Source organism: Phaeovulum molybdatiresistens (genome assembly GCF_023544865.1).
GTDB lineage: Bacteria > Pseudomonadota > Alphaproteobacteria > Rhodobacterales > Rhodobacteraceae > Pontitalea.
In genome coordinates this window covers 1-87993 of sequence record NZ_JAMJFX010000015.1, presented here as the reverse complement: position 1 = coordinate 87993, position 87993 = coordinate 1, and the positions used below count along the sequence as shown (strand labels likewise).

Annotated in this window: 78 protein-coding genes, 2 tRNA genes, 1 pseudogene and 1 riboswitch; of the genes and pseudogenes, 29 read left to right on the top strand and 52 right to left on the bottom strand. The window is 66.7% G+C overall.

Annotation, left to right across the window (positions count from 1 at the left end):
- Positions 1 to 90 precede the first annotated feature (90 nt).
- Positions 91 to 758 (top strand): annotated as a pseudogene (locus MXB90_RS11590) (IS3 family transposase); the annotation flags it as partial.
- 53 nt (positions 759 to 811) lie between these two features.
- Positions 812 to 1471, top strand: a complete 660-nt coding sequence (locus tag MXB90_RS11585) for a response regulator transcription factor (RefSeq protein WP_250044883.1) — start codon at positions 812 to 814, stop codon at positions 1469 to 1471.
- Here MXB90_RS11585 and MXB90_RS11580 read toward each other — a convergent pair.
- From MXB90_RS11580 to MXB90_RS11545, 8 genes are all read right to left on the bottom strand, one after another.
- Positions 1450 to 1749 carry an acyl carrier protein gene (locus MXB90_RS11580; protein ID WP_250044881.1) on the bottom strand — a complete coding sequence of 100 codons (300 nt, stop codon included), beginning with the start codon at positions 1747 to 1749 and terminating at the stop codon, positions 1450 to 1452. The genes MXB90_RS11585 and MXB90_RS11580 overlap by 22 nt on opposite strands.
- The gene (locus tag MXB90_RS11575; protein WP_250044879.1) at positions 1746 to 2936 is read right to left on the bottom strand and encodes a dihydrolipoamide acetyltransferase family protein; all 1191 of its coding nucleotides are present in this window, start codon (positions 2934 to 2936) and stop codon (positions 1746 to 1748) included. The genes MXB90_RS11580 and MXB90_RS11575 overlap by 4 nt, the downstream gene beginning before the upstream one ends.
- Positions 2933 to 4939, bottom strand: a complete 2007-nt coding sequence (gene pdhA / locus MXB90_RS11570) for a pyruvate dehydrogenase (acetyl-transferring) E1 component subunit alpha (RefSeq protein WP_250044877.1) — start codon at positions 4937 to 4939, stop codon at positions 2933 to 2935. The genes MXB90_RS11575 and pdhA overlap by 4 nt, the downstream gene beginning before the upstream one ends.
- Positions 4936 to 6657: an acetate--CoA ligase gene (gene acsA, locus MXB90_RS11565; protein WP_250044875.1), complete on the bottom strand. Its 1722-nt coding sequence runs from the start codon at positions 6655 to 6657 to the stop codon at positions 4936 to 4938. The genes pdhA and acsA overlap by 4 nt, the downstream gene beginning before the upstream one ends.
- Positions 6658 to 6836: 179 nt before the next feature.
- On the bottom strand, positions 6837 to 7925 hold the full coding sequence (modC, locus tag MXB90_RS11560; protein ID WP_250044873.1) for a molybdenum ABC transporter ATP-binding protein: 1089 nt from the start codon (positions 7923 to 7925) through the stop codon (positions 6837 to 6839).
- Positions 7922 to 8620 carry a molybdate ABC transporter permease subunit gene (modB, locus tag MXB90_RS11555; protein WP_250044871.1) on the bottom strand — a complete coding sequence of 233 codons (699 nt, stop codon included), beginning with the start codon at positions 8618 to 8620 and terminating at the stop codon, positions 7922 to 7924. The genes modC and modB overlap by 4 nt, the downstream gene beginning before the upstream one ends.
- 15 nt (positions 8621 to 8635) lie before the next feature.
- The gene (gene modA, locus MXB90_RS11550) at positions 8636 to 9394 is read right to left on the bottom strand and encodes a molybdate ABC transporter substrate-binding protein (protein ID WP_250044869.1); all 759 of its coding nucleotides are present in this window, start codon (positions 9392 to 9394) and stop codon (positions 8636 to 8638) included.
- Between the two features lie 63 nt (positions 9395 to 9457).
- Positions 9458 to 9823, bottom strand: coding sequence for a winged helix-turn-helix domain-containing protein (locus tag MXB90_RS11545; protein WP_250044867.1), 366 nt, complete (start codon positions 9821 to 9823; stop codon positions 9458 to 9460).
- A gap of 181 nt (positions 9824 to 10004) precedes the next feature.
- Here MXB90_RS11545 and MXB90_RS11540 point away from each other — a divergent pair, with 181 nt between their 5' ends.
- Together MXB90_RS11540 and adh are read left to right on the top strand one after the other, a co-directional pair.
- Positions 10005 to 10946, top strand: a complete 942-nt coding sequence (locus tag MXB90_RS11540) for a helix-turn-helix domain-containing protein (RefSeq protein WP_250044865.1) — start codon at positions 10005 to 10007, stop codon at positions 10944 to 10946.
- A gap of 138 nt (positions 10947 to 11084) precedes the next feature.
- Positions 11085 to 12605, top strand: a complete 1521-nt coding sequence (gene adh / locus MXB90_RS11535; RefSeq protein ID WP_250044863.1) for an aldehyde dehydrogenase — start codon at positions 11085 to 11087, stop codon at positions 12603 to 12605.
- Positions 12606 to 12668: 63 nt separating this feature from the next.
- Here the strand turns inward: adh and MXB90_RS11530 are convergent, their stop codons facing one another.
- The 6 genes from MXB90_RS11530 to MXB90_RS11505 form a co-directional block, all read right to left on the bottom strand.
- Entirely contained in the window at positions 12669 to 14198 is a 1530-nt protein-coding gene (locus tag MXB90_RS11530; protein WP_250044853.1) for a tripartite tricarboxylate transporter permease, read from the bottom strand.
- Position 14199: 1 nt separating this feature from the next.
- The gene (locus tag MXB90_RS11525) at positions 14200 to 14646 is read right to left on the bottom strand and encodes a tripartite tricarboxylate transporter TctB family protein (protein WP_250044851.1); all 447 of its coding nucleotides are present in this window, start codon (positions 14644 to 14646) and stop codon (positions 14200 to 14202) included.
- Positions 14647 to 14667: 21 nt separating this feature from the next.
- A complete protein-coding gene (locus MXB90_RS11520; RefSeq protein ID WP_250044848.1) occupies positions 14668 to 15654 on the bottom strand; it encodes a Bug family tripartite tricarboxylate transporter substrate binding protein in 987 nt (328 codons plus the stop codon).
- A 92-nt stretch (positions 15655 to 15746) separates the two neighbouring features.
- Positions 15747 to 16892: an osmoprotectant NAGGN system M42 family peptidase gene (locus tag MXB90_RS11515; protein WP_250044845.1), complete on the bottom strand. Its 1146-nt coding sequence runs from the start codon at positions 16890 to 16892 to the stop codon at positions 15747 to 15749.
- Entirely contained in the window at positions 16840 to 18627 is a 1788-nt protein-coding gene (gene ngg, locus MXB90_RS11510; RefSeq protein ID WP_250044843.1) for an N-acetylglutaminylglutamine synthetase, read from the bottom strand. Before ngg ends, MXB90_RS11515 begins: the two co-directional genes overlap by 53 nt.
- Positions 18628 to 18630: 3 nt before the next feature.
- A complete protein-coding gene (locus MXB90_RS11505; protein ID WP_250044833.1) occupies positions 18631 to 20406 on the bottom strand; it encodes an N-acetylglutaminylglutamine amidotransferase in 1776 nt (591 codons plus the stop codon).
- Between the two features lie 85 nt (positions 20407 to 20491).
- On the opposite strand from MXB90_RS11505, the gene MXB90_RS11500 reads away from it, so the two are divergent.
- The gene (locus MXB90_RS11500; protein WP_250044830.1) at positions 20492 to 20995 is read left to right on the top strand and encodes a MarR family winged helix-turn-helix transcriptional regulator; all 504 of its coding nucleotides are present in this window, start codon (positions 20492 to 20494) and stop codon (positions 20993 to 20995) included.
- 57 nt (positions 20996 to 21052) lie between these two features.
- Here MXB90_RS11500 and MXB90_RS11495 read toward each other — a convergent pair whose 3' ends face one another.
- The 4 genes from MXB90_RS11495 to MXB90_RS11480 all read right to left on the bottom strand — a co-directional run bounded on the left by MXB90_RS11495 (position 21053) and on the right by MXB90_RS11480 (position 29520).
- Entirely contained in the window at positions 21053 to 24157 is a 3105-nt protein-coding gene (locus MXB90_RS11495) for an efflux RND transporter permease subunit (protein WP_250044828.1), read from the bottom strand.
- Positions 24154 to 25464, bottom strand: coding sequence for an efflux RND transporter periplasmic adaptor subunit (locus tag MXB90_RS11490; RefSeq protein ID WP_250044826.1), 1311 nt, complete (start codon positions 25462 to 25464; stop codon positions 24154 to 24156). The genes MXB90_RS11495 and MXB90_RS11490 overlap by 4 nt, the downstream gene beginning before the upstream one ends.
- A gap of 108 nt (positions 25465 to 25572) precedes the next feature.
- Positions 25573 to 27942: a YbcC family protein gene (locus MXB90_RS11485; protein ID WP_250044824.1), complete on the bottom strand. Its 2370-nt coding sequence runs from the start codon at positions 27940 to 27942 to the stop codon at positions 25573 to 25575.
- 15 nt (positions 27943 to 27957) lie between these two features.
- Positions 27958 to 29520 (bottom strand): proton-conducting transporter transmembrane domain-containing protein, encoded by a 1563-nt coding sequence (locus MXB90_RS11480; protein WP_250044822.1) that lies wholly within the window; start codon positions 29518 to 29520, stop codon positions 27958 to 27960.
- Between the two features lie 97 nt (positions 29521 to 29617).
- On the opposite strand from MXB90_RS11480, the gene MXB90_RS11475 reads away from it, so the two are divergent.
- Together MXB90_RS11475 and MXB90_RS11470 are read left to right on the top strand one after the other, a co-directional pair.
- Positions 29618 to 30505: a LysR family transcriptional regulator gene (locus tag MXB90_RS11475; protein ID WP_250044819.1), complete on the top strand. Its 888-nt coding sequence runs from the start codon at positions 29618 to 29620 to the stop codon at positions 30503 to 30505.
- A 165-nt stretch (positions 30506 to 30670) separates the two neighbouring features.
- Positions 30671 to 31795 (top strand): MFS transporter, encoded by a 1125-nt coding sequence (locus MXB90_RS11470; RefSeq protein ID WP_250044817.1) that lies wholly within the window; start codon positions 30671 to 30673, stop codon positions 31793 to 31795.
- A 25-nt stretch (positions 31796 to 31820) separates the two neighbouring features.
- Here MXB90_RS11470 and MXB90_RS11465 read toward each other — a convergent pair whose 3' ends face one another.
- Complete coding sequence (locus MXB90_RS11465; RefSeq protein WP_250044815.1) at positions 31821 to 32702, bottom strand: LysR family transcriptional regulator; 882 nt, start codon at positions 32700 to 32702, stop codon at positions 31821 to 31823.
- A gap of 178 nt (positions 32703 to 32880) precedes the next feature.
- On the opposite strand from MXB90_RS11465, the gene MXB90_RS11460 reads away from it, so the two are divergent.
- Positions 32881 to 33225, top strand: coding sequence for a hypothetical protein (locus MXB90_RS11460; RefSeq protein WP_250044813.1), 345 nt, complete (start codon positions 32881 to 32883; stop codon positions 33223 to 33225).
- 145 nt (positions 33226 to 33370) lie between these two features.
- On the opposite strand, the gene MXB90_RS11455 is transcribed toward MXB90_RS11460, so the two are convergent.
- Positions 33371 to 33721 carry a restriction endonuclease gene (locus tag MXB90_RS11455; protein ID WP_250044811.1) on the bottom strand — a complete coding sequence of 117 codons (351 nt, stop codon included), beginning with the start codon at positions 33719 to 33721 and terminating at the stop codon, positions 33371 to 33373.
- Positions 33722 to 34091: 370 nt separating this feature from the next.
- Between MXB90_RS11455 and MXB90_RS11450 the strand changes: the two genes are divergently transcribed.
- The 5 genes from MXB90_RS11450 to MXB90_RS11430 all read left to right on the top strand — a co-directional run bounded on the left by MXB90_RS11450 (position 34092) and on the right by MXB90_RS11430 (position 37403).
- The gene (locus MXB90_RS11450; RefSeq protein WP_250044808.1) at positions 34092 to 34520 is read left to right on the top strand and encodes a hypothetical protein; all 429 of its coding nucleotides are present in this window, start codon (positions 34092 to 34094) and stop codon (positions 34518 to 34520) included.
- Positions 34521 to 34841: 321 nt separating this feature from the next.
- A complete protein-coding gene (locus tag MXB90_RS11445) occupies positions 34842 to 35000 on the top strand; it encodes a hypothetical protein (RefSeq protein WP_250044806.1) in 159 nt (52 codons plus the stop codon).
- Positions 34997 to 35203 (top strand): hypothetical protein, encoded by a 207-nt coding sequence (locus tag MXB90_RS11440; RefSeq protein WP_250044803.1) that lies wholly within the window; start codon positions 34997 to 34999, stop codon positions 35201 to 35203. Before MXB90_RS11445 ends, MXB90_RS11440 begins: the two co-directional genes overlap by 4 nt.
- 69 nt (positions 35204 to 35272) lie before the next feature.
- Positions 35273 to 36490, top strand: coding sequence for a DUF6538 domain-containing protein (locus tag MXB90_RS11435; RefSeq protein ID WP_250044801.1), 1218 nt, complete (start codon positions 35273 to 35275; stop codon positions 36488 to 36490).
- 172 nt (positions 36491 to 36662) lie between these two features.
- Entirely contained in the window at positions 36663 to 37403 is a 741-nt protein-coding gene (locus tag MXB90_RS11430; RefSeq protein ID WP_250044795.1) for a hypothetical protein, read from the top strand.
- A gap of 183 nt (positions 37404 to 37586) precedes the next feature.
- Here the strand turns inward: MXB90_RS11430 and MXB90_RS11425 are convergent, their stop codons facing one another.
- The 4 genes from MXB90_RS11425 to MXB90_RS11410 form a co-directional block, all read right to left on the bottom strand.
- Positions 37587 to 37955 (bottom strand): HNH endonuclease, encoded by a 369-nt coding sequence (locus MXB90_RS11425; protein ID WP_250044793.1) that lies wholly within the window; start codon positions 37953 to 37955, stop codon positions 37587 to 37589.
- Positions 37955 to 38806: a primase-helicase family protein gene (locus MXB90_RS11420; RefSeq protein WP_250044784.1), complete on the bottom strand. Its 852-nt coding sequence runs from the start codon at positions 38804 to 38806 to the stop codon at positions 37955 to 37957. The genes MXB90_RS11425 and MXB90_RS11420 overlap by 1 nt, the downstream gene beginning before the upstream one ends.
- Positions 38807 to 38962: 156 nt before the next feature.
- The gene (locus MXB90_RS11415; protein ID WP_250044783.1) at positions 38963 to 39388 is read right to left on the bottom strand and encodes a hypothetical protein; all 426 of its coding nucleotides are present in this window, start codon (positions 39386 to 39388) and stop codon (positions 38963 to 38965) included.
- Between the two features lie 285 nt (positions 39389 to 39673).
- Positions 39674 to 39748 (bottom strand) — tRNA-Gln (locus MXB90_RS11410).
- 98 nt (positions 39749 to 39846) lie between these two features.
- Here MXB90_RS11410 and MXB90_RS11405 point away from each other — a divergent pair.
- Positions 39847 to 41037 carry a BaiN/RdsA family NAD(P)/FAD-dependent oxidoreductase gene (locus MXB90_RS11405; RefSeq protein ID WP_250044782.1) on the top strand — a complete coding sequence of 397 codons (1191 nt, stop codon included), beginning with the start codon at positions 39847 to 39849 and terminating at the stop codon, positions 41035 to 41037.
- A 101-nt stretch (positions 41038 to 41138) separates the two neighbouring features.
- Here MXB90_RS11405 and kdsA read toward each other — a convergent pair whose 3' ends face one another.
- Genes kdsA through MXB90_RS11390 form a run of 3 tightly spaced genes read right to left on the bottom strand, consistent with a single transcriptional unit; the run spans position 41139 to position 44343 of the window.
- On the bottom strand, positions 41139 to 41972 hold the full coding sequence (kdsA, locus tag MXB90_RS11400) for a 3-deoxy-8-phosphooctulonate synthase (protein WP_250044781.1): 834 nt from the start codon (positions 41970 to 41972) through the stop codon (positions 41139 to 41141).
- An 18-nt stretch (positions 41973 to 41990) separates the two neighbouring features.
- Positions 41991 to 43706, bottom strand: coding sequence for a capsule biosynthesis protein (locus MXB90_RS11395; protein WP_250044780.1), 1716 nt, complete (start codon positions 43704 to 43706; stop codon positions 41991 to 41993).
- Positions 43693 to 44343 carry an ABC transporter ATP-binding protein gene (locus MXB90_RS11390; protein ID WP_250044778.1) on the bottom strand — a complete coding sequence of 217 codons (651 nt, stop codon included), beginning with the start codon at positions 44341 to 44343 and terminating at the stop codon, positions 43693 to 43695. The genes MXB90_RS11395 and MXB90_RS11390 overlap by 14 nt, the downstream gene beginning before the upstream one ends.
- A gap of 165 nt (positions 44344 to 44508) precedes the next feature.
- Between MXB90_RS11390 and MXB90_RS11385 the strand changes: the two genes are divergently transcribed.
- Positions 44509 to 45099, top strand: coding sequence for a uracil-DNA glycosylase family protein (locus MXB90_RS11385; protein ID WP_250044776.1), 591 nt, complete (start codon positions 44509 to 44511; stop codon positions 45097 to 45099).
- Positions 45096 to 45893 (top strand): SseB family protein, encoded by a 798-nt coding sequence (locus MXB90_RS11380; RefSeq protein WP_250044774.1) that lies wholly within the window; start codon positions 45096 to 45098, stop codon positions 45891 to 45893. Before MXB90_RS11385 ends, MXB90_RS11380 begins: the two co-directional genes overlap by 4 nt.
- 135 nt (positions 45894 to 46028) lie before the next feature.
- Here MXB90_RS11380 and MXB90_RS11375 read toward each other — a convergent pair whose 3' ends face one another.
- From MXB90_RS11375 to MXB90_RS11345, 7 genes are all read right to left on the bottom strand, one after another.
- On the bottom strand, positions 46029 to 46964 hold the full coding sequence (locus MXB90_RS11375) for a 2-hydroxyacid dehydrogenase (RefSeq protein ID WP_250044772.1): 936 nt from the start codon (positions 46962 to 46964) through the stop codon (positions 46029 to 46031).
- A gap of 10 nt (positions 46965 to 46974) precedes the next feature.
- Positions 46975 to 48114, bottom strand: a complete 1140-nt coding sequence (gene rodA, locus MXB90_RS11370; RefSeq protein WP_250044770.1) for a rod shape-determining protein RodA — start codon at positions 48112 to 48114, stop codon at positions 46975 to 46977.
- Positions 48111 to 50054 (bottom strand): penicillin-binding protein 2, encoded by a 1944-nt coding sequence (gene mrdA / locus MXB90_RS11365; RefSeq protein WP_250044768.1) that lies wholly within the window; start codon positions 50052 to 50054, stop codon positions 48111 to 48113. The genes rodA and mrdA overlap by 4 nt, the downstream gene beginning before the upstream one ends.
- Complete coding sequence (locus MXB90_RS11360; protein WP_250044766.1) at positions 50051 to 50617, bottom strand: rod shape-determining protein MreD; 567 nt, start codon at positions 50615 to 50617, stop codon at positions 50051 to 50053. Before MXB90_RS11360 ends, mrdA begins: the two co-directional genes overlap by 4 nt.
- Complete coding sequence (mreC, locus tag MXB90_RS11355) at positions 50583 to 51506, bottom strand: rod shape-determining protein MreC (RefSeq protein ID WP_250044764.1); 924 nt, start codon at positions 51504 to 51506, stop codon at positions 50583 to 50585. The genes MXB90_RS11360 and mreC overlap by 35 nt, the downstream gene beginning before the upstream one ends.
- A 28-nt stretch (positions 51507 to 51534) precedes the next feature.
- A complete protein-coding gene (locus MXB90_RS11350; protein WP_250044762.1) occupies positions 51535 to 52572 on the bottom strand; it encodes a rod shape-determining protein in 1038 nt (345 codons plus the stop codon).
- Between the two features lie 399 nt (positions 52573 to 52971).
- Positions 52972 to 54537: a 2-isopropylmalate synthase gene (locus MXB90_RS11345; RefSeq protein WP_250044760.1), complete on the bottom strand. Its 1566-nt coding sequence runs from the start codon at positions 54535 to 54537 to the stop codon at positions 52972 to 52974.
- 230 nt (positions 54538 to 54767) lie between these two features.
- On the opposite strand from MXB90_RS11345, the gene MXB90_RS11340 reads away from it, so the two are divergent.
- Positions 54768 to 55463, top strand: coding sequence for an SDR family NAD(P)-dependent oxidoreductase (locus tag MXB90_RS11340; RefSeq protein WP_250044758.1), 696 nt, complete (start codon positions 54768 to 54770; stop codon positions 55461 to 55463).
- Positions 55464 to 55489: 26 nt separating this feature from the next.
- Here MXB90_RS11340 and MXB90_RS11335 read toward each other — a convergent pair whose 3' ends face one another.
- Positions 55490 to 56944 (bottom strand): MORN repeat-containing protein, encoded by a 1455-nt coding sequence (locus MXB90_RS11335; protein ID WP_250044756.1) that lies wholly within the window; start codon positions 56942 to 56944, stop codon positions 55490 to 55492.
- A 233-nt stretch (positions 56945 to 57177) separates the two neighbouring features.
- On the opposite strand from MXB90_RS11335, the gene MXB90_RS11330 reads away from it, so the two are divergent.
- Entirely contained in the window at positions 57178 to 58836 is a 1659-nt protein-coding gene (locus MXB90_RS11330) for an NAD+ synthase (protein WP_250044754.1), read from the top strand.
- Between the two features lie 94 nt (positions 58837 to 58930).
- Here MXB90_RS11330 and MXB90_RS11325 read toward each other — a convergent pair whose 3' ends face one another.
- The 3 genes from MXB90_RS11325 to MXB90_RS11315 all read right to left on the bottom strand — a co-directional run bounded on the left by MXB90_RS11325 (position 58931) and on the right by MXB90_RS11315 (position 61394).
- Positions 58931 to 59878, bottom strand: coding sequence for a 1-phosphofructokinase family hexose kinase (locus MXB90_RS11325; protein WP_250044752.1), 948 nt, complete (start codon positions 59876 to 59878; stop codon positions 58931 to 58933).
- 93 nt (positions 59879 to 59971) lie between these two features.
- Entirely contained in the window at positions 59972 to 60904 is a 933-nt protein-coding gene (locus tag MXB90_RS11320) for an MBL fold metallo-hydrolase (protein ID WP_250044750.1), read from the bottom strand.
- An 82-nt stretch (positions 60905 to 60986) separates the two neighbouring features.
- Complete coding sequence (locus MXB90_RS11315) at positions 60987 to 61394, bottom strand: metallopeptidase family protein (RefSeq protein WP_250044749.1); 408 nt, start codon at positions 61392 to 61394, stop codon at positions 60987 to 60989.
- Between the two features lie 78 nt (positions 61395 to 61472).
- Here MXB90_RS11315 and gltX point away from each other — a divergent pair, with 78 nt between their 5' ends.
- The 6 genes from gltX to MXB90_RS11285 all read left to right on the top strand — a co-directional run bounded on the left by gltX (position 61473) and on the right by MXB90_RS11285 (position 68306).
- Positions 61473 to 62801, top strand: coding sequence for a glutamate--tRNA ligase (gene gltX / locus MXB90_RS11310; RefSeq protein ID WP_250044748.1), 1329 nt, complete (start codon positions 61473 to 61475; stop codon positions 62799 to 62801).
- Positions 62802 to 62945: 144 nt separating this feature from the next.
- A riboswitch (glycine riboswitch) is annotated at positions 62946 to 63048 on the top strand.
- 146 nt (positions 63049 to 63194) lie between these two features.
- Positions 63195 to 64316: a glycine cleavage system aminomethyltransferase GcvT gene (gene gcvT, locus MXB90_RS11305; RefSeq protein ID WP_250044747.1), complete on the top strand. Its 1122-nt coding sequence runs from the start codon at positions 63195 to 63197 to the stop codon at positions 64314 to 64316.
- Positions 64317 to 64328: 12 nt separating this feature from the next.
- On the top strand, positions 64329 to 64682 hold the full coding sequence (gene gcvH, locus MXB90_RS11300) for a glycine cleavage system protein GcvH (protein ID WP_250044746.1): 354 nt from the start codon (positions 64329 to 64331) through the stop codon (positions 64680 to 64682).
- Between the two features lie 7 nt (positions 64683 to 64689).
- Positions 64690 to 67524: an aminomethyl-transferring glycine dehydrogenase gene (gene gcvP / locus MXB90_RS11295; protein WP_250044744.1), complete on the top strand. Its 2835-nt coding sequence runs from the start codon at positions 64690 to 64692 to the stop codon at positions 67522 to 67524.
- Between the two features lie 151 nt (positions 67525 to 67675).
- Complete coding sequence (locus MXB90_RS11290; RefSeq protein WP_250044742.1) at positions 67676 to 68122, top strand: thioredoxin family protein; 447 nt, start codon at positions 67676 to 67678, stop codon at positions 68120 to 68122.
- A 108-nt stretch (positions 68123 to 68230) separates the two neighbouring features.
- Positions 68231 to 68306: transfer RNA gene (locus tag MXB90_RS11285), tRNA-Ala, on the top strand.
- Positions 68307 to 68476: 170 nt separating this feature from the next.
- Here the strand turns inward: MXB90_RS11285 and MXB90_RS11280 are convergent.
- The 5 genes from MXB90_RS11280 to MXB90_RS11260 all read right to left on the bottom strand — a co-directional run bounded on the left by MXB90_RS11280 (position 68477) and on the right by MXB90_RS11260 (position 73805).
- Positions 68477 to 68773, bottom strand: a complete 297-nt coding sequence (locus MXB90_RS11280; RefSeq protein ID WP_250044740.1) for a hypothetical protein — start codon at positions 68771 to 68773, stop codon at positions 68477 to 68479.
- Between the two features lie 248 nt (positions 68774 to 69021).
- A complete protein-coding gene (locus MXB90_RS11275) occupies positions 69022 to 69924 on the bottom strand; it encodes a glycoside hydrolase family 26 protein (RefSeq protein WP_462982286.1) in 903 nt (300 codons plus the stop codon).
- Between the two features lie 55 nt (positions 69925 to 69979).
- Entirely contained in the window at positions 69980 to 71785 is a 1806-nt protein-coding gene (locus tag MXB90_RS11270) for a glycosyltransferase family 2 protein (RefSeq protein ID WP_250044735.1), read from the bottom strand.
- Positions 71785 to 72750: a UDP-glucose 4-epimerase GalE gene (gene galE / locus MXB90_RS11265; RefSeq protein WP_250044734.1), complete on the bottom strand. Its 966-nt coding sequence runs from the start codon at positions 72748 to 72750 to the stop codon at positions 71785 to 71787. Before galE ends, MXB90_RS11270 begins: the two co-directional genes overlap by 1 nt.
- Positions 72751 to 72767: 17 nt before the next feature.
- On the bottom strand, positions 72768 to 73805 hold the full coding sequence (locus tag MXB90_RS11260) for a UDP-glucuronic acid decarboxylase family protein (RefSeq protein ID WP_250044732.1): 1038 nt from the start codon (positions 73803 to 73805) through the stop codon (positions 72768 to 72770).
- 576 nt (positions 73806 to 74381) lie between these two features.
- Here MXB90_RS11260 and MXB90_RS11255 point away from each other — a divergent pair.
- The 4 genes from MXB90_RS11255 to MXB90_RS11240 are packed head-to-tail and all read left to right on the top strand — an operon-like array spanning position 74382 to position 76997.
- Positions 74382 to 74885, top strand: coding sequence for a type III secretion system chaperone family protein (locus tag MXB90_RS11255; protein WP_250044730.1), 504 nt, complete (start codon positions 74382 to 74384; stop codon positions 74883 to 74885).
- Between the two features lie 26 nt (positions 74886 to 74911).
- Positions 74912 to 75724, top strand: coding sequence for a pyrroline-5-carboxylate reductase (proC, locus tag MXB90_RS11250; RefSeq protein WP_250044729.1), 813 nt, complete (start codon positions 74912 to 74914; stop codon positions 75722 to 75724).
- Complete coding sequence (locus MXB90_RS11245) at positions 75721 to 76056, top strand: tRNA-binding protein (RefSeq protein WP_250044728.1); 336 nt, start codon at positions 75721 to 75723, stop codon at positions 76054 to 76056. The genes proC and MXB90_RS11245 overlap by 4 nt, the downstream gene beginning before the upstream one ends.
- Positions 76056 to 76997: a 2-hydroxyacid dehydrogenase gene (locus MXB90_RS11240; protein WP_250044727.1), complete on the top strand. Its 942-nt coding sequence runs from the start codon at positions 76056 to 76058 to the stop codon at positions 76995 to 76997. The genes MXB90_RS11245 and MXB90_RS11240 overlap by 1 nt, the downstream gene beginning before the upstream one ends.
- A 49-nt stretch (positions 76998 to 77046) precedes the next feature.
- Here the strand turns inward: MXB90_RS11240 and MXB90_RS11235 are convergent, their stop codons facing one another.
- The 9 genes from MXB90_RS11235 to MXB90_RS17800 all read right to left on the bottom strand — a co-directional run bounded on the left by MXB90_RS11235 (position 77047) and on the right by MXB90_RS17800 (position 87285).
- Complete coding sequence (locus MXB90_RS11235; protein ID WP_250044726.1) at positions 77047 to 77628, bottom strand: thymidine kinase; 582 nt, start codon at positions 77626 to 77628, stop codon at positions 77047 to 77049.
- Between the two features lie 261 nt (positions 77629 to 77889).
- A complete protein-coding gene (locus tag MXB90_RS11230; RefSeq protein ID WP_250044725.1) occupies positions 77890 to 79245 on the bottom strand; it encodes a DEAD/DEAH box helicase in 1356 nt (451 codons plus the stop codon).
- A 232-nt stretch (positions 79246 to 79477) separates the two neighbouring features.
- Complete coding sequence (dtd, locus tag MXB90_RS11225) at positions 79478 to 79927, bottom strand: D-aminoacyl-tRNA deacylase (protein ID WP_250044723.1); 450 nt, start codon at positions 79925 to 79927, stop codon at positions 79478 to 79480.
- A 149-nt stretch (positions 79928 to 80076) separates the two neighbouring features.
- Positions 80077 to 81174 carry a TFIIB-type zinc ribbon-containing protein gene (locus tag MXB90_RS11220; RefSeq protein WP_250044714.1) on the bottom strand — a complete coding sequence of 366 codons (1098 nt, stop codon included), beginning with the start codon at positions 81172 to 81174 and terminating at the stop codon, positions 80077 to 80079.
- Positions 81175 to 81186: 12 nt separating this feature from the next.
- Entirely contained in the window at positions 81187 to 82308 is a 1122-nt protein-coding gene (locus MXB90_RS11215; protein ID WP_250044711.1) for an SPFH domain-containing protein, read from the bottom strand.
- Positions 82309 to 82319: 11 nt separating this feature from the next.
- The gene (locus MXB90_RS11210) at positions 82320 to 83306 is read right to left on the bottom strand and encodes a DUF2927 domain-containing protein (RefSeq protein WP_250044709.1); all 987 of its coding nucleotides are present in this window, start codon (positions 83304 to 83306) and stop codon (positions 82320 to 82322) included.
- Positions 83307 to 83308: 2 nt separating this feature from the next.
- Complete coding sequence (locus MXB90_RS11205) at positions 83309 to 84493, bottom strand: toxic anion resistance protein (protein ID WP_250044707.1); 1185 nt, start codon at positions 84491 to 84493, stop codon at positions 83309 to 83311.
- The gene (locus MXB90_RS11200) at positions 84490 to 85431 is read right to left on the bottom strand and encodes a 5-bromo-4-chloroindolyl phosphate hydrolysis family protein (protein ID WP_250044697.1); all 942 of its coding nucleotides are present in this window, start codon (positions 85429 to 85431) and stop codon (positions 84490 to 84492) included. The genes MXB90_RS11205 and MXB90_RS11200 overlap by 4 nt, the downstream gene beginning before the upstream one ends.
- A 255-nt stretch (positions 85432 to 85686) precedes the next feature.
- Positions 85687 to 87285, bottom strand: a complete 1599-nt coding sequence (locus tag MXB90_RS17800) for a pseudouridine synthase (protein WP_349665905.1) — start codon at positions 87283 to 87285, stop codon at positions 85687 to 85689.
- Positions 87286 to 87385: 100 nt separating this feature from the next.
- Between MXB90_RS17800 and MXB90_RS11190 the strand changes: the two genes are divergently transcribed.
- The gene (locus MXB90_RS11190; RefSeq protein ID WP_250044695.1) at positions 87386 to 87838 is read left to right on the top strand and encodes a nucleoside deaminase; all 453 of its coding nucleotides are present in this window, start codon (positions 87386 to 87388) and stop codon (positions 87836 to 87838) included.
- Positions 87839 to 87993 lie beyond the last annotated feature (155 nt).

The window sequence follows — 87993 nt, the reverse complement described above, 5'->3', positions numbered from 1 at the left end:
AAGGGATTGAGTTCCGCGACGGTCTCCGTCACCTTCAAGCCGCCGCCTGATCAAGCGTCACCAACTTCTGCGCATAATTCGACAAACGGGACTAATGGCAGTCCCCGGATGCGACCTCCGATCTCGTCGACGAGGGCCATGTGATCGGGCGGCATCGCACGGTACACCTTATGTACGAGACCCAGTTGATCGCGCGGTAGAAACGGCGCTTCAAGCGCATGACGGACAGTGAACATGCCTAGCCTGCCGCGCCCAATCTGGTGGCGCAGGACTTCACGGCGGATGGCCGGGACAGAAAATGGGGAGCAGACATCTCCTACATCTGGACGGCAGAGGGCTGGCTCTACCTTGCCGTCGTGCTGGGCCTGTTCTCTCGGCGCGTCGTCGGTTGGGCCACGAGTGATCGTCTGAAGCGCGATCTGGCAGTCGAAGCGTTGCGCCGTGCTCTCGTGGCTCGCAACCCCGCGCCGGGGCTGGTTCACCATTCCGACTGCGGGTCGCAATACTGCTCTGTGGACTATCAGGCGCCGCTCCGGAAAAGGGGCCTCCTGATCTCGATGAGCGGGTGTGGGAACTGCTACAACAACGCGATGGTCGAGACGTTCTTCAAGACCATCAAGTGGGAGCTGATCCGGCCGGTCGCCTGGCAGCAGCGCGCTCAAGCCGAAAACGCCGTCGCCAAATACATCGGCGGGTTCTATAACCCCGTCAGGCGGCATTCATCGCTCGGCTTCCAGAGCTCCATCGCCTTCGCGTAAAAGGTCCGGAAAGTGAGCTAAACGCTCTCCACCAAAACCGGGCAAGTCCACCCATGCGTATCCTGCTGATCGAAGATGATGCCGTGCTGGGCGCCGCGGTGCGTGACCAGATCGCGGGCGATGTGCATTCGGTGGACTGGGTGACGCGCCTTGACGCCGCCGATGATGCGATCCGCGGCGCGGCCTATGATCTGATCCTGCTGGATCTGATGCTGCCCGATGGTCGTGGCATCCCGTTCCTGCGTCGGCTGCGCGCGCGCGGCGATGTCACCCCGGTCATCATCCTGACCGCGCTGGACCAGGTGTCCGACCGGATCGAGGGGCTGAATGCCGGGGCCGATGACTATCTGGTCAAGCCCTTCGATCTGGCCGAATTGTCGGCGCGGATCGGGTCGGTGGCGCGTCGTTATGTCGGCAATCCCAACCCGATCATCACCCACGGCACATTGGACATTGACCTTGCTGCCCGCAGCATCCGCCGCGATGGGGCGCCCGTGGCCCTGACCGCGCGCGAATGGGCCCTGTTTGAGGCGTTTCTGGCCCGGCCCGGTCAGTTGCTGTCAAAGGCACAGCTGGAAGACAAGCTTTATGCCTTCGATGCCGATATCGACAGCAACACGATCGAGGTTCACGTCAGCCGCCTGCGCAAGAAACTGGGCGCCGGGATCATTGAGACCGAACGCGGCCTTGGCTATCGGCTGGGGCCGGCATGAGGGCGCCGCGCAGCCTGCAGGGGCGGCTGGGGTTGGCCCAACATCGCGGACAGATAGGCGACGGCCTTGGCGGGGGTGGCAAGGCGGGGATAGTCGGCCTCGGGGATCGGTAGGCCAAAGCGTTTGTGCAGGGCGCTGACAAGGTTCAGGAAATCCATCGAATCAAGGCCCAGATCGACCTGCAGGTGGTCGTCATCGCCGATCGTGGCCGCATCAAGATCGGGGGCCACGGCGGTCAGGTCGGCCAGAAAGGCGCTGCGCAGATCAAGCGGGGTCATAGGTGGTCGGGCTCCTGCAAAAGGCGGTCGATCTCGGCCAGGAATGCCGCGCCGCGGCGGCCATCGCTGACCCGGTGATCGGCCGCAAGGCTGACCGTCACGGCCAGGCGCGGCTGAACGCGGCCATCGTGGATCATGGGTTTCACGCGCGGGGTGCCAAAGCCGATCAGCGCCACCTGCGGCGGATAGATCACCCCCAGCAGCGCATCCACGCCCGTCTCGCCCAGGGACGATACCGTGATCGTGCCCTGCGTCAGTTCGCTGTTGCGCAGCCGCCCGGCGCGGGTACGGGCGACCAGATCGCGCATCGCATCCATCAGCGCGTCGGTGTCCCGCGTTTCGGCGTTCAGGATCGCGGGGGCAATCAACCCGCCCCCGCGCAGCGCGATGGCCAGGCCGCAATGGACGGCGGGCGCGGGGGCGTAGGGTTCGGCCTCATACCGGCCGTTCAGTTCGGGATATCGGGCCAGCGCGCGCACCGTCGCCCGGATCAGCAGCGCGCCCATCAGCAGGCGTTGGTCCGGGGTCCGGTCCGCGTTGCGGGCGGTCAACCAGTCCTGCGCGGTCTGCAGGTCGATGTCATGGGTCAGGTAGTAATGCGGGATGTCGCGCTTGGCGCGGGCCATCGCGGCCGCGATCGCGCGGCGCATCTCGGCCATGTCCAGGCCGGGCTTGCCCTTGGGGCCGGGCGGGGTCGGTTCGGTCGGTGCCTTGGCCTGCGCCTGCCGTTCGACATCTGCCAGCAGGACCGCGCCACCGGGCCCCGAGCCCACCGCCAGGGCAATCCCCAGTTCGGCCATCCGCGCCCGTGCCGCAGGCGAGGCAAGGACAGCCCCCCGCGGTTCGGGCGCAACCGGCGCCGGGGCAGGGGCGGGGGGCGGTGTGGGCACGGGCGGGGCTGGCGGGGGGGCCTGTAGCGCGGGGGCCTGTGGCGCGGGGGCGGCGGGGGCCCCCGCTTCGGTCAGGCGGGCCAATGGGGCGCCGACCGGCAGCTGCTGGCCGGGTTCGGCCAGCAGTTCAGCCACCTCGCCCGCCGCGAAGATCTCGATCTCGATCGCGCCTTTCTGGGTTTCGACCACCGCGACCACATCGCCCTTGGCCACCCGGTCGCCGGGCTTCACCAGCCATTCGACCAGCCTGCCATCTTCCATGTCGGCGCCCAGCGAGGGCATGGTGAACAGGCTCATCCCGCCACCCCCGGCAGCGCCTTGACCGCGGCCACGATATCGGCGGCCTGCGGCAGGGCGGCGGTTTCCAGATGCTTGGCATAGGGCACCGGCACCTCGGCCGCGCAGACCCGGGCGACGGGGGCGTCAAGCTGCCAGAAGCAGGTCTCTTGCACCTGCGCGGCGATCTCGGCAGACAGCGAGCCTGTGCGCCAGCCCTCGTCCACCACCACCGCGCGTCGGGTGCGGCTGACCGAGGCGGCGATGGTCGCCTGATCCAGGGGGCGCAAGGACCGCAGGTCGATCACCTCGGCCTCGATCCCGTCGCGGGCCAGCGCCTCGGCGGCCTCCAGCGCCTTCCACAGCGAATGGGACCAGGCGATCAGCGTCACATCGCGGCCCGCGCGGCGGATCACGGCGCGGTCGATGTCCACCGCGCCGGCATTGGCGGCGATCTGGCCGGCCATGTTGTAAAGCATGACATGTTCCAGGATGATCACCGGGTCGGGGTCCTGCAACGCCGTCCACAGCATGCCGCGCGCGTCCTCCAGCGTGGCGGGCGCCACCACCCGCAGGCCGGGGACATGGGCAAAGAACGCCTCCAGCGAATGGGAATGCTGCGCGGCCAGCTGCCGCCCGGCGCCGGTCGCCATGCGGATCACCAGCGGCACGCCGAACTGCCCGTTCGACATGTGGCGGATGGTGGCGGCGGTGTTGACGATCTGGTCCAGCGCCAGAAGCGAGAAATTGACCGTCATGATTTCTACAATCGGGCGCATGCCCGCCAGCGCCGCGCCGATGCCCGCGCCGGTAAAGCCGGATTCCGACAGGGGCGTGTCGCGGATGCGATCGGGGCCGAAGTCGGCCAGAAGCCCCAGCGATACCGCATAGCAACCGCCATAGGCACCCACATCCTCGCCCATCAGAAAGACGCGGTCATCGCGCAGCATCGCCTCGGTGATGGCGGCGCGGCAGCAGTCGCGATAGGTCGTTTCAACCAGTGGCCCGGACGGGGCGGGATCGGAGGGGACGGGCGCGGGCGCGTCGGGGCGGGTTTCGGCCACGACGTGACGCAGCAGATCCTCAACCGGTTCCCACGGGGCCTGTTCGCTGGCGGCGACGGCATTTTCCACCTGGGCCGCGACCTCGGCCTCAATCGCCGCAACCTCGTCGGGATGCATCAATCCGTTGTCCAGCAACCAGGTCTGAAAGCGCGTGATGGGCGCGCGGTCGCGCCATTCTGCCACCTCGGCCTTGTCGCGGTATTTCTCGGCGTCGAACATCGAATGCGCCCGAGTGCGGTAGGTGCGACATTCCAGGAACCGCGGCCCCTGGCCCGCGCGGATCGCCTCGACCGCGCGCCGGGCGGCGGCCTCGACGGCCACCACATCATTGCCATCCACGCCTTCGGCGACCATCCCGTAGCCCGCAGCCCGGGGGACGAAATCGGTGTTCGCCTGCGCCCGCGCCACCGCCGTGCCCATGGCGTAAAGGTTGTTTTCCAGCACGAACAGCACCGGCAGGTTCCACAGCGCCGCGAGGTTCATGGATTCGTGAAATTCACCCTCGGCCAGCGCGCCATCGCCGAAAAAGCAGACCGTGACCCGGTCCTGGCCCTGCATCCTGTCGCCAAGGCCCAGGCCCACGGCCAGCGGCAGACCGCCGCCCACGATGGCATTGCCGCCATAAAGGTTGGTTTCCGCGTCGAACAGGTGCATCGACCCGCCGCGCCCGCCCGCACAGCCGGTGGCCTTGCCATACATCTCGGCCAGGGCCGATTCCATGCTTGTGCCGCGGGCCAGCGCGTGGCCATGTTCGCGGTAGGTCGACACCACCCGGTCGCGCGGGTCCAGCGCGGCGCTGATGCCGACGGCCACCGCCTCTTCGCCGTCATAAAGATGCAGGAAACCGCGGATCTTTTCCTGCGTGTAAAGCTCGAAGCATTTTTCCTCAAAGCGGCGGATGCGGATCATGCCGCGCAGCAGGTCGCGGGCGTGGGTGTGGTCCAGCTTGACCTTGGTCATCGTGCATCCCCTTCCAGCGTGGACAGATCGCCCTCAGGCAGGCCCAGTTCGCGCGCGCGCAGCAGGCGGCGCATGATCTTGCCCGATCGGGTGCGCGGCAGGCTGTCGCGGAACACGATCTCGCGCGGGGCGACGGCGGGGCCAAGGCGGGCGCGGGCATGGCCGCGCAGGTCGCGTTCCAGCGCCTCGCCCGGTTCATACCCGGCCTTGAGCGTGACGAAGGCCTTGACCACCTCTCCGGCGGTTTCGTCGGGCACGCCGATCACGGCTGCCTCGGCCACGGCGGGATGTTCGATCAGCGCGCTTTCCACCTCGAACGGGCCGATCAGATGGCCCGCGGACTTGATCAGGTCGTCCGCCCGGCCCACGAACCAGAAATAGCCATCGGCATCGCACATCGCCAGATCGCCGGTCAGATACCAGCCGCCCGCGAAGGATTTGGCATAGCGTTCCGGCTGGCCCAGATAGCCGCGCATCATCGAGGGCCAGCCCGGTCGCAGCGCCAGTTCGCCGATCTGGCCGGCGGGCTGTTCGGTCAGGACCGCGCCGTCCCGGGTCACGATCCCGGCCTCGATCCCCGGCAGGGGCTTGCCCATCGCGCCGGGCTTGATGTCCATGTCGGGGGTGTTGGCGATCATGATGCCGCCGGTTTCGGTCTGCCACCAGTTGTCATGAAACGGCAGGCCGAACACCTGCTGGCCCCAGATCACGCATTCCGCGTTCAACGGCTCGCCGACCGAGGCCAGGAACCGCAGGGCGGAAAAGTCGCGCCCCCGGGCCGCGTCCGCGCCCGCGCGCATCATCATGCGGATCGCGGTCGGCGCGGTATACCAGACCTGCACCCGTTCGCGTTCCAGAATGCCATACCAGCGGTCCAGGTCGAACTCGGCCTCATCCACCACCATCGTCACGCGGTTGCACAGGGGGGCGATCACGCCATAGCTCATCCCGGTGACCCAGCCGGGATCGGCGGTGCACCAGTAGATGTCCCCCGGATGCAGGTCCAGCGCCAGCCGCCCGGTTTCGGCATGGGCCACCACCGCGTCCTGCACATGGACCACGCCCTTGGGCAGGCCCGTCGTGCCCGAGGTGAAATGCAACAGCGCCATGTCTTCGGGTCGGGTTGCGACCGTTTCGAAGGTGGCGGGCATGGCGGCCATCGCAGGCCCCAGCGCCACACAGCCGTCAGGCGCGCCCTCGCCGATGATCAGCACCAGCTTCAGCCCCGGCATTGTGGCCCGCCAAGGTGCCACCTTGCGGCGATAATGCGCTTCGGTCGTGACCAGAACGCTGGCCCCGCCGATGTCCATCCGCGCGCGCACGGGTTCGGGCCCGAAGGCGGCAAACAGCGGGCTGACGACGACGCCCGCCTTGATCGCGCCCAAGGTTGCCGCGTAAAGCGCGGGCACCCGGCCCGCCAGCAGGAACATCCGTTCGCCGGGGCCGATGCCGTGGGCGCGCAGCACATGGGCAAAGCGCGCCGCCTCGGCCGCCAGTTCGGCATAGCTGAAGACCTGCCGCGCGCCCTCACGCCCCAGCCAGATCAGTGCGGGCTGCGCGCCGTGATCGGCCGCGACATGCCTGTCCACCGCCTCATGTGCGATGTTCAGCCCACCCCCCGGCAGGCCCGCCAGCCGCGCCCGCGCGGCCGGCCAGCCGGTGGGGCCGGGGCCTTCACCGCGCGCCCGCGCGGGTTTTGTGATACGCGCATAGACCACCGTCTCCTCCCCGAGGCGGATGAACTTTTGTCTGGCCCGGGGGCGTCCCGGACCCTGCAACTGTGGCCTGTGATGCCGGATTTGTCATTGATTCCCGTCACCCCGGCCCCCGCGCGCGCCAGATGGCTTGCCTCGGCACAAGGCGGGCGGTGGGGCGAGGGGCAAGAATCGGGCCCGTGTCACATCGCGCTGCCGACGTTTTCCTGCGCGACAGAGACCGTCTTGAGAACGGCAAAGACCGCGCGCCCCGGGGCCAGATCCAGCGCCACGGCCGAGCGTCGGGTGACCCGCGCCAAAAGCACCTCATCGCCCACCCGCAGCCGGACCAGCGCGCCGGGGCCGTCGCCCGGGGCGATCCCCTCAACCGTGGCCGACAGGATGTTCAGCGCCGAGATGTCCCGGGGGCGGCGTGTCGCCAGCATCACGTCATGGGCCAGGATGCGCAGCCGCAGCCGCGCCCCGGCCGCGGCCCGAACCTGCGGCAGCCAGATCGGCCCGCCGCCGGTTTCGAACCGGGTGAGCCCGTCATCTTCCTGCGCCACCAGCCGCGCCGAGATCATGGCCCCGGCTTCACGCGGGCCCATGGCGGGGGCCATGGCGGGGTCGGCCAGCACCGCGGCGGCGGGGCCGGTGGCGACGACGCGGCCCCCGTCCAGCAGAACGACGGTGGTGGCCAGCCGCGCCACCTCGGCCACCGAATGGCTGACGTAAAGAATGGGCAGCCGCCATTCATCGCGCAGGCGTTCCAGATAGGGCAGGATCTCGGCCTTGCGGGCCTCATCCAGGGCGGCCAGCGGTTCATCCATCAACAGCAGGCGCGGATTGGACAGGATCGCGCGCCCGATGGCCACGCGCTGCTTTTCGCCCCCCGAAAGCGCGCCGGGGCGGCGGGCCAGAAGCGGGCCGATGCCCAGCATGTCCACAACCCGGTCCAGTTCGGCCCCCGGCACCCGTGGGGCAAACCAGCGGCCATACAGCAGGTTTTGCCGCACGCTCAGATGCGGGAACAACCGCCCATCCTGAAACACATAGCCCATCCGGCGGCGATGGGGGGGCAACATCACGCCCGCCCCGGTGTCCAAAAGCACCGTTCCGTCCAGCGCGATGCGCCCCCGATCGGGGCGCAACAGCCCGGCCACGGCATTGATGACGGTCGATTTTCCCGATCCCGAATGCCCGAACAGCACCGTGACCCCGGGCGGCGCCTCAAAGGCCACTTGCAGGGCAAAGCCGGGCAGGCGGTGGTGCAGATCGACCGACAGCGTCATTGGCCCGATATCCTGCGCGCGACCGCCCGGCTGACCCATTCCGACAGCAAAAGCGCGGTCATGGCCACGCCGATGGCCACCAGAACCAGCCGGAAGGCCTGTGCCTCGCCCCCCGGCACCTGAAGAAAACCGTAGATCGCCGATGGCAGCGTCTGGGTTTGGCCGGGGATGTTCGACACAAAGGTGATGGTCGCGCCGAATTCGCCCATCGCCTTGGCAAAGGCCAGGATCGCGCCCGCCACGATGCCGGGCAGGATCAGCGGCAGCGTGATCGTGGCAAAGGCCCACAGCCGCGATGCGCCAAGGGTGCTGGCGGCATCTTCCAGCCTTGGATCCACCGCCTCGATCGCCAGCCGGATCGCGCGCACCATCAGCGGAAAGGCCATCACCCCCGCCGCAAGCGCCGCGCCGGTCCAGCGAAAGGCAAAGACGATGCCGAACCATTCGTCCAGATATTGCCCGACATAGCCCTTGCGCCCGAAGGTGATCAGCAACAGATAGCCCGTCACCACCGGCGGCAGGATCAGCGGCAGGTGGATCAGCCCGTTCAGCACCTGTTTGCCCCAGAACTGCCACCGCGCCAGCGCATAGGCGGCCAGAACCCCCAGCGGCAGGCTGACCAGCGTGGCCCAAAGCGATACGCGCAGCGACAGGGTCAGCGCGCGCCATTCCTCGGGTGTCAGCAGATCGGTCATCCGGCGCGCCCCGCGTCAGTTCAGGATGGCAAAGCCCTGCGCGGCGAATGTCGCATCGCCCAGATCGGACATCAAGGCCTCGAAGAACGCCCGGTCGGCGGCGTCCGCGGCATTGGTCAGCAGCGCGCCGGGATAGATGATCGGCGGGTGGCTGTCGGCGGGGAAAGTGGCCACGACGGTCACATTCTCGGTCGCCGCCGTATCGGTCGCAAAGACGATGCCATAGGGCGCCTCGCCGGTCGCGACCAGCGCCAGGGCCGCACGCGCGTTGTCGGCCTGCGCCACCGATGGCGCGATGGCATCCCACAGGCCCAGATGCGCCAGCGCGGCCTTGCCATACTGGCCCGCAGGCACGGAGTCGACCCTCGCCATGGCCAGCTTCTCCTCACCCAGAAGCCCCGGCAGATCAAGGTCCGGCCCGATCGTGACCGGCGCCGCATCCTGGCCATGGGCGACCAGAACCAGCGTATTGCCGAACAGATCCCGCCGCGTGCCGGCGGCGATCAGCCCGTCCTGTTCCACCGCATCCATCCAGTTCACGGCCGCCGAGACAAAGATATCCGCGGGCGCGCCCTGAATGATCTGCCGGGCCAGCTGGCCTGACCCGGCATAGCTGATCGTCACCTGATGGCCGGTGCTGTCCTGAAACCCCGCCGCTACCGCATCCAGCGCGGTTTTCATCGAAGAGGCCGCAAAGACCACCACCTCTTCGGCAAGGGCGGGGGGGGCAAGCGATGCGGCCAGAACGCAGGCAAGGGCAAGGCGGCGGGTCATGGAACGCTCCGGTCGATATTTCCTGCCGGATATATCAATCAGGCGGGCGCTGGCTGGCAAGCGTTATTGTCCGTCAAACCGTTCGCTTGCGGCCTTGGGTCGCAGCATCCGTTCCAGCGCGGCCAGCGGTTCCCCCGCCGCCGCCTCGGACCGGGCGACGACCTCTCGATACAATCGCAGCACCTCGGCGCCGGCCTCGGTCAGGCCTGCCCCGCCGCCGCCCTTGCCGCCGCGCGCGCTGGTCACAAGGGGGGCCGCAAAGGCCGCATTCATTGTCTCGACCAGCATCCAGGCGCGCTTGTAGCTCATCCCCATCTGGCGCCCGGCCGCGGCGATGGACCCGGTTTCGCGGATGCGTTCCAGCAGCTCGGCCTTGCCCGGCCCGATCATCACCCCGTCAAACAGGATGCGCAGCTTCAAGGTCGTCATGGCGATGGCTCCTTTCCCCATGCGGCGATGTTTCCCGAAGACCCCATCGCCTTCAAGGGCCTTGCCGCGCCAAAGTGTCTTTGTCGCCGGGCCGATTCGCGCTAGGCTGCCCCGCGCTTCCTGCGCAGGATCGGTGACCAGCCCCGCTGCGCCGAAGGGCAGGGGGTCGGGGGGGAACAGAATGCTGCCATCGCCCAGTCAGCATGTGACGCGCATCGAGGCCGCGATCCGGTCGGGTCAGGCGGCCCGGTCGACGGTTGCGGCATCCTGGGCGCGCTCGGCCACGCTTTACAGGCTGGATCCGGCGGCGCGGACGGTCGAAAACCGCCTGACCGCCGCGGAACTTGACCAGGCGCGCGAACGGTTGGGGGCGCTGTTGCCGACCGCGGCCCCGCATCTGGACCGATTGTTCCAGACGGTGGGCGGCCTTGGCGCCTGCATCGTGCTGGCCGATGCCGCGGGGATCGCGCTGGACCGGCGCGGCAATGCCGGCGACGACGCCGATTTTGAGGCGGCGGGCCTGTGGACCGGCACCGCCTGGTCCGAGGCGCAGGCCGGCACCAATGGCATCGGCACCTGTCTGGTCGAGGCCCGCCCCGTCACCATTCACCGCGATCAGCATTTCCTGGCCCGCAACATCGGGCTCAGCTGTTCCTCGGCGCCTGTCTTTGGCCCGGATGGCGACCTGCTGGCGGTGATCGACGTGTCCACCGCGCGCCCCGATCTGCCCGCGGCTGTCAGTGGCCTGATCGGATCGACGGTGACCGAAGCCGCCCGGCGGGTCGAGGCCGATCTGTTCAGCCAGACCTTCCCCCGCGCGCGGCTGGTGCTGGTGCCGGGGACCGACCGGGGCATCGGCGCCATGCTGGCGGTGGATGCGAATGACCTGGTGGTCGGGGCCACCCGGGGGGCGCGGCTGCATCTGAACCTGTCGGGCGATCTGCATGCCGCCCCGCGCCCGCTTGGCGATGTGCTGGGCGAGGGGGCGACCGACGGGTTTGACGATGCCGAACGCGCGGTGCTGGCGCGGGCTTTGGCGCGCACGGGCGGCAATATCTCGGCCGCGGCCCGCGCGCTGGGGCTAAGCCGGGCGACGCTGCACCGCAAGCTGGACCGACGCTGATTTGCCCCCCTGACCTGTCGCAGAGCTGCGACAGGTGCGCGCGCAAATCCCTTTCCCCCCGATGACGCAAGCCGCAAATCGGCCAAGACTTCGGACAAGGCCGCGGGGAGGCGGCCCAAGTTTCGGAGGAGGAAACCCATGAATGAGATGACCCAGAAGGCGGGCCTGACCGGCGCGCCGTTCAAGAGCCGGTATGACAATTTCATCGGCGGCAAGTTCGTGGCGCCCGTGAATGGCCGCTACATGGACAACGTGACCCCGATCACCGGCCAGAAGGTCTGCGAAGTGGCGCAGTCGGACGCGGCCGATATCGACCTGGCGCTGGATGCCGCCCATGCCGCCAAGGACGCCTGGGGCAAGACCAGCGCCGCGCAGCGGTCCAACATCCTGCTGAAGATCGCCGATGTGATGGAGGCCAACCTTGAAACGCTGGCCATGGCCGAAACCTGGGACAACGGCAAACCGATCCGGGAAACGGTAAACGCCGATATCCCCCTGTCGATCGACCATTTCCGCTACTTCGCCGGTGTCCTGCGCGGCCAGGAAGGCACGATGTCGGAAATCGACCACGACACGGTGGCCTATCACTTCCACGAACCCTTGGGTGTGGTGGGGCAGATCATCCCGTGGAACTTTTCCATCCTGATGGCGGCGTGGAAACTGGCGCCGGCGCTGGCGGCGGGCAATTGCGTGGTGATGAAGCCGGCCGAACAAACCCCGGCGGCGATCCTTGTGCTGGCGGAACTGATCGGCGATCTGCTGCCGCCGGGCGTTCTGAACATCGTCAACGGTCTGGGCGCCGAGGCGGGCAATGCGCTGGCGCGGTCGAACCGCATCGCCAAGATCGCCTTCACCGGATCGACCGCCACGGGCCGCAAGATCATGGAGGCCGCGACGGTGAACCTGATCCCCGTCACGCTGGAACTGGGGGGCAAGTCGCCCAACATCTTCTTCTCCGATGTGATGGCGCAGGATGACGCCTTCCTGGACAAGGCGGTCGAGGGGTTCGTTCTGTTCGCCTTCAACCAGGGCGAGGTCTGCACCTGCCCGTCCCGCGCGCTGATCCAGGAGGATATCTATGACGAGTTCATCGCCCGCTGCATCGCGCGTGTGAAGGCGATCAAGCAGGGCGACCCGCGCGACCCCACCACGATGGTTGGCGCGCAGGCCAGCAAGCAGCAGCATGACAAGATCATGTCCTATTTCACCATCGGCCGCGAAGAGGGCGCCGAGGTGCTGGTGGGCGGTGACGCCGCGCGCTTCAACGGCGATCTGGCGCATGGCTATTACATCCAGCCCACCATCCTGAAGGGCCACAACAAGATGCGGGTCTTCCAGGAGGAAATCTTTGGCCCCGTCGTCAGCGTGACCACCTTCAAGGACGAGGCCGAGGCGCTGGCGATCGCCAATGACACGATGTATGGCCTGGGCGCCGGGGTCTGGACCCGCGACGGCACCCGCGCCTATCGCTTTGGTCGGTCAATCGAGGCGGGTCGCGTCTGGGTCAACAACTACCACGCCTATCCCGCGCACGCGGCCTTTGGCGGCTACAAGCAATCCGGCATCGGGCGTGAAACGCACAAGATGATGCTGAACCACTACCAGCAGACCAAGAACATGCTGGTCAGCTACAACCCGAACAAGCTTGGGTTCTTCTGAAACCGATGGGGGCGGCGCGCCGCCCCCGTTCATCGTCCCGCGGCCCCGGCGCGATCTGGCGGATCAATCTGCCCCGTCGCCGGGGGGCGCGGGCGTCTGGCCCGCGCGTGCCGCGCGCCGGCGCACCGCGCCGATGACCGACAGCGCGATCAGCGCGGCGGTGGCCAGCACGAAGCCCGCCGCGATCGGGCGTTCCAGAAACACCATCGGATCGCCGCGTGAAATCAGCATGGCCCGGCGCAGGTTCGTCTCGATCAGCGGGCCCAGCACGAAGCCCAGCAGCAGAAGGGCCGGGCTGAACGCGGCCAGCGCCAGCAGGTATCCAAGCCCGCCGATCACCGCCACCGCGATCAGATCGAAGCTTGATCCGCGCACCGAATAGACCCCAAGGCAGACAAAGACGATGATTGCGGGATACAGCCAGCGGAACGGGATGCGCAGCATCGACACCCAGATCCCGATCAGCGGCAGGTTCAGTATTAGCAGGAACAGGTTGCCGATCCCGAAGCTGACCACCAGCCCCCAGAACATCTCGGGCCGCGCCTCAAGCATCATCGGGCCCGGCTGGATGCCGTGGATGACCAGCGCCCCCAGCATCAGCGCCATGATCGGATCGCCCGGAATGCCCAGCGTCAGCGTTGGCACAAAGGCGGTGATCGCGGCGGCATTATTGGCCGATTCCGGCCCGGCAATGCCCTGAATAGCGCCATTGCCGAACCGTTCGGGCCGCCGCGCGACCCGGCGTTCCAGCGCATAGCTGAGGAAGGATGAAATCGTCGATCCGGTGCCGGGCAGGGCACCGAAAAAGCTGCCCAGCGTGGTGCCGCGCAGGATCGGCCCGGGCATCGCGCGCAGATCGGCCGCCCGCGGCATCATCTGGCGCAGCGAAACGCGATCCGGCCGGCCATGCGTGTCGGCGGTGCGGATATTGGCGATCACCTCGGCCACGCCGAACAGGCCCATCGCCAGCGCCACAAGGTTGATCCCGTCCATCAGCTCGGCCTGGCCAAAGGTGAACCGCTGCGCCCCCGAGGTGACATCGGTGCCCACCGTGCCCAGGATAAGGCCGGTCACCACCATCGCCAGGCTTTTGGCCGGACGCTCGGACCCGACGGTCGCGGCCGCGACCAGGCCCAGCACCATCATCGCGGTATATTCCGCCGCACCAAAGCGCGTGGCCAGCCCCGACAGCCAGCCCGCCAGCATCACCAGCACCCCGATGCCCAGGATCGACCCCGAGAAGGACGACACCATCGCCGTGAACAGCGCCACCCCCGCCCGGCCCTGCCGCGCCATCGGATAGCCGTCCAGCGTGGTGACCGCCGATTGCGGCGTGCCGGGCAGGCGCAGCAGGATCGAGGCGACCGATCCGCCATATTGCGACCCGTAATAGACCCCCGCCAGCATCACCAGCGCCGCCTCGGCCGAGATGTAATAGGTCAGCGGCAGCAACAGCGAAATCGCCGCCATCGCGCCGATCCCCGGCAGCACGCCGACGAAGGTGCCCAGAAAGACGCCAAACAGGCTGTAGATCAGGATCGAAGGTTGCAGCGCGGTGCCAAGGCCGTGGACAAGGCCGTCCCAGGTGGTCATGTCAGCGGCTCCAGGGCCAGACCGGAATGGTCATCTTCAGGGCAAGGATGAACACCGCCCAGGTCAGCAGGCTGACCGCGGTGGCCAGGACCAGCCGCCAGCGCCAGCCCGCCCGCGGCGCGGGGGTGGCGGCGATCAGCACCGCAAGCGCCGTGGTGGGGATCAGGCCCAGACGGGTCATGAACACGCCAAAGACCACGATGGCGGCCAGCACGGCCAGCGCCTCGCGCCCGGCAAAGGCGCGCGCCGTGCCCTGGCGTCGCCAGGCGGGCAGGGCGATCACAAGCCCCAGCCCGGCCAGCAGCGCGCCAAGCAGCACCGGGAAAAAGCCCGGCCCCATCTGGCGCAGCGTGCCCAGGTCGTGGGTCAGGCCCGCATGGGCCGCAACCCCAATCCCAAGGGCGGCCAGCGCGCCGCCCCCGGCGATGTCATGCCAATCGCGTTGCATCGACGGTTGGTCCCGCGCGGCCTAGTTGCGCGACTCGATCCGGTCGATCACCGCGCCCCAGACCGCGGTATCCCCGGCGATCCGCGCCGCAAGATCCTCGGCGCTGCCCGGCGCGGCCTGCCAGCCCATCGCCAGCAGTTTTTCCTGCACGGCGCCATCCTGCAGGATCGCGCCGATCTCGGTGTTCAGTCGCGCGATCACCGCCGGATCGGTGCCGGCGGGGGCGATGAAGGCGTTCCACAACTCGGCCCGGAAGTCCGCGGGCAGGCCCGCCTGTCCGGCGATCACCGGCACATCGGGCACCTGGGCGAAGGGCGCGGTCGAGGTGATGCCCAGCATCTTCATCTTGCCGGCCTGCACATGCGGCATCGCCGCCGACGGGGCCATGAAGCCCGCATCGATTTCGCGGCCCATGATCGAGGTGGTGACCTCGGCATAGCTTTGGAAGGGCACGTGCAGCATCTCGACCCCGGCTGCAACGGCGAACAACTCCGCCGTCAGATGCGCGCCCGATCCTTGCCCGACCGAGCCATAGGCCAGATCGCCCGGATTGGCGCGGGCCTGTTCGACAAAGCCCGCCAGATCGGATGCCTCGGCTTCGGCCGACACGGCCAGCACCAGCGGGCTGGTGGCGACCAGGGCTACCGGGGCGATGTCGCGCGCGACATCATAGCTGATGTCCTTGACCAGCCGGGGCGAGGTGGTCAGCGGGCCGTTGATCGTGGCGCCGAAGGTATGGCCATCGGTCGCGGCCAGCATCTGCTGCACGCCGATCACGCCACCGGCGCCGGGCTTGTTTTCGACCACGACCGGCTGGCCCAGACGTTGCGACAGCGGCTCGGCCACCAGCCGGGCGATCGTGTCGGGCGACGATCCGGCCGGGAAGCCGACGACGATGTGAACCGGAGCGGTGGGCCATTCCTGCGCGGCGGCGGCACCGGCGGACAGGGTCATCACGCTGGCGGCGGCGGTGGCCAGAAGGCTGCGGCGGTTGAACATGGGGGTCATCTTGGGTTCCTTCCTCGACTGCGGCCCCAACCTTTCCCCTTTGGCGGGCAAGGTCAATCCCGATTGACCGGCCTTTGCCGCCCCGGGCCCGTTCAGGGATGGGTCTGTTCGGGGAACCCGCGCAGGCCGGACAGAAGGTGGGCATCGCGCGGGATCTCGACCGGGCTGATCGCGTAAAGCGCCAGCAGCCGCGCCAATGCGGTCAGCGCATCGATGTGGATGCGTTCATAGCCGTGGCTGGCATCGACGCCAAAGGTCACAAGCGCGGTGCGCACATCGGCCCCCGCCTCCAGCGCCGAGGCACTGTCGGATCGGTAATGGCGGAAGATATCCTTCTGATGCCCGATCCCGTCCGCGCGGCACAGGTCGACCAGCTTGCGCGTCAGGTGATAGTCGAACGGTCCGGTCTGGTCGGCCATGGCGATGGTGACGCCATGTTCGCGTGAATTCTGCCCCGGCGCGGTGGTGCCATTGTCCACCGCCACCAGCGAGGCGATGTCAGGCAGCACGACGCCCGCCGCGCCGTGGCCCACCTCTTCGGCGATGGTGAAGAACCACCAGCAATCGACCGGCGGGCGCGCGCGGCCCGCCACCAGCGACTTCAGCGCCGCCAGCATCGCGGCAACGCCCGCCTTGTCATCCAGATGGCGCGAGACGATGTAGCCCGTGTCCGGGAATTCGGTCTGGGGGTCGATGGCGACGTGATCGCCGATCTCGATGCCCAGGGCCTCCAGGTCGGCGGCGCTGTCGGCGCGGGCATCGACCCGCATCTCGACATGGTCCCAGCCGATCGGGGCGCGGTCGACCTCATCGCCGAAGGTATGGCCCGAGGCCAACGGCGGCAGGATGGTGCCGCGCAGGCTGGCGTGATCGGACAACACCGTCGCGCGCGCGCCTTCGGCAAAGCGCGCCGACCAGTGCCCCACGGGCACCAGCGCCAGCCGGCCGTTCGGCTTCAGCGCCTTGACCTGCGCGCCCAGCGTATCCAGGTGGCTGACGCAGGCGCGCGCGCCTTCGGGCCGGGCGCCGGGCAGGCGGGCCCGGATCGCACCCAGCCGGGTCAGCGCGACCTCAAGCCCCAGGTCCTGCAGCGCGCCACAGACATGGCGCACCGCGTCATCGGTGCGCCCGGTGGGGCTTGGGATCGCCAGCAGCGCGGCCAGTTGCGCGCGCAGATAGGTCGCATCAATCGGGGGCAGGTCCACCGGGGGCTGGTCGGTCGGGGGCAGATCGGTCATGTGGCTCCTTTTGCAGGGGGGCAATGGTCAGCGGGAACAGCAGGTCGATGAATTTTTCGGCCGTGGGGCGGGGTTCGTGATTGGCCAGGCCGGGGCGTTCATTCGCCTCGATGAAGACATGATCGGGCAGGGCCGGGTCCTTGACCATCAGGTCGATGCCGGTCACCGGAATGCCGATCGACCGCGCCGCGGCCAGCGCCGCATCGCGCAGCGCCGGGTTCAGGATGTCGGTCACATCGACGATCGTGCCGCCGGTGTGCAGGTTGGCGGTGCGGCGCAGCGTGACCTCTTGCGCGGCCTGGGGGATGCTGTCCCAGGTCAGGCCCTGCGCGGCCAGGCAGCGTTCGGTTTCGTCATCCATCGGAATGCGGCTTTCGCCCCCCGTGGCGGCAGCGCGGCGGCGGCTTTGCGCCTCGGCCAGCTGGCGCAGCGGGGTGACCCCGTCGCCTGTCACCGAGGCGGGCTTGCGGATCGCGGCGGCCACCACCTCGTCGCCGATCACCAGAACGCGCAGGTCGGTGCCGGTGAAACAGGCCTCGACCAGAACATCGGGGCAATGTTGGCGCGCAGCCTCGACCGCGCGTTCCACATCGGCCGGATCGGTCAGGCCGACGGCCACGCCCTTGCCCTGTTCGCCGCGCGCGGGCTTGACCACCAGGCTTTTGTGCCGCGCCAGAAAGTCGCGCCGCGCGCGCGGGCAGTCCACGGTCAGCTGTTCGGGCAGCCGCAGCCCGGCCGCGCCCACGATGCGCCGCGTCACCCGCTTGTCGTCGCAGATCGACAGCGCAACCGCCGAGGTCAGTTCGGACAGCGATTCCCGGCACAGGATCGACCGCCCGCCCTGCGTCAGGCGAAAGATCCCGGCTTCGGTATCGAGGATCGTGACCCCGATGCCGCGGCGGCGCGCCTCATCCACGATGATGCGGGCATAGGGGTTCAGCCCCGCTTCGGGCATCTGGCCGATGAACAGCGGCTGATTGATCGTGTTGCGCCGCTTCAGCGCGAAGGCGGTGATCCGGCGAAAGCCCAGCTTTTCATAGAGCGCGCAGGCCGGGGCGTTGTCATGCAGGACCGACAGGTCCATGTAGGCCGCCCCCCGCGTCTGGAACAGTTCCGCCATCCGCCGCACCAGCGCCTCGCCCACGCCGGGATGCGCGGTCCGGGCACTGACCCCCAGCGACCAGAGCGAGGCCCCCCGCGTCGGATCGTCGAAGGCGCGGGCATGGTCTACCCCCATCGCGGTGCCGATCACCGCGCCGGTCTGGTCATCCTCGGCCACCAGCAGGGTCACCACCCGCGCATCGCGGCGCGCCCAGAAGAAATCCTCGGGGATCGGCACCATGCCGTGTTCGGCGTAAATGGCATTGATCGCCTCGGCATCGGCGCGGCTGGTCAGGCGGCGGATGTGAAAGCCCCGGCGTGCCCGCCGCGCGGGGCGGTAGGTGGCCAGATCCAGCCGCCAGGTCAGCGAGGGGTCCAGAAACACCTCTTGCGGGGCGCAGGCGATGGCCACCTGCGGATCGCGCACATAAAAGGCAATGTCGCGGCTTTGCGCGCTTTCGCCACGCAGCACCGCGGGCAGATCGGCATCCGAGGCGAAGGTCTGGGCAAAGATCAGCCGGCCCCAGCCGCAATCGACCATCGCACCCGTCCGTGCCGCGGATTGCGGGGCGGCCGGGCCTTCGGCATTCATCCGTTTCAGTCGATGCGCCGAGGCCAGTCTTTGCCGGGCCATCGCTCAGACCCCCTGTTGCTGCAGCCACAGTTCCAACAGCCCTACCTGCCACAATTCGGACCCGCGCAGCGGCGTGATGTGATCGGCGGGGGCGGCAAACAGCCGGTTCAGGTAATCGTCGCGAAACAGCCCCCGGTCGCGCGCGCGCTGCGACCCCAGCGCATCGCGCACCATCGCCAGATAGGGGCCGTCCAGATATTTCAGCGCCGGCACCGGGAAATAGCCCTTGGGCCGGTCGATCACCGCGGCGGGGATGACCTTGCGCGCCACCTCTTTCAGGATGCCCTTGCCGCCCTGCGCCAGCTTGAGCTCCGGCGGCATCCGGTTGGCCAGTTCGACCACCTCGTGATCCAGGAAGGGCACCCGCGCCTCAAGGCCCCAGGCCATGGTCATGTTGTCGACCCGTTTCACCGGATCGTCGACCAGCATGACATTGGTATCCAGCCGCAGGGCCTTGTCCACCGGGTCGGGCGCGCCGGGCAGGGCGAAATGGGCGCGCACGAAGTCCAGGCTTTCGTCGCGATCGCACAGCCATTCGGGCGCGACGTGGTCGGCCATGCGCGCCTGATCGCGGTCAAAGAAGGCGGCGGCATAATCGCCCAGCGGATCGGTGGACCCGGCCATCGGCGGATACCAGTGATAGCCGCCGAACACCTCATCGGCGCCCTGGCCCGATTGCACGACGCGGATCGTTTTCGAAACCTCGCGGCTGAGCAGGTAGAAGCCGATATTGTCATAGGACACCATCGGTTCGGACATGGCGGCAATGGTTTCGGGCAGATGCGCGCGCATTTCTTCCGAAGGGATGAAGACCTTGTGGTGATCGGTGCCGTAATGGCGCGCGATCAGGTCGGAATAGGTGAATTCATCCCCGCTTTCGCCATTGGCTGCCTCAAAGCCGATGGAATAGGTGGCCAGGTCGGTCTGCCCCTCTTCGGCCAGAAGCCCGGTGATCAGCGAACTGTCCACGCCGCCGGACAATAGCACCCCCACCGGCACATCGGCCACCATGCGCCGGCGCACGGCCTTGCGCAGCGCGGCCAGCAGCATCTTTTGCCAGTCGGCTTCGGGGCGGTTCAGGTCTTCGGGCGTGCGGCTGTGGTCGGGGCGCCAGTAGACCTGATCGCGGCTGCTGCCATCGGGCGCGATGCGGCGGATCGTGGCGGCCGGCAGCTTGCGCACGCCCTGCAGGATGGTGCGCGGGGCGGGCACGACCGCATGCCAGCTAAGGTAATGGTGCAGCGCGACCCGGTCGATGTCGGTATTCACCCCGCCCGCGCGCAGCAGCGCCGGCAGCGTCGAGGCAAAGCGCAGGCCCCGGCCCACCTCGGCCAGGTAAAGCGGCTTGATCCCGAACCGGTCGCGGACCAGAACCACCTCGCCGCTGTCGCGGTCATGGATGGCAAAGGCGAACATGCCGTGGAACCGTGCGGGCGCCGCGTCCCCCCACTCGGCCCAGGCCTTCAGCACCACCTCGGTATCGCCGGTCGAGGCAAAGCGGTGGCCCCGCTGTTCCAGTTCCGCGCGCAGTTCGGGATAGTTGTAGATGCAGCCGTTGAAGGCGATCGTCAGCCCCGTGGCCGGGTCGACAAAGGGCTGGCGCGCCGCATCGGACAGGTCGATGATCTTCAGCCGCCGGTGGCCAAACCCCACGCGGCCATAGACCGCCACCCCCGCCCCATCGGGCCCACGCGGGGCCATCGCATCGGCCATCGTTTCAATCCGGGCCGCGCTGGCCGGGCTACCGTCAAAGCTGATCTCTCCGCAGATACCGCACATCGGCTGCGCCAAACCTCCATGAATTTCATTTGAAGGCTATTAATTAGTATCGTAATGATAAGAGTTCAACCAAGAGGCGCAAGAAATGGCCGATCCCGGTGCTTTGGACCTGCTGACCCTGCAGCAATCGCTGCGCCGCATCGCCCATGCGACCGAGGTGCATTCGCGCCGGATCGACCGCGAACTGGGCCTGACGCTGCCGCAGCTGTCGGTGCTGTCCTGCGTGCGCGATCTGGGCGGCACGGTGACCAGCCGCGCGATTGCCGCGGCCGCCTATCTTAGCCCGCCGACGGTGGTGGGCATCCTCGACAAGCTGGCGGCCAAGGGCATGGTCGTGCGCGAACGGTCGGACCGTGACCGGCGGATCGTGCATGTGCGGCTGACAGATGCCGGCGCGCAGGCGCTGGCGCGCATTCCCGTTCCGGCGGGCGAGGCCTTTCGCATGGCCTTTCTGGCGCTGGACCCTGCGGCGCGGGCGCGGATCACCGAGGCGTTTCATTGTGTCGCGCAGATGATGGAAGCCTCGGTCCCGCAGGGGCCTTTTCCGCCCGGCCGCGCCGATGCGGGCGCGCCTGCGCCCTTGGGCTGATCCCTTGCCGCCCTGCGCTTCGGGTCCGGCAGTTCAGGTCCCGTCGATCAGGCCCGGCTAGGCCTGCGGCCCGTCCGCTTCGCGTCGCACAAGCCGCAGGTCATGCAGGATGGCAAAGACCGCCGGCGTGATCAGCAGCGCAAGAAAGGTGGCCCCGGTCAGCCCGAAGGCAAGGCTGGCCACGATCGGGCGCAGGAACTGGGCCTGGGTCGATTGTTCGAACAGCAGCGGCCCCAGCCCCACCACCGTGGTCAATGAGGTCAGGAAGATCGGCCGGAACCGGTCGCGCACCGCGTTCACCCCGGCCTCCAGCAAGGGCATGCCGGCGTTGAAATGTTCCTTCATGAAGCCGACCAGCAGGATGGAATTGTTCACCACCACGCCGGCCAGCGTCGCAAGCCCCACAAGGCTGGGCAGTGACAGCTGCATCCCCATCGCCAGATGCCCCCACATCACCCCCACCACCCCCAGCGGGATCGCCAGCAGAACCGCGACCGGCTGCAGGAAGCTGGAAAACTGGAAGGCCAGGATGAGGTAGACCCCGACCAGGCCGATGATCATGTTGCGCGCCAGCGATCCGCCCGTGGTTGCGGTATCCTCGGCCTCGCCCACGATGCTGACGCGCACATCGGGGCGGGTCTCGGCCAGCGCGGGCAGGAAATCGGCGCGCATCGCGGCCATCAACTCGCGCGCATTGGCCACGGCGGGGTTGATCGTGCCGGTCACCGAAACGGTGCGCGCGCCATCCATCCGCATGATGCTGGAATAGCCGCGCGCCTCGGCCACATCGGCCACCGCCGACAGCGGCACCAGCGCGCCATTGGCGGCGGCGATGCGGATCTGGCCGATGTCGTCCAGGCTGGCGCGGTCGTCCGGGGCAAGGCGCACCACGATGTCGCGCTGGCCCAGGCTGTCGGTCACCTCCAGCCCGGTATCGCCGCGCAGGCTGGCGCGCAGTTGCGCGGCGATCGCCTGGGCATTGACACCCAGCGCCGAGGCCGCACCGGGGCGCATCGTGACCACATATTCCGGCTTGCCCGGGCGCAGGTCAAAGCTGACCTCACGCACGCCTTCAAAGCCGCGGAAGAAGGCGCGCAACTCGCGCGCCGTTGCCTCCAGATCGCGCAGGTCGGGGCCCTGCAGGCGCACATCGATCGCCTTGCCGCCGACGCCGCGTTCCTTGTCGGTGAAGACAAGCGACACCATGTCGGGCTGCGGCCCGGTCATCTTGCGCCACTGATCGACGATCTGGGTCACCTGCGTGGTGCGCACACCCGCGGGCAGCAGCTTGGCGCTGATCGTGGCAAGATGCGGTCCGCTTTCCGTCGCCTCGGGGTTGGTGCCGTAGGATACGGTGATGCTTTGCACCAGCGCCTCGCCCTCGGGCTGTTTCGGGGTTTCTTCGGCATTGATCGCCGTCAGCGCGGCCAGCGCCTTGGCCACGCGTTCCTCGGTCAGTGCCGCGGGCGCGCCGGGTGCCAGCAGAAAGCGCGCCTCGACCGTGTCGCTTTCCAGCGCGGGGAAGCTTTGGAACTTCAGCATCCCGGCCGTGAAGGGCACGAAGGCAGTGATCAGCAGAAACCCCGCCATCCCCAGCGTGAAATAGCGATAGCGCAGCGAAAGCCGCGCCAGCGGCACCATCGCCCGGTCGCGCAATGTATCAAAGGCCGCATTCACCCGCCGCGACACCGCCCCCGGCCGCAAATCGCCATGCAGCGCATGCGACAGGTGATTGGGCAGGATCAGAAACGCCTCGATCAGGCTGACGATCAGCGTGATGATCAGGATCAGCGGCAGGAATTTCAGCACCGCCCCGATATTGCCCGCCATGAAGAACAGCGGCCCCACGATCATCACCGTGGTCAGGAAGGACGACACCACCCCCGCGCCAACCTGCTTGACGCCATTCACCGCCGCCGCAAGCGGGCTTTCGCCCGCCAGACGCCGGCGCACGATGTTTTCGGAAATCACGATGGAATCGTCCATCAGCAGGCCGATCGCCACCAGCAGCGCCACCATCGTGATCATGTTCAGGCTTTGCCCGGTCATCTGCATCACGAAAACCGTGCCCAGAAACGATACCGGCAGGCCAAGCGCCACCCAGAAGGAAAAGCGCAGCCCGAAGAACAGCCCCATCACCGCCAGCACCAGGATCAGCCCCTGAACGCCGTTCACGATGATGATGCGCAGCCGCTCGGTGATGTTGGTGGTGGAATCCTGCGAAATGGCCAGCGTGATCCCGTCGGGCGCTTCGGCCCGTGCGGCTTCAAGCTGGCGGTCCAGCGCGGCCTTGACCTTCAGCGCATCCTGCGCGGTGGTCTTGGTGATGTTGATGATCGCGGCGCGCTGGCCGTCGAACAGGGTGGCGAAATGCGGATCGGCAAAGCGCGGGGTGATCCGGGCAACATCGCCCAAAAGCACCTCGGACCCCAGCGAAGCGCCCAGGATCGGGATCTGCGCCAGCTCGGCCGGGCTGCGCCGTTCGCCGGCAAAGCGCACCAACGTATCGCCCTGGCCGCTTTCCAGCGTGCCGCCGGGCATGTCCAGGCTGTTGCGCGACAGCGCCGTGGCGACATCGCCGATGGTCAGCCCATGGCGCAACAACGCCGCGGCGGACAGTTCGATGGCGATTTCACGGTCGGAAAACCCCTCGACACTGGCCTGGGTGATCATCGGATCGCGTTTCAGCGTTTCGGCCAGCGCATCGGCATAGGCCAGCAGAACCGCCGGATCGTCAGGCCCCGTCACCGCGACCGAGGCCACGTTGGCCACGCGTTCGACAATCCGGGTCACCGGGCGTTCGGCCTGATCGGGCAGGCCGGTGACGCCCTCGACGGCGGTTTTCACATCATCGGCAAAGCGGGCCATGTCGGCCCCTTCGGTCATTTCCGCCGTGATCACCGCCAGATTGTCGCGCGACAGGCAGCGCATTTCGGACAGGTTTTCTACCGCGCGGACCGGGTCTTCGATGCGCTGGCAGAGGCCAAGTTCCACCTCGGCGGGCGAGGCGCCGGGGTAGGGGATGCGCACCTCGACTTCGGATGGGGGAACCTCGGGGAAGGTGTCGCGCTGCAACTGGGGGGCGGCGATGATGCCAAGGCCCAGAAAGGCCAGCATCATGATGTTCGCGGCGGTCTTGTGCCGGGCCAGATAGGCGATCATTGCGCGTCATCCTGCCCAAGGGCGCGGCGCGCGATGTCGGCCTGCAGGGCGGTATCCTCAACCGGGCGAACGGTCATGCCGGGCACGGCCACGGCCGGGTCGGTCACCACCAGCAGATCGCCTTCGGCCAGACCCTCGGCGATGACGGCGATCCCGTCGCGGGCAAAGGCGATGCGGACGGCGCGCGGCTCCAGCCGGTCCTCGGCGGTGACGATCAGCGCCCGCCCGCCCTGCACGGCGCGGTCGGGAACCACCAGCGCCGGGCGCGTCGGCGCGGAAAGTTCGACGGTCACGAACATGTCGCGGCGCAGCGGCGGGCGCGTGCCCGGCACCGCCTGCGCCTGCGGCTGATCGACCCGCACCACGATGCCGGTGGCCTGCGTGCGCGCATCGATGGCATCGGACACGCGCACCACGCGCGCCGGCCAGGTGATGTCATGGCCGGCCTGCGACAGACGCACCTGCGCGGTCAGGTCCAGCACGTTCGAGCCTTCGCCCAGCGCGCGCACCAGCGGGCCCATGTCGCCCATGGAGAATTGCGCGCTGACCTCGGCCGCCTCGGTGCCATCGGCGCCAAGCAGCGCGCTGCCGCGGGTGACGAACTGGCCCAGATCGGCCTGAACCGCGGCGATGCGGATGTCGAAGGGCGCGGTGATGCGGGTGAAGTCCAGGCTGCGCGCGGCACTGGCGCGTTGCGCCTGCAGCACCGCGCGTTCGGCGGCATTCAGCGACAGCTGGTTTTCAATCTCGGTCAGTTTCGCGCGCGCGGCCAGTTCCTGCCGGGCGGCCTGATCGCGCGCGGCCTGCGCGATCGTGCCCTGCTGCAGCAGGTCTTCCTGACGCTTCAGGTCGGATTGGCTGATGTCCAGATCGGCGCGGCTGATCGACAGGCTGGCGGTCAGGGTTTCGTCGCGCACATCCAGCGCGGCCAGCTGCGCATCGATCTGCGCCAGTGACAGCAGGATGTCGGTATCATCCAGCCGCAGCAACTCGGTGCCCGCAGGTGCGATCTGCCCGCTGGCCAGAAGCGGTGACGTCTCGATGATCGTGCCGTCCACCCGCGCCACCGCCCGCCATTCCCGCGCCGGTGCCACCGCGCCATAGCCGCTGACGCGGGGCCGGAATTCGGTGGCCGCCACACGCACCACGCGGACCGCAGGCACCTGCGCCTGGGCCGCCTTGGCCCCCGGCGCGGCCTTTAGCGATCCGGAAACCGCGATGGCCAACAGCCCCGCCGCGATCGGCACGGCAACGGCCAGCCCCCGCAACAGGCCTTTGGTCCAGGTTTTCGGGGTCCAGCTTTGCATGGCGATATCTCCGGAATGCGCCACGAAACCGTATCGGGGCGCACCCGCCCTGACAATGTCTTTCGGGCGCCCGGATCGTCGCACCCCGCCAGGCAGGGGCGGGCGCTGTCAGGCCTGCCAGACCAGGCCCGGGCGATAGCGCGCGGCGATCCGGCCTTCGGACAGGGCGAACAGATGCAGCCAGCCCTTGTCGAACAGCCCGCGCACCGCATCGTGGCCCCGCAGCACCTGGGTGATTGCCGTCGTCGGGGCCTCAATCAGGACCGACAGGCGCAGCGGTTCATGGATCAGCCGCTCGCCATCTTGAACCGCCTGCCAGGGCAGGCCGGTGCGCAGGATGCCGCCATTGCCCTGGGTCACGCCGATGCCGCCGATGACATTGTGGATCAGCTTGTTGCCGCTGCCAAAGGCGGTTGGTGCCACGGTCGAGCCATAATATTGCAGGCTGATCCAGCTGGCCACCACCACCGGCGCGGTCAGGATCAGCTCCAGGGTGGCAAAGCCGTCGTCGTCCCGCCAGTCATAGCTGTGCAGGAAGGCGCGGCCGCCAAGGTCGGCCCCCGCGGTGGCCCGGCGCGGCGCGGCGATGAAGGCCGAACAGCCCGCAAGCCCCCATTCGGGGCGCAGCTCGGCCCAGTTCGCCGCCCGCGCGCCCATCGCTTGCGGCGCGCGCGCCCCGGGCAAGCGGCCGGCCCGTTCGGCGCAGGCGATGGCGCCCGCGCGGCCAAGCCAGGCGCGGGCGCGCGCGATATCCCCGGCATGATCCGGCGCGGGGGTGTCGGGGTAAAGCGTGATCCCGTCGGTGGTGGTGTCATGCAGCCCGGCCAGGAACAGCGTATCGCGCGGCAGCGCGATCCCATGCGCGGGCAGGCCCGCCCGGGTTTCGGGATCGTTCAGCAACTGCGCCAGCAGCCGGGCCGGGATCTCGCCGCTATGCCCGCCGCAGGCGCCACAGTGATAAGCGCTTTCCTGCGGGTTGTTCGTCATCTGCGCCCCATGCCCCAGCAGCAGCACCAGCCGGGCATGGCCGCGCATCAGGCCCATCGCCGTCAGGATCTTGGCGGCCGTGGCGGCCTTCTGGGCGGCGTCCAGCGGTGGATCAAGCCGCGGCGGGGGGCTGGGCGGGGGCGATTGCGGCGCGCGCGCCAGGCTGTCGCGGATCAGCTTCCAGCCATAGGCGGGGCCCGCGGCCTCGACAAAGGCGAAAGACGACACCGCGGCCTGCCGGAAGCGGCCCCAGGCCCGGGCGGCGCGCGCGCCGATCCGCGCGGCCTGTTCGGCCCGGGGCGCGGCATGGCTGCACGCGCCAAGGCCCGGCTGCAGCAGTACCGGCAGATGCGGGCGGGCGATGTCGGTGCCATGCGCCCGATGCGCCAGCGGCAGGCCGAAGAACCCGGCAAAACCGATCGTCGCAATCCCGGGGTCCAGCTGTTCCAGTGCCCGGCGGATCACCTCGGACCGCACGTCGATGCAGAAGGCGGCCTGCAGGGCGGGGCGGGCGCCGTCATCCGTGCCCGTGACGGCAGCGCCGGTCAGGCGCTGCGCCAGGGTGCGTTGATGGGCGCGCTCGGCGGCCTCTTGCGCGATTGCGTCGATCACCTGATCGGCGCTGGGCGTGATGGGTGCTGCATGCGCGGCAAGGGTTGCGGCCCAATCGGTGGCCACCTGCGGGGCATGGGCAAACAGCGCCTCTTCCCAGATCAGGCGGATCGCCAGCAGATCGGCCAGCGTCGCATCGGTTCCGCCCGTCAGTTCCGCCTGCCACAAGATCGCGCGCGCATGTTGGGCCCAGCCGCCAAGCTCGGTCAGCAGGCGGTGAAAGACGGTCTCGGCGGCCGCTTCGGGGATGCCCAGCCGGTCGGCCGCGCGCAGGATGGCGCGTTCGGCCGTATCGGGTGCGGTGGCCACATGGGCGCAAAAGCCTGCAAGGCCCGCGATCTCGGGGGTCAGGTCATGGCTGGCCCAGTCGCGCCAGGCGGCAAAGGCGCCCTTGCCTGGCGCGGGCGTCCAAAGCGCCTGGCCCTGATCAAAATGCCCCGCCGCCCACAGCCCGAAGCTGCGCGCGATCACCGCCGGCCAGTCGGTGCCCGTCGCCCGCGCGGCCAGATCGGCCAGGCTGGGCAAGGTCGCAGGCGCGGGGCTGGGCCGGGACAGCGCCGCCAGCAGCGCGGCCAGATCGGCCGGGCGCTGGGGGTGGGGGCAGGCGGCCAGCGCCGCGGCCAGATCCGCCTTGGTGATGGTCCCGGCCTGAACCGCGGCGGCATAGCAGGCCCGGTCCCGCGTCAGCCGCACCCCCGCCACCCGCGCCAGCCGCGCGGCGGCGGTGGCCAGGTCATCGCGGGCATGGCCCAGGAAGGGGTTGACCGCGACCGTCGCGGTCAGCGGAAAGGCCGGCGGGATCGCCCGGGCCGCGGCCTCGGCGGCGTGAAGAAGCCCGGCGACGCGGTCGGGGGCAATCTGGTTATGGCGTGCGAACATGATGTCTTTGCCTTTTCACATGGGTTTTCCGGCGCGCAACCCGCCGATCAGCCGGTCAAGGACCGCGTTCAGGTAAAGGCCGTTGGCCAGATGCACACGCAGGCCCGCCGCCGCGGGGTGATGCGCCCAAAGCGGAAACAGCGCCTGCGCCACGGCGATCATCCCGAAGGACAGGATCGCCAGCACGATCAGTGCCCATTCCAGCGCCCCGGGGACCGGCGCCTTGGGCAGATGTGCGCCCCACAGCGCCTGGGCCAGCAGCTGAAATCCGAAATAGGCCAGCGTCGCCCCGGCCGAGGCCAGCACCGTGCGCCGCGTCAGCACCCGGGGCGCCGCATCGGCCAGCCCCTGCGCCACCAGATAGGCCACCCCGAAAATCAGGATCGCCCCCAGTGCCAGCGCCTGGGCGGATTTCGGCCCCGCGATCAGCCCAAAGGCCAGCGCCGCCGCCGCATAAAGCGCAAGCGCCAGGGCAAAGGCCTGCGCCACCGCCCCCACGCCAGGCACCGCGACCGGCCCGGGCGCACGGATGGCCGCCACCGCCCTTACCGCCCCGCCCGCGGCCAGGAAGGCATGCGCCTTGTACAGCGAGTGCGCGATGATGTGGAACAGCGCCAGCGCCCAAAGCCCCAGCCCGCATTGCAGCAGCATGAACCCCATCTGGGATACCGTGGACCAGGCCAGCGCGGTCTTGACCGCGCTTTGCGTCAGCATCACCACCGCGCCGAACAGCGCGGTCAGCCCGCCCATCATGACCAGCGCCGCCATTGCACCGGGGCTGGCCTGGATCAGATCAGCGGTCCGGATCAGCGCCACCCCGCCCGCATTGATGATGCCCGCATGCAGCAGCGCGGAAACGGGGGTCGGGGCCTCCATCACCTCGGTCAGCCAGCCGTGCAGCGGAAAGGCCGCCGTTTTCAGCGCCGCCGCCAGCACCAGCAGCCCGGCTGCGGCCTGTGCCGCGGGCGGAAGACCCGCCTGTGCTGCCTGCGCCAGCGCCGCCAGATCGGTGGTGCCATAGGCGATCCACAGCAGGGCCGCCGCAAGCCAGATCGCAGCGTCCCCCGCAGTCCAGACCAGGGTGAACTTGGCCGCCGCGCGCCGCGCCTCGGCCCGGGCGGGGTAGAACAGCAACAGCCGCCGCAGTGCCGTGCCCACCGCGACAAAACCCGCCGCCAGCAGGACAAGGCTGCCCGCCTGTGCCAGCAGCAGCACCGCCGCCAGTGTCGCCAGCAGCAGGCCGTGGAACGCGCCTTCACGCGGTTCGCCATCCAGATAGCTGCGGGCATAGCGCACTACGACCCAGCCGACGAAGGCCACCAGCAGCGTCACCGTGGCGCCGATGGCATCCAGCCGCAGCACGATCAGCCCCGCCCCCGCGCCAAGGCCGAGTGTGGCCGGGCCATGGGTGACCAGTTGCACCACCCCCGCCCCGGCCAACGCCAGCGCGGTCAGGGCGGCGGCCTCGGCCAGGCGGGGCAGGGCGCCGGGGCGGGGCCCGGGGCGGCGCAGGGCCAGGGCGGCGGCCGCCAGCAACAGGATCGGGGCAAGCAGGGGGATCGGGGCAGGCAGGGACATCGAAAGCTCCGGCAGGATGGCTGCCGCCGGGGATAGCGCTTGCCGAACTTTCATAAAATTACATATTATATGTGTAAACGTTCTATTTGGTCGAACGATGTCCCAGATCAACCTGCACCATCTTCGCCTGTTCCGCGCCGTGGCGACCGATGGCACCCTGACCGGTGCGGCGCGGCGGCTGAACCTGTCGCAATCGGCCCTGTCCAGCCAGATCCGCATGCTTGAGGCGACGCTTGGCCATGACCTGTTCGAACGGCGCGGCCGCGGGCTGGTGTTGACCGAGGCGGGGCGGATCGCGCTGGACCATGCCGAGGCGATCTTTCGCACCGCCGAGGATCTGTCGGCCACCTTGCGCGAAACCGGCCGGGCGCGGCGGGCGCTGCGTGTGGGTGCGCTGGGCACCTTGTCGCGCAACTTTCAGATGCAGTTCCTGCGCCCCCTGATCGGGCGACCCGATGTCGAGGTGGTGCTGCGGACCGGATCACAAGCCGAATTGCTGCGCGGGCTTGAGGCGCTGGCGCTGGATGTGGTGCTGACCAATCTTGCGCCCGCGCGCGATGCGGCCAGCTTCTGGCTGGTGCATCGGCTGGCCGAACAACCCGTCGGCCTGATCGGCACGCCCGCGCGTGTGGGCCCCACCCCGCGCCCGCTGGCCGTGCTGCTGGCGCAAGAACCGCTGGTCCTGCCCGCGCCCGACACGGCGCTGCGGGCGGCGTTCGACGCGCTGACCATGCGGCTGGGCATCACGCCCGTCATCGCGGCCGAGGCCGATGACATGGCGATGCTGCGCCTGCTGGCGCGCGATAATGCGGGGCTGGCGGTCATTCCGCCGATCGTTGTCAAGGACGAGCTGGCATCGGGCCTGCTGGTCGAGGCGGCGCAGCTGACCGACATTCGCGAGACATTCCTGGCCATCACCCGCGAACGGCGCTTTCCAAACCCCTTGCTGGCCGGGCTTTTGGGCGCCTCCACGACCCCGCCGTGACCAAGCCGCACGGCCCTGCGCGCAGCGGGCACCGATTTCGGGCCTTGCGCGCGGCGGGCAGACGATTCATCGTCCGGCGACGATTTGCGCTGAAGGCTGCCCGATGACCCCGCCCCTTTTTCCGGCCTTCGGCGACCTGGCCCGCCCCCCGCGGGGGGCGCGCCGATGATCGGGGTGGTGGCGGGCGGGGTGCGGCCGATGGTGGTGGTGTCGGCCCTGGGGCTGGTGCAGATTTTCGGCTATGGCAGCACCTATTACCTGCTGGCGGTGCTGGCCGGGCCGATCGCGCAGGATACCGGCTGGCCGATCGGCTGGATCATGGGCAGCCTGTCGATTGCGTTTCTGGTCGGGGCGATGGTCTCGCCCGCGGTGGGCGCGGCGGTGGCCCGGGCTGGCGGGCGGCGGGTGCTTGCGGCGGGCTGTGCGCTGATCGCGGCGGGGCTGCTGATACTGGCGCTGGCGCCTTCGATCTGGGTGTTCACCTTTGGCTGGATCGTGATCGGCGCCGGGATGGCGGGGGCGCTTTACGACCCGGCCTTTGCGACGCTGGGGCGTCTTTACGGGCGCAAGTCGCGCAACGCGATTTCGGTGCTGACGCTGTGGGGCGGTTTTGCCAGCACCGTTTGCTGGCCCTTGTCGGCCTGGTTCCTGGCCGAGTTCGGCTGGCGCGGCACCGCGGCGATCTATGCCCTGATCCACCTGTGCTTCAGCCTGCCGCTGGTCCTGATCTTCATCCCGCATGAGGCCCCCGTGGCCGCCCCCCCGCGCCGGCGCGGCACGCCGGCGCTGCAGATGGTGCCGGGCGAACGGCTGGCCTTCTGGTTGATCGCGGCCAGTCTGGTGACGGTGGGGCTGGTCAGCACGATCATCTCGGTGCATCTGCTGGGCTTTCTGACCGCGCAGGGGCAGGCGATGGCGGGCGCGGTGGCGCTGGGGGCGCTGATCGGTCCCGCGCAGGTGGGCGGGCGCCTGCTGGATCTGGTCTTTGCGGCGCGGCACCATCCGATCTGGACGATGGGGGCCGGGGTTCTGGCCATCGCGATGGGGCTGATCCTGCTGGCGCTGGGCCTGTCCTGGGCGGGGGTGGCGCTGGTGCTTTACGGGGCGGGAAACGGGATCTTCTCAGTCGCGCGCGGCGCGCAGGCGGTGGCGCCGCTTCTGGCATCGGCGCTGATCGGCTGGACCGGCCCGTCCGGCACGGTTCAGGTGCTTGTGGCGCTTGGTCTGCTGAACCTGCTGTGGATCGGGGCCCTGGTCCTGCTGATGCCCCGGCTGCCACCGCCCGATTGACCTCGGCGCAACGCCGCGGCGCGGTTCAGGACAGGGGCATCCGGCCGGCAAAGTCCAGAAACGCCTTCAGTGCCGCAGAGGGGTTCTTGCGCGACGGATAGATGATGCTGACCGGCAGGTCAGGTCGGCGGAACTCGGTCATGATCGGGACCAGTGTTCCGGCCTCCAGATCCTCGGCAATCAGGAATTCCGGCAGATAGGCGATGCCGTGACCCGCCAGCGCCGCAAGCCGGATGATTTCCCCGTTGTTTGACGAAAATCGGGGATGAACCTTCTGCCAGATCAGCTCATCATCCTTCTGAAAGGGCCAGGTTTCTGCACCTTGCATGTTGGTGTAGTGAATGACCTTGTGGCTGGCCAGATCGCCGGGGCGTTCGGGTGTGCCATGCTGGCGCAGATAGTCGGGGGTGGCCACGATCAGGGTTTTGACGCTGTCCAGCCGGCGCGCCACCATGCTGGTATCTTCCAGATCGCCGATGCGGATGACGGCATCGAAGCCTTCGGCGATCAGGTCGCTTTTGCGGTCGTCAAAGACGCTTTCCAGTTGGATGCCGGGATAGTCCTGCAGGAATTGCAGGATGTGGTCCTGCATCAAGCGCAGCGAATAGGACACGGGCGAGCCGATCCGCAGCTTGCCCGTCGCGGTGGCGCTTTCCAGCTTTACGCATTCATTGGCCTCATCCAGCAGGTCCAGAATGCGCCGGACCTTGGCGTAATATTCCACGCCGATCGCGGTGGGTTTGACCGACCGGGTGGACCGGGTCAGCAAGCGCGCGCCAAGGGTCTGTTCCAGATCGCTGATGTGCTTGGAACACATGCTTTTCGAAATGCCAAGTCGCAGGGCCGCGGCCGAAAAGCTGCCTTCCTCGACGATCAGGGCATAGGCCCTGAGGATGTTGGTTTCCATCTGTCCCCCGTATCATCGCCGCCGGGCTGCCCTACGCAGGAAGACGCCCTTGGATTGTTCAATCATATCGTATGAAGATTTCATGAAATAGGGAATAATAGAAACAATGGCGCGGGACTATCTGGGGGTTATCCGAAGCATACGACGCTTCAAACCAACCAGAAAAAGGACCAGAACCATGAAAAACATCGCTCTTTTCGCCGCCGCCACGATCTTTGCCGCCGGCACCGCCGCCGCCAACGGCGTCTCGGCTGGCCACGCCCAATTCGCCGCCCTGCTGGGCGTCGACCCGCAGGCCTATTCGCTGGCCGAGCTGACCGAACTGGAAGTCGCGCTCAGCGACAATGACACCGCCCGCGCCGCCTATATCCTGTCGCATGAAAACCGCGAACAGCGCGGTGGGGTGGGCAACGTTTCGGCCGGCAAGGCGCAACTGGCCGCCGGTCTGGGCGTGAACCCGGCCGACTATTCGCTGGCCGAGCTGTCGGCGCTGGCCGCCGCGCGGGAAGGTGACAAGAACTGATCCCGGCTTTCGTGCCGTGACCCAAGGGCCGCCCGTAACCCGGGCGGCCCTTTTGCCACGCGTCGCGGGTGTTCCCTTGCGCGCCCTGTGCCTGACCCGCAGATCCGACACGATGCGCGGCCACGGCACCGGGCGCGCCTTGCGGTCAGGCGAAATAACCCTCATCGATCGAGCGGATGGCATAGGTCGCCCGGACGCGGACACCCACGCCATGCTTCAGCATCAGATCGGCGAACTGGTCCCCGTTGATCAGAACGATGCGGTGCTGCACCCGGCTGACATAGTCCCGCGCCTCGCGCGAAAAATCCGAGGTGGTCACGAACACCCCCTTGGTCGCGCCTTCGCCGCTAAGCGAGCCCACGAACCGCTGGATGTCGGGGCGGCTGACCTTGTTATCGGGCGCATAACGCTTGGCTTGGATGTAAACAGCATCAAGGCCCAGGGCATCTTCGTAAATGATCCCGTCGATCCCGCCATCACCGGTGGTCTTGGTCATGTGGCCGTTGGGGCAATCTGCGCCACGCATGAACAGCGCGGCCACACCGGCGATGATGTCCGAGAATTCGGGAAGGATGGCTGGGGCGGTAGGATCTCCTGAAGCCAGAAGAAGGACATGGGGCTTCTGGAGGAGGGCAGGGAAGGTGGGGCAGGGGGTGGGGCGAAAGGGCGGGCTATTACTGCGGCGAGATGGGCAAAGGTGGTCTTTTCCGATGGAGCGACCAACACCAGGCAAACTTCTGTCTCATTCTCAGGCGCTTGGCGCTTAGGGCACGATCATCTTGCCGACGTACCACTTCGATGGGGGCTGCAAAGGTGCGATTAACGAAAGATTGTGCTGATGCTAGCGCGCCGTCGACGAATGCCGTATGCGTATTAGTATGCTGGAAAACTTACGCAAAGCCGTTGTTGCCACCTTCACCGTATTCTGTGCGGCGCCGGGAGTCAGTAGTGCTCAAGAAGTGGTGAAAGAACTCGAATGCATTAGCAAGGGAACGTTTAACGTACTCAGTGGCGAAATGTTGCATGGTCAGAGTGCCAGCTTGTGGCACTTGTTCTACGAAGACAGCAGTCTGGTGCGCATTCTGGCTCCGTTTGCGTGTCGATCCAGTGATAAACGTATGGAAATCCTTGAAGACACGTTGCTCATGCAATGCGGTCAAGAATTCGAGGGCGAGCAGCAAACCGTGCTTGGCCGCATCGACCGTCGTAGCGGGGAGTTCTTCAAATCGACCAAGCGCGGTTCGGAGGTCTTGGTCAGTTGGGGAAACTGCACCTCACCAGATGGTATCTTTTGAAGTGCCAGTTAGGAGACACGGGAGGTGACACTGCCAGTAGTGAAACGTTTGCCTGTTGGTCTGCTTGCGTAAGCACGACGAAGGTGCAGCAATCGCTTCAGGTACGAGCGCCAATCCTTTGAGACCGCTCGTTCCCGGTCACTACGGCACGTGTCGAACTCGCTGCGACATGTTCCAGCGTCCGGTGGAGGGAGGTGAAGCTCACCACGGCGCAAATGATCGTCAGCCCTGGGCCGAAAGCGTCTCTTCTCAAGCGCCGAGGCCAGCAAACCGAGCAACCTCCTGTATCTAAATAAAGAAGCAGAAACAGGAGCTTAAGCTATGAAGATGCTATCAGCCCTCGGCCTTGTGGCCGGGGGTTTTCTTTTGGTGCCCAAGGGGGCGGTGGTCCTGACCGTGATCTGGGCCTTGGCGAAGGTGAACCCGGTGCTGGGGGTTCTGCTGTTCTCGGGGTGGCTGCTGCTGGAGCGGTTGCTATGAAGCCCGGGGATGTGGTGGTGATCGGGGCGTTCGATGACGTGCCGGAACACCGGTTTCTGGTGGACGAGGTCTTCGAGGACTTCGTCACCGGGGTGGCACTGACTGGGCCGCTTCAGGGCGAGTATGGGGAGCCGGAACTTTCCATGATCGTCAGGGTGTTAGACCCCGAAGAGGTCAGGCTGGGAACTCAGCAATCCCAGTAAGCCGAAGAAGAAAATCAGAAAATCACAACTGCAATGAACCTTGGGGCAAAGGCCCCAGAAGGAGGACGTATGTCTGTTCGTATCCAGTATGCGTACCTGAAGCAGCAGACGTGGCTGTTCAGGCGGAACTACCCGAAGGAACTTCAGCCGGTGCTGGGGCAGGCCCTGAAGCAGTCGCTGAAGACCGGGGATGCCCGGGTCGCCAAAGCAAGGGCCGCTGAGGTGAATGCCAAGTATGAGGAGATCGTCAGCAAGGCCCGGGCGGGGGTGGTGATGGAAAAGCCCGAACCGATCCGGGTGGTTGCCCCGGTGTTCTCGTCTGTGGTCCTGGTCGGCAGGCAGACGGTCGGGGAGTTGGCACGACAATACCTCAACCGTCGATCGGGAGAGCTTCAGTATGGGGGCTTCAAGTCTGTGCGCTTCTCGGTCGGGCTGTTCGTTTCGGCCTTCGGGCAAAGAGCAGTCGGGACCATCAGCCGGGAGGATGCGCTGACGTTCACCCGCAAGGTGGCGCAGCTTGGTCGTCATGTTGGCAAGTCCTACAGGACCAAGGGGGCGAGCCTCGACCGTCTGGTGGCGGCAAGCGGGTCGGACACGATCAGCCCTCAGACGCAGAGGAGGACGGTGGGGCAGGTGTCGCACTTCATGGACTGGGTGGTCTATGAGGGGCAGCTTGCAGCCAATCCGTTCAAGACAGTGAGGGTGGAGGCGAAGGGGAAACCCAACCGCTATGAGGCCTTGAGTGACGAGGAGGTCCAACGACTGCTGGCCCTGGACGATCCGAAGATCGGTGCGGTGCTGACCTTCTGTTTGCTGTCCGGCATGCGCGCGGGGGAAGCGGCGGGGTTGGTCCGGGACGATCTGGTCTGGAAGGGCAATCTTGGCTGGTTCGTCTGGATCAGGCCCAATGCGGTGCGAACGCTCAAGACCGATGCAGCGGAACGGTTCATCCCGCTGCATTCCGGTTTGGTCCCCCTTCTGGAGAAGTTGCCAAGCGAAGGGCGGCTGTTTCCGGGGTTGTCGGTCAACATGGTCACCAAGCAGTTCGGGGTGATGCGTGGAAAGGCAGGAATCAGCCGGGCGGGGGTGGTGTTCCATTCCTCGCGCAAGTGGTTCGTGACCCAGTGTGAGCGGGCCGGTGTTCCGGAACACTTCACGGCTTCGATCGTCGGTCACCAGTCGGCGCGGTCGGAGAACCGGATGACCTACGGGATCTATTCGGCAGGCATCAGTGACGAGCAGAAGCGGGAGATCGTCGAGAAGGTGGGGCTGCCATGGGCCCCGTGACACCCGTTCCAGACATTGATGCGTTCGAAGAGAGGGCCGCTATCATCGAGTATGATGGCGGCTTTCCTCGTTCTGAGGCTGAGGATCGTGCTGCACAGGACCAAGGTTTCCGGGATGCTTCCCACTACTGGCAGGTGCTTGCTGACTATGTCGTGCACAGGCGGCTAAGATCATGAAAACCTCCCCGGTGGCTTCGGCTGCCGGGGACCAAACTGAAGGGGCGGAGAAGCGGATGCGGTGGGTGTTCAGGCTGACCAAGACAACAGTGCTTGCGGTGCTGCTGGTGGGAACCGTGGCGCTGAATGTTGCGACGGTGGCTGTGGGGTCGGTGGCTGCACTGGTCTCGGGTGTGGTCGAGGCGGTGACCGGGGTGACTTCGGTCAACACGAGAATGGAAACGAAGGTCAGGGCGCAGGAGGCGGAACTGAAAGGCGCAAGGGCCGAGGTGGACGCCAAGACGCGGCAGGTGCAGCGGTTGGAAGGGGAGGTCGGCAAGCTGCGGGCCGAAAGGCAGGTCAGTTACCGAGGGCAGAGGAAGCTGGTTTCCGAGGCGGTGGAGGACACCTCGCAACGGGTGGCCCGTCGGACTGCAACGGGTGCCAGCAGGAACGTTGCTGCGACCTTTGGCGAGGCGGTCCCTGTCGTTGGTATCGGTGTGGTGGTCGCGGCAACTGTGTGGGAGTTGCACGACGCCTGTGAGACCATGAAAGATCTGCAGGCGCTGGATCTGGCCTTCAACCCGGACAAGGCGAACCCGCCCGAGGTAGCTGAGGTCTGTGGGCTGACAGTGCCGTCCAAAGAAGAGATCTGGGAGAAGGTGAAAGCCAGCCCCGGGGAAGCATGGCGGATGGCGAAGGAGGCGATGCCTGACCTGCCCGAGATGCCCAAGCCTGACTGGACCTTCTGGAACTGATTCACCCGGTGGCTTCGGCTGCCGGGGGTCCCGCTTCGCTTTTTTTGTCGTTTCGGGAAAGGGATGTACTAAGAGGAACAGGAAGGCGATCGAGTTTCTGGTATGGGTGAAGAGGGCCCAACGGCCCCCTCCGGGTGTTAAGTGTTCAGGAAAGTGTAGCAGAAGCAGGAGCTTAGCCACAGGCTACAGCAGGTCGAAGTTTACGCCATTTGCCAGATAGGCCCAGTCGTCGTGCTTGTTGTCCTCTCTGCTGCCGATCTCCAGATGATCGGGGTTGATGCAGGTCCGGTTATGACATCGGTGGCGAATGACGTAGTGGAAGCTGGGGGTGGCGTCGTTCAGGGCACAATAGATGAAACGATAAGCCGCGAACTGTTGCCCATTGAACCGGACCTTTCTGATCGCGTTGGTGCCTGTGACAATGCAGCCGGTCTCGGTGCGGGTTCCTGCTGCAATGAGGGAGAGGGCCCGTTGCCGGGCCTCCTTCTTGTGGTTGGCATGGATCTCTCGCCAGCGTTCCTGCGAGTCATCGAGATAGACGAACTCGTTCATCAGGCGCTTGCGTCCCAGAGCACATCGCAAATCGCCCTCTTGTCGCCGTTTGGTCCGATGATGTTGCCACGGTCGATGGCATGGCTGGGAGCAGTCCAGACGGCGCGGGCATAGTCCACACCGCCCCACTTCACGGCGCTGCGGGCCCAACCCAGTTCCGACATCATGTGGCGGATCGCGCTCGGCTTCAGGTTCATCTCCCGTGTCACATAGGCCCGGAGGTCTTGCTCAGTTATAGCGATAGCACCTTCCCGGCCCAGGAACTCGGACAGCTGTTGGGTGGTGGCAGAGGTCTGGTTGGCAAGAATGCGCTTCATGACTTCGGTGCCATGAACGGCTGTGTTCAGGGACATGGGGTCAAAGTCGTCAGCAAGTTGCCGCGCCATCAGCCACTGGTAGAGTTCAGCAACTCGTTCGTCGCTTTGCAGTACGTTGTCGATCGCCTTGATCAGTTTGATGAAAGTCTCGGCCCGAGGACCGGAAGCATGACCGTCATGATCCACGTCAACGACATAGAAGCGGCGTTCTCCGGGTTCGATCCAGAGGGGCAGGTGATTGGAGTTCAGCAGAAACAGCGAGAACAGTTCCACCTTGGCAACGTCTCGCCCCTTGTTTTCGGCGGTGGTGTAGGGTTCGGTGATCAGGGTCTTCAGCTTGTTGCCGACGTCTGAGTCAGGGCGCAGGTTGACCTCTTCGCAGATCACCAGCTTCTTGCTCAGGACAGGACCGTTGAACTTACCGGCGACCTTCTCGATGCTATTTTCGATCGACGTGTTTTCCTTTCCGAACAGTCGTGCAGCGATCTTGCAGAAGGTGGATTTGCCTGTCCCCTTTGTCTTCGAGTACAGCATGACAGCCCAGTTTGGTTTCTTGTCCTCGTTCTGAAGGCTCCAGGCCAGCCAGTCGAGAACACGATCCCGCTCCGCCTGCCGTGGGAACAGCCGGTCGAAGAAGAGGCGAAAGCAGCCTAGGCCGTCTTTTGCTGCGGTTACGTGGCGGTAGGTAGGTTATGTCCAAGAGTCCAGGACGAACTGCCCGCTCTCCAGCTGGATGCGACGTTCAGGATTGCCGGGGGACGGTTCAGTCGTTCCGGTCCAGACGGGAATCGAGCGGTTGGGATCCGCGTTCATCTCCGTGATCGCCGTGTTGAACGCCTGCCTGTAGATTGCCGTCGGGTTGGGATGTGCGCGGGTAAGGTGCTGTGTGGCGCTGATAAAGGACCGTTGCAGGTCTTCGCGGGCAAACGGTGTGCCGGGGCGGTCGATGTGATAGAAACGACCTTCGCGGCGGACATAGCTGGTGGCTAGAAGGTGGATGAGCTGGTCCTTCAACGACTGGTCAGAGGTCGGGGCGGGTAGTTTGCTCGCAGCAAGCGCCGGAAGTCCGATTTTTTGGGCTGATTCCTGTGGGGTGTTGGGTAGGTCGTAAGGCATGTGTTCTCCAAATCGGGTGGGGCTGAAAATGGTGCCCCGGGGTTAATGAAGCCGGACCGGTTGACGATGCGGCAGGTATAAAGAAAGTTTGGTTAAATAAACTGGTAACGCCATCACTCGTGGGGGAGCCAACCTAGATATCCGTCCATGGGAAATCAAGGGGGTGGCTTTGATCTGCCAGGGCTGTGAGGTCGCGGCTCCCGTTGGGGCATCGCTTGGGGCAATCTGCGCCACGCATGAACAGCGCGGCCACACCGGCGATGAGGTCCAAGAATTCGGGATGGATGGCTGGGGCGGTAGGATTCGAACCTACGGTGCGCGGTACCAAAAACCGGTGCCTTACCACTTGGCTACGCCCCAACGTGGGGCGGTGTTTAGCCAAGCCATCGGGTGGCCGCAAGAGGAAAAAAGCGGAAATCGCGATTGCGTTGTGCGGGCAGGGGGCGCTAAGGGGCGGCATGGAACGCTTCGATGTCGTCATTCTGGGGGCCGGTGCGGCCGGGCTGTTCGCGGGCGCCGAGGCGGCGCGGCGCGGGCGGCGTGTGCTGGTGCTGGATCATGCCCGGGCGCCGGGGGAAAAAATCCGCATTTCGGGCGGGGGGCGGTGCAATTTCACCAACCGTGACCTGACGCCTGCCAATGCGCGCGAGCGCTTCCTGTCGGAAAATCCGCGGTTCGCGCTGTCGGCGCTGTCACGGTTCACGCCGACCGATTTCATCGCCCGCGTCGATCGGGCTGGCATCGCCTGGCACGAAAAGACCCTGGGGCAGCTGTTCTGTGACGGCAAGGCCACACAGATCGTGTCCATGCTGACCGATGATCTGCGCACGGGGGGCGGGGATCTGCGCCTTGGGGTCGCGATCGAGTCGGTCGCGCGCGCGGGCCCGGGTTTTGTCACCCAGACAAGCGCCGGGTCGGTCGCGTCGGAATCGGTCATCGTCGCAACGGGGGGCAAGTCGATCCCGAAGATGGGGGCGACCGGAATTGGTTATCGCATCGCCGAAAGCTTCGGGTTGCCGGTGACGGAAACGCGCGCCGCGTTGGTGCCGCTGACCCTGGCCGAGCAGGTGCTGGGTCAGACCGTGGCACTGGCCGGGGTGGGGCTGCCCGCGCGGGTGCGCCACGGCCGGACGAGTTTTGACGAGGCGGTGCTGTTCACCCATCGCGGGCTTTCGGGGCCGGCGATCTTGCAGATATCGTCTTACTGGCGTGAGGGGGATGCGATCACGATCGACCTGATGCCGGGGCGCGATATCGCGGCGGACCTGGCGGCGATGCGCGCCGAGGCGGGGCGGATTGCCATCCACAACGCGCTGGCGCGGCTGATGCCAGACCGGCTGGCCCAGTTTCTGGTGGCCGAGGCGGGGCTGTCGGGGCGGCTGGCCGATCTGGGCAACAAGGCGCTGGCGGGGCTGGGGCAGGCGGTGCATGGCTGGCAGGTCCGGCCTGTCGGCTCGGAGGGCTATCGCACCGCCGAGGTGACGCTGGGCGGGGTCGCGACCGGGGCGCTGGATGCCAAGACCATGGCCGCGCGCACGCAGCCGGGCCTGTTCTTCATTGGCGAGGTCGTGGATGTGACCGGTTGGCTTGGCGGATACAATTTCCAATGGGCCTGGTCATCGGGCTGGGCGGCAGGGCAGGTCGCCTGAAGGTTCAGGGTCTGAGCGGGCAGGGGGCCTTCGGCCCCCTCCTGGCCTGCGGCCAGTTCACCCCCGAGAGTATTTCGACCAAGAAGAAGCAGCGCGCCGGGTTACAGGCGGATCGGATCGGCCTTGGCCAGCCGGTCAAATGCCATCAGGGTTTCCACCAGCCGGGGCATCTGATCGAGCGGGATCATGTTCGGCCCGTCCGAAGGCGCGGTATCAGGGGCCTCATGCGTTTCGATGAAGACGCCGGCGATGCCCAGGCTGACGGCGGCGCGCGCCATCACCGGGGCAAATTCCCGCTGACCGCCCGAAGCCCCGCCCAGGCCGCCGGGCTGCTGCACCGAATGGGTGGCGTCCATGATCACCGGATAGCCGGTTTTCGCCATCGTCGGCAGCGACCGCATGTCGGCCACCAGCGTGTTGTAGCCAAAGGACGTGCCCCGTTCGGTCAGCATGATCCGCTGATTGCCGGTTGAGGCGACCTTGTCCACGACATTGGGCATATCCCAGGGCGCCAGGAACTGGCCCTTCTTGATGTTGACCACCGCGCCGGTTTCGCCAGCGGCAATCAGCAGATCGGTCTGACGGCACAGGAAGGCGGGGATCTGGATCACATCGACGACGGCCCCCGCGATGCGGGCCTGTTCGACATCGTGGATATCGGTCAGCACCGGGCAGCCCAGCGTCTGGCGCACGCGGTCGAGGATCTTCAGCCCCGCCTCGATTCCAAGCCCGCGGCGCCCGGACAGCGAGGTCCGGTTGGCCTTGTCATAGCTGGCCTTGAAGATGAACTGCGCGCCCGCATCCGCACAGGCCTTTGCCATGCGGGTGGCGATCATCAGCGCGTGATCTTCGCTTTCCAGCTGGCAGGGGCCGGCGATCACGGTCAGTGGCCGGTCATTGCTGACGGTCAGCCCGCCGATCTGGACATCTTTCATGGCACCTCTCCGGTTGCTTCAGTGCGAGACCTGTTCGCGCAGGATCGAGACGGTCAAGGACAACATCAGGTAGATACCGGAAAAGATCAGGAAGGCCAGCAGCGTGTTTTCAAAAGCGCGTGGGTAGGTGGGTTCATCCGGCGCGACCGGGCGCACGCCCATTTCCAGGTAGCGGACCTGTTTGTTGGCCTCGACCCGGGCGGTTTCCAGTTGCTGGGCGGCGGCGGACAGCATCTGCTGGCGCGTCAGCAGATCGGCCTCGGCGATGCGCAGCTGCCCCGAGACGGAGGCCAGCGAGGCGCCTGATCCATTGGCCTGGGTCAGGCTGGCGCGCAATTCGGCGATCATCGCCTCCAGGCGGGCGATGTCGCCCTGCACCCCTGCCACGCGGGCGCTGTTGGGGCGCGGGTTGTCTGTCAATTGCTGCAATTCCAGCCGCTTCTGGCGCAGCTGGGTTTCAAACGTGCCGATCTGCGTCATCACCACCGAGGTTTCGGTCGCCGGGTCCAGAACGCCCAGCTGTTCCTGCAGCGTCAACACCCGGGCCTGGGCATCCAGAACCTTCTGTTCGGCATCGGCATAGCTGTCGCGCGCGCCTTTCATCTGGTCACCGCGCAGCCGCGCGGTCAGGCTGTCGACCTGTTCCTCGGCATAGTCGATCAGCGCCTCGGAAAAGCGGCGCGACAGGTCGGGGTCGGCGGCGATCACCTCCATCCGGACGATGCCTTCGGTCGGGTCATAGCCGATCAGCACCATGTCGCGATAGAGCTTGTAGGCGCGTTCGTTGGTGGCATCGGACGGCAGGCGCAGCAATGGGTCGATGCCGTCCTGAGAGAAATGCGCCTTGAACCCCAGATCGCCATCCAGCCGCATCATCGCATCGCGCGACTGCAGGAAGCTTTGCACCGTGATGCTGTCCTGGCTGGTGGCCAGCTGCGTGCCCGAAAACAGCCCGCCCAGGCCGCCCCCCGCGCCATCGGCCTTCTGGATCACGAATTCCGTCTTGGTGGCGTAAAGCGGTGTCGCCCAGATGAAATAGTAAAGCCCGGCCAGCAGGGTGGGCAGGAACACGAAGAAGGTCAGCCGCGCCATCAGCATCGCCAGCCGGCGGCGGCGCCGGCGCGCGATGTCGCGCTGGATGCGGATGATTTCGCGCGCGCGCGTGCCTTCGTCCAGCACCTCGCGGCTGGGCATGTTTGCCCCCGGCCGCACCGTCTGGGGCAGCTTGTCCTGGGCCTTTGCCCCCTGGCCCGCCAGACGCGCCAGCGATTTGGCCACCGGTTCGCCGGCCCTGGCGTTGGGCGACCTTTCCGCGCCCTGCGCTTCGATCTCGGCGGCGGCCTCGGCCTCATCGGGGTCGCCGTCTCCGATGATGCGCAACAGCTGCGCCCGGTCGAACGGGTCGATCCCCTTGCGCCGCAACAGCCGCACCGCATCCAGATCGGATGTCGCGGCCAGCCCATGTTTCTGCGCCACCCGCCGCGCCAGCCGCAGCTGCCGCCCCGTCAGCCCCTCGGCCCGGATCTGCGCCAGTTCCGCATCTGACGCCAGGTCCTGCGCCGGGGTCACCGTTCCGGTTGCGGCTGTGGCAAAGCGGCCCTCGCCAAAGCCGTCGTCCTGGGTGTTGAAAAGCGATTCGTCCCCTGAACCGGCATCGCCTGCGGGCGGGCGGGCGGCGGCGGGCGCATCGCTGCCGCGCCGGATACGATACTTCTTCACCTTAGGCGTACTCATACATCCGCTTCGCTTCTTCCAGGGTATCGAACATGTACAACTGCCCGTCGCGCAACACCGCGGCCGAGCGACAGAATTTTTCAAGCGTCTGCGGCTGGTGCGACACGACGACAACGGTCGCATCCTTCAGCCGGTCCCGCAGGATCGAGCCGGCCTTGCGGTTGAATTCCACATCCGTGGACGCGGGCATCCCCTCATCGATCAGGTAGATGTCGAATTCCAGCGCCAGCAGCAGCGAAAAGGTGAACCGCGATCGCATGCCATCGCTGAAGGTGCCGACGGGCATGTCGAAATATTCCTCCAGCCCGCAGACCCAGCGGCAGAAGGCCTCGACATAGTCGGGATCAAGCCCGTATAGCCGCGCGATGAACCGCGCGTTTTCGCGCGCGGTGTGCTTGCCCATCACCCCGCCCATGAACCCCAGCGGAAAGGACACCCGGCAGGTCTTGCGGATCTGCCCCTCATCGGGTTTTTCCAGCCCGGCCATCATGTTGATGATCGTGGTCTTGCCGGTGCCATTGGGCGCCAGAATCCCCAGGCTGTTGCCCAGTTCCACCCGGAACGAGGCACGGTCCAGAATGACCTTGCGGCGCTGACCCGTCCAGAAGGACTTGCTGACATTGTCGAATTCGAGCATTCGCCCGGGGCTCCGTCCTCGTGCTGTGCCTGCTGCCGGTTCACCGCATTGTGCGGGCAAGGCGTTAAGAAAGCCCCCTGCCGGATCAATCGGGCAGCATTATGTCCTAAGGGGAATGATGTATACGAACGGACAGGTTTTGTCTCAAAATTCGAAACGAAAACCATGACAGATGTGCCCCCCATCGCCGACCGGATCGCCGCCTGCCGGTTATGCGCGGCACGCTTTGCCGCAACGGCCACCGCGCATGAACCGCGCCCGGTGGTCTGGTTCTGCCGGGGGGCGCGGGTGCTGATTGCGGGGCAGGCGCCGGGCGCGCGGGTGCATGCCTCGGGGCGGCCCTTCACCGACCCCTCGGGCGACCGGCTGCGCCACTGGATGGGGCTGGACGCAGCCACCTTCTATGACCGTGACCGGGTGGCGATTGCACCGATGGCCTTCTGCTTTCCGGGCTATAATGCGAAGGGCGCCGATCTTCCCCCGCCCGCGATCTGCGCACGCACCTGGCGCGATCAGGTCATGGCGGCGATCGGTGCGCCGGATCTGATCGTGCTGGTGGGCGGGGCCGCGCAACGCTGGCACCTGGGCGCGGGCCGGGTGACCGACACGGTGGCGGCGTGGCAAGATCACGCCCCGCGCGTCTTTCCCTTGCCCCATCCGTCCTGGCGCAATACGGGATGGCTGAAACGCAACCCGTGGTTCGAGGCGGATCTGGTCCCCGCCCTTCGCACCCGCGTGCAGGAGGTTCTGCAATGACACCCTTTGACCGCGCCCATGCCGCGATGGAGGCCGCCCCCCAGGATGACCGGGCGCGACTGGCCGTCTATGACCGGCTGGCCGATGCCGAGCTGTTCGTGCTGCTGGAACATGAACCCGAGGATGACACCATCACCCCGCAGGTCTTTGAAACCGAAGACGGGGATTTCGTTCTGGCCTTCGATCTGGAAGAACGCCTGACCGCCTTCACCGGCGCGCCCGCCCCCTATGCGGCGCTGCCGGGCCGGGTCATCGCGCAATATCTGGCGGGCGAAGGGGTTGGTCTGGGCATCAACCTGGGCGTCGCAACCTCGGCTATGCTGTTGCCGCCCGAGGCGCTGGATTGGCTGACCGATACGCTGACCCATGCGCCACAGGCCGCCGCGGGGCGCCCCGCAGCCTTCCATGCGCCCGCCCTGCCGCCCGGGGTGCTGGGTGCGCTACTGCCGGCCTTCGAGGCCAAGTTCGAACAACTCGCAGGTCTTGCCAGCCATGCCCTTCTAGTTGGCGTCACCTATGACGATGGCCGGCGCGGCCATGTGCTGGCCTTCCTTGGTGCGCCCGCCGCCGCGCAGCCCGGGATCGCCAAGGCCATGGCCGAGGCGCTGGCTTTTTCCGGGCTGGAGGCGGGCGAGCTGGATGTCACCTTCCTGGCGCCTGGCGATCCCGCGGCCGAGGCGCTGCTGGCGCAGGCCCTTGTGCTGCACCTGCCCGAGCCGGAACCCGAAGAGGTGCAGGAACTGAAACCCACCGCCCCCGGCATGGATCCCGCAAAGCCGCCGATCCTGCGCTGACGCCTGCCCCTTCGGCTTTGCCTAAATATCCCGGGGGTCTGGGGGCAGCGCCCCCAGCCGGGCCGCAAACGGCAAGGCCGGGGGTTTTGCACCCCCGAACCCCCGCAGGATATTTTTACAAAGCCGAAGAGGGGATCAGTAGCCCCGGGTCCGGTCGACGCGGAACAGGAATGGCTCTGCCGCCTCGCCGCGGCGGATGTTTTCGGCAATGACCCGCGCGGCCGAGGCCGGGCGCGTCTCGGCCGCGATATGTGGGGTGACCGTGACGCGGGGATGGGTCCAATAGGGGTGATCGGCGGGCAGCGGTTCGGTTCTGAAGACATCAAGCGTCGCCTGCGCGATCTGGCCGGTATCCAGGGCTGCCAGCAGCGCCGCGTCGTCGATCAGCGTGCCCCGGCCGGGGTTCAGGATCACCGCCCCCTTTGGCATCGCCCCCAGCGCGGTGGCGTTGATCAGGTTTTTGGTGTCGGGCGTGTCGGGCAATACGGTGACCAGGATTTCCGCCCGTGACAGGGCCGTGTGCAGCCCTGTGGGACCGCAAAGGCAGTCAATGCCGGGCAGGGTCTTTGGCGTGCGGCTCCAGCCTGTCACGCGAAAGTTCAGGCTGCCCAGCATCTGCGCGCAGGCCCCGCCCAGTTCACCCAGGCCCAGAACCACCACATTGCGATCGCGCGCAAGCGGCGGGGTTTCGGCATTGCGCCAGACCCCGTCCTGGCAGGCCAGCCAGTGATCCAGGCCCAGATGGGCGCGCAGGACATGGCCGGTGACCCATTCCACCATCCCCTCGCGCAGGCCCGTATCGACCATGCGGCACAGCGGCTGGGTCAGGGTCGGGTTGCCGACGATGCGTTCCACCCCGGCCCAGAGGCTCAGCACCGCCTTGGCCCGCGTGAAGGGGGTAAAGTCGGTCACGGGGCCGCCGGGGGCATAGATCAGGTAATCCACCTGCGCGGGATCGGCCTCGGGTCCGACGATCCGCGCGTGCAGACCGGCCTCGGCGAAGGCCTTGGCAAGGGCGGGTTCATAGGTGGGCCACAGCCGGTCGGGGGCGGCGAAGCGAACATTGGGCATGTCGATCCTTTCAGCGGGGGCGGTGGACATGGGCACTTTGCACGACGCCGAAGGCCATCAGCAGGATCATCATCGCGGTTCCGCCATAGGACACAAGAGGCAGCGGCGCGCCCACGACCGGGATCAGCCCCATCACCATCGCCATGTTGACGGTGACAAAGACGAACAGCGTGCCGCCGATACCCAGGGTGACGATTGCCGAATAGCGGTCACGGTTGGACAGCGCCGACAGGATGCAGAACGCCAGGATCAGCGCGTAAAGCATCAGCAGCGAAAAGGCCCCGACAAAGCCGAATTCCTCGGCCAGGGTGGTGAAGATGAAATCGGTGTGCTTTTCGGGCAGAAAGTTCAGCCGGCTTTGGGTACCCTGCATGAAGCCCCGGCCCGCCCAGCCGCCCGATCCCAGCGCGATCTGCGCCTGCATGATGTTGTAGCCCGCGCCCAGCGGGTCGGATCCGGGGTCAAGGAAGGTGTCGATGCGGCGGAACTGATAGTCGTGCAACAGCTGCCAGGGCGTGCCGCGGCTTTGCAGCACCGAAAAGATCAGCCCCGCGCCCGCCGCAAGCACGGTGGCGAAATACCACAGGCTGACGCCGGCCACGAACATCACGATCCCCCCGCCCAGGATCAGCATGATCGAGGTGCCAAGGTCGGGCTGTTTCAACACCAGCGCCGTGGGCAGCAGGATCAGCGCCACCGGAATGGCTACCCACAGCGGCCTGGATGTGCGCGACACGTCGAGCCAGTCGTAATAGGCCGCCAGCATCATCACCAGCGCGACCTTCATCAGTTCCGAGGGTTGCAGGCGGAAGGGGCCGATTTCCAGCCAGCGCTGGGCGCCCATGCCGATGTCGCCGAACAGTTCCACCGCGACCAAAAGCAGCAGCGCCACGACATAGACCAGTGCCGAGACATTGCGCCAGAACCAGATCGGCACGAAGGCCACCACCAGCATCGCCACCATGCCCAGCCCGAAGCGCTTCATCTGCGGTTCCGCCCAGGTCTGCAGATTGCCGCCCGCGACGGAATACAGCATCAGAAAGCCGGTGCAGGCCACCGCCGTCAGCAGGATGATCACCGGCCAGTTCAGATACAGAACCTTGCGCAGCCCGGTGGGTACGGTTTTCAGGTTGGCCTCAAGATAGCTCATGCGCGCGACCTTCCGCCGGACAGGGTGTCGGGGTCGATCAGCTGCAGGCTGTCCTGCAGGGTCTTGATGCGCCCGCGCTGGCTTTCGGGATAGGCGGCCAGCGGTGGCACCCCGCCATGCAGCGCGAACAGCAGGATGTCGCGGGCAACGGGGGCGGCCGCGCTGGACCCGCCGCCGCCATGTTCGACCACAAGGCTGATCGCATAGCGCGGGTTGTCATAGGGCGCATAGCCCACGAACAGGCCGTGGTCGCGCCGGTTCCAGGGCAGCTGGTCGTTGCTGATCACGCCGCGCGCGCGTTCGGCGGCGGTGATGTTGCGCACCTGGCTGGTGCCGGTCTTGCCCGCCATCGTCCATTCCGCCGCCACGATGCGCGACCCGTTCGCGGTGCCGCGGCGCGAATTGACCACCGCCGACATGCCGCGGCGCATCAGGTCCAGGAACCCAGGCTGCAGGTCCAGATCGGGGGCGTCGGGGAGCGCCACCTCGACCCCGTCTATCGACCGCACCAGCCGCGGCACCACGGCCTTGCCGGTGGCGATGCGCGCCGTCATCACCGCCAGGTGCAGCGGCGAGGTCAGCACATAGCCCTGCCCGATCGAGGCGTTGATCGTGTCGCCCACGCGCCAGGCCTGGCCATAGCGGTCCTGTTTCCAGGCACGGGTGGGCGCCAGCCCTTCGGCCACGGCAGACATCGGCAGGTCATGGCGCACCGCCACGCCCAGCCGCCGCGCCATTTCGGAAATCTTGTCGATGCCGACGCGTTGGGCAATGTCATAGTAATAGACGTCGCAGGATTGTTCGAGGCTCTGGATCAGGTCCATCCGACCGTGGCCCGCGCGTTTCCAGCAGTGGAAACGCCGGCCGCTGACCTCCAGGTGGCCGGGGCAATAGACGGTTTCGCCGGGTTTGATCACGCCCGCCTCCAGCGCGGCCAGCGCTGTCACCATCTTGTAGGTCGATCCGGGCGGGTACAGGCCCTGAACCGTCTTGTCGGCCAGCGGGCGGTGATCGTTTTCCATCAGGGCGCGATAATCGGGCCCCGATATGCCGCGCACGAACAGGTTGGGGTCGAAAGCGGGCGAGGAACTGATCGCCAGCAGATCGCCGGTCTGCACATCCATCACCACCGCGGCGGCGCTTTCCTCGCCCATCCGGGCGGCGGCATAATTCTGCAGCCGGTAATCCAGCGTCAGTTGCAGGTTCACGCCCGGCTCGCCCATTTGGCGGCCCAGTTCGCGCATCTCGCGCCCGGCGGAATTGACCTCAACCCGGCGCTGGCCGGCGCGACCGCGCAGCTGATCTTCGAACTTGGCCTCGATGCCCAGCTTGCCCAGCTGAAATTTCGGAATGTGCAGCAGCGGGTCGGGGTTTTCGATCTGGCCCAGGTCGTAATCGGACACCGGGCCGACATAACCCACGACATGGGCAAAGTCGGGCCCCTGCGGATAGGCGCGCGACAGGCCCACATCGGGGGTGATGCCGGGCAGGGCAGGGGCGTTGACGGCGATGCGGGAAAACTCCTCCCAGCTCAGCCGGTCGGCGATGGTCACGGGGGCGGTGGGCGCGCGGCGGCGGATTTCCTCCAGCAATTCGGCAGTCTGGTCATCCGACAGCGGGATCAGGCGGCGCAGATCGGCGATCACTGTGTCCACATCGCCGGCATCCTCGCGCGTGATGGTCACGCGATAGTTCTGTTCGTTGCCCGCGATCAACACGCCGTTGCGGTCATGGATCAGCCCGCGCGCCGGCGGGATCAGCCGGATCTTGACGGAATTGCCATCGGCCAGCAGACGGAATTCCTCGGCCTGTTCCAGCTGCATCTTGCGCATCCGCAGGCCAAGCACGGCGACCATCGCCGCCTGCGCCGCGCCCAGCATCAACCCGCGCCGGGTGATCTGGCGGCTGCTTTCCTGCGCCTTGCGGGCCGAACGTCTCATAGCCTGTGCCCCAAGGCATCGACCTCGCCGGGGGCGGCGCGACGCAGGCCAAAGGCCAGCCGCGAGGCCGCCACCACGACCGGATAGGCCGCCAGCGTGGCCAGAAGCCGCAGCAGATCCTGCCCCAGCCCCGGCTGCGGCACCATCACCAGCGCCAGAACCGCACGGTTGCCCAGGAACATCGCCGCCAGCACCCCGCCGATCACCAGCCATTCCAGCATGAAGGGCAGATCGCGCAGGGCCTGTTCGCGCCGGCGCAGGAATTCGGTTCCCAGCAGCACCATCAGCGACCAAAGCCCCGGCGGGCGCATGAACATCAGATCCTCCAGCAAAATGACCGCCACGATCAAAGCCGCCGGAACATAATCGGGCCTGCGCAGCACCCAGGCAAGCGTCAGCGCCAGAAAGATGTCGGGGCCGGGCAAACCGCCGGTGCCCGGCGACAGGGGCAGCAGGCGCAGGAACAGGATCACCGCGGCGATCGCCAGAAACAGGGCGCGATGCACAAGGCGGCGGGTGGTCAGCGGATCAACCATCGCCGCGACCATCCCCGGCGGCGTCATCCTGCGCGGCCCCGGCATCGGCCCCGGCGGCGGGCGCAGGCGGGATCAGCGGGCCCGCATCGCGCAGCTGTTCGGCCGGGTGGCTGCGCAGCACGCGCAGGAAATCCAGCCGCTCATAATCGGCGGCAAGGCGCACCCGTAGCCGCCGGTCGGGGCCCTGCAGCACCTGCCCCACCAAAAGCCCCGCCGGAAACACCCCGCCATCGCCCGATGAAATCACCCGGTCGCCCGGGCGCACCTGTTCGGGGCTTTCGATGAAATCCACCAGCGGCAGGCCCGAATTGTCCCCGGCCAGGATCGCCTTTTGCCCCGAGGGCTGAATCGTCACCGGAATCCGGCTGGACGGATCGGTCAGCAGGATCACCCGGCTGGTCGCGCGTCCCACCCCCGAAATGCGCCCCACCAGGCCCAGCCCGTCCATCGTCGCCCAGCCGTCCACAATGCCGTCGCGCAACCCCACGTTCAGCAGCACCGATTGCCGGAACGGGCTGCCCGAATCGGCCAGCACCACGCCCGACACGCTGGTCAGCTTGGGGTCCAGCCGCACCTGGTTCTGCGCCAGCAGCTTGGCATTTTGCTGTTCCAGCTGCACGGCGGCCTCTTTCCAGGCCTTCATCTGCTGCAATTCACGCCGCAGTTCCTGGTTCTGCTGGTAGATCCGGGCATAGGACTGAAACCCCTCGACCATGCCCAGCACATGGGTCACCGGCACCATCGCCCAGTCGAAGGTCGGCACAAAGCGGTCGATGAAGGCCGCGCGGAACCGTTCCACGCGCGGGCTGTCGATGCGCCAGATCAGGAAGGTCGCGGACAGGATCAGAACCAGCACCGCAATAAGAATGCGGCGCAGCGGTCCTGCATAATCCTGATCGTCGCGGTGTCTGGCCAAGGCGTCCTCGTGTCAGGGCCGGCGGCGCTCAGCTGTCGTAATCGATCACGTGGCGAAGTTGCTTTTCATATTCCAGCGCCTTGCCGGTGCCAAGCGCCACGCAGTTCAGCGACTGATCCGCGATCGAGATCGAAAGCCCGGTCTGCTCGCGCAGGCTCAGGTCCAGATCGCCCAGCAGCGCCCCGCCCCCCGTCAGCATCACGCCGCGGTCAACGATGTCGGCGGCCAGATCCGGCGGGGTCGCTTCCAGCGCCTGCATCACCGCATCGCAGATTTGCTGCACCGGCTCGGCCAGGGCTTCGGCCACCTGGGCCTGGTTGATCTCGGTTTCCTTCGGAACGCCGTTCAGCAGGTCGCGCCCGCGCACCAGAATGGATGCGCCGCGCCCGTCATCGGGCATCCGCGCGGTGCCGATCGTGGTCTTGATCCGCTCGGCGGTGGCTTCGCCCACCAGAAGGTTCTGGTTGCGGCGCAGATAGGAAATGATCGCCTCATCCATGCGGTCGCCGCCCACCCGGACTGACCGCGCATAGACGATGTCACCCAAGCTCAGCACCGCCACCTCGGTGGTGCCTCCGCCGATATCCACCACCATGCTTCCGGTGGGGTCGGTGATTGGCATACCCGCGCCGATGGCGGCCGCGATCGGTTCCGCGATCAGCCCTGCGCGCCGCGCCCCCGCCGAGATCACCGACTGCCGGATCGCCCGCTTTTCCACCGGCGTCGCGCCATGGGGCACGCAGACGATCACCTTCGGCTTCGAAAACGTCGTGCGCTTGTGCACCTTGCGGATGAAATGCTTGATCATCTGTTCGGCGCTGTCGAAATCGGCAATGACGCCATCGCGCATCGGCCGGATCGCCTCAATGCTGCCCGGGGTGCGGCCCAGCATCAGCTTGGCATCCTCACCCACCGCCAGAACCTGCTTTTTGCCGTCCTTGACGTGATAGGCCACGACCGAAGGTTCGTTCAGGATGATCCCGCGCCCCTTCACATAGACAAGCGTGTTCGCCGTCCCAAGGTCGATCGCCATGTCCGACGAAAAGATACCGCCAAGTCCCGCCATCTGTGTCCCACCCCGATTGTCTGCTGGACGCCGACTCGCGCCGCGCCGCGCAAACCTGCCCGGCCCGTATAGGCAAAGCGCGCGGATTGCGGAAGCGGATTCCCATACCCCGCTGCAGCAGGGGGCGACATTCCGCCGGGGCGGAACGCCCCGCCATTCTTAATACGATTTTCTGGCGTTGCTGAGGGCTGAAATTCAGCCCGAACTTGCACTTATCGAACATCTCACAAATCCGCGCGCAGATCACGCCAAACCGCGCTCTGCTGACCGCGCTTCGCGCAAGCGAATCGACCGCGCCCGTGCCCGGACGCGGCCTTGTCTTCGGATTTGCGAAAATATCCTCGGGGGGTGAATTGGCGCTCTGCGCCAAGAGGGGGGCAGACAGCCCCCCTTTCGCCCTCACAGATGATAGCTGACGGATTTCACATCCGCATCCGGCGCCGTTTTCTGGCTGCGCACGCGCAGCCGGTTCAGCGCGCCGACATAGGCCTTGACGCTGGCCAGGATCGTGTCGGTATCCGCGGCCGATCCGGTGACGATCCGGCCGTCTTCCTCCAGCCGCACGCTGACGGTGGCCTGCGCATCGGTGCCTTCGGTGACCGCATGCACCTGATACAGCTTCAGCTGCGCCTTGGTCGGATAGATCGCCCTGACCGCGTTGAACACGGCATCCACCGGCCCGTCCCCGGTGGTCGAGGCGGTCTTTTCCGCGCCATCCACCAGCATCTTCAGATCCGCGCTCTGCCCGTCCGACCCGCAGATGACGCGCAGCCATTTGACCTGCAGGTAATCGGTGTCGGTATTGGCCGCCTGATCGGCCATCAGCGCGACCAGATCCTCGTCGTAGATTTCCTTCTTGCGGTCAGCCAGCGCCTTGAACCGGACAAAGACGTCCTTCAGCTGGTTCTCGCCCATCTCAAAGCCCAGATCGGCCAGCTTGGCGCGCAGCGCGGCGCGACCCGAATGCTTGCCCATGGCGATGTTGGTTTCGTTCAACCCGATATCGGCGGGGCGCATGATTTCAAAGGTTTCGACGTTCTTCAGCACGCCATCCTGGTGGATGCCCGATTCATGCAAGAAGGCGTTCTTGCCGACGATGGCCTTGTTGAACTGCACCGGAAAGCCCGAAACCTGGCTGACGCGGCGCGACAGGTTCATGATCTTCGTCGTGTCGATACCGGTGCGATAGGGCAGCAGGTCGCGGCGGACCTTGATCGCCATCACCACCTCTTCCAGCGCGGTGTTGCCCGCCCGTTCGCCCAGGCCGTTGATCGTGCATTCGATCTGGCGCGCCCCGGCCGTCACCGCCGCCAGACTGTTGGCGGTCGCCATGCCCAGGTCGTTGTGGCAATGGGTGGCAAAGATCACCTGATCGGCGCCGGGCACGCGTTCCAGCAGCATGCGGATGATCTCGGCGCTTTCCGCTGGCAGGGTATAGCCCACGGTGTCGGGGATGTTGATCGTGGTGGCGCCGGCCTTGATCGCGGTTTCCACCACGCGGCACAGATAGTCGCGTTCGGTGCGGATGGCATCCATCGCCGACCACTGCACGTTATCGCACAGGTTGCGCGCATGGGTCACGGTGTCGTGGATGCGGGCGACCATTTCATCCTGGCTCAGCGCGGTGATGTCGCGGTGCAGCGGCGATGTGCCGATGAAGGTGTGGATGCGCGGCTGGCGGGCATGTTTCACCGCCTCCCAGCAGCGGTCAATATCGGCGAAATTCGCGCGCGCCAGGCCGCAGATCACCGAATTCTTCGCATTGCGGGCAATGGCGGATACCGCCTCGAAATCGCCTTCCGAGGCGATGGGAAAGCCCGCCTCGATGATGTCGACGCCCATGTCATCCAGCAGCTGGGCGATTTCCAGCTTTTCGTCATGGGTCATCGTTGCGCCGGGCGATTGTTCGCCATCGCGCAGGGTGGTGTCGAAAATCAGGACGCGGGGTTGATCGGTGGTGGTCATGTCAATCTCCTGGTGCAGATCCGTCGCTGCGATCTTTTGCTGTGATCTTTGGGCGCTGGTCACCTCCGAGCGGTCGCGCCCAAGGGCACGCTCAGAGGCTGCTAAGGAGAAGGAGACCACGGAGGTTCAGGGCGCAGGCCGCGCCCGAAGCTGCGAATATGTGCAGGGTCCGTGTCATGGTCGCGACTATATGCGCCGTGCCGGAAAAGAAAAGACCAAATCTGCCCCTGATGCGTAAGACGGAACAGGCCGCGACGGGTGGCAGAAACGGGGGGGCGGGCATGAAGGCCTTGGTGATCGGGGATACGGGCGGGATCGGCGCTGCGGTGGCGGCGGAACTGGCGCGGCGCGGGGGGGCGGTCACGGGCCTGTCGCGCCATCGCGACGGGTTCGATGTGACGGACGAAGCCAGCGTGGCCGACCATATGGGCCGGTTGGCGGGGCCCTACGATCTGATCTTTGTGGCAACCGGCGCGCTGGGGGTGCCGGAAAAGGCGATCCGGGCGCTGGACCCCGGCGCGCTGCAGGCGCAATTCGCGGTCAATGCGATCGGCCCGGCGCTGGTTCTGAAACACGCCGTGCGGCTGTTGTCCCGCAACCGGCGGGCGGTCTTTGCGGTGCTGTCGGCGCGCGTCGGTTCAATCGGGGATAACCGGCTGGGGGGGTGGTATTCCTACCGCGCCGCCAAGGCCGCGTTGAACCAGCTGATGCGCACGGGCGCGGTGGAACTGGCGCGCACGCACCGTCAGGCGGTGGTGGCCTGCCTGCATCCGGGCACGGTGGATACGCCCTTCACCGCGGGCTATGGCCATTACAAGCTGCCCCCTGCCGAAAGCGCCGCGCGGCTGTTGGCCGTGCTGGACGGGCTTGGCCCCGCCGACAGCGGCAGTTTCCGCGACCATACCGGCGCGGTGGTCGAGTGGTAGGGCCCCCGCAGCGCCCGGCGGCGGGGTCAGTTGCCTGCCGCTGATCCGGCCTGCGCGTCTGCCGCAGGTGCGGCATCTTCGGGCGCGGCCTCCTCGGTCAGGGTGTTTTCCGACCAGGTGCCTGTGGCGACCTCGCCGGTCTTGTAGCGCATCACGCCCTTGCCCTGGCGTTTGCCGCGGACAAAGCTGCCTTCATAGACATCGCCATTGGCATAGGTGGCGACGCCCTGCCCATCGATCTCGCCATCCTTCCAGCCGCCTTCATAGCGAAAGCCGTCGGCCATGGTGATGCGCCCCTGACCCGCGCGCTGGCCGTTTTCAAAGCCGCCTTCGTAGACGGTGCCGTCGGCATAGGTGGCGCGGCCCTGGCCGTGGCGCTGGCCATCGGCCCAGTCGCCTTCGTAGATGTAACCGTCGGGATAGGTCATCTTGCCCTTGCCGTGGTTGCGCGCGGCCAGGAATTCGCCCTCATAGACCAGCCCGTTGGCATAGGTCGCGATGCCCGTCCCCTCGATCACGCCTGCGGCCCAGTCGCCCTCATAGGTGGACCCGTCGGGATAGGTGATGCGGCCCTTGCCATGCGGCAGATCGTTCAGGAAGGCGCCTTCATAGACCGATCCGTCGGGATAGGTGACCTTGCCCATCCCCTCGATCCGGCCTTCCATCCAGTCGCCGTCATAGACATAGCCGTCGGTGCCGCGGAAACTGCCCTTGCCCTGACGGCGGTCGGCGACAAAGCCGCCTTCGTAGATGTCGCCATTGGCATAGGTCACCTTGCCGCTGCCCTCGCGCCGGCCATTGGCCATAGCGCCTTCGTAGATGTCGCCATTGGCCTGCACCAGCCGCCCCTGGCCGTGCATTTGGCCCTCTTTCCAGCTGCCCTCATAGGTCAGCCCGTCGGCCATCGTCAGCTTGCCCTGACCCGCGCGCTGGCCCGCCAGAACGTCGCCATCATAGACCGCGCCGTCGGGATAGGTGATCCGGCCCTTGCCCTGCTTGGTGCCCATCACCCAATCGCCGTCATAGCGGTAGCCATCGGGGTTTTGCAAAACGCCCTTGCCGTGGTGCAACGCGCCCTTGAACCCGCCGGTATAGGTCGATCCGTTGGCATAACGCGCCGTGCCCTCGCCGGTGATTTCACCTGCGACCCAGTCGCCCTCATAGGTGCCGCCATCGGCAAAGACGATCCGCCCCTTGCCCTGCGGCTTGCCCGCGACGAACTGGCCTTCGTAGACCGAGCCATTGGCAAAACGCGCCCGGCCCTGGCCCAGGATTTCGCCCGCGACCCAGTCGCCTTCGTATTCATAACCCGAGGGCAGGGTGTATTTGCCCCGGCCGTGCTGCTTGCCGTCCTTGAACGTGCCCTCATAGAGGCCGCCGTCGTCATATTGCTTGGTCACGATGTCCTGGGCCAGCGCGGCCGGGGCAAACCCTGCCAGTGCCACCGCCAGACCGATGCCGTGAAGCTGTTTGCGAAGCATTGCGACCCTTCTCCCAGAAGCTGGCACCCCGCGGGGGCGGGCGGGGGCAGGCAGGCCCGCCGCTTGCGCACCCCGGGCGCGCTGCGAACCCTAAAGCGCGCGGGCCCCTTAGACAAGCACCCGGGCAGGCGCCGGGCGCGGGGGTCGGAGGGCAGGGGGCGGGTTTTCGCCAGCGGGCTTTTCCTTGACGGCGCATCTGCTAAACCCTTTGGGCAAACCGAAAGGAAGATCGCATGGCCGACCGTTTCCGCCTGACCCTTGCACAGCTGAACCCCACGGTGGGGGATTTGCGGGCCAATGCCGCCAAGGCGCTGGCGGCCTGGCGCGCGGGGCGTGATGCGGGTGCCGATATGGTGGCCCTGCCCGAGATGTTCCTGACCGGTTATCAGACCCAGGATCTGGTGCGGAAACCCGCCTTTGTCGATGATGCGATGGCGGTGATGGCGGAATTGGCGGGCCAGATCGTCGATGGCCCCGCGCTGGGGATCGGCGGGCCGTTTGCGGACCCAAGCGGCCTTTACAACGCCTGGTGGGTGATCGAACAGGGCCGCGTGGTGGCAAGGATGTTGAAACACCACCTGCCGCATGACGATGTGTTCGATGAAATGCGCCTGTTCGATTCCGGGCCGATTTCCGGGCCCTACCGGATCGGGCCGCTGCGCATCGGAACGCCCGTCTGCGAAGATGCCTGGCATGAGGATGTGGCCGAGACGCTGGCCGAAACCGGGGCCGAGATCCTGCTGGTCCCGAACGGCTCGCCCTATCGGCGGGGCAAGCTGGACCTGCGGCGCAATGTGACCGTGGCGCGGGTGGTCGAAACCGGGCTGCCGCTGGTCTATCTGAACATGGTCGGCGGGCAGGATGATCAGTTGTTCGACGGCGCCAGTTTCGTGCTGAACCCGCATGGCGAATTGGCGGTGCAGTTGCCTGCCTTTGATGAGGCGATCGAACATGTCGATTTCGAACGCGGGGCGGATGGCTGGCGCTGCCTGACCGGGCCGCGCGTGGTGCAGCCCGACGACTGGGAACAGGATTACCGCGCGATGGTTCTGGGCCTGTCGGATTACCTGCGCAAATCGGGGTTTTCCAAGGTGGTTCTGGGCCTGTCGGGTGGCGTCGATTCGGCGCTGGTGGCGGCGATCGCGGCTGATGCGGTGGGGCCCGCGAACGTGCGCTGCGTGATGCTGCCCTCGGAATACACGTCCGAACATTCGCTTGAGGATGCCGAGGCGGTGGCGCAGCGGCTGGGCTGCCGGCTGGACCGCGTGGGGATCGAGGGGCCGCGCGCCGCGGTGGCGCAGGCGCTGGCGGGCGTGATGGCGGGCACCAAACCCGACCTGACCGAGGAAAACATCCAGTCGCGCCTGCGCGGGGTGATGCTGATGGCGATTTCCAACAAGTTCGGGGAAATGCTGCTGACCACGGGCAATAAATCCGAGGTGGCGGTGGGCTACTGCACCATCTACGGCGACATGGCGGGGGGGTATAATCCCCTGAAGGATCTGTATAAAACCCGCGTGTTTGAAACCTGCCGCTGGCGCAACGCGAACCACCGCCCCTGGATGGCGGGCCCCGCGGGTGAGGTGATTCCGCCGCGCGTGATCGACAAGCCCCCAAGCGCCGAGCTGCGCCCCGATCAGAAGGATCAGGACAGCCTGCCCCCCTATGAGGTGCTGGATGCGATCCTGGAACGTCTGATCGAGCGCGATCAGTCGGTGGCCGAGATCGTTGCGGCGGGCTTTGACCGCGTCACGGTCAAGCGGGTCGAACATCTGGTCTATATCTCGGAATGGAAGCGCTATCAGTCGGCGCCGGGGCCGCGGCTGAGCACGCGGGCCTTCTGGCTGGACCGGCGATATCCGATGGTCAACCGCTGGCGCGACCCAAGCTGAGGCGCGGTTGGTGAGGCGGGCAGGGGGCGCTGCCCCCTCGGCGCGTGCCGCGCCTTACCCCCGGAGTATTTGGGCCAAGAAGAAGCGGCAGCGGTCAGAGGCGGGAAATCCGGCACTGCGGCAGCAGGCGGCGCACGTCGCGGGCGCGGCACAGGTCTGTTGCCGGGGTCATCACCGCGGCGGCGGCGGCGGCGGTGCCGTGGCGCAGGGCCTCGGGCAGGGGGGCGCCGCGCGCGATTGCCAGGGTGAAGCCCGCGACGAAGCTGTCGCCCGCGCCCACGCGTGAGGTGACGGGAACCTGAGGCGCGGTGGCGCACCAGCGGTCTTCGGCGGTGGCCATCACATTGCCTTCGGCCCCGCGCGCCAGGATCACCGCCCGCGCCACCCCGTCGCGCACCAGCGATGCGGCGAAATCGGCGCTGTCGGTCGCGCTATCAAGGCGGCTGCCCGCCAGGTGCTGCGCTTCAAGGTCGTCAAGACGCAGGACATCGGCGGGGGGCGTTGCGGCGCGGCGCAAGGTCTGAAGGGCTGCGCCCGAAGTGTCGAGAAACAGGCTTGTGCGGCAGCGCGCGGTGCGGGCGGCCAGGCGGGCGGGGAAATCGTCTGGCAGGCCCGGGGGCATGCTGCCCGACAGAACGGTCAGCCCCCCCGTGGGTGCCGCGCGCACAATGCGGGCCAGTGCGCGGTTCATCGCGGCCAGTGTCCAATCGGGGCCGGGCATTACAAAGCGGTATTGCGCGCCGCTGGACAGATCGGTTGCGGTCATGCTCTGGCGGGTTTCCCCGGGGGCGGGAAAGGGCATCAGGCCGATGCCGATTTCGGCCAGAAGCCGCATCACCTTGTCGCCCGTGGGGCCGCCCACCGCGACGAAAGCGGTCGAGGTGCCGCCCAGTTCGTGGATCGCGCGGCTGACATTGATACCGCCGCCGCCGGGGTCCGTATCGGGACGCGAACAGCGCAGCTTGCGGTCGGGGGTGATCGCCGGGGCGGTGATCGACAGGTCGACCGTGGGGTTCAGGGTGATGGTCAGGATCGGTTTCATCGCGCGGCGTCCTTGGGCCAGGCCAATGTGCCAGCTTTTGCCGCGCCCGCCAAGCGGTTGGGGGCCGTGGGGCAGACCCACGGCCCCACCACATTACAGGCTGAGCTGGTAGGAGGCCGGGACGAAGCGGAAGCCCGCGCCCTTCGGTTCCAGATACCCCATCGCGGGGAAGGGCATGTGATAGCCGATGAAGGGCAGCCGGTCTGCCGCGATCAGCCCTAGCAGTTCCTTGCGTGTGGCGGCGGCGGCGGCCTTGTCCATGTCAAAGCGCACCTCCCAGTCGGGCTGTTCCAGCGACCAGACGTAGTGGTTGGCGGCGTCCGCGATCACGACCAGGCCCTGGCCTTCGCTTTCGATGCGCCAGGCCATGTGGCCGGGGGTATGGCCGAAGGCCTCGATGGCCGAGATGCCGGGCGCGGCCTCGGCCCCCTTTTCGACGAAGGTCATCTTGTCGTTCAGCGGCTTGACCTTGGTGTCGAAGCCCTCATTGCCGGCGGCGGACCAGTGGTTGTGTTCCACCGCGCCGGTGACGTAGCGGGCATTGGCGAAGGTGGGCGTGGTGCCGTCGGACAGCCCACCGATGTGATCGCCATGCATGTGGGTGAGCACCACCACGTCGATCTGATCGGGGGTGACGCCGGCCGCCGCCAGCGCCGCGGTGATACCGGCGGGATCGTTGCCGGTGTCGAACAGCACCAGCTCGGCCCCGGTATTGACCAGCGTGGGGGTGAAGTAGAAGCGCGCAGCCTCAACCGGGATGAAGGCCGCGGCGGATGCGGCGGCAAAATCCTCGGGCGTGGCGTTCAGGCCAAAGATTTCCTGTGGCTTTTCCACGATGCGGGTGCCGGCCAGCAGGGTCGTCACCTCATACTGGCCCAGTGTCACGCGGTGGAAGGGGGCGATGGCGGGGCCTGCCATCGGCGCATTGGCCAAGGCCGCGCGCGGGCGGGCGATCATCGCGGCGGCCAGCGGCACGGCGGCCGCCCCCAGCAGCGCGCTGCGGCGGGTGAATGTGGGTTCGGTCATAAGGGCCTCCCTCTTGTTGCCATATGGCCGAGGTAGGGCGGCGGTGAAAAAGGGCAATACTGTGATGCGACCTGCGCCGGGGTCATTCCCACCAGCGGTCGATGGCGGCGATATCCTCATCCGACCAGCCGAAATGATGGGCGAGTTCATGCACATAGACATGCGCCACCAGCGCATCCAGCGCCACGTCCCCGCGCCCGGCCCATTCATCCAGGATCGGGCGGCGGAACAGCCAGATCACATCGGGGCCGGCCTGCTGATCCATCACCGATTTCTGGGTCAGGGGGATGCCGTCGTAAAGGCCGGTCAGATCGAAGGGGTCATCAATGCCCATCTCGGCCAGGATCGCGTCGGGGGCGAAATCTTCGACCCGCAGCACGACCTGCGCGGCGGCGCTGGCAAAGGCCTGCGGCAGGGCCAGGCGCGCGGCCTCGGCCATGGTTTCGATCGCGGTCAGATCGGGCGCCGCGCGGCCCTGCCAATCGGTCATTCCTGTCTCCTTGCACTGGCCCCGATATGGACAAAAGCCCCGCCCTGTGAAAGAGCAGGATGAACAGGAGTTGCACCCATGACCACCGTTACCCGCTTTGCCCCTTCGCCCACCGGCTATATCCACGTCGGCAACCTTCGGACCGCGCTGTTCAACTATCTGATCGCGCGCAAGTCGGGCGGCACCTTCATCCTGCGGCTGGACGATACCGATCAGGAACGGTCCAAGCAGGAATATGCAGATGCGATCATGGAAGACCTGGAATGGCTTGGCCTGACCTGGGACCGGGTGGAACGCCAGTCGGACCGGATCGACCGGTATGAGGCGGCGGCCGAAAGCCTGCGCCGGACGGGCAAGCTGTATGAATGTTTCGAAAGCCCGACGGAGCTGGATCTGAAGCGCAAGAAGCTTCTGAACATGCACCGCCCGCCGGTCTATGACCGCGCGTCGCTGAAGCTGACCGACCTGGAAAAAGAGCGGATGCGCGAAGAGGGGCGTGAAGGCTATTGGCGCTTCCTGCTGGATCAGACCCGGATCGAATGGACCGACGGGATTCTGGGCGATATTTCCATTGATGCGGGGTCTGTGTCGGACCCGGTGCTGATCCGGGCGGATGGGCAGGTCCTTTATACCTTTGCCTCGTCGGTCGATGATATCCAGATGGGGGTCACGCATATCGTGCGCGGCGCCGACCACGTGACCAATACCGCGACCCAGATCCAGATCATCGAGGCGCTGGGCGGCAAGCCGCCGGCTTTTGCGCATCACAGCCTGCTGACCGGCGCGCAGGGTGAGGAATTGTCGAAACGCCTGGGCACGCTGAGCCTGCGCGATCTGCGCGCCAATGGCATCGCGCCCGAGGCGCTATTGAGCCTGATGGCGCGGTTGGGGTCCAGCCAGCCGGTCGAGCTGCGGATGAGCCTGGATGAGCTGGCCGAAGGGTTCGATCTGGGCCAGTTCGGCGCGGCACCGACCAAATTCGACGCCGAGGATCTGATCCCGCTGACGCGCGCGCGCAACCAGCAACTGCCCTATACGGCGGTGGCCGACCGCATCCGCCATCTGGGTATTCCCGATGCGCAGGCCGAGGCGTTCTGGGCGGTGGCATCTAAGAATATCGACAAGCTGGATGACCTTCAGCACTGGGCCGATCTGGTGCTGGAAGGCGCCGATCCGGTGATCGATGCCGAGGATGCGGAGTTTGTCGCGACCGCGCTGCAGATGCTGCCGCCCCCGCCCTATGGCGCGCAAAGCTGGGCGGACTGGACGGCGGCGGTGAAAGAGGCCACGGGCCGCAAGGGCAAGGGGCTGTTCATGCCGCTGCGCAAGGCGCTGACGGGGCAGGCGCATGGCCCGGAAATGGCCGATCTGATGCCGCTTTTGCAAAAGGTTCGCGCCCGCGGCTGAGGGCGCAACCGGGGCGCTGCCCCGGACCCCGGGATATTTGGACAAAGCCGAAGGGGGCAGGGCGGATGACCCTGCCCCGTTTCGTTTTGGGCGGCGCGTGATTTCCCCGCTTGCGCGGGGGCGGGGTGCTCGGGTAGCAAGGTAGGGTCAGGATCGGGAGAATCCGGGTGGTCAGGCTTGGCCGATCCGGTGCCGAAGGAGCAACCGCCCCGGTAAACTCTCAGGCGCAAGGGACCGTTCTGGCAAAGGACTCTGGAGAGTGGCTGCAAGGCCCGCCGAAGGGATAACGATCTCAGGCGCCCGCAAGGGTAGGGACAGAGGGGGCATCGTTTTGGGCGGGCGCAGCCTGTCCTGGATTCGGTGCCGGGGGACCGGCTGACAAAGGGGGGCGGCATGACCGACCTGTTGCGGACCGGTCTTTATGACCTGCATGTGGAACTGGGCGCGAAAATGGTGCCGTTCGCGGGCTATGAGATGCCCGTGCAATACCCGATGGGGGTGCTGAAGGAACATCTGCACACCCGCGCGGGCGCGGGCCTGTTCGATGTGAGCCACATGGGCCAGGTGATCCTGCGGGCGCAATCGGGCAAGGCCGCGGATGCCGCGGCGGCGCTGGAGGCGCTGGTGCCGGTAGACCTGATGTCGCTGGCCGAGGGGCGTCAGCGCTATGCGATGTTCACCGATGCGGCGGGGGGCATTCTGGATGACCTGATGGTGGCCAATCGCGGCGATCATCTTTTTGTTGTGGTGAACGCCGCCTGCAAGGCGCAGGACATCGCCCACATGCGCGCGCATCTGGACCTTGAGGTGCAGGAAATCACCGACCGCGCGCTTCTGGCGCTGCAGGGCCCCGCGGCGGAAACCGCGCTGACGCGCCTGGTGCCGGGCGTGGCTGCGATGCGCTTCATGGATGTGGGCGTCTTTGACTGGCAGGGGGCGACGCTTTGGGTGTCGCGGTCTGGCTATACCGGCGAGGATGGGTTTGAGATTTCCGTCCCCGATGCGCAGACGCTTGCCTTTGCCCGCGCGCTTCTGGCGATGGATGAGGTGGCTCCGATCGGCCTTGGCGCGCGCGACAGCCTGCGGCTGGAGGCGGGGCTGTGCCTGTATGGCCATGACATCGACACCACCACCAGCCCCGTTGAGGGCGCGCTGACCTGGGCGATCCAGAAGGCCCGCCGGACGGGCGGCGCGCGCGCGGGCGGGTTCCCGGGGGCGGATCGTATTTTGCGCGAATTGGCCGAGGGCCCGGCGCGCCGCCGCATGGGCCTGCGCCCCGAAGGCCGCGCGCCGATGCGCGAGGGGGTGGATCTTTATGCCGGCCCCGAAGGCGGCGCGCCGATTGGCCGCGTGACCTCGGGCGGGTTCGGGCCGTCGATCAATGCGCCGATGGCGATGGCCTATCTGCCCGCCGACCTGCCCGAAGGCACCACCGTTTATGGCGATGTGCGCGGCAAGCGTTTGCCTGCCCGCATCGTGCCGATGCCCTTCCAACCCACCACCTACAAGCGCTGAGGAGCGTTTCCGATGAAATATACAGAAGATCATGAATGGCTGCGCGTCGAAGGCGATCTGGTCGTCGTGGGGATCACCGAACATGCCGCCGAGGCGCTGGGCGATGTGGTGTTCATCGAACTGCCCGAAGCGGGGGATGTGTCGAAGGGCGATGAGATCTGCGTGATCGAATCGGTCAAGGCGGCATCCGACATCCTGGCCCCGCTGGATGGCGAGATCGTCGAGGTTAATGACGCCCTGGCCGAGACCCCCAGCCTTGTGAACGAAGATCCGCTGGGGAACTGGTTCTTCAAGATGAAGGTCGCCGATCTGTCGGCGCTGGATGGCTTCATGGATGAAGCTGCCTACAAAGAGATGATCGGCTGAGGACATCATGGCTTTCACCCGCACGACCTACGACACCTACGATTTCGCCAACCGCCGCCACATCGGGCCAAGCCCCGCCGAAATGGCCGAGATGCTGAAGGCCGTGGGGGTGCAAAGCCTCGATGCGCTGATCGATGAAACGGTGCCGAAATCCATCCGCCAGGCGCAGCCCCTGGGCTGGGCGGCGCTGACCGAACATGAGCTGCTGGACAAGATGCGCGCGGTGGCGGCAAAGAACCGCGTGATGACCAGCCTGATCGGGCAGGGCTACTACGGCACCGTCACCCCGCCCGCGATCCAGCGCAACATCCTGGAAAACCCGGCGTGGTATACGGCCTACACGCCGTATCAGCCGGAAATCGCGCAGGGCCGGCTGGAGGCGCTGTTGAACTATCAAACGATGGTCAGCGACCTGACCGGCCTGCCCATCGCCAACGCCAGCCTGCTGGATGAGGCGACAGCCGCGGCCGAGGCGATGGCCATGGCCGAACGCGTTGCCAAATCGAAGGCGCGCGGTTTCTTCGTTGATGAAAACTGCCACCCCCAGACGATCGAGGTGATCCGCACCCGCGCCCTGCCGCTGGGGATTGAGGTGATCGTGGCGGCGCCCGAGGCGCTGGACCCCGCCGCCGTTTTCGGCGCGATCTTCCAGTATCCGGGCACCTATGGCCATGTGCGCGACTTTACCGACCAGATCGCGGCGCTGCATGCGGCCAAGGCGGTGGCGGTGGTCGCGACCGATCTGCTGGCGCTGTGCCTGCTGAAGGAACCGGGCGCGATGGGCGCCGATATCGCGGTCGGCTCGGCCCAGCGGTTTGGCGTGCCGATGGGCTATGGCGGGCCGCATGCGGCCTTCATGTCCTGCAAGGATGATTTCAAGCGCGCCATGCCGGGCCGGATCGTCGGCGTGTCGATCGACACCAAGGGCAACAAGGCCTATCGCCTGTCGCTGCAGACGCGTGAACAGCATATCCGGCGCGAAAAGGCGACGTCTAACGTCTGCACGGCGCAGGCGCTGCTGGCGGTGATGGCGTCATTCTACGCGGTGTTCCACGGCCCGGTGGGGCTTCGGGCCATTGCGGAAAAAGTGCATTTTCATGCGGTGAAACTGGCCGATGCCCTGCGCGCGGCGGGCGCAAAAGTGCAACCCGAGGCGTTCTTTGACACCATCACGGTTGAGGTCGGCGTGGGCCAGGCGGGTATTCTGGCCGCCGCCCGGCACCGCGGCATCAACCTGCGCAAGGTCGGGCGCGACCGCGTCGGGATTTCGGTCGATGAGCTGACCGATGCGGGCGTCATCGCACGGGTTCTGGATGCCTTTGGCATCACCGACCCCGCAGCGGAACCGCAGGCGCCGGCCGTCCCGGATGCGCTGCTGCGTCAATCCGACTACCTGACCCATCCGGTGTTCCACATGAACCGGGCGGAATCAGAAATGATGCGCTACATGCGCCGTCTTTCGGACCGTGACCTGGCATTGGACCGGGCGATGATCCCGCTGGGGTCCTGCACGATGAAGCTGAACGCCGCGGCCGAGATGATGCCGATCACCTGGCCCGAATTCGGCAGCCTGCACCCCTTCGCCCCCGCCGATCAGGCAAAGGGCTACAAAGAGGCGATCGACGACCTGACCGCCAAACTGTGCGAGATCACCGGCTATGACGCCTTTTCCATGCAGCCGAATTCCGGCGCGCAGGGCGAATACGCGGGCCTCTTGACGATCGCCGCCTATCACCGCGCGCGCGGCGAGGGGCATCGCAACATCTGCCTGATCCCGGTTTCGGCGCATGGCACCAACCCCGCCTCGGCCCATATGGCCGGGATGGAAGTCGTCGTGGTGAAATCCGCCCCGAACGGCGACGTGGACCTTGAGGATTTTGAGGCGAAGGCCAAGGCGGCGGGCAGCACCCTGGCGGCATGCATGATCACCTACCCCTCGACCCACGGCGTGTTCGAGGAAACTGTCCGCCGCATCTGCGACATCACGCATGAACACGGCGGCCAGGTCTATCTGGACGGCGCGAACATGAACGCGCTGGTGGGGCTGGTGAAACCGGGTGAGATCGGCTCGGACGTCAGCCACCTGAATCTGCACAAGACCTTCGCTATCCCGCATGGCGGCGGCGGCCCCGGCATGGGCCCGATCGGGGTCAAGGCGCATCTGGCGCCCTACCTGCCGGGCCACCCGGAAACGGGCGGTGCGGAAGGTCCGGTGTCTGCCGCGCCCTATGGCTCGGCCTCGATCCTGCTGATCTCCTGGGCCTACTGCCTGATGATGGGCGGCGAGGGGCTGACCCAGGCGACCCGCGTGGCGATCCTGAACGCCAACTATATCGCGGCGCGCCTGAAATCGGCCTATCCGATCCTGTTCATGGGCAACCGTGGCCGGGTGGCGCATGAATGCATCCTCGACACCCGCCCCTTCGCCGAAGTGGGCGTGACCGTGGATGACATCGCCAAGCGCCTGATCGACAACGGCTTCCACGCCCCCACCATGAGCTGGCCCGTTTCTGGCACGCTGATGGTCGAGCCGACGGAGTCGGAAACCAAGGCTGAAATCGACCGTTTCATCACCGCGATGCTGGCGATCCGCGATGAAATCCGCGCCGTGGAACAGGGCGAGATCACGGCCGAGGCCTCGCCCCTGCGCCATGCGCCGCACACGGTCGAGGATCTGGTCACCGATTGGGACCGCGCCTATAGCCGCGAGGCTGGCTGCTTCCCGCCCGGTGCCTTCCGCGTCGACAAATACTGGCCGCCCGTGGGCCGCGTCGACAACGTCTATGGCGACCGCAACCTGGTCTGCACCTGCCCGCCGGTCGAGGCCTACGCGGCAGAGTGATCTTCTCCTTGCAGAAACACTCCCGCCGGAGGCCTCCGCGGCGGTCGTGGACGCCTCCGGCGGGAGTATTTCGACCAAGAAGAAGCCGCATCTTGAAGGCCTTGCCTGCGACACCGATATATTCGGAAAGATGAATGCTAGGGGGCTTTGGATGGCCGAGACTGTGAAACTGACCTGTCTGGACTGTGGGCAGGCGAACCGCGTTCCGGCCGCTAGGCTAGGGGCCGCGCCCAAATGCGGGGTCTGCGGGGCCGGGCTTGTGGCGGGCAAGGTCGCGGCGCTGGATCTGCGCACGCTGGAAAAGGCGGCGAAGAGCGATGAACTGCCGCTTCTGGTGGATTTCTGGGCGCCCTGGTGCGGGCCTTGCCGCGCGATGGCGCCCGAGTTCCAAAAGGCTGCGCAGATGCTGGCGCCGCGGGTTCGGTTGGCAAAGATCGACACGCAATCGAATCCGGATGCGGCGATCCGTTATTCGATCCAGGGCATTCCGGCCTTCATCCTGTTCCATCGCGGGCGCGAAGTGGCGCGTCTGGCAGGCGCGCGGCCTGCGGCGGATCTTGTGGCTTTCGTACAGGGCAAGATCCCCGCGCGGGCCTGAGCGCCCGCAGGCGCCGGGGCGGGGTGGGGGCGTGAAAATTCTTTCGCAAACCGCTGCGGCGTCGCTTGACAATGTGCGTCGGTTGGGCGAAACACCCGCCCACGGTGAGGGGCAGTAGCTCAGTTGGGAGAGCGCGTCGTTCGCAATGACGAGGTCAGGGGTTCGATCCCCCTCTGCTCCACCAAGCCGTAACCAGATGCATGGACCGGGCCGCGTTGCGTCCCGGTTTTTTTGTTTTCTGTAAGGGGACTTTGCCCCTGTAGGACTGGCTGGTGTAGGACTGGCTGGCGCGGAAACGAAAACACGCCCGCTGGGGGGCGGGCGCGTGTGCGTGCACGGTCGGTCGTGTCGCGGTCAGCGGGCGTGGCACTGCGATTTGCGGCCAAAGCCTGCGGGCGAGCAGACATAGCGCCCGCGGCCATGCACCACCCGGGTCAGGGCGCGTGGCTTTTGGGCGCTTGCGGTCTGCGGCCCCTTCTTGGCGCGCCAGTCGAAGCTGGCCGATCCCTTGCCCGCGACACTGGACACCAGCACAGGCAGCGCCCGGATTTCAGACGCTGTGCTTTGCGCCGCGGCGGTGGTGGCCGTGCCAAGGCTGACCATGCATATCAGGGAGAGCGCGCGCAGGACGCGCGAGGAAAGGTCTTTCATGTCGAACTCCTGCCTCGATGGGTGGGCTGGCTGCGGGTGGGCCGTGGGCCTGTGTTGCAGCGTCTGCACCTCGGGATTTGGGTCAATTTACGGTCACACCGCCTTGCAGCGCAACCGGGGCCAAATCTGGGAATTTTCAGGGCAGGGGGGATGTCGGCGCAATACGGGCGAATGTCGTTCGCTTTCAGCGCCTTGGTGGGCGGCAGGCGGTTGGCGGAAATCCGCCACGCCTGCCGCCGTGATCAGTTTTAGTCCAGAATCTGATTCTTCACGCGCCAATCGGGCATGCCGAATCCTTCCGGCCAGGGATAGACCTCGGGGTAGTTGAAATAGGCCACACCCACCAGCGAGGGATATTCGGGCTTGGCCTGACGGACCTCATTGTCCCAGGCCTCGACATACTCGCGCTTGCCGACATAGCCCAGTTCGGCCACCACGACCGGCTTGCCATAGGCGGCGGCGCGTTCGTAGCGGGGCTTGAAGATTTCCTCATAGCTCCGGTCACGGCCGAATTTCGCCTGATCCCAGGCCTGAAGACCGAATACCGAAATCCCGACCAGGTCCACATAGTCGTCGCCGGGATAGTAATCTTGCATCCCATCATCGCCCAGCGGCGACCACATCACCGTGATATTCGGCGCCGAGGTGCGGCAGATATCGACCATGCGCTTGTAGGCGGCGATGTAATCTTCGGGTTTCCAGCCGGCCCAGATGAACTGACCGTTGTCATCGTCCATCTCGTGGCCCCAGCGCAGGGTGACCGGGCTTTCCAGCGTGGCCAGCACGTCGCAGACCGCCTTCATGTTGCCGTCATAGCTGCCGTCGCTGATGCCGCGGCGCAGATATTGCGCGGTGTTGCGTTCGCTGCGCGACCAGGTCCAGGGTTCCAGCGTCACCAGCAGGGCGCGGTCGCGTTCCCTGGCATAGGCATCGGCGTCATTCAGCGAGGGCAGGTAGACATCTTCCCACGGCAGGAACAGATGTTCGATCACCACCTCGTTGTCATTTTCGAAATCCCCGTCGGGATCATAGACGCCATAGGGAACAGTGCCGGGGGGGGCGGCCTGGGCGGCCACGCCAAAGGTGCCGAATGCGGCAATAAGTGCGGCGCCCAGCGCGGCACGTAGCCGCCCGTCGCCACGGTTCGTCATGAAATCCTGTGCCATCTGGGCCTCCTTCATTGGCCTTTCCCCGTCACGTCACGTGTCAGTTCCACCCCGGGGCGAAGCGGAACCGAACCTCTCCTGCGGCGCCCCGGCCTGCACCTGCGGCCACAAATTCGGCCTTGGTCAGACGCAGCGGTTCAAGCCCCATGGCAAGCGCGTGAAGGCTTTCCTCTGCGCGCAATGTCAAGGCTGCGACCGCAAGCCAGACGATCGCCGCCAGAACCCCTATCTGTGCAACGACCTCGACCGGGGCCTGATGCCACTGCGGGCGCGTGTCGCGCAAATGCCGGACGATGATTATCGCCACAGAACAAATGTATAGCATGGCGTTCAAAACGGATAGCAAATAAAAACCGCGCGCCTCGGTCACGCCCTCGACCAGGATCACCGGAAGAAGGCTGCCCACGGCCAGCACGACATAGACCATCAGCACCTTCCAGGGCAGCCGGGCGGTCGCGGCCTCGCCCTTGGGGGTGATGCGAAAGTCGACGAAGCGCCCGGTGATCCGGTCGCGCAGCGCCATCAGACAGCCCCACAGTACCCAGGGCCATTGCAGCGTCACGAACAGCGCCTTTTCCCAGGCGATGACACGCGCGTCGCGGGGCCGGAAGAACCCGTCGCGCCGCAGCGCATAGGCAAAGACGATCATCGCCGTCACGGCGGGCAGGGTATGGCCCACAAAGGCGGGGTAGGTGACATTGGCAAAGCGCATGTCAAAGACGATCGCCAGGATCGGCGAGACATACATCAGCGCCATGGTCAGCGCGAAGATCGGATACCAAAGCTGGCACAGCACGAACAGGAACCGAAGCCGGAACGGCAGTTTCGGCAAATAGCGCGGGGTATGGCGCAGCAGCAGCGACAACAGGCTGCGCGACCACTGGAATTCCTGGGTCACCAGATCGGGCAGGCTGGCCGGCCCGTCGCCATAGGCGATCGCGTTCATCGCATGGACCCCGCGCCAGCCGCCGGCATTCATCAGCATGGTGGTGGAATGATCCTCGGCCAGTTCGGGGCCCAGCCCGCCCACCTCTTGCAGCGCCTTGGTGCGCACCGCGTAATGTGACCCGATGCACATCGGCGCCAGCGCCCCGGTATAGCCGGCCTGAAAGACACCGTGAAAGGCGGCCTCGGCGTAAAGGCGCGTGCGCGCGGCCCAGCTTTGGCGGGCATTGGCCGAGCAGATCGACGGGGCCGAGACATAGCCGACGCCGGGGTCGGCAAAGGGGCGCAGCACCTCGCGCAGATAGCCGGGCTGGGGGACGTGATCGGCATCCAGCTGGGCGACGATATCGTAATCGCGATAGCCCCAGTGGTCATAGAAATAGGCCAGGTTGCCTTCCTTGCAGCGGGTCCGGCGCGGCCATTCGGCGCGGTGATAGTCGGCCACCCCCTTGCGCGACGAAATCTTTACCCCATGCGCGGCGCACCAGGCGATGGTTTCGGGCTGGGGGTCTTCGTCGGCCAGCCAGGTGTCATGCGGGTAATCCTGGGCCAGCATCGCTTCAAGCGTGGGGCGCAGCACGCTGAAGGGTTCGGACGGGGTCTTGGTGACGATCATCGCCACACGCCAGCGCCCGGGAACCGGGTCCGGCGCAACGGAAACCTGCGCCATCAGGAACACGGTCATGAAGTAGAGCTGCATGCCATAGACCCAGGCCAGCGCCAGGGTCAGGATGACGAAACGCCCGGTGCCGATGACATGCTCGGGGCGTAGCCACCAGCCCCAGAAAAAGCCCGCCGCCACCGCCCAGATCAGCGCCAGGACAAAATATTTCGCCGCCCGTCTGCCGGTCAGCACCGGGGCCAGAAACAGCGGGCCGGGCCGGGCCTTGCGCGCAGGCATCAGACGTCCCCTGAAAACCAGGGCGCGGCATGGGCGACGATTTCATCCAGATCGACATGATCGGCCCGAAAGCCCAGCGTCGCGGCCGCGCGCGCGGGATCGGCGGTCAGTTCCGCGGGGTCGCCGGGGCGGCGCGGCGCCTCGGCCACGGGCACACGGCGGCCGGTAACGCGTTCGACGGCGGCCACCACCTCGCGCACGGAATGGCCACGCCCGGTGCCCAGGTTCAGCGCCAGACTGTAGCCACCCGCCGCCAGCCGGTCCAGCGCCATCACATGGGCGCGGGCCAGGTCGCTGACGTGGATATAGTCGCGGATGCAGGTGCCGTCAGGGGTGGGATAATCGGTGCCGAAGATCTGCAGCGCGTCCCGCCGACCCGCCGCCGCCATCAACGCCAGCGGGATCAGGTGGGTTTCGGGGCTGTGGCGTTCGCCCAGCTCGCCATCCGGGTCGGCCCCGGCTGCGTTGAAATAGCGAAGCGCCACATGACGCAGGCCGTGCGCCACGCCATGATCGCGCAGCATCCATTCGCACACCAGCTTGGTGCGGCCATAGGGATTGATCGGCGCCTGCGGCATGTCTTCACCGATCGGCAGCCGCGCCGGGATGCCATAGGTCGCGCAGCTGGACGAAAAGACGATCTGATCCACCCCCGCCGCTTGTGCCGCCGACAACAGCGCGATCATGCCGCCCAGGTTGTTGTCATAATATTTTGCCGGATCGGTCACCGATTCCCCGACATAGGCCGAGGCGGCGAAATGCACGACCGCCTCGATCCGGTGGTCGCGCAGCACCTGCAGCACGGCGTCGCGGTCGCGCAGATCGGCGCGCACCAGCGGCCCCCAGCGCACCGCATCGGCATGGCCGGTGGACAGGTTGTCGATCACGACAGGCAAGGCGCCCGCCGCCGCAAGCGCCTTGCAGGTATGCGAGCCGATGAAACCGGCGCCGCCGGTCACCAGCACGGGTCTTCGGGCAGGGATCACGATGCGCGCACCGGCTCTTTGGTATTGCGCCGCAACTCGGCCGCGAAATAGGCGATGGTCGGGTCCAGCCCCTGCATCAGCGGCACCGTCGGCTCCCAGCCCAGCCGGTCGCGGGCGCGGGTGATGTCGGGGCGGCGCTGGCGGGGGTCATCGACCGGCAGGTCGCGGTAGACCAGCGCCGATTTCGACCGGGTCTTGTCCAGAACGATCCGCGCCAGTTCCTGCATCGTGAATTCGCCCGGATTGCCCAGATTGACCGGATCGGTCATTTCGGCCGGGCTGGCCATCAGGGCGATCAGCCCGGTGACCAGATCATCGACATAGCAGAAGGACCGGGTCTGTTCGCCCGTGCCATAGATGGTGATGTCGCGCCCCGACAGCGCCTGCACGACGAAATTCGACACCACGCGCCCATCCTCGGGGTTCATCCGGGGGCCATAGGTGTTGAAGATGCGCGCGATCTTGGTGACCACGCCATAGCGGTCGTTATAGTCGTGAAACAGCGTCTCGGCGCCGCGCTTGCCTTCATCATAGCACGACCGCGGCCCCACCGTGTTCACCGAACCCCGATAGTTTTCGGGCTGGGGCGAGATTTCGGGGTCGCCATACACCTCGGAGGTCGAGGCCTGCAGGATGCGCGCGCCCTTGTCGCGGGCCAGATCCAGCAGGTTCAGCGCCCCCAGGATCGAGGTCTTGAACGTGTGCACCGGATCAATCTGATATTTCGGCGGGGATGCCGCGCAGGCCAGGTTGTAGATCTCGTCAACGGGGCCCTCGACGATCAGCGGGTTGATCACGTCATGCAGGCGGAATTCGAACCGCGCATCGCCCACCAGATGGTTGATGTTCGACATCCGCCCGGTTTCCAGGTTGTCGACACACAAGATATGGTGCCCCTGGGCATGAAGGCGATCACACAGGTGCGAGCCCACGAAGCCGGCACCGCCGGCGATGACGATACGTTTGATGCGGTTGTTGGAACCGGACGCCCTGCGCCTGTCCACCGCGCCCATTTTGACAATTTCACCAGCCATGCTCACACCCTTGGCGCTCGAAAAATAATCTGAACCCGTCTGACACAATTAAGCCGCAAATGCGGAACAGTTGGCCACCCGGTGCCACTGGGGCGCTTGGGGCAGCCGATAAAATGAAGGCGTTTCATCTGAAAATCTTTAGATGACAACAATTTCCTCCTGTCTAAAATCGTGACCGAATGGTTAAGTTCTGTCAAGAAAACGCCTTGTTTTTGCCGCGAATTCACTGTTTCCGCGCTGGCGCGATCAAGATTTTGCGTCGGACACGGATCGCGCCCCGGGTCCACTTGTCCAAAAGGATAGGTCATATGCCTAATTTTCGGGCTCTGGTCTTTAGGCTGCGCTGACCCGCTGCCGAATCGGTCCGGGGCGGCCAGGGCGCCACCGGGCTGGCCCCCAGATATTGTGCTGGCCTGAAAGCGCGGGTTTTCCCCAGCTTTCTTGATCCATCCACAGGCAATCGCCCAGAAAGCGCTTTACAGGCGGGGGCTTTGGGGACACCATATCTAGTAAGAATAACGGCAAATTTGCCATGTCCTTGTGGTGGCAACAATAACTTGAGGCAGGAGATCGGACATGGCGCTGGGCGAAGACTATCTTCACTCTGACGATCTTCACCCGATCGATATCGTCGAGACGCTGGCCGAACATCACGCTTGGGATTTCGACCGTGTCACCGACGATCAGATCGCCATGTCGGTTGAAGGGCAGTGGCGGACCTATTCCATCACATTGGCCTGGTCGGCGCGCGATGAAACCCTGCGCCTGATCGCGACATTTGAAATGGACCCCCCCGCCGGGCGCGAACCGGCGCTGTATGATCTGCTGAACCGCGCCAATGATCAGGTCTGGACCGGGGCGTTCACCTTCTGGCCCGAACAGCGGCTGATGGTCTGGCGCTATGGTTTGGTGCTGGCCGGGGGGCAGGGGGCGGGGCCCGAACAGATCGACCGGCTGATCGGATCGGCGGTGGCTGCGGCCGAGCGGTTCTATCCAGCGTTCCAGCTGACCTGCTGGGGCGATGAAACGCCCGAGGCTGCGATGCAGGTCGCCATTGCCGAGGCCTACGGTCGGGCCTAATCTCCCCCCGACCAAGGGGAGACAAGATGGACTTTTCCGATATTTCCACGCGCGGCCTTGTTCTTCTGGGCTGCGGCAAGATGGGGTCGGCCATGCTGGAAGGCTGGCTGAAGGGTGGGCTTGCGCCCGGCGCGGTCTGGGTGATCGATCCGAACCCGTCCGATTGGCTGAAGGCGACCGGCGTGCATCTGAACAGCGATCTGCCCGCCGCACCGGCGGTGGTGCTGGTCGCGGTCAAGCCGCAGATGATGGGGGCCGCGCTGCCGCAACTGGCCGCGATGGGCGGGGGCGATACGCTGTTCGTGACGGTGGCGGCGGGCACCACGATGGCCACCTATGAACAGGTGCTGGGAGCGGCCACGCCGCTGGTGCGCGCCATGCCCAACACGCCCGCCGCCATTGGCCGCGGCATCACCGCGATCTGTGGCAATGCCGCCGCCCGCCCCGCCGATCTGGACCTGGCCGAGGGGCTTTTGCGCGCCGTGGGCCAGGTTGTGCGCCTTGAGGGCGAACATCAGATGGATGCGGTCACGGCGGTATCCGGATCCGGCCCGGCCTATGTCTTTCACCTGATCGAGGCGCTTGCCGGCGCCGGTGAGGCCGAGGGCCTGCCCCCCGATCTGGCCCTGCATCTGGCCCGCGCCACTGTGGCCGGCGCCGGCGCCCTGGCCGAGGCCAGCGCCGACACCCCCGCACAGCTGCGCATCAACGTCACCTCGCCCGGCGGCACCACGGCGGCCGCGCTGGCGGTTCTGATGGACCCCGAAACCGGCTTTCCCGCGCTGCTGCGCCGCGCCGTCAAAGCCGCCGCCGACCGGGGACGGGAGCTGGGAAAATGACGATCACCTATGATGATTTCGCCAAGGTCGATATCCGCGTGGGCAAGATCACCCGCGCCGAACCCTTCCCCGAGGCGCGCAAGCCCGCCTATAAACTCTGGATCGATTTCGGGCCTGATCTCGGGGAACGGAAATCCTCGGCCCAGATCACCAAACATTACACGCTGGATGAACTGATTGGCCGCCACGTGCTGGCGGTGGTGAATTTTCCGCCCCGCCAGATCGGCCCCGTGCGATCCGAGGTGCTGACGCTGGGCGTGCCGGATGCGGAAGGAGAGGTCGTGCTGATCGCGCCCGGCCAGGATGTACCACTTGGGGGGAGATTGTTCTGATGAAGGTTCTGGTAACGCGGGCGCTGACCCGCCGGGTCGAGGAAACACTGGCTGCGGAATTCGACGTGACGTTCCGCAACCGGCCCGAGCCGATGACCCTGGCCGAGGCGCAGGCGGCGCTGGCCGATTATGATGCGATCCTGCCGACGCTGGGCGATGCCTTTGGCACGCAGGCCTTCGCGGGCCCGGTAAAGACGCGGATGATCGCCAATTTCGGCGTGGGCTATAACCATATCGATGTCGAGGCCGCGCGCGCCAAGGGGGTGATCGTGTCGAACACCCCCGGCGCCGTGACCGATGCCACCGCTGATCTGGCGATGACGCTGATCCTGATGTCGGCGCGCCGCGCCGCCGAGGGCGAACGCCTTGTGCGCACCGGCCAGTGGACCGGCTGGCAACCCACGCAGATGCTGGGGCTGCATGTCTCGGGCAAGCGGGTGGGGATCATCGGCATGGGTCGCATCGGCAAGGCCATCGCGCGCCGCTGTCACTACGGGTTCGGGATGGAGGTGGTGTTCCACAACCGATCCACCGTAGCCGATCCGGGCGTGCCCGCGCGCCAGGTCCCGCTGGCCGAGGCGATGGGCGCAGATGTCGTCGTCGTTGCCGTGCCGGGCGGGCCTGCGACGCGCCATCTGATCGGCGCCGCGGAAATCGGCGCGATGCAACCCCATGCGCATCTGGTCAACATCGCCCGCGGCGATGTGGTCGACGAGGCCGCCCTGATCGCCGCGCTGCAGGCCCGCCGCATCGCCGGGGCGGGACTGGATGTCTATGAACGCGAACCCGAAGTGCCCCAGGCGCTGCGCGATCTGGACAATGTCACGCTGCTGCCCCATCTGGGCACCGCTGCCGAAGAGGTGCGCGATGACATGGGCATGATGGCGGTGGCCAACCTGCGCGCCTTCCGCGACGGCATCACGCCGCCCAACGCGCTTTAGGCTTCTTCTTGGCCCAAATACCCCCGCCGGAGGCGTTCACCGCCTCCGGTCAGCGATCGCCCACCGCTTCGCGCCAATGCCGTCGGCAAAGCGAGACATAGGTCTCATTGCCGCCGATCTGCACCTGATCGCCATCGCGCGCCACGCTGCCATCGGCGGCCTTGCGCACCACCATCGTGGCCTTCTTGCCGCAATGACAGATCGTGCGGACTTCGCGCATTTCATCGGCCAGCGCCAGCAGCGCGGCCGATCCGGGGAACAGCTCTCCCCGGAAATCCACCCGCAGCCCATAGCACATCACCGGCAGGTTCAGGTCATCCACCACCCGCGCCAGTTGCCAGACCTGCGCCGGTGTCAGGAACTGCGCCTCGTCGATGAAGACACAGGCGCAGGGGCCAGCCTGCAGCCGGGCGGCGATCTGGGTGAACAGATCGGTGGTGGGCGCAAAGGTATCAGCCTCGGCGCCGATGCCGATGCGGCTTGCGATGCGGCCCTGTCCGGCCCGGTCATCCAGACGCGCCGTCACCAGATAGGGCGCCATGCCCCGTTCCTGATAGTTATGGGCCGCCTGCAGCAGTATCGTGCTTTTGCCGGCGTTCATCGTGGAATAGTGGAAATAAAGCTTGGCCATGGCGCCGCCATAGCCCGCCCCGCAGGGCGCGGCAAGATGGTCCAAAGGCCGCCGCCGGAAACCGGGGCCACCGCGCTTGCATCCGATTTTCGAAGACGATCCTGCCGGCCCCGTTCGGCAGGCACGCGATGGCCATACTGATACACAACACCCGGGGCTTGCTGACTGTGCTAACACGCCCGGGTTACGAAACCCTTTCCAGCCAACGCCAGGGCACACCGCGCGGGCACAAGGAAAAGGGCGCCCGAAGGCGCCCTTGCATCATGCCACCTGTTCGCGCTTGGGTTTGCGCGACGGGCGCCGGGCGGGGCGCCGGTTCCCGCCTTCGTCGATCGCAGGTTTGGGCCCGCGGGCGCCGGGCTTGGGCGCGCCCGCGCGCCGGTCGGTCCGCGGCTGGGCCGGCTTGGCGCCGGGCTTGCCGCCGCGGGGCTGGCCCTGGCGCACCCCCGACTTTTGTCCGCCCGCCGGTTCGGCATGGGGCTCGCCGCCGATCACGGGGATCTTCGCCTGCATCGCCTTTTCAATGGCGCGCAGATCGCCCATTTCCAGCGGCGCACAGAAGGCCACGGCGCGCCCGTCGCGCCCGGCCCGCGCGGTGCGCCCGATCCGGTGGACATAGTTTTCCGGCACGTTCGGCAGGTCATAGTTGTAGACATGCGCGACCATCGGGATATCCAGGCCCCGTGCGGCCACATCGGTGGCAACCAGCACCTCGACCTCGCCCGCGCGGAAGGCGGCCAGCGCACGTTCCCGCTGGCCCTGGCTCTTGTTGCCGTGGATCGCCACGACCGAGAACCCCCATTTTTCCAACAGCTTGGCCAGCTTGTCCGAGCCATGCTTGGTGCGGTTGAACACTACGGCCAGTTCCCCGGGGTGCTTGGACAGATATTCCGCCAGCAGCGCGGCCTTGTCGCCCTGCGTCACGAAATGGACACCCTGATCGATCTTCTCGGCGGCCTTGCCGGGGGCTGCCACCTGCACGCGCACCGGATCGGTCAGATAGCTGGCAGCCAGTTCCTCCATCAGCTTGGGCATCGTGGCCGAGAACAACAGCGTCTGGCGTTCCGCCGGGATCAGGCGGGCGATCTTGCGCAGCGCATGGATGAAGCCGATGTCCAGCATCTGGTCCGCTTCATCCAGCACCAGATATTTCGTTTCCGACAGGATCACCGCGCGCCGTTCGATCAGGTCCAGCAGCCGCCCCGGCGTGGCGATCAGCACATCGACGCCCTTGGCTAGTTTGTCCGCCTGGACGTTGATTGAGGCGCCGCCGACAACCCGCAGGATGCGCACCGGGGCGCCCGCGGAAAAGGCGGCCAGATTGTCATGGATCTGGGTCGCAAGCTCACGCGTCGGGGCCAGGATCAGCGCGCGCACGGTTTTCGGTGCGGGGCGCTTGCCATAGGCCAGGATGCGCGTCAGCATCGGCAAGCCAAAGGCGGCGGTCTTGCCGGTGCCGGTCTGCGCCAGGCCCAAAAGGTCGCGGCCCTTGACGATATGGGGAATGCCCTGCGCTTGGATCGGCGTGGGTTTCACCAGGCCCATGCCGGCCAGATTTTGCAGAAGCGCCGGGGCAAGCCCCAGATTGTCGAAGTTTTCCAAATGTATGTCTTTCATGGCCCGGGACAGCCCGGGCAGGATCAGAAACCCGCACCGGGTTCGGCGCGGACGGGCGGGGCGCAGACAACTTGCCTGCCGGACCCCCGCGTGATCTGGGAACCGAAGTTTCCCCGCCTTCGGGCACCCGGTAGGGCGCGGCTGCTCACGCGGCAGCAAAGGCGGTTGGATGCCAAATGGGGGATGCGGGCGGAAAAGTCAAGTCCATTGACCTTTTCGGGCCCAGCCGCCGTCAGGCCCGATCCGCCGTGTCCAGCCAGATCGTGACCGGCCCGTCATTGACAAGGCTGACCGCCATGTCGGCGCCGAATTCGCCGTTCTCCACCGCGATGCCCTCGCGCCGCAGCGCGTCGGAAAAATGCAGATACAGCCGTTCCCCCTCGGCAGGCGGGGCGGCGCTGGAAAAGCCGGGACGGTTGCCGCGGCTGGTATCGGCCGCCAGGGTGAACTGGCTGACCACCAACGCCTGGCCGCCGATATCGCGCAGCGACAGGTTCATCTTTTCCTCTGCATCGCGGAAAATGCGCAGCTTTGCGATGCGCGCGGCCAGCTTGTCGGCCTCGGTCGTGGTGTCGCCGGCCATGGCGCAGACCAGGATCAGCAAGCCGCGCTCGATCGCGCCGGTGGTCCGGCCCGCGACCTCGACCCGGGCTTGCGTGACCCGTTGCACCAAAGCTCTCATCTGGCATCCTCCAATCGGCGATCTTGCGCCCCGGGGCTAGCGCAAGCCGTCGCGTCGGGCAACAGGATCGCGCGTGTCCCTTCAGATTTGCCCAAATATCCTCGGGGGGTGCGGGGGGCAGACAGCCCCCCGCGGCGGCCACCCCGGAACTAGCGGTTGAAATAGGCCACGACCCCCGCCAGAATCAGCGCCAGCAGCACCGCAAAGGCGATCTTCCAGGCCGACCAGGGGCGATCGCCCTGCACCCGTCCGGTCTGGCCGTTCACCACGAACCGATAGCTGCGCCCGCGATAGCGGTAGGCCGCGGTCCAGACCGGCAGCAGGATGTGCTTGAAGGTCTCATCTGAAAAATCGGTATCGATCCGGTCGATGCGCTGTTCGTCGCCGCCGATGTCGCGCCGCACGTCGGATGCGATGACATGCGCCATTTCCGCCCGCGCCAGATAATGCCCCTCACGCAGATCGACGGTATAGCCCTCGGCCTCGAACCCGGCCAGATAGTCCGGCCTGTAGGCGGCCAGCGCCGTCAGGTCCCAGGGTTTCAGCGCATCGGTATAGCGCGGCGGCAGCGAGCGCGCGGCATAGATCAGCACATCGTCAAAGGCCCGTGCCACGCGCCCCGCGACCGATTTCCAGCGGATGTGGCGGACCTGTTCCTGACGCTGCTCATTGCGCCCGTCCACCCGAACGGTGACGGTCCGGGTTTCATAGTAATAGGTGCCGCGTTGGCCGTGATAGGCCGATCTTGTCTGGGCGTCGAAGGTCCAGAAGGGCGCGTAGATGCCGGTCATCTTTCGCCCCCGGCGGGCGTATTTCGCCACGCCCGAGGGCGCGAACCACAGCCGCCCCAACCAGCGCCCCAGCGCGGCGCGCGCCTGCGCCTCGGTGAGGACAAACGGCACCACACCCTGCGGCTTGATCAGTCGGTGCGTGCCGGTATCGACCACGACCGGGGTTGCACAATACGGACATTCCGCCGCATGGGTCGCCCCTGAAAGCTCGATCATAGCTGCACAATTCGGACAAGAGACGGTTCGGTGGTCCTCCATCTCCAGCGCGGGCAGTTCCGCCCGCAGCGCGGCGTCAAGATCCAGCTCGTGTAGCGTTGCGGTGCCGCGTCCGGTGGCGGGGGGAATGTCCTGCACATGCCCGCAATGGTCACAGACCAGCCGCGTCTGGCCGGGGGCAAACCGCAGATCCGCCCCGCATGCCTCGCAGGGGTAATGGTTGGTGTCCTTGCGCGCCATTCCGCCCCCGGATCAGGCCACGGGCGGGGGTGGGGGGGGCGGGGCAATGGTGAACAGCTGCGCCAGTTCCGCAATCTCTTCGGCGCGCATCCAGCCATCCTGCCCCGGTGACCAGACCAGCGTGTCACGGGTGAAACTGCCCTCGGTCACCATCCGGCCCAGATGGCCGCGCCCGTAGGGGCCCTTGGTCTGGCCCTGTTCCGCCAGATGCCAGACCTTTTCGACGACCGGCGGCGGGGGCGGCGGCGGGGCCGCAACGGGGGCCTGCCCCCAGGGGCCGGGCTGTGTCATCTGCGCGCCCATGCCCGCACCCATTCCCATGCCGATACCTGCCCCCACGGCCGCGCCCATCGCGCCGCCCGCAGCCCCGCCCTGCGCCAGCGCCTCGGCCGCGCTGAACTGGGTGTAGCGGTGCAGATCGCCCACGATCCCCATCGACGTGCGCTTGTCCAGGACCTTTTCCACCTCATCCGGCAGGCTGATGTTTTCGATGTAGAATTCCGGGATCGACAGGCCGTAGGCGGCGATTGTCGGCTCGATCGCCTTGGTGACCAGCTTGCCCAGATCGGCGGTGTTGGCCGCCATATCCAGCACCGGGATGCCCGATCCGGCGATCACGCGGGAAAATTCCTGCACGATGACATTACGGATCTGAAAACTGATTTCATCGGCGGTGAATTCGCCATCGGTGCCCACGATTTCAGCCATGAAGCGTGCGGGGTCCGTTACGCGCATCGAATAGGTGCCAAAGGCGCGCAGGCGCACAGGCCCGAATTCCGGGTCGCGCGCGATGATCGGGTTTTTCGTGCCCCATTTCAGATCGTTGAAGCGGGTCGTGTTGATGAAATAGATTTCCGACTTGAAGGGGGAACGGAACCCGTGGTCCCAGTGCTGCAGCGTGGTCAGCACCGGCATGTTGTTGGTTTCCAGCATGTAAAGGCCGGGGCCGAAGACATCGGCCAGCTGGCCTTCATGCACAAAGACCGCCGCCTGGCCTTCGCGCACGGTCAGCTTGGCACCGTATTTGATCGCGTGGCCTTCGCGCTCGAACCGCCAGACCATGGTGTCGCGGGTGTCGTCGGTCCAGTGAATGACGTCGATGAATTCGCCGGTCAGGAAATCCAGAATGCCCATGGGGCCCTCCCTCAGCTTTCGCCGCCCAGAAGTTCGGCGGTAATGGTCTCGATGATGGGGCGCGCCTCGGCCTCGGTCATGCCGGGGCGCAGGCGCGGGTCGTAAAGGATGCGCAGCAGAAGTTCGTCATGCCGGGTCAGCAGCGCGAATTCCTCATCGTCGTTGAAGATTGACGGGCGCGCGCGCGGGCTGTCATTGGCCAGCCCCATGCCCTGGGCCAGTTCCTCATGCAGGCAGGACAGGCGCAAAAGATCGGGATGTTCGCCCCGGATCACCGCTACCGCGCGGCTGTAACCAGCTGATTTAGCTTCGGAAAACGCGAAGACGACGCAGAAGGTGGCGGGGGACAGGTCGGTGACGGCGCGGACAGATCCGGGGTCGATCCCCGGCACCAGCGCGCGCAGCCGCGGGCCGATGGCGCGGCGTTCATCCTCGTTCACGACAAGCACCGTGAAATTGCCGCCCTGCGGCACGACCGACACCGGATGCCCCGTGGCCCGGCCCAGGCGACCGGCAAAGGCGGAAATGTCGGCACTGTCCTTGCGGCGCTGATCCAGCGGGATCGAGGCGCCATATTCCACCGACATGCGCACCGGCGCCTCCCAGCGGCGCAGGCGGCTGGGGCTTTCGCGCGCAATGATCGTGCCGCCTTGCGTGGCATATTCGTCATAAAGCGCGATGCGGATGAAGTTGTTCACCAGCTGGCGCGCGCCAAAGGGGGCATCGCGCGGGGCGATGTCCTGGCGCAGCAGGCCCTGGCTGGCAAGCGTGGCGGCGATCTGGGTGTAATAGGCACGCATCCCTTCGGATTCGGCCGAAGGTGCGGGCGGGGCGATCGTGTCCGGCACGGGCAGGGGGCGCGGCGCGCTGCGGGGCGCACCGCCCGGCGCCAGCAGCCCGCCGTCACAGCCCGCCAGCGCCGCCACAAGCAACGCCACCCCGCCCGCCCGTGTCAGGGAGGCGATCGGCCGCGGCAGAACGGGACGGGCAGCGCGCATGATCAGACGGACCCGCCGATGATCGCGCCGGTCTTGTCGGCACGCGCGCTGGCGGCCGCCAGCGTGTCGCGCAGCCCGGCCTCCATCTTCTTCAGCTCTTCCTCGGCGGCGGCGCGCTTGCGCTTGCCCTCATCCGCGATGCGCAGGCTGTCCTCGATCGTGGCGATCAGTTCGGCATTGGCGGTCTTGACCGCCTCGATGTCGAAGACGCCGCGTTCCATTTCCTCACGCACGATCTTGTTGGCCTCGCGCAGGTTCTTGGCATTCGCGGTCAGCAATTCGTTGGTCAGGTCATTGGCCGCGCGCACGGCCTTGGCGGCCTCGGAACTGCGCTGGATCGTCACCGCCTGTGCCAGCTGCGTTTCCCAAAGCGGCACCGTGTTGACCAGGGTCGAGTTGATCTTGGTCACCAGCGACTTGTCGTTTTCCTGCACCAGCCGGATCGAGGGCAGCGACTGCATGGTCACCTGGCGCGTCAGCTTCAGGTCATGGACGCGCCGTTCCAGATCGTCGCGCGCCCCGCGCAGGTCGCGCAATTCCTGCGCCTTCATCACCTGGTCGTTTTCGGCGGCGGCGGCCACTTCGCCCTCTTTTGCGGGGATCGTGGTGGTATCGAGTTCGGCCAGCTTTTCCTCGCCTGCGGCAATGTAAAGCGCAAGTTCATCATAGAAATCCAGCGTCTTTTCATACAGCAGGTCCAGCGACTTGATGTCTTTCAGAAGCTTGTGTTCATGGCCCAGAAGATCGTCGGTGACCTTGTCGATCTGGCCCTGAACAGCCTCGAACCGGGCCAGGAAATTGGCGAAGGGCGCGGTGCGGCCCAGCAGTTTTTCCCACCAACTGCGTTCGCGCCGCACGTCCAGTTCGGAAACCGAGAAGCCGCGGATCGTGGTCACGATCTTGCGCAGGCTGTCGCCGGCGGGGCCCACGTCCTTGTTCTTGACATCCGCCAGCATCGCCTGGCTGATCTGCTGCAATTCGCCTTGCGCGCGGGCACCGAAATTCACGATGGACCCGGTGTCGGTCAGGTCGATTTCGGCCATGCGGCGGCGGATTTCCTCCGCCTGGGGGGCGGGCGCGGTGGCCAGCGGCACAATCTCGGTGCCCGGTTCGGGCAGGATCGCGGCAGTCACCTTTTCAATCTCGGCCAGTTCCGCGGCGGCTTTCTGACGAATGGTCTCGGTCATCTCGGCTCTCCACTGTCGCGGGGTGCCGGCGGATCGGGCCGCACCCCTTCACGCGCGAGACGCTCGCGCAGCACGTCGATCTCGATATCCAGCCCCTCGCGCCCGTTTTCGATCAGGCTGCGGGTGCGGGCGGTGAAATTGGCCTCCAGATCGGCCAAAAGCGCCTCGTAATCGGCGCGCGCGCCGGTATCGCGCGTGGCCGCCCAAAGGTCGGCAAAGCGGATCGTGGCATCGCGCGCGCCCATCAGATAGACGCCCATGTATTTGCGCGCCGCCGTCAGGTCGGCGGGGTCCTGTTCGACCGCTTCGAACAGGCTGCGGGCGGTGGCGGCGAACATGTCCACCCGCGCGGTCAGCCGCCGGTCCTTGGTGCGGGCGATGGCCTCGCGCATGCCGTCCAGGTATTTCTCGCCCTCGGCGATGATGCGGGCCACGCGGTCCTGCTGAAACCGGTCGATGCCCTCCATCCCCTTGTCCTTGCGCGGGTCGGGGCCGAAGGCGAAGGCATGGACGACGCCCCCCACCGCCCCGATCAGTGCCGCCCCCACCAGCCCGGAGGTCAGCCAGGCCCCCGCCCCCAGGGCGATTGCATACAGCGCCGCGCCAAAGGCCTTGCGCGGAATGGCCGGGCGGCGGGCAACGCGGCGGGCGTCATATTCGGCCTGGGCCCGCAGCCCCTCGCGCGTCAGCCAGGACGATGCGGCGATCCCCGCGAAGGCCGCAAGGTTCAGCGCCAGCGCCACCGGCCCGTCGCCAAAGGCCCCCAGCAAAAACGGCGTGGCCGCCAGCGTCACCCACAAGGGGCGGTTTTCATGGGGATGGCGCGGCCGGGCGGGCGTCACGGCCGGGTCATATTCGCGCCCCGCCAGCGGCGGTTTTTCGCGCCCGGGGCGCTGGTCGGTGTCGGGGCTGTATCTGCCGCCAAATCGCTGCGCCATGGCCCGCCTCACACGCCACCGGTCAGCGCGACCGAAAGCGTCAGCGCCACAAGAAGATAAAACGCGACACGTCTGACCGTGGCTTGCGACATGTGCCCTCCGGCGTTCTGGCCGGACCAAAAATGCCCGACTTCTTATGGATATGCACGTTCTTTTGTATAGGCACGATCCCGCCCCGCCGCCAGAGGCATCGGCGGCAATATGCTGCCGCGGGGCGATACCCCCCGCAGGCTTGGCGATAATCGGCCTATGGGATCAGCGTGTTCCGCCCGGCTTGGGGCGCCCACCTTTCGGGCCGCCGGGCTTGGGGCCGGCGCGGAACCCGCCCGGTTTTGCGCCGGGCTTGCCCCCGCGCGCGCCGCCTTCGGACTTGTAGCCCGAGGATCTTGCCCCCGCATCAGGCTTGGCCCCATGTGATTTGTAGCCTGCCGATCGTCCGGCCCCGGCAGGCCGTGGCCCGCGCGCGCGATCGCCGCCGTCCGCGGGACGCTGATCGCCGTCCGAACGCGGCTTGCTGCCAGCGGCGCCCCAGCGCGGCTTGCGTTCGCCATCTTCACGCTTGGCGAAAGGCTTGCGGTCGCCATCTTCGCGCCGGGGGTAGGGTTTACGATCCCCGTCCTCGCGCTTGGCGAAAGGCTTGCGGTCGCCATCTTCACGCCGGGCATAGGGTTTGCGGTCCCCATCCTCGCGCCGGGCATAGGGCTTACGATCCCCGTCGTCACGCTTGGCGAAAGGCTTGCGGTCGCCATCTTCACGCCGGGCATAGGGTTTCCGGTCCCCGTCCTCGCGCTTGGCAAAGGGCTTGCGGTCGCCATCTTCACGCCGGGCATAGGGTTTGCGATCCCCGTCCTCGCGTTTGGCGAAAGGCTTGCGGTCGCCATCTTCGCGCCGGGGATAGGGTTTGCGATCCCCGTCCTCGCGCTTGGCAAAGGGCTTGCGGTCGTCATCTTCACGCCGGGGATAGGGTTTGCGGTCCCCGTCCTCGCGCTTGGCAAAGGGTTTGCGATCCCCATCCTCACGCCGGGCAAAAGGCTTGCGATCGCCTTCGCGCCGCGGGCGGCCGCCGTCGGCGTCGCGGGGGGGGCGGGCAGGCCTGCTGCCCGCTTCTTCCCCGGTCAAAAGACTGCCCAGCTGGTCACGCAGCACGCGGCGCTTGACCTCGACCACGTCGCCGGGCTTCATCTCATTCAGGCGGAACGGGCCATAGCTGACCCGGATCAGCCGGTTCACCGTCAGACCCACCTCGGTCATCGCGCGGCGCACCTCGCGGTTGCGGCCCTCGCGGATGCCCACGGTCAGCCAGGCGTTGGCACCCTGCTGGCGGTCCAGCGTGATTTCCATCGGCTGGAATTCCTCACCCTCGATGGTGATGCCCCGGCGCAGCGGGTCGAAGGTCGCGTCATTCGGACGCCCGTTCACCCGGACGCGGTATTTGCGCAGCCAACCGGTTTCCGGCAGCTCCAGCCGCCGCTTCAGCCCGCCGTCATTGGTCAGCAGCAAAATCCCTTCCGAATTCAGGTCCAGCCGCCCGACGTTCAGAACCCGCGGCATCCCCTCGGGCATTTCGTCAAAGATCGTCCGGCGGCCCTGTTCGTCCTTCTCGGTCGTCACCAGGCCCAGCGGCTTGTAATACAACCAGACCCGCGTTTCCTGCGGCGCGTCGATCGGCTTGCCATCGATTGTGACCCGGTCGGCGGGCGTCACGTCCAGCGCGGGGCTGTCGATCTTCTTGCCATTGACGGCAACGCGCCCCGCAAGGATCATCTTCTCCGCATCGCGGCGCGAGGCCACCCCGGACCGCGCAATCACCTTGGCGATGCGGTCGGTTGCGGGGGCTTTGTCTTCGGTGGCCATCGGATCATCCTTCGGGGAATTGCAAGGCGCCTCTCTACAGCGAAGCGTGACAGAGGGGAAGCACCTTGCGCAAGGGGCCATTCTGCGCCCATGAAGGGCCATGAGCAGGTTCACAAGTTTCATGGACGAAGCCCTGGCCGAGGCCCGCGCCGCCGGCCTGCGCGGCGAGGTGCCGGTGGGCGCGGTCGTCGTCGCGCCGGGGGGCCATATCGTCGCCCGCGCCGGCAACCGCACACGCGAATTGTGCGACCCCACCGCCCATGCCGAAATCCTTGCCCTGCGCGCGGCCTGCGCCGCTGCGGGGTCGGAACGGCTGCCGGGCCATGACCTTTACGTCACGCTGGAACCCTGCCCGATGTGTGCCGCTGCGCTGTCCAACGCCCGCATCGCGCGCGTCTATTATGGCGCGTCAGATCCGAAATCCGGTGGCGTGGCGCAGGGGCCACGCATCTTTTCCCACCCTCAGTGCCACCATATCCCCGAGGTCTATGACGGCATTGGCGCTGCCGAGGCCGAGCGGCTACTGAAAAGCTTTTTCGCCGAAAGGCGTTGAGTGGCGCTTCTTCTTGGCCGAAATACTCCGGGGGTCCGGGGGCAGAGCCCCCGGCGCGGGCGCAAACGGCAAGGGGGGGGGGGGGGGGGGGCCCCCCCCCCCCCCGCGGGATGTTGGGGGGGCGAGGGGGGGCGGGGGGGGGGGGGGCACAAAAC

What these genes read in the sequence shown, in the direction of transcription:
- MXB90_RS11200 (WP_250044697.1), bottom strand. Translation starts at nt 85,431, where the DNA reads ATGGCGCAGCGATTTGGCGGCAGATACAGCCCCGACACCGACCAGCGC.
- MXB90_RS11260 (WP_250044732.1), bottom strand. Translation starts at nt 73,805, where the DNA reads ATGGCTGGTGAAATTGTCAAAATGGGCGCGGTGGACAGGCGCAGGGCG.
- MXB90_RS11440 (WP_250044803.1), top strand. Translation starts at nt 34,997, where the DNA reads ATGAAGCCCGGGGATGTGGTGGTGATCGGGGCGTTCGATGACGTGCCG.
- mrdA (WP_250044768.1), bottom strand. Translation starts at nt 50,054, where the DNA reads ATGAGACGTTCGGCCCGCAAGGCGCAGGAAAGCAGCCGCCAGATCACC.
- MXB90_RS17800 (WP_349665905.1), bottom strand. Translation starts at nt 87,285, where the DNA reads ATGGCCACCGAAGACAAAGCCCCCGCAACCGACCGCATCGCCAAGGTG.
- MXB90_RS11345 (WP_250044760.1), bottom strand. Translation starts at nt 54,537, where the DNA reads ATGACCACCACCGATCAACCCCGCGTCCTGATTTTCGACACCACCCTG.
- proC (WP_250044729.1), top strand. Translation starts at nt 74,912, where the DNA reads ATGGACTTTTCCGATATTTCCACGCGCGGCCTTGTTCTTCTGGGCTGC.
- MXB90_RS11275 (WP_462982286.1), bottom strand. Translation starts at nt 69,924, where the DNA reads ATGACGAACCGTGGCGACGGGCGGCTACGTGCCGCGCTGGGCGCCGCA.
- MXB90_RS11205 (WP_250044707.1), bottom strand. Translation starts at nt 84,493, where the DNA reads ATGACCGAGACCATTCGTCAGAAAGCCGCCGCGGAACTGGCCGAGATT.
- MXB90_RS11390 (WP_250044778.1), bottom strand. Translation starts at nt 44,343, where the DNA reads ATGCTCGAATTCGACAATGTCAGCAAGTCCTTCTGGACGGGTCAGCGC.
- MXB90_RS11415 (WP_250044783.1), bottom strand. Translation starts at nt 39,388, where the DNA reads ATGCCTTACGACCTACCCAACACCCCACAGGAATCAGCCCAAAAAATC.
- kdsA (WP_250044781.1), bottom strand. Translation starts at nt 41,972, where the DNA reads ATGAAAGATGTCCAGATCGGCGGGCTGACCGTCAGCAATGACCGGCCA.
- MXB90_RS11450 (WP_250044808.1), top strand. Translation starts at nt 34,092, where the DNA reads ATGCGTATTAGTATGCTGGAAAACTTACGCAAAGCCGTTGTTGCCACC.
- MXB90_RS11405 (WP_250044782.1), top strand. Translation starts at nt 39,847, where the DNA reads ATGGAACGCTTCGATGTCGTCATTCTGGGGGCCGGTGCGGCCGGGCTG.
- MXB90_RS11575 (WP_250044879.1), bottom strand. Translation starts at nt 2,936, where the DNA reads ATGAGCCTGTTCACCATGCCCTCGCTGGGCGCCGACATGGAAGATGGC.
- pdhA (WP_250044877.1), bottom strand. Translation starts at nt 4,939, where the DNA reads ATGACCAAGGTCAAGCTGGACCACACCCACGCCCGCGACCTGCTGCGC.
- MXB90_RS11255 (WP_250044730.1), top strand. Translation starts at nt 74,382, where the DNA reads ATGGCGCTGGGCGAAGACTATCTTCACTCTGACGATCTTCACCCGATC.
- MXB90_RS11340 (WP_250044758.1), top strand. Translation starts at nt 54,768, where the DNA reads ATGCGTAAGACGGAACAGGCCGCGACGGGTGGCAGAAACGGGGGGGCG.
- MXB90_RS11530 (WP_250044853.1), bottom strand. Translation starts at nt 14,198, where the DNA reads ATGACCACCTGGGACGGCCTTGTCCACGGCCTTGGCACCGCGCTGCAA.
- MXB90_RS11375 (WP_250044772.1), bottom strand. Translation starts at nt 46,964, where the DNA reads ATGCCCAATGTTCGCTTCGCCGCCCCCGACCGGCTGTGGCCCACCTAT.
- MXB90_RS11495 (WP_250044828.1), bottom strand. Translation starts at nt 24,157, where the DNA reads ATGATCGCCTATCTGGCCCGGCACAAGACCGCCGCGAACATCATGATG.
- MXB90_RS11490 (WP_250044826.1), bottom strand. Translation starts at nt 25,464, where the DNA reads ATGCAAAGCTGGACCCCGAAAACCTGGACCAAAGGCCTGTTGCGGGGG.
- MXB90_RS11245 (WP_250044728.1), top strand. Translation starts at nt 75,721, where the DNA reads ATGACGATCACCTATGATGATTTCGCCAAGGTCGATATCCGCGTGGGC.
- MXB90_RS11500 (WP_250044830.1), top strand. Translation starts at nt 20,492, where the DNA reads ATGGCCGATCCCGGTGCTTTGGACCTGCTGACCCTGCAGCAATCGCTG.
- MXB90_RS11220 (WP_250044714.1), bottom strand. Translation starts at nt 81,174, where the DNA reads ATGGCGCGCAAGGACACCAACCATTACCCCTGCGAGGCATGCGGGGCG.
- modC (WP_250044873.1), bottom strand. Translation starts at nt 7,925, where the DNA reads ATGACGCTGTCGGTCGATCTGCACCACCGCCTGCCCGGCTTTGCCCTG.
- gcvP (WP_250044744.1), top strand. Translation starts at nt 64,690, where the DNA reads ATGGCTTTCACCCGCACGACCTACGACACCTACGATTTCGCCAACCGC.
- MXB90_RS11190 (WP_250044695.1), top strand. Translation starts at nt 87,386, where the DNA reads ATGAGCAGGTTCACAAGTTTCATGGACGAAGCCCTGGCCGAGGCCCGC.
- MXB90_RS11315 (WP_250044749.1), bottom strand. Translation starts at nt 61,394, where the DNA reads ATGACCGATTGGCAGGGCCGCGCGGCGCCCGATCTGACCGCGATCGAA.
- gcvT (WP_250044747.1), top strand. Translation starts at nt 63,195, where the DNA reads ATGACCGACCTGTTGCGGACCGGTCTTTATGACCTGCATGTGGAACTG.
- MXB90_RS11525 (WP_250044851.1), bottom strand. Translation starts at nt 14,646, where the DNA reads ATGCAACGCGATTGGCATGACATCGCCGGGGGCGGCGCGCTGGCCGCC.
- MXB90_RS11460 (WP_250044813.1), top strand. Translation starts at nt 32,881, where the DNA reads ATGAAAAACATCGCTCTTTTCGCCGCCGCCACGATCTTTGCCGCCGGC.
- MXB90_RS11585 (WP_250044883.1), top strand. Translation starts at nt 812, where the DNA reads ATGCGTATCCTGCTGATCGAAGATGATGCCGTGCTGGGCGCCGCGGTG.
- MXB90_RS11425 (WP_250044793.1), bottom strand. Translation starts at nt 37,955, where the DNA reads ATGAACGAGTTCGTCTATCTCGATGACTCGCAGGAACGCTGGCGAGAG.
- MXB90_RS11335 (WP_250044756.1), bottom strand. Translation starts at nt 56,944, where the DNA reads ATGCTTCGCAAACAGCTTCACGGCATCGGTCTGGCGGTGGCACTGGCA.
- MXB90_RS11210 (WP_250044709.1), bottom strand. Translation starts at nt 83,306, where the DNA reads ATGCGCGCTGCCCGTCCCGTTCTGCCGCGGCCGATCGCCTCCCTGACA.
- MXB90_RS11580 (WP_250044881.1), bottom strand. Translation starts at nt 1,749, where the DNA reads ATGACCCCGCTTGATCTGCGCAGCGCCTTTCTGGCCGACCTGACCGCC.
- modA (WP_250044869.1), bottom strand. Translation starts at nt 9,394, where the DNA reads ATGACCCGCCGCCTTGCCCTTGCCTGCGTTCTGGCCGCATCGCTTGCC.
- modB (WP_250044871.1), bottom strand. Translation starts at nt 8,620, where the DNA reads ATGACCGATCTGCTGACACCCGAGGAATGGCGCGCGCTGACCCTGTCG.
- MXB90_RS11325 (WP_250044752.1), bottom strand. Translation starts at nt 59,878, where the DNA reads ATGAAACCGATCCTGACCATCACCCTGAACCCCACGGTCGACCTGTCG.
- MXB90_RS11455 (WP_250044811.1), bottom strand. Translation starts at nt 33,721, where the DNA reads ATGACCAAGACCACCGGTGATGGCGGGATCGACGGGATCATTTACGAA.
- gcvH (WP_250044746.1), top strand. Translation starts at nt 64,329, where the DNA reads ATGAAATATACAGAAGATCATGAATGGCTGCGCGTCGAAGGCGATCTG.
- adh (WP_250044863.1), top strand. Translation starts at nt 11,085, where the DNA reads ATGAATGAGATGACCCAGAAGGCGGGCCTGACCGGCGCGCCGTTCAAG.
- MXB90_RS11470 (WP_250044817.1), top strand. Translation starts at nt 30,671, where the DNA reads ATGATCGGGGTGGTGGCGGGCGGGGTGCGGCCGATGGTGGTGGTGTCG.
- dtd (WP_250044723.1), bottom strand. Translation starts at nt 79,927, where the DNA reads ATGAGAGCTTTGGTGCAACGGGTCACGCAAGCCCGGGTCGAGGTCGCG.
- MXB90_RS11215 (WP_250044711.1), bottom strand. Translation starts at nt 82,308, where the DNA reads ATGGGCATTCTGGATTTCCTGACCGGCGAATTCATCGACGTCATTCAC.
- MXB90_RS11540 (WP_250044865.1), top strand. Translation starts at nt 10,005, where the DNA reads ATGCTGCCATCGCCCAGTCAGCATGTGACGCGCATCGAGGCCGCGATC.
- MXB90_RS11330 (WP_250044754.1), top strand. Translation starts at nt 57,178, where the DNA reads ATGGCCGACCGTTTCCGCCTGACCCTTGCACAGCTGAACCCCACGGTG.
- MXB90_RS11475 (WP_250044819.1), top strand. Translation starts at nt 29,618, where the DNA reads ATGTCCCAGATCAACCTGCACCATCTTCGCCTGTTCCGCGCCGTGGCG.
- MXB90_RS11290 (WP_250044742.1), top strand. Translation starts at nt 67,676, where the DNA reads ATGGCCGAGACTGTGAAACTGACCTGTCTGGACTGTGGGCAGGCGAAC.
- MXB90_RS11270 (WP_250044735.1), bottom strand. Translation starts at nt 71,785, where the DNA reads ATGCCTGCGCGCAAGGCCCGGCCCGGCCCGCTGTTTCTGGCCCCGGTG.
- MXB90_RS11385 (WP_250044776.1), top strand. Translation starts at nt 44,509, where the DNA reads ATGACAGATGTGCCCCCCATCGCCGACCGGATCGCCGCCTGCCGGTTA.
- ngg (WP_250044843.1), bottom strand. Translation starts at nt 18,627, where the DNA reads ATGGCCCGGCAAAGACTGGCCTCGGCGCATCGACTGAAACGGATGAAT.
- MXB90_RS11515 (WP_250044845.1), bottom strand. Translation starts at nt 16,892, where the DNA reads ATGACCGATCTGCCCCCGACCGACCAGCCCCCGGTGGACCTGCCCCCG.
- MXB90_RS11430 (WP_250044795.1), top strand. Translation starts at nt 36,663, where the DNA reads ATGAAAACCTCCCCGGTGGCTTCGGCTGCCGGGGACCAAACTGAAGGG.
- MXB90_RS11505 (WP_250044833.1), bottom strand. Translation starts at nt 20,406, where the DNA reads ATGTGCGGTATCTGCGGAGAGATCAGCTTTGACGGTAGCCCGGCCAGC.
- MXB90_RS11360 (WP_250044766.1), bottom strand. Translation starts at nt 50,617, where the DNA reads ATGACGCCGCCGGGGATGGTCGCGGCGATGGTTGATCCGCTGACCACC.
- gltX (WP_250044748.1), top strand. Translation starts at nt 61,473, where the DNA reads ATGACCACCGTTACCCGCTTTGCCCCTTCGCCCACCGGCTATATCCAC.
- MXB90_RS11350 (WP_250044762.1), bottom strand. Translation starts at nt 52,572, where the DNA reads ATGGCGGGACTTGGCGGTATCTTTTCGTCGGACATGGCGATCGACCTT.
- MXB90_RS11485 (WP_250044824.1), bottom strand. Translation starts at nt 27,942, where the DNA reads ATGTTCGCACGCCATAACCAGATTGCCCCCGACCGCGTCGCCGGGCTT.
- MXB90_RS11320 (WP_250044750.1), bottom strand. Translation starts at nt 60,904, where the DNA reads ATGACCGAACCCACATTCACCCGCCGCAGCGCGCTGCTGGGGGCGGCC.
- MXB90_RS11445 (WP_250044806.1), top strand. Translation starts at nt 34,842, where the DNA reads ATGAAGATGCTATCAGCCCTCGGCCTTGTGGCCGGGGGTTTTCTTTTG.
- MXB90_RS11435 (WP_250044801.1), top strand. Translation starts at nt 35,273, where the DNA reads ATGTCTGTTCGTATCCAGTATGCGTACCTGAAGCAGCAGACGTGGCTG.
- MXB90_RS11480 (WP_250044822.1), bottom strand. Translation starts at nt 29,520, where the DNA reads ATGTCCCTGCCTGCCCCGATCCCCCTGCTTGCCCCGATCCTGTTGCTG.
- MXB90_RS11240 (WP_250044727.1), top strand. Translation starts at nt 76,056, where the DNA reads ATGAAGGTTCTGGTAACGCGGGCGCTGACCCGCCGGGTCGAGGAAACA.
- MXB90_RS11235 (WP_250044726.1), bottom strand. Translation starts at nt 77,628, where the DNA reads ATGGCCAAGCTTTATTTCCACTATTCCACGATGAACGCCGGCAAAAGC.
- MXB90_RS11280 (WP_250044740.1), bottom strand. Translation starts at nt 68,773, where the DNA reads ATGAAAGACCTTTCCTCGCGCGTCCTGCGCGCGCTCTCCCTGATATGC.
- MXB90_RS11380 (WP_250044774.1), top strand. Translation starts at nt 45,096, where the DNA reads ATGACACCCTTTGACCGCGCCCATGCCGCGATGGAGGCCGCCCCCCAG.
- MXB90_RS11465 (WP_250044815.1), bottom strand. Translation starts at nt 32,702, where the DNA reads ATGGAAACCAACATCCTCAGGGCCTATGCCCTGATCGTCGAGGAAGGC.
- MXB90_RS11230 (WP_250044725.1), bottom strand. Translation starts at nt 79,245, where the DNA reads ATGAAAGACATACATTTGGAAAACTTCGACAATCTGGGGCTTGCCCCG.
- MXB90_RS11395 (WP_250044780.1), bottom strand. Translation starts at nt 43,706, where the DNA reads ATGAGTACGCCTAAGGTGAAGAAGTATCGTATCCGGCGCGGCAGCGAT.
- MXB90_RS11520 (WP_250044848.1), bottom strand. Translation starts at nt 15,654, where the DNA reads ATGACCCCCATGTTCAACCGCCGCAGCCTTCTGGCCACCGCCGCCGCC.
- rodA (WP_250044770.1), bottom strand. Translation starts at nt 48,114, where the DNA reads ATGAGCTATCTTGAGGCCAACCTGAAAACCGTACCCACCGGGCTGCGC.
- MXB90_RS11545 (WP_250044867.1), bottom strand. Translation starts at nt 9,823, where the DNA reads ATGACGACCTTGAAGCTGCGCATCCTGTTTGACGGGGTGATGATCGGG.
- MXB90_RS11420 (WP_250044784.1), bottom strand. Translation starts at nt 38,806, where the DNA reads ATGCTGTACTCGAAGACAAAGGGGACAGGCAAATCCACCTTCTGCAAG.